A 114,420-nucleotide genomic window follows, 5' to 3' on the forward strand; every position below is an offset into this window, starting at 1 on the left:
GTTGGTTTTGCCTGGGTTACTATGGGGGGTGTTGGGGTGGGAGGGGTAGGGGTTGCCGGGGCTATTGGGGCTGTGCTAGGAGGTGGGGGGGTTGGTTTTGCAGGGAGCGCGTTTACAAGGGGTTCTGGCGCACTGTAGCGCATCTTAAAAAACACCCCCACATACACCCCTAAAGCCAGCAATACCCACAAGCACGCCAAGCCATAGAGTTTTAACACTTTCATGCCCATTAAAACTCCTATCTTTTTTCAAAATCAATTCTAGGATCGACAAGACTATAAGTCAGATCGCTGATCAAATTCACCACCAAACCCAATAGGGTAAAAATATACAAAGAGGCAAAAACCACCGGGTAATCCCGATTGACAATGCTATCAAAACCTAACAAACCTAGCCCATCTAAACTAAAGATGATCTCAATGAGCAAACTCCCGCTAAAAAACACGCCTAAAAACGCGCTAGGAAATCCTGCAATCACCAAGAGCATCGCGTTTCTAAAAACATGCCCATAGAAAATACGCCCCTCAGAACACCCCTTAGCGCGCGCGCACAAGATGTAGAGCTTGCCCATCTCATCTAAAAAGGAGTTTTTCACCAAGAGCGTTAAGGTAGCAAACCCCCCAATGCTCATGCACAGCACGGGCAAAAAGATATGCCACAAATAATCTTTAATTTTGCCAAAAACGCTTAAAGTGGCAAAATCCTCGCCCACCAAACCCTTTAAGGGGAAGATTTGCCAATAAGTCCCCGAGGCAAAGAGCACGATGAGAATGATGGCAAATAAAAAGGAAGGAATCGCGTTAGCCACGATCACAGCCACACTGCTAGCGACATCAAAGCTAGAATTATTGTGGCGGGCTTTGTAAATGCCTAGGGGGATGGAGATGAGATAGATGAGCAGAGTGCTAAAAAAGCCCAGCGAAATAGAAACCGGGAGCTTTTCTTTGATGAGATCGATCACACTAATTTGGCGGTAAAAACTCTGCCCAAAGTCAAAAACAAGGTATCTTTTGAGCATGTCTACATAACGCTCTAAAAGGGGTTTATCAAAACCATACAGTTTAGTGAGTTGCGCATAAAGCGCGCTATCCATGCCCTGCCCCCCCTTATAACGACTCTCATTTAGCTGTCTTTCTTTGAGCGAAGCGGTGTTAGTTTCTTGATTATTCACTCCGCTAAGTTTAGCCATCATCTGCTCCACAGGTCCCCCCGGAGCGCTTTGGATGATGAAAAAATTGATCGTGATGATGCCTAGCAAGGTGGGGATGATGAGCCAAAGGCGTTTGAGAATGTAGCGCGCCATTTAGTGCTCCTTTTGCAGAGTTTTATCCCACCATAGCGTGGGCGAGAAACCATAGGGGGGCGAAATTTTGGGCATGCCAATTTTATCCCAAAAGGCGATGCGAAAACTCGAGCCATAAAATTGGGGCACGACATAAAAGCCCCACAAAAGCACGCGATCGAGCGCGCGCACGAAGGCGATCTGGGTTTCTCGATTGTGTGCGCTAATTACCCCATTGATGAGCTGGTCGATCACGGGGTTAGAAATCCCAGAATAATTGCGACTCCCTGCTTGCTTAGCGCTCGCGCTCCCCCAATAATAGCGTTGCTCATTACCCGGGAACAACGATTCTCCAATCACTCCTGAGATCATGTCGTAGTCAAATTTCTTAACCCGATTGGTGTATTGACTCAAATCCACCCTTTGAATCCGCATTTCAATCCCTAAGACTTTGAGATTGCGCGCGTAAGCTAGCGCGAGTCGTTCAAAGCCCGGGCTATTGAGTAAGAGAGTGAAAGTGAAGGGTTGTTTGGTTTTAGCGTTGATGAGGCGGTTGTTAGACACCACATAGCCCGCCTCTTTTAAGAGTTTTTGGGCGTATTTGAGATTTTCACGCAAGTTTTCTCCTACCTTGCGCGCGCCATTGGTGCGGGGCACAATATAGGGGCTAGTGAAAATTCTAGGGTTATAGGCTTCTAGTTGTTTTTTATAGCGATTCAAAATTTGGAGTTCTTGCCCTTGGGGCAAGCCACTAGAGGCAAAGATAGAATTACTAAAATAACTAGGTGAGCGGGTGTATTGGGAGAAAAAGAGATTGCGATTCGCCCATTCAAAATCAAAGGCGTAGAAGAGTGCCTCACGCACGCGCAAGTCTTTAAAAAGGGGTCTGCGGGTGTTGATGAAAAAGCCCTGTAGCCCCGCGGGCAGTTCGTGTTTCAAGCGCACCTTGTGAATCTTACCTTGCTCAATGCCCTTACCCACATACCCACGCGCCCACACTTTGGCTGTGCTCTCATAACGCCAATCATAAGCCCCGCTTAAAAACGCCTGCAAGGCTACCGAGTCGTCCTTGTAGTATTCATAGACTAGGCGATCAAAATTGTATTGCCCCTTGATGGCGGGCAAATCACGCGCCCAGTAGTTTTTATTGCGCACATAGGTGATGCGCTTGCCCACATCAAAGGATTCAACCATGTAAGGACCGCTAGAAACCGGGACAAGTAGGGGGTTTTTCTCAAAACCATGTTTTTCAAAGAAATGCTTGGGGATCACCTGTAATTGCCCCAAGATGAGGGGTAATTCGGTGTTAGTGGTGTTCTTGAAGGTGAATTTGACATGCTGTTTGTCTAAAACAATGACATCTTTGACATCTTCATAATACTGCTTGAACACCGGGCTACCCTTTTGTGTGATGGTCTCAAAGCTGTATTTGACATCTTGCGCGCTAATGGGCACCCCATCGCTAAATTTAGCCCGTTCATCAATACCAAAGATCACATAGCTATGATCGGGGGCGACTTCAATGTCATTGGCGATCAAGGCGTATTCTGCGAAGGGTTCGTCTAAACTTTGGGTAAGCAAGGTGTCATAGACTAATTCTAACCCGCTAGCTTTAGTGCCCTTGAGCAAAAAGGGGTTGAGGCTATCAAAAGTGCCAATGGCATGGCTTTTGAGCACCCCCCCCTTAGGGGCATTGGGGTTAGCGTAATCAAAATGGGTAAAGTGCTGGGCGTATTTAGCCTTTTGCCCTAAGGAAATGTAGGGCGCGCCCCACAGGGGCAAGCAAGCTAGTAAACTTCCTAGAATCTGGCGCGTTTTCATAGTAAACCCATGAGAGTTTTGGCGTGTTGGTAGGTCTGCGTGGCGATGGGTTGCACGGCTTGCAAGCCCTCTTGCAAAACCCTTAACACATAGCCTTGATCACCCTGCAGGCGCGTGTAAGTCTCTCTAATGGGGTTAAAAGTTTCTACCACCACCTCAATCAATGCCTTTTTAAAATCCCCATAGCCTCTCCCTTCAAACTGGGTCTCTACTTGCGCGCTTTCTTGCTGGCTTAGTAGCGCGTAGATATTGAGTAGATTGTAGATACCGGGGCGTTCTGGATCAAAGCGCAGAGTGCCTATCGAATCTGTGGTCGCCTTTTTGATCTTTTTAGCGATCAGATCGGGGGGGTCTAAGAGAAAAAGCGCGTGCAAAGCCCCGGGGTGGGATTTGCTCATCTTAACTAGCGGATCGTCCAAGCCCATCACGCGCGCGCCCGTGTCCCCAATCAAAGGTTTGGGCACTTTAAAGCATTCTCCAAAATCGCGGTTGAATTTTATAGCTATATCTCTTGTGAGTTCTAAATGTTGCTTTTGATCCGCGCCCACAGGGACACAATCGCTCTGGTAGAGTAAAATATCTGCTGCCATGAGCACCGGATAAGTGAAAAGCCCGGCTAGGGGGGCTTTCTCTTTAGCGCTCTTGTCCTTAAACTGAGTCATGCGCGCCAAATCCCCCATAGACACGCCGCAATTAAGTAGCCAACACAACGCCCCATGCTCGTTGACCTGACTTTGCACAAAGAGTTTAGATCGCTTGGGGTCGATCCCGCATGCTAGCAAGAGTGTTGCCATTTGCAAACTTTGCTCTTGTAAGACTTTAGGGTCTTGGGGGGTGGTGATGGCATGGGCGTTCACCACACAAAAGATACTCTCATAGACATCTTGGCGTGCTACCCATTGCCTGATCGCCCCTAAATAATTCCCCAAATGCATCCCCCCTGTGGGCTGAATCCCCGAAAACACGCGCTCTCTCATCTCTCTCCTTTTTGCAAACTTCCTACCAAAAACACCACCTCATAACTCAAAGATTCATAGGGGATTTCAAAGCGCAGAGCCTTAGCCCGCTTAAAATCCAGCCCTCCGCCCAGTAAGCCCGTGTATTTGAGCTGGGCTAAAAAGGGCGCGCGGGCATCAAAACTCTGCTGGAAGCGCTCCACCCATAAACGAGTCTTAAAATCCGCAAAACGCGCTTTTAAGATGCTTAAGACTTCTTGGCATCCTCTTAGGGGTGAGCGTGTGCCTAAAAAGGCATGCACTTCTTGCAAACTCCCACTTGTGTGGATAGCTAAGGCGATATGCGCACAATGGCGCGCTAACTTGGCACAGAGCGCGTCTAAATCCTGTGCCCACTGCAAAGCAGAGGCGCTAATGAGCAGAGTGCATGGCAATATGTCCCAATCTTCAAAGTTTTGGCAAATCAAGCGCACGCGATCCACTCCCAAACACGCCCGCGGGTGTTCTTGCAACATCTCTAAGGCGCGATCCACCCCGACAAACTCGTTGGCACAGATGTTAAAAAAGGGCAGGGCACTAAGAACACTTCCCTGCCCGCAACCCAAATCTAGCACACGCGCGTAGTGTTGGGACGCGCACTCTTGTAAGAGACGCGCAGCGATGCGTTGTTGCGCTTGCGCGTGGCGCGCATAACTCTTAGCCATTTTGCCAAAGGAATAGCGTTTCATCTTTTCTTGCACAGACGCATTTTAGTAAAAATTTGCTAAGATCGGGGTTTATGTTGATGGAGAGTGTATGAGTAGCGTGTTGTTGGTGTTACAGATTATCCTAGCTGTGGTGATTGTGATCGTGGTGCTATTACAAAAGAGTTCGAGCATCGGGCTAGGGGCTTATAGTGGGAGTAACGAGTCGCTTTTTGGGGCTAAGGGACCTGCTAGCTTTTTAGCCAAACTCACGATGGTTTTGGGTTTTTTGTTTTTGAGCAATACGATTGCGCTAGGTTATCTTTACAATAAAGAATACAATATCAGCGTGTTAGACAGCGCGCCTAAAAACTCTCTAGTGCCCCTAGTGCCTCCTAGCGCGCCCAGCACGCCCAGCACGCCTGCTAACCCTCTAAGCACCCCTCCGGCTAACCCTTTGGGTAACCCCTTACTCAAAAATGCCCCCACGCAAAATCCCCTCATCCCTAAAACCAACTCCTAAGGACATCCATGTTAGATGGCATTTACAAACACACTAGCGAGCAAATGCACAAGAGTTTGCAAGCGCTCTTAAAAGACTTCACCACTCTGCGTAGCGGCAAGGTTTCTATCAACTTGGTAGAAAATGTGCGCGTGGATTATTATGGCACACCCACTCCGCTTAACCAAGTGGGCTCTGTGATTGCTAGCGATGCGAGCACTTTGAGTATCACCCCTTGGGAAAAGAACCTTTTAAAGGACATTGAACGAGCGTTGCAAGAAGCTAATTTAGGCGTGAATCCCAATAATGACGGGGAGAGCGTGAAACTCTTCTTCCCCCCCATGACCTCAGAGCAACGCAAAGAGATCGCTAAGGACGCAAAGGGCATGGGTGAAAAGGCAAAGGTAGCCGTGCGCAATATCCGCCAGGATGCCAATAACCAGATCAAAAAGCTAGAAAAAGACAAGGAGATCAGCGAAGATCAGAGCAAAAAAGCCCTCGCTGAGGTGCAAAAGATCACCGATGGCGCGATTAAGAAAATTGAGGACGCGCTCAAAGCCAAAGAAGAGGAGATCTTAAAACTCTAATGGATATTTTGCGTATCTACCAAGATTGTGGCGCGCTTTTGGAGGGGCATTTTCTGCTCAGTAGTGGGAATCACTCTAATTTCTACCTGCAATCGGCTAAAGTCTTAGAACACCCCAAACTAGCCCAGCAACTCGCCCAAGCCCTAGCCCAAGAGATCGCGTGCGCAGGGATTAAGCTAGATTGTATATGCTCCCCTGCTCTTGGGGGGATTTTAGCCGGCTATGAATTAGCGCGCGCCCTAGAGGTGCGCTTTATCTTCAGCGAACGCGTGGGGGGGGTGATGACTCTGAGGCGGGGCTTTAGTGTGAGTGCGCAAGAAAAAGTGCTCATCTGTGAAGACATCATTACTACGGGGGGTTCAGCCCTAGAGGCGGCTAATTGTGTGCAGGCGTTGGGCGGGAAAGTGGTTGCCTTTGCTAGCTTGGCTAATCGGGGCTTTTGTGCGCGCACCAACGCTCCCGCCCCCACCAACACAGGGCATGCATGCAAATTACCCCCAAGCGCGCCTTTCTTTTCTTTGGCGGATTTCAATTTTGCGATGTATGATCCTGCGCATTGCCCTCTATGTGCTACCAGCGCACCGGTCAAGCCGGGCAGCCGCGGGAATGAAAAATAACGCTTTAGAAACTCTTGCTTGCTTGCACGCGTTAGCACGCTTAAAAGCCTTGTTGGTGGATATTTTCATGCTTTATACCCCCCTGCTCTATTTTAGCACTTATGTCCTTTTGGGTTCGGCGCAGAGCTTTAGAACCCATCAGGGGGTGATTTTTGCCTGCGTAGGGGTTTATGGGTTTTTAAATGCGCTTTTTGTGGCTTTGAGCGGACAAACTCCGGGCTGGCGTTATGTGGGTCTAAAACTTGTGGATTCTAAAAGTGGGGGTAAAGTGGGCTTTTGGCGTGCATGGGGGCGTTTTGGGCTGTGGTTAGTGGTAACTAGCACACTAGTGGGGCTTTTCACCCCCTTTTTCACACGCCATAAACGCTTGTTACACGATATGCTTTGTAAGACAACTTTAACACGGGTTTAAGGTTGTGCGACTAGGGTTACATAAAAAAGCATGCTCTTGAGATGTTCTATGTTCAAGAGGGCTTTTTTATAGGTGTAGTGGTTTTCCACGCTGGCGATCGTGCCCACAAAAATGCCCGCGCTGAAAATCCCATCTAGCCCGCTAGTTAACACCACATCTCCGGGTTTGACGGGGGCGTAGGCGGGTAAGAAATTGACATAGGTTTTAAAGTTTTGGTTAGTAACAAAGCCATAGTAAATCTTCTCCCCACTCTTAACCATCACGCTGTAACTCGCGCGCGCATCCCCGTGTAAAAGCCCGATAAAACGCCCCTCTTTTTGCACCACAATCCCAATCACACGCTCAAAGGCAACCATGCCTAAAATCTTATCTTGGGGGTAGGGGGTTTTGACATCTAAGAGCAATTCATAAGGGTTATTGAGTTTAGCAAAACCATAAACACGCGTGAGTGTGTAGGTGGGGGGAGTGTAGAGGGTAGGGGATATGGGTTGGGGCGCGCAGGTGGGGGGGGTATAAGTGGCAAAGGAGGCGGTGGCATCAGGGGTTTGGAGGGGGGTGGGTAAGGTAGCTTGCAGACTGGCTAGATCGTGCACCTCTAGGGCTAAAGATTGGTTGCGCGCGTTTAAATCGGCATAGGAAAACTGCAGGCGTTTGTAAGCTTCTAATTGCGCTTGGTAGCGCGCGATGGTGTTGGCTTGATCAAAATGGCGTTGGTAGGCAGAAACTAAGCTGTCTTTGAAGTTTAAAAAACCAATCCTCACCTTGTCGCTAACAAAGCTACGCGACCCCCTAATGTCCAAGACCCACAGCACACACACAATGGCTACGATGATTAGCACCGTGCGTTTGCTAATCATAGGACTCTTACAAATCCCCTAGACTACTTAGCAAATCCAAATCTTCAATGGCGCGACTCGTGCCCCGCGCCACGGCTAAAAGAGGCTCTTCGCCCACAAAGACGGGCAACTTGACAATATTGCTTAGATATTTGTCCAAGCCACGAATGAGCGCGCCCCCACCAGTGAGCACCACGCCATTTTCTACAATGTCCCCGGCTAAATCGGGTTTGACTTCTTCTAAAACCGCCTTGAGCGCATTGCTGATTTCGCGAATCTGCTCCTTGATTGCCTCGCGCACATCCTCGCTACTTAGGGTAATGGTGTTTAAAATCCCGCTCACCTGATCGCGCCCGCTCACCTCCATTGTCAAGGGGGGGTTGAGCTCGATTGCCGATCCGATAGCGATTTTAATCTCTTCGCCCGTGCGCTCCCCAATTTGCAGGTTATAGGTCTTGCGCACATAATCCACAATGCTCGCATCTAGTTTATTGCCCGCCACTCTAATACTCTTACTCACCACCAGCCCGCCTAGACTAATGACCCCAATTTCTGTCGTGCCCCCCCCAATATCTACAATCAAGCTCCCTTGAGGATCTTTTACTGGCAAGCCCGCCCCAATGGCAGCAGCCATAGGCTCTTCGATCAAAAAGACTTCACGCGCCCCAGCGCTCATCGCGCTTTCTTTAACCGCTTTGCGCTCCACACTGGTTAAGCCATAGGGCACACACACCATGATGCGCGGACGAATCAAGGCTTTGCGTTGGTGGGCTTTTTCAATGAAGTAGCGAATCATCTTTTCGGTGATGTCAAAATCAGCGATCACCCCATCTTTCATCGGGCGAATCGCCTGCACTCCAGCGGGAGTTTTACCAATCATCTCCTTAGCTTCGCTCCCCACAGCCAGCACCTCCTCCATGCGATCGTATTTGTTGAGTTTAACCGCCACAATGGAGGGCTCGTTGATGATGATTCCCTGCCCTTTGACAGAGACCACGGTATTAGCTGTCCCCAAGTCGATGGCAACATCATGGGAGAAAACACCAATTAGTTTATCTAGTATCATAGACTTCTTTCTGTTAAGATGGCATGGGTAAGGGTTTGTTTTTCTTGATATACAAGGGTTTTTCTTGTTGCAAAACACACTCTTTGGTGATGATGACTTGGTAGTCCTTCAAACCGGGCAAATCAAACATTACATCCATACTGAAGCTTTCAATAATGGATCGCAAGCCTCGCGCGCCCACCTTGCGCTTGATAGCTAGATTGGCGATCTCTTCAATGGCACTGGGTTCAAAGATCAATTCCACGCCGTCCATTTTAAACAGCTGTTGATATTGTTTGATAAGGGCGTTCTTAGGCTTGAGCAAAATATCCACCATCGCCTCTTTAGAGATGGGCTTGAGGGTGGAGATGACGGGCAAACGCCCGATGAGCTCAGGGATCAGCCCATAACTAATAAGGTCCTCAGGTCCCACTAAATGCAAAATATCCTCTAACTGCTCCTTGGTCTTTTTCTCATTACCAAAGCCTAGCACATTGCTATGGATACGCCGTTTGATGATGTCAATAATCCCATCAAACGCCCCGCCACAAATGAAAAGAATATTGGTGGTGTCAATCTGCACAAAGTTTTCATTGGGGTGTTTGCGCCCACCCTTAGGGCTGACATTGACCACACTCCCCTCAATGATTTTTAATAGAGCTTGTTGCACGCCCTCCCCGGATACATCGCGGGTAATGGAGCGGTTTTCTGAGAGGCGCGCGATTTTATCGATCTCATCAATGAAAACAATCCCGCGTTGGGCGCGTTCTACATCTCCATCGCTAGCCTGCAATAAGCGCGTTAGGATATTCTCCACATCTTCGCCCACATAGCCCGCTTCTGTGAGGCTAGTCGCATCGCTAATGGCAATGGGGATATTCAAAAAGCGCGCTAAAGTCTGTGCCATCAAAGTTTTTCCACTCCCAGTAGGTCCCACTAGCAAGATATTAGATTTAGAAATCTCCACATCTTCTAAAGAGTCCTCTTGGGTGAAGTGCACATCCTTACTGTGCTGTTTTTGTCTTTGTTTTTCTTGGTGGTTTAAGCGCTTGTAGTGGTTATAAACAGCCACGCTGAAAACCTTTTTAGCCTCTTCTTGCCCCACCACATAGTTATCTAGGTATTCTTTCAGCACGCTAGGGGAGGGCACAAGGGTCGCGCCCACGCTCTTAGTGGCTTTAGGCAACATGTTTTCAATGAGTTCTAGGCGGTTGTTATCCAAAGTGCTGGGGTGCAAATCTGTGTGGAGTTCCTTGTAAAGATATTCAATACAATATTCACACACATGGGTGTCTTTTCCGGATTTTTTAGAAGAAAACACCAAGCGGCGTTGGTAACCTAAAGTGCTCTCTGGTTTGTTACAAAAACTACAATAACGGGTATTCATGTGTTCTCCTGAGTCAAATGTGCGGCTTTAAAGGCGACCCCGCGCTCACTCTCTAAGATGAAACCGCAGATCTCTTGGGCGTGGGGGTTGTCTGGGTATTTAGCTAAGAGCTTGGTCGCGTTCTCGCGTATGGAAGTGTCTTCACAGGCAAAGAGCTTTTTATAAAGGGCACTAATGAAGTCAATCTCATGGCTTTGCAAAAGTTTGCGCATACGATGGCGGTTGATCCCCTTGATAAAGGCACGATTGCCCTCCACAATGCAATAAGGGGGGACATCTTTACCCAGCGCGCTAGCCCCAGCCACCATGCATCCCTTGGCGATACGCACGAATTGGTGGATGGCTGTAACCCCCCCGATATTGACATGATCGCCAATTTCAATATGTCCGGCTAAAGTAACCCCATTGGCTAAGATACAATAACTCCCAATCTGGCAATCATGGGCGACATGCACATAGGCCATCAAGAGATTGTCATTACCTATACGCGTGATCCCCCCTCCGCCCTGCGTGCCCGGGTTAATCATGCAATATTCGCGAATGAGATTGCGCTCCCCGATGAGAAGTTGGGTTTGTTCGCCATGGTATTTCAAGTCTTGGGGGATCGTGCCTAGAGTGGCGTAGGGAAAAACAACAGTGTGCTTTTTGATAGTAGTGCGCCCTAACACGGTAACATTATTGTAAAGCTCCACCCCCTCTTCTAAGGTTACATCAGGTCCAATGACACAAAAATGCCCGATATGCGCGCCCGGGGCGATGCAAGCCTTGGGGTCAACAATGGCCGTGGAGGCGATCATGCTAATTCTCCTGCACCCCTCTTGCCATTGTCTTTATCCACAATCATGGCTTTGAGTTCAGCCTCTGCCACGATCTTGTCATCCACCTTAGCCACCCCTCCCACCTGCCAAATCATGCCCTTGTGCCTAAGCACCTCCAAATAGTAATGGAGTTGATCCCCGGGGATCACCGGGTTGCGGAATTTCACGCGATCGATTGTCATGAAATAGACAAGCTTGGTGCGCGCCACCTCAGGGTCTACCCCAAATAAACTCACAAAGGCTAAAAGCCCGCCTGCTTGCGCCATGCCTTCTACAATCAGCACCCCCGGATAAATGGGCTTACTGGGGAAATGCCCCGTAAACACTTCTTCATTATAGGTGATGTTCTTATAGGCGTGCACCTGTTTGTAAGTTTGCAAGCCCACCACACGATCCACCAGCAAGAAGGGGTAGCGATGGGGGAGAATCTGGGCAATGGCATGGATATCCATATCTAACACACAATCTTGCATCTTCTAAGGCCTTTGCGTGAAATTCGATGAATTTTTGACTTTGCCATGCGCAAGCTTAAAACTCCATTAGTGGCGCATTTTATGGTATTTGAACTCCACGCGCCCCAAGCCTAAAATGTGCCCCCGGATGGCATCGTGCAAATCGTTGATGAAAAAGGGGGGAGTCAAATTTACATGCGCAATATCTAGCGCGTAAACTTGGATTAAATAGTGGTGATCCCCATTGGGAGGCATAGGACCAATATAGACGCTATTGGCTAAATTGGAGGCGCGTTTTTCTTCTGGGCTTAAAGTAGAACGCCAGTAGCCTTCTGTGAGGGAATTAACTCCTTGAACGATATGTTTGTCTTCTAATGAGGCGTTTTGGGCTAATTTTGTGCCTGCAATATTGCCTACCACCCAGTGGATAAAGGGTTTGCCCATCACCACGCTCGCATCGTAATCCACGATCTCTAGGGCGTAACTCTTGGCTCCGGGCACACCCTCCCAAGAAATCTCAGGGGAGTGTTTAGGCAGACCGTGATCTAAAAAACTCTCAGGGGCGTTGCCACCAAATTTGGGGTCTAAAAAACCTTGTGGGTCTGTGTGGATAGATACTTTAAAAACCTGCATGCGTTCTCCTTTGTGGTGCATAGATTGAGAATAAAGCAAGGAGTTTGCTACTCCCAGCAGAGTAAAAGCTAGAATGAGTGCTTTGCGCAAACTAGACCAACCGCTCTTTGAGCACGCGTGCCACTTCAAAGCCCGCGTTCAACCCGACTCCAATGCTAGCCCCAGATTTATAGACAATGTCGCCCACCACATACAAGTTAGTGATATTGCTTTCATGTTCGGGACTCACAAGGGGCAAATTGTTCTCACTCAAGGCTACTTTACACTTTTTCAAAAACTCCAAAGGGGTAGACCCCCCAATGGCAAATAAAACTCGATCGTAAAATCCATGCGTGCCGTCTTTAAAATTCACCTGCACCTGCCCTTGCGATTCGGCTAGGCTTTCAATATCCACCCCTAATTTGTGTTGCAAATTCTTATTAAAAGCCTCTTCTAGGTTTTTGAGATTGTCTTCATTGACACGGCTGAAGGTAGTCTGGCGGTAGTTTAAGGTGGTGTTATTGCTATTGGCTAGCGCGATGGCGTATTCCACCGCCGAATTGCCCCCTCCTACCACCAACACCTCCTCTTTTTCCTTGCAATCATTGATGGTGTAGACCACTTGGCGCATCACCTCTATGGGGATCGGGTAAGAAGGGCGGTTGGGTTGCCCCATTTTGCCAATGGCGATCACCACGCTCCTAGCCTTAAACACTTGGTTAGACCCGCTCACCACCTCAAATAAGTCTTCTTTTTTTACTACGCTCTCAATCCCCGTATTATAGGCGACATCAATATGGTGTTCGTCTAAAGCCTTCTGCAAGACTTCTAGCGCGCCCTCTTTATCTGTATCGCTAAAGGGAATATGCCCCTTAATATCCACGACCTGCTTGCGGTAATCCTTGTCCACGCGCTTATTGGCTTTATAATACTTGCGGATCATCCCACAGCTTTGCGCCTCTTTTTCACACAATAAAACTTTGGGGATTCCATTGAGCTTACACTCCACTGCCGTGGCGATCCCACTAGGTCCTGCCCCCACTACCACTACATCGTAAATCTCACCCATGCTATCCTTTCTTCTTGAGTTCCTCTTGTTTGGCGGTGTGTAGATCGCTAGGGCTATCATATAGCAAGACCTCTAACATTTTCTTTTCATCGCTGAACTGTTTGCCTCTCAAGCCCCATAAAAAGATGAGTAGTCCCACCAAGCCCAAGATCAACGAAACAAAGAGCATGAGAAACAGAGTGTTGGTATGCATTAGCCAGCCATAAATTCTAAAGTGCTTTGCCTGAGGGTTTCCATCAAAGTCTGAACATCCTCAGGGGTGAGCGCGCCCTCTTGCTTTTTAATCAATAACGAAGCGTAGTCGCGCTTGCCTCCACCTTTATTTTCATAACCCAAGGTTTCTAGCTGGCTTTTCAAACGCGCGAGCAAAGCCAACATATCCTGATTCCCCAGCGATTTGAGCGATAGTTCTAGGGCATGTTTTTGTGGGTTAGGGCACACAAAGAGCGCGACCAAGTTCTTTTGTTGTTTTTTATGTGTGTCTATGAGGGAGAAAAACTCTTTGAGATTCTCTTTTTGGGCGTGCAATAGGGCAAGTTGTTGATCACACACCGGATACCATTGCACCAAGTGCGCGCAATCCTGCTTGGGGCGTTGAGCCTTGGTAGCCTTTTGGTAGGTTTTTAATTGGTGGCGCGCCTCTTTAAGCGCGGCGCGTTCTTGGGCGATGAAGTGGTAGTAGGCTTTCCCACACACCGCCTCAATGCGCCTAACCCCTGCGCTCACACTCGAGCTTTTAGTGATAGCGAACCCTCCAATGTGCGCGCTATCGCTTACATGCACCCCCCCGCACGCCTCTAGGCTGTCTGCGATCTTCACCACGCGCACCTCTTGCAAATACTTGTCTTCAAACAACATCACAGCCCCCCTTTCTTTAGCCTGATCGGCTTGCAGGTGGTCGATGTGCGTGCTAGTTCCCATGCTAATTTGGGCGTTCACAAAGGCTTCAACCGCTTCTATCTCTAAGTCGCTCAAGGGGCGATAAAAGCTAAAATCAAAGCGCAAGCGCTGTGCCTCTATATGGCTTCCCTTTTGTTGAATCTGGGCACTTTTGTGTTCGGCGCGTGCAGCTTGACCCAACACCTCTCTTAGAGCTAAATGCAAAAGATGAGTCGCGCTGTGGTGCTTAGCGATCTCGGCGCGCTCGCTCACCTTAGCGATCACGCACCCACCCACATGCACAGGCGCGATCAATTCCACTAAACTGAGGTTGATCGCGCCCACCTTTTGGGTGTCTAGCACATGGGCTAGAGGATGGTGGCTAGGATCTAAGAGCACGCCCTTATCCCCAATGGGTCCCCCACCTTGGGGGTAAAAAGGAGTTTTATCCAAGACCACATACGCCCTCCCGCTTTGCACGCTTGGCACAGAAGTTAACACGCCCTGGGTATTAGGCGCAAACAACGCGCGGATCGTGGCTTGCAAACTTTCATGCTGGTAACCCTCAAAGACATTGGGGGCTAGCGCGCTTAGATCAAGAGTTTTTAGATCGTCTTTGCTCCCGCTTTGTTTGAATTGGGAGCGTTGTCTTTGCTCTTGCATGCACGCCTCATAGCCAGCCAAATCCACTTCTATATCTTTATCGCGCAACATGTCCATGGTTAAATCCAAGGGAAAGCCATAGGTGTCATAGAGTTTAAAAGCCACCGCCCCGCTGAAAATCTCATTGCTCTGCGCTAACGCGCTCTCAAAAAGATGCATGCCCTTTTCTAGAGTGCTCAAGAACAATTCTTCTTCAGCCATGCATTCAGCTTGCAAGCTCTCTTGTTGTTCTTGCAAAATGGGATAATCGCGCATGGACGCACACACGCCCCCTAGAATTTTATAGAAAAAAGGTTCATCAAGTGTGCGCCCCTTAGCATGTTCGAGCAAGTAACCATGCCTTAGCGCGCGCCGTAGAATGCGCCTGAGCACATAGCCCCTACCGGTATTGTCAAAATACACCCCCATAGCCAGTAAAAACGCCACGCTCCTAGCGTGATCGGCAAGCACCCTAAAAGATTCTTTATGCGCGCTGTAGGGTAAACCAAAAACCTCTTCAATACATGCCATCAAAGGCTTAAATAAAGAAGAATCAAAATTGTTCTGCACCCCCTCTAATAAGGCTTGCACCCTCTCTAAACCCATGCCCGTGTCAATACAAGGCTGACTCAAGGGGGTTAATACCCCCTCTTTGGAGCGGTTGTATTGCATGAAAACCAAATTCCAAATCTCCAAAAAGCGATCTCCATCGCCCCCAAAATAATCCTCTTTAGAGTGGAACGCCTGCGCGCCCTGATCGATGTAAATCTCACTGCAATACCCGCAAGGTCCCGTGTCTGCCATTTGCCAAAAGTTGTCCTTATCGCCCATGGTCTTGATATGACTAGGGTGGACAAATTTTTGCCACAATTTGTAGGCTTCGTGATCTTTTTCGTGCACGCTAATGTAAATGTCCTGCTCTTTAAAACCCAAAGTGCCCCGCACAAAAGCGTAAGCGTAAGCGATCGCCTCTTCTTTAAAGTAGTCAAAGAAAGAGAAATTCCCTAACATCTCAAATAGGGTATGGTGGCGGTTGGTATAACCCACATTTTCTAAGTCGTTGTGCTTCCCTCCCGCACGCATGCACAGCTGGGCACTCGTGGCACGCGGAGCAAAGGGCGCAACCTTGCCTAGAAAAATATCCTTGAATTGCACCATGCCCGCATTGGTGAAGAGCAGGCTAGAATCCTCAGGCACCAAGCTAGAGCTAGGCACACGCACATGCTTTAAATCTTCAAAATGCTGTAAAAAAGCACTCTTAATATCCATAGGTTCTCCACGACAATATGGGCGCATTATAGCATATTGCTTTGGGGTTGTGGTTAGGTGTTGGTTGTTTTTTTTCAACTAAACTAAAAAGTGGCTTAAGGTTAGGTTTAAGCCAGAATCAATCAAAGGAGATTGTGTGGATCTGTTAATCCAAAACATCAAACAAGACGATCTAGGAAGTTTTCAAGAGCTCGCGGCTCGTTTGGGGGTTTCTTTGGAGGTGTTGCCCGCACACACCCCTCATGATCACGATCATGTAGAAGTGTTGGACGCACACGCCCCCGATCATTTAGAGATTTTTGCCAACACGCCCGCCGATGGGGATTGTGCCAGCTTAGAAAATGCGGGAGAAGAACCCGGTAGTTATAGGCGTTCCTCGCGCGTGTGCAATTCCTATTACAACCCTCTTAACACCCACCAAAGGGATCATAGGGCGCACGATGAATGCGAGCGCGAACGCACACACCGCTACAAAAAGGACCACTCTAACCCCTCAGAGCCATTTTTCTAGGAGGCGCATGGCTTCTAAGTGCTTCTCCTCATCGCCCTCATAGACTTGGTAGTGCTTGATCGCCTCAGTGTAGAGGGCTTGGGCTTTGGGGGTGTCTTGGGGCACGCCCAAGCCCTCTTCATAGGCTTTTCCTAAGGCGTAAAACTCGTAGCCAAAGTCCGTTTCTTCTAGGGCGATGCGTTTGAAATACCCAAAGGCGTTCAAATAGGCGTTCACTTGGTGGGGCGCGCCCAAGGGGGCACTTTGGTTGTAGCGGTTAAAAAGGGCGAGCAGAGCGTCATCGCTCAAATTAGTGGCTAATCTAGTTGGCATGCATGTCCTTTAATATGAGATCTTTTTGGCTTTCTTGGGGGCGCGTTTTTTGAAATACAGGCGTAGCGTTGCACCCATCATCGCCGCCTTGCTTTCTTGGAGTTTAGTTTTGTATTCTAGGGCTTTTTGGGTGTCTTGGGGCATACCCCATGCGCCCGTTTCGTAAGCATAGATGAGCTTGTTAAGCGCGTTGATGTAGATCCACTGGGTGATGGGGCTATGTTGCACGATCCCCTCATAACAATCCAAAGCCTTGCGCTCGTCTTGGCACACCCCCTCCCCCCTCTCATACATTTGGGCTAGGCGGTAAAACGCTTTCCCTTGGGCGCAATGCCCTAAGAGGATTTGCTTGTAAAATTTGAACGCTTTGAAGTAGCCCTGCAATTTATGGGGAGCGAGTTGATCGCAAGAAGTGGCGTTGTAGCGGTTGAACATGTCCAATAGGGCATCATCGCTTAGACTGTGGTGGTTGGCGCGCGTCCTATTGCTATGCTGTGTTGCCATGTGCGTCCTTTGAGGGTATTCTAGCACGCCTAGACTTAATGCTTGGCGCGCAATTCGTAGAGTTTTTTGCGCTCCGCAGAACTAGCGATGTTTAAGAGTTTGCGGTATTTGGTGATGGTGCGCCGTACCATTTTAAGGTGAAACTCAGCCTCTACAAGCTCTAAAATCTTGAGATCACTCAAGGGTTTTAAGGGATCTTCATGCGCGATGCGATCCAAGATAAAATCCTTGATGGAGGCGTTGGAAATATCCCCTTCCAGCGCGGTGGTGAAAAAACTCTTGATGGGGAAAATCCCGCGCGCGCACTCCAAGTATTTATTAGAGATCGCCCTAGAAATGGTGCTAGGCGCATAGCCAAATTCATTGGCAATATCCACCAAGCGCATGGGTTTGATCTGCTTGCCTTTGAAAAAATCGTATTGGTATTCAACCAACATCAAGCCGATCTTTAAAATTGTTTGCTGGCGCATTTGTAACGCGTCCACTAAATCGCGCGCTTCTTTGAGTTTTTCCTTTAAATAGTCATTGGCTTGTTTGATTTTAGGCTCTTCGACCACCACTTGGGGGTAATAGCTGTCATTGAGCTGGACGCTAATCTCCCCCCCCTGTTCCAAGATCAAAAGATCAGGGATCACCACGGGCGAAGGATCATGAAAATCTAGGGCGGGAGGGTTTTTAAAGGAAGTGATGATTTTCATCGCCTGTTTGTAAGAGGCTAGATGGCTAAAATCCTTGTGCGCGGACAAATTAGCTAAAATCTGCACGCATAGACCATAGGTAGAGTCGTCTAATTGGTTATGCTGGGCTAGTTGGAAGAAAAAACTCTCTTGGAGATCGCGCGCGCCCACACCCGGGGGGTCTAGGTAAGCAAAGCGTTGGCGCACCTTTTCATAATCTTGGGCATGCACGCCTAGTTTTAAAGCTAATGACTCTACATCGCCTTCAAAATACCCCTCATGGTTGAGATTTTCTATGATGTCTTGAGCGATTTGTAAAGAAGTCTGGGTGGGAAAAAGGGGGGGCAAGAGTTGTTGGTGGAGGGTTTCATACAAAGTTGCTTCGCGCACACTCAGGCTTTCGATCTTGTCAGTCATGGTGTTTTTAAGAGCGGGAGCGTTGGGGCGTTGGGCTTTGTGGAATTGGCAGGTGCTAAAATCCGCGCTCAAGCCACTTTGCACGCGCATGCAAGGGTTGTCCTTGGCATAAGCCTGCAACACTTCCTCCATTTCAAGGGGTCCACTTTGTAAAATAGGCAACCAACTTTTCAAAGTCGCCGATAGCCTATTTTTAGGCGCGAGTTTGGGACGCAAGAGTGCCATCATGCCTTAAAATGCTCGCCTAAATAGTGTTTTCTAACCAACTCGTTCTCATAAATCTGATCGCTACTCCCACTGGCAAGCAAAGTCCCGCTCTTAATCACATACGCCCGATGGCACACGCTCAAGGTTTCGCGCACATTGTGATCGGTGATAAGCACCCCAATATTCATTTCTACCAAGCGTTCGATGATCTTTTGGATGTCTAGCACCGCAATGGGGTCTACCCCTGCAAAAGGCTCATCTAGCAAAATGAACTTAGGTCTTTTGATCAACGCCCTAGCGATCTCCACACGCCGCCTCTCTCCCCCGCTCAAGGACACCCCCTTGCGCGCCTGAATCGCTTGGATATTAAAAGCCTCTAACATTTCTTCAATGCGTTGCATGGCTTCTTTAGAATTGCTAAAAGTGGTTTGGGCGGCTAACATCAAATTATCCAGCACACTTAAATCCTTGAAAATGCTCGATTCTTGAGGCAAATACCCAATGCCTAAATTGGATCGCTTGTGCAGAGGATAATTGGAGAGATCGATGTCATTGAGCGACACACTCCCCCCACTGGGTTGCAATAGCCCACAGATCATATAAAAAGTTGTGGTTTTACCCGCCCCATTGGGTCCTAACAAGCCCACCACCTGCCCGCTTTGCACTTCTAGGGAAACATCATGCACAATCATGGTCTTTTTGATCTGCTTGCTCAAATGGGTCGCGCTGAGTCTATCCATCGCTGAGCCTATAGATGCGTTTTTGATCGCAGGTTTGCAAACTTAGCACCCACACGCGAAAGCCCAAGCGCACTAACATGCTTTTAAGCGCGCTAGAACCCCACTCTATAAAATGCACGCCCTGGGATTCCAAGTGTTCTAACACGCCCATTTCTAGGAGCTGCTGGGTTTCTTTGAGGTAAAAATCATAATGGTAAATACAAAAGCCCTCAGCCGGGTAAGCGTGCATTAAGCTGAAAGTGGGCGAGGTGGCTTGTAGGGCGTGGTGGGCTTGGCAAAAGTGCTGCACTAAAGTGGTTTTACCGCTACCCAAAGCACCCTGCAGGAGAATGATCGCGTGTTTACGCCCCTTGATCGCGTGTTTTAAAAGCGCTACCACAGCCCCTAAACCTTGCAAATCCGCTTGCATAGACTTCATTTCTCTACCTTGAAACTTTCAATCCCCAAATGCTCTTGCACCATGTCCACCATGTTTTGCTCCTCTTTGGTGAGGGGAGTGCTAGGAGGGGGAGAGGGGTTTTTGATCGCTTGGATTTGCACCCCTACCCCATAGACTTCTTCAACAGCTTTTTTAATGATCTCATAATGTGTTTTGAGCACTTCTTTAGCGCTAGGTGGTGCATCTGATTGCCACTGCAAAATCTGATCGCAGAAGGCATGAAAGCGCACATGCGCTTCAAACAGCGCGCCTAAATCTTGCTGGTGCGCGTAGAGTTTGGCGATAACTTGGGAGAATAGGTCTTTGGGAAGGGGCTGTGGGTTAGACTGGGGGGCTGGAGGGCTTTTAGGGGCTAAGTTTTGGGAGGGTTGGGCTTGGGGGGGGTTATAGACAGCTTGCATCTTGAGCGCGCTCAAAGCCAGCACAAAATCCCCATCTGCACCCGTGTGCAAAAGACTCTTGGCTTGGGCTAAAATACCCATCCAAGCATCCAGCACATTGAGAGGAAAGCTCTCCTCTAATAGCGCGTCTTTAAGAAAGATCGCCATCTCTTCTAAAACCATTTGGGGATCGTAACTACCTAAAGTTTGCAAGAGAGAGCGCACGCGCGCCGGGTTGTCTGCAAGGGCTTGGAAAAAATCGTCTAGCACCTTGCTATCCACCATGCCCAACATTTGCGCGGTGGCTTCTAAGCTCAGAGTGCCACCACAATAACTTATAGCCTGCTCTGTGAGAGTCAAGGTGTCGCGCAAACTCCCCTGCGCGCTTCTAGCCAACATTTCCAAAACCCCTTCTTGGTAACCCACCCCCTCAGCTTGCAAGACTTTTTGCAAATGCGCCACAATGGCTTTAGGGGAGATCTTTTTAAAGCGGAAATGCTGGGTGCGACTCAAAATAGTGGCTGGCAGTTTGAGCGCGTCCGTGGTGGCTAAGATGAATTTGACATGCGCGGGGGGTTCTTCTAAGGTCTTTAAAAGCGCATTAAAGGCTTCTTTAGTGAGCATATGGGCTTCATCAATGATAAAGATTTTAAAAGCTCCCATGCTGGGTTTATATTTAGTTTGCTCAATGAGTTCGCGCACATCTTCAATGCGCCGGTTAGACGCGCCGTCCATCTCAATAATGTCCATGTGTTTGTTGTGCAACGCGTCTACACAATTAGGGCACACATCACAGGGGGTGCTAGTGGGGGCTTTTTCGCACTGCAGGGCGCGGGCAAAAATGCGCGCGCTAGAGGTCTTGCCCGAACCCCTAAGCCCGCTAAACAAATAGGCATGCGCTAAACGACCTTGCTCTAAAGCTAGGCTTAGGGTTTTAGACACACTTTCTTGCCCCACCAAATCCTTAAAGTGTTTGGGGCGGTATTTGAGAGCCAAGACCACGGACTTTCCTTTGTGCATTTGGGGTATTATAACCTAATTGTGCTGGCTGTAAGTCTAGCTATGCTAAGATTGTCTATCACACTTGTTAGGAGTTTTTATGTTTGTTATAAAGCGTGTGTTCGTGGTGCTGTGCGTGGGCGCGGGGCTTGTTAGTGCTGTTATGGGGGCTAGTTTACCCCCCATTAAGGGCAAGGCTCTAGCCCTCTCTAGCCACCCCCTAGCCGACAAGATCGCCCAACGCGTTTTAGATGAGGGCGGGAACGCCATCGATGCAGCCGTAGCGATGGGCTATGCCTTGGCTGTGGTGCACCCGGCTGCGGGCAATTTAGGCGGGGGGGGCTTTGCGGTGATCCACTTGGCTAATGGGGAAAATATTACTCTAGATTTCAGAGAAAAAGCCCCCTTGAAAGCCACACGCAACATGTATTTGGATAAGGAGGGGAAGGTGATCCCCAAACTTAGCACAGATGGCTATTTGGCTGCTGGGGTGCCCGGCACTGTAGCCGGGTTTGATGCGATGTTGAAAAAATACGGCACGCGTAAACTAGCAACCTTGATTCAACCCGCTATTGATCTCGCCCAAAAGGGTTTTAGATTAACACCCAGACAGGGAGAAACCATGTTAGATGCCAAACCCCGTTTTGCCAAATACGCCAGTAGCCGTAAATACTTCTTAAAAAAGGGTATGGTGGCTTATAGCGCGGGGGATCTCTTCGTGCAAAAGGATTTAGCTAAAACTTTAACCTTGATTAAAAACGCCGGGGCGAAAGCCTTTTACAGGGGCGCGATCGCGGATTTGATTGTAGAGGACATGCGCAAGAACGGGGGGATCATCTCTAAGCAAGACTTAGCCCAATACAAGGTGGTGTGGCGTAAACCTATTGAGGGGAGTTATCGGGGTTATAAAATCATCTCCATGGCACCCCCTAGCTCAGGCGGAACGCATATCATTGAGATTTTAAACACGATGGAGAACGCTGACATCGGTGCGCTAGGTTTTGGCTCTAGCCAAACTATCCACATCATGGCAGAAGCGATGCGCCAAGCCTACGCCGATCGCTCGGTGTTTATGGGGGATCCGGATTTTATTGATGTCCCTACAGACAAACTCACCAACAAGAGTTATGCCAAAAAAATCTATGAAAACATTTTGCCTAATAAAGCCACGGATAGCGCAAAAGTGCGCCCGGGGTTAGGGCAAATCCATGAGGGTAAGAACACCACGCATTACTCTGTAGCAGACAAATGGGGGAATGCGGTGAGTATCACCTACACCGTGAATGATTACTATGGCAGTGCAGCCGCTATCAATGGGGCAGGCTTTTTGCTCAATAACGAAATGGACGACTTTTCTATCAAACCCGGTGTGCCTAATCTCTATGGTTTGATTGGAGGCGATGCTAACGCGATTGAGCCGGGCAAACGCCCCCTTAGCTCCATGTCGCCCACTATTGTGCTCAAACACAATAAGGTCTTTATGGTCGTGGGCAGTCCCGGTGGTGCGCGTATCATCACCACGGTATTGCAAGTGATTAGCAATGTGATCGATCATGGCATGAATATTTCTGAAGCGGTGAGCGCGCCACGATTTCACATGCAATGGTTGCCTGATGAAATCCGCATTGAGAAATTTGGCATGCCTAAAGATGTGCAGGAGAACTTGGAGAAAATGGGCTATAAAATTGTAGTTAAGCCCCCTATGGGCGATGTGAACGCCATTGTGGTCGATGCCAAAGCCCATGTCATGTATGGGGCACAAGACCCGCGCAAAGAGTTTTAATGGCACACCAACTAGAAATTGTCGGCACAGATTGCGCCCAGATGGGGATTGTGCGTAACAATACGCAAGAGTGGATGTTTTTCCAAAGTTACCCCTTTATCCAGAGCGAGCTATTGGCGCATGTGGGCGCGTGCGTGCACCCTAACCCTAAACGCGCGCTCATCACTGGAGGGTTTGACACCCAAATCGCCTTTGAGTTGCTAAAGTATGAGGGTTTGCATGTGGATTTTGTGCAAGAAGATCACGCCATGCTAGAGAATTTGCACGCCTTTTTGCCCCAATTTGCAGAAACCAAAGCCCATGCGCGCTTTAAACTCTATGACAAAATCCTCGATCTAGACCTACAACCCTATGATATTCTCATCTCACTTAGCACCCCCAATGCCCACCAAGTGGACGGCTTGCAACGCATGCTAAACCCCAAAGGCTTGATGTTGCTCAGTGTTCCTAACCCCTTGCTAGAACAAGAAGCCTTTAAGGGCACGCTCACAAGCTTACAGGGTTGTGCGCAAATCCTCATGCCCTTTAACACCCCCTATGCTCCCACCCCCCAAGTTTATCTCTTTGCCTCCAAGCACTACCACCCCCTTGCTGACATGCTCTTGCAAAAGATCGACATGCTCGATGGGTTGCGTTATTACAACGCGGAAATCCACCACGCCGCCTTTGCCCAGCCCCAGTGGCTTAAGGGCGCGTGCGCGCGTCTGCTTAAAAATTGAGCTTAAAACACGCCTTTGTGCTCACGGGGGGGATTGGCACGGGCAAGAGCACTGTGGCTAGTCTTTTGAACCTACATGGTTATAGTGTGCTAGATGCCGATAAAATCGCCCATGAACTCTTTGAACAATACAATGCGGAAATTGCCCAACTCTTCCCTGAGGTGGCGATTAACCACACTATCACGCGCCAAGCCCTAGCCCCGCTCATTTTTAGCGACAAGGTCGCACGCGCCAAGCTAGAGGCATTGCTCCACCCCAAAGTGCGCGCTAAAATGCTCGAGCAAGCCCAACAACTAGAAACCCACCACCAGCCCTATTTTTTAGACATCCCTCTATTTTTTGAAATTGAGGGGATTAAAACTTATGGGATTGCTCGAGTGGTCTTGGTGTATGCGCCCAGAGAGTTGCAGATCACACGCCTGCAAGCGCGCGATCACTTAAGCCTAGAGCACATAGAACAACGCCTTGATGCCCAAATGGATATAGAAATTAAAAAATCTCTAAGCCTCTTTGTGCTGGACAATTCTAAAGATTTAAAACATTTACAAGCAGAGGTAGAGAGATTGCTCATCCAAATCAAGGGGGGTTAATACATATATTCAGTGGGTCCCATGTCTAGCGATTTAGGGTCTACCCCGCCACGAATATCAGAGCACCCGTCCTTTTCATCGGGCATGTGATTGTAGATTTTATCAGGAAAGTTGACACTCTCATGGCAGAGTTTTTCATAATAATCTGCCTTTTTCTCATCTGCAGGCACGCCCAAACCCTGATCATACATGCGCGCCATATCCGCATACCCACCCCCATACCCACCCCTCCCAATCTTTTCATATAGCTTAAGGGCTTTGTGATAATCTTGCTCAACTCCTAGCCCATTTTCATAGAGATATGCCAAGCCATTGTATCCGCAAAATTTGCCTTTTTTGATGGCTTTTTGGAAAGCCAAAAGGGCTTTTTTGTCGTCTTCTTTTTTATTCTCATCGGGGAACACAAGATTCCAAGCGTTATCACAACTTGGATCATAAAACCGAGCATCCCGATTCCGCGCACTCAGGCAAGATAGCCCCACCACAAGCCACACCCATAACACATTTTTCAGACTAAACAAATCTAGCATTAACGACTCTTCTAGGACTAGCACATTCTTTTAAACCCCCACCTAATAAAAGCATCGCCAATGGGTTAATCTTGCTTGCGAAAAATGAATTTGTCGATCTTAAAGAAGATAATCGCCCCAATAGTCTGTCCTAAAAAGAGATTGATCCAAAGGGGCGTGCCCAGCCACTCAAAAAAGTGCATGAAGGGCAACATCACCACGGCAGAGAGCATCCAGCGCAACCAATAGATCAAAAAGAGTTTGCTCTTATACTCTTTAGGAAACCTCAGCTTCTTTAAAAACTCCATTCACACTCCTGCATTTGGTAAGATAGAGTGCGCCCCATACCCGCAACCATCCAAAAAACAATCGTAGGCGTAAAAACCCCAAAAACGGATATGGCTATAAAATGGGAGGGGACAAAGCCAGCGCGGACGACTGCCCCCACCCCCAAAACCCCTCTTGAAAAGACACGCCTACGCATGGCTATTTATGGAGACCTTTTTGCCACAGCTCCTCAATGCGCTTGCCATAGTGGGCATCGGCTTTTTTGAAATGTTCTAACTGGCGTTTGATGATCTCTTCGGGCACGCCCTGCATGGCATCGGCGATGTTTTGGCAGGTGCGCTCTTGTTCGTCTTTGGGCATCAATCTAAAGAGATCGCCTGCTTGGGTGTAATAATCCGTGTCGTAATCGCGGAAGTTGTAGGCATAAGCAGCCATTTCATCCTCAAGCTTAGCAAGCTCAAGTTTGGGCTCGCGTGCATGGGGGGCTTCTTTGTAGCCCGGCAGTGAGCTAGGGTTGTAGTTGGGCTGTGCGCCATAATGTCCGCTTGTCATGAAACCATCGCGCGAAGTAGTGGCAAAGGGGCAACGGGGGGCATTCACGGGCAACTGGGAGTGGTTGATGCCTAGGCGGTAGCGGTGGGTGTCCCCATAAGCAAAGAGTCGCCCCTGTAGCATGCGATCTGGGCTATAACCCACACCGGGCACGACATGGGCAGGATTAAAGGCAGATTGCTCCACTTCGGCAAAGTAGTTTTCAGGGTTTTTGTTCAGCTCCAAAATGCCCACTTCAATCAGGGGGTAATCTTTATGACTCCACACTTTGGTTACATCAAAGGGGTGGAATTTGTAGTCTTTGGCATCGCTCTCTGGCATCACCTGCACGCAAAAACGCCATTTAGGATAATCTTTTTTCTCAATGGCTTCAAAGAGATCGCGCTGGTGGGAGTCCATGTCGTGCATACGGATCTTTGCCGCCTCTTCGCTTGTCAAATTTTTAATCCCCTGCAAGGTCTTGAAGTGGAATTTCACCCAAAAGCGTTCATTCTTTTCATTGATGAGGCTAAAAGTGTGGCTACCATAGCCGTTCATATGGCGGTAACTCTTAGGGATGCCCCGATCGCTCATTAAGATCGTAACTTGGTGCAAGCTCTCGGGCACTAGACTCCAAAAATCCCACACCATAGTCGCATCTTTTAAATTGGTTTTGGGGTGGCGTTTTTGGGTGTGGATGAAGTCGGGGAATTTGAGCGGATCGCGGATGAAAAACACAGGGGTGTTGTTGCCCACAATGTCCCAGTTGCCCTCTTCTGTGTAGAGTTTGAGCGCAAAACCTCTAGGGTCGCGCTCGGCATCGGCTGAACCCTTTTCGCCCGCCACAGTGGAAAAGCGCAAAAAGCACGGGGTTTCTTTACCCACCTCGCTAAAAAGTTTGGCTTTGCTGTATTTGGTGATTTCGGTGTTGGTGATGCTCAAGGTCCCATAAGCCCCACTACCCTTAGCATGCACCACGCGCTCGGGGATGCGCTCGCGATCAAAATGGGCAAGCTTTTCTAAAAACCATGTGTTTTGTAAGAGGACAGGTCCCCTAGGTCCGGCAGTGGCGACATCTTGATTATGCCCAATGGGCGCGCCCACAGCATTGGTCAGAGTAACATCTTTGTTGTGGTGATTCATAAAAACCTTTCTGCAGTTATTCTAGTTTCCTAGTAAGGAAACACGCCCGTATTCTAACATAAAATAACCGCTTCAATCCACAACATAGCCAAATTTTGAGAAATTCCGCGCTCTTGCGAGCACACCCTAAAAATCAATAGGTTAGAGTAATTTCAATCGTTGTTGTTCTAACAAATAAGTGCGCGTGCAATCGCACGCTATTTTCTCATCATGGGTAGCTAGAATAAGCGCGCCTTGTTGGGTGCGGATATAGGCATGCATGGTCTGCATGACAGCTAGGGCAGTGGCGCGATCTAGATTGCCCGTTGGCTCGTCTGCAAAAATAATTTTGGGGCGTTTAGTGAGAATGCGCGCAATGGAGAGTCGTTGTTGCTGTCCCCCGCTAAGTTCCCCCACACTGGAGTTAAGCAAGTGGGCGATTCCTAGCGTGTCTAATAAGTCTTGGGAAATGGGTTGTTGGCTTAAAATAGAAGCCACTTGTAGGTTTTCCAGCGCGTTAAAACCCTTGAAGAGATAATGGGCTTGGAAGATGATTCCAATGTCATAACGGCGGATATGCAAGAGAGTTTTCATGGGCAGGCTATAGATGTCTTCGTATTCTAGCAAACGCACCACCCCCTCTAAAGGCTTTAGCATGGTGGAGAGGTGGTTGAGTAAACTAGATTTGCCACTCCCACTCACCCCCAAGAGCGCGATGGATTGTCCAGCGCGCACGCTCAAGTGCAAGTCTCTATAAAGCCAGTTTTCAAAGCGGTGTGCGATACGGGTGGCTTCTAGCATTTACAGTCCTATGTTTTGATCGCCTAACAGGGTGGGGGTTAAGATATAAGAGGGGGATAAATTCGTGCTGTGGACAATGCTCTTGGCAAAGCGGCGCGCGTAGTATTTCAATAGCATGCGTTGCAAAAAAGGTTCAATGCTAGGCACAAACCACGCGTTATTGCTCAAAATCACAAAGATGTCTGGGCTATGCGGGTAAGCCAGCGCGCTAGTGCCCTCATAGCACACTAGGGGGCGGAATTTAAACCCCTTAATATCAAAATCTCTAAAAGCAACCCCACTGCCCAAACTAAAGAATGCCTCTCCAAAAAAGAGTTTTTCTAGGTAGTCAGCTAACAATTTAGGCAAGGGCATGGTTTCTCCAAAGGGGGCTAAGATCACTTTGTGGGCGTATTGGTAGGTCTTGTTAGCAAATACATAGGTGGAATTGTAAAGCATGCGTTTTTCTTGGTAGAGCGCGCCGGTGATGATGGTGATACGCGCGCTTAAATCCAGTAAGGTAGAGAGAAACGCGCTGGTATTGAGCACGAAAGGGAAGGCGGTTTCAGGCAAGATCACCACTTGTTTGTGCTGGGCGATCGCTTGGTGGATGATCTGCAAATTGTGCGCGACAATTTCTTGAAGGTGATCGCGTTGCCATTTGAGGTCTTGGGCGGTGTGGGTGGTGGCGACTTTGAGGTGAGCAAAAGAGGGGTTTGATCTAGAGGCGTGCCAATCAATGGCTGACACAAAGAGCGCACAGGCTAATAGCTTCGCATAGAAGTGCGCGGAAGTCCTGAGAAATAAAAAGCGTTGGCTTTGGGGTTTGAGCAAGGCAATAGCGCTAAGCACGCATAAAAAACTCAGTTTGTCCACCTTGAACACCGAATAAGCAAAAAAGGCATCGGGCACAAACCAATCAAAGCCAAAGGGGTGGATATAGCTAGCCAGCCATAATGCCAGCACTCGATAAAGAGGTGAGCCTAACCAGCAGAGCAGATAAAACACCCCCCCATAGCACAGAGCGACTAGGATCACCATAAGCGGGATCAAAAAAGCGTAGTCGCTGTATCTAAAACTCAACGCGCACCAATAAAACAAGCCCAAACCCACCAGAAAGCCAAAGTTAAAGGACTTGGATTTTTCTACGCTAAGGCATGCCCACATGCCCAAGGGGGCTAGAACACTCTCTAGGATCACTAGCGCTAAGGGGTGCTTGGGTAACATAGCACCCACATACAAGGGTGCTAGAAAAAGCAAGGCTTGCCCCCAATGCGCGCGCAATACAAGCCGACCCCAATCTTTCATCCCTAGCGATGGCAACCATGTTCCTTGCGTGTGTCAAATATCCATAATTTTAAGCTTACAGAGTTTATAATTCTAGGATAGATTGTCTTAAATTCACTTGGAAATGTGCGTTAATGGGTTATATTGATCTGATCTTGGTAGCTGTTATCATTGTCATAGGAATCCGTGGCTTTTACAACGGGTTGGTTGACGAGGTAGCGGGGATTCTTGGGATCGTGTGTGGGGTGTATATGGGTTCTAGGTTTGCCTCTCTCGTGGGCGCGTGGTTTTCTGCGCATGTCCATGATTTCCACAGCCCCTCTATGGCAAGTTTAATCGGTTTTACCCTGGTGCTAGCAGGGGTGTGGATTTTCTTCTTGATCATGGGGGTGGTGGTGAGTAAGGCGGTGAGTTTTAGCAATTTGGGCGCGATCGACAAAATTTTGGGCTTTGTTTTTGCGTGCGCTAAGATGTATCTTGTCTTTGCCTTTTTGCTCTATGGGGCTTCGCGCTTTGGGTTCATGAAAGCGATGGATACTTACATGCGTGCCAATAGCCAGTTTTACCCCACCATGCAAGAAGTAGCCGCCTATGTGATGCAACGCCCAGAAATCCAAGAATTGGGCAGGGTGATTCAAAACAAAGCCCAAGAAATCCAAACTGACCACCCCCAAAACACCCCATAAGAGTTCCCAATGTTTGACAACCCTTATATCCGACAACGCCTAAGCAAAGCCCAGCAGTTGCGCGCCCACCATTGTAACCCCTATGACAACAGTGTTAAACGATCCCTAAGCAACGCGCAGTTTTTACAGACCTTTAGCGCGCTAGAAGTAGGACAAAAAGACATGGCTAACACACACGCGCTAGTGGGGCGCGTAAAGTTTATGCGTTTGATGGGGAAGGCGTGTTTTATTAAAATTGAGGATCAAAGCGCGTTGCTACAGGTGTATCTTTCACAAAACGATCTAGGTCAAGAAGCCTTTGATCTCTTTAAAAAGTGCGTGGAAGTGGGGGATATTCTCAATATCATTGGCTATCCCTTTGTTACCAAAACCAAAGAGCTCAGTCTACACGCCACCTCTTATAAAATATTGACTAAGGCAGTTGTGCCTTTGCCTGAGAAGTTTCATGGCTTGAGCGACATTGAATTGCGTTACCGCCAGCGCTATGTAGACTTGATCGCCAATCCGGAGGTAAGGGAGGTGTTTAGACAACGCAGCGCTATTGTTGCGTGTGTGCGCGCGTTTTTTGAAAAAAAGGGCTTTTTAGAGGTAGAAACCCCCATGATGCACCCCATTGCCGGGGGAGCCAATGCGCGCCCTTTTATCACCTACCACAATGCTTTAGAAGTAGAGCGCTATTTGCGCATTGCTCCAGAATTGTATTTAAAACGCTTGGTAGTGGGGGGGTTTGAGGCGGTGTTTGAAATTAACCGCAATTTTAGAAATGAGGGCATGGATCACTCCCATAACCCTGAATTTACCATGCTGGAGTTTTATTGGGCGTATAAGACCTATGAGGACTTGATCGCCCTGACAAAAGAACTCTTTGGCGTGTTGCTAGAGCATTTGGGCTTGCCCACAAAACTCCCCTATGGAGATGTAGAAATTGACTTTGGGGCGTTTTCTTGTATGCCTTTCAAACAGGCTTTAGTGGAGATCGGGGGGCTTACCCACGCCTTGCTAGAGGACACTGGGGCGTTAAGCGCGTTATTGCAAGCAAATGGCGTGGATGTGAATGGCGCGTTGGGGGGCGCGCATTTGCTTACAGAGGCGTTTGACACCTTTGTAGAACCCAAGCTCATCAACCCGACTTTTATCACACATTACCCCATTGAAATTAGCCCCCTAGCACGGCGCAACGACATTGACCCTAGCATCGCCGATCGCTTTGAGCTCTTCATCGCGGGCAAGGAGATCGCCAATGGTTTTAGTGAGCTCAACGACCCTCTAGATCAGCACCAACGCTTTGAAGAGCAGGTTAAAGCCAAAGAGAGCGGGGATGAAGAGGCGCAGTTTATGGATAGCGATTATGTGTGGGCATTAGGGCATGGCATGCCCCCCACAGCTGGGGAGGGGATTGGCATCGATCGCTTGGTGATGTTGCTCACCAATTCTAAAAGCATTAAAGATGTGATCTTTTTCCCAGCTATGAAACCTTTAAAATCCAACCAAAGCGAGTGATATGGACTCCCATTTACAAACAAACGATCCGCAAATTTTTGATCTCATCTTTCAAGAGTGGCGACGCCAAAGCGAACATTTGGAGATGATTGCCAGCGAGAATTACACCTTTGAGAGTGTGATGGAGGCGATGGGAAGTGTGCTCACCAATAAATACGCAGAGGGGTATCCCTTTAAGCGTTACTATGGGGGCTGTGATGTGGTGGATAAAATTGAGGAGCTAGCCATAGGGCGGGCTAAAAAACTCTTTAATTGCGCGTTTGCCAATGTGCAACCCCATGCAGGTAGCCAAGCCAATATGGTAGTCTACCACGCCCTATTAAAACCCCATGACAGAATTTTGGGTATGGAACTTAGCAGTGGGGGGCATTTAACCCATGCCTCACCTGTGAGTTGGACGGGCAAGCATTTTCAAGGCTTTTTCTATGGAGTCAATGAAGAGGGTTGGATTGATTACGATGAGGTGTTAAAGATCGCCAAAGTCGTGCGTCCTAAACTCATCGTGTGCGGGTATTCAGCCTACCCTAGGGAGATCGATTTCAAGCGTTTTAGAGAGATCGCTAACGAGGTAGACGCGCTTTTGATGGGTGATATAGCCCACATCGCTGGGTTGGTCGTGGCTGGTGAGCACCCCCACCCCTTCCCCCACTGCCATGTGGTCAGTAGCACCACGCACAAGACTCTTAGAGGTCCTAGGGGGGGGTTGATTTTAAGTGATGATCCAGAAATTGCTGGCAAAATCGATCGCGCGCTTTTTCCGGGTTTGCAGGGTGGACCTTTGGTGCATGTGATCGCGGCTAAAGCCGTAGGGTTTTTAGAAAATCTCAAACCAGAGTGGAAAACTTACGCGATCCAAGTCAAACGCAATTTACAAACCCTTGCCCAAGCTTTACTAGGGCATGGGTTTGAGTTGGTGAGTGGGGGGAGTGATAACCACTTGCTCGTGATGCGCTTGCATGGGTATAGTGGTAAAGACGCGCAAATCGCCCTAGATAACGCGGGGATCACCACCAACAAAAACAGCGTGCCCGGGGATACACGAAGCCCGATGTTTACTAGCGGGTTAAGACTGGGTTCAGCCGCGCTCACCAGCAGGGGCATGGGAGAGCAAGATTTTGTCTTCATCGCACACAAGATCGCCCAAGTGCTAGAGAATATCCAAGATAGCGCGCAACACGCCCGCATTAAAGAGGAAATCATCGCGTTTTCCAAGCGCTATAAAAGCTATGAAAGTCCAATTTTCTAAGGGAGTCGCATGGTAGAAATGGATTTGCAACTCATCAAGTTACAAACAAGCCACTACTTCGTGCAACAGCCCGGTTTGGGGCAACGCGTAACTTATTTGGGGCGTTGTTTTTACGACAAGTTTGCTAAGGTAGAAGCTAGTTTGACTTCTGTGCTGATCCAAAAGCATTGGCGCAAGGAAACCACCATCGCGCATAATTTGATCCTGCCTAATAACAAGGTAGAAAATATCGTCTTTGACTACAATGGGCGCACCCCTGATCGCTTTTACCACAAGGCGCAACTCTTATTGCGCGAAGAGGGTTATATCAACTTTACTGCCTACGAGAGCAAAACCCCCGGGCATTTGCATTTGTATGTGCACAAGGGACACACGGAGCTAAGTGAGGGCTATAGGCTAGCCAAGACTTTGTCCATGAAACTAGCCCAAAACCTGCCCAATGAATGGCGCACCTTTCCTAATAGCGATCTTCCCTTGCTTTTCAATATTTTGATCTTGCCCTATGAAGTCTTTGCCAAAGAGAGGGGTTCAAGTTGGGCAAGGCATATGTGATGGACTTTAAAACTTCAAAAGGACAATCTCATGGATAATTCAGAACTCAATAAGGATCTCAACAAACAACTCAATGAGGCGCTAGACGAGCACGAAGTGAAGAGCTCCAAACTCAAGAAGACTTTACTCATTTTAGCAGTGGGTCTTATTATCTTGGGGGTGGTGCTAGTAGTGTTTTACAAGAGCACGCGCGAGCCGGCTAAAAGTGCTGGGAGTCATGAAGAGCATTTGTCAAAGGTGGGCAATCTCCATGACAATAACTTTGATCAAAAGGGCTTTGAAAACTTGACTTTAGAACCCGCCACCCCAAAAAAGAGGAGGACAAGTTCGATCAAATTGTCAAGGATATCCAAGCCAAGCAAGTGCAAAAAAGTGCCAGAACCTCCCATTGTGCTCCCCACCAGCCCCCTAGATAAAAACTCCCCCCCCACCTCCTCCTTTAAAAATAGAACCCCAACACCCCAAACCCCCGCTAGAACAGCCCAAAGAAGCCACCAAAGTCAAGCATGAAAAGCAAAAGCATGAGAGAGAAAAACATGGGCATGAAAAACCAAAGCATGAAAAACATGAAAAGTTAGCGCACAGGAATATAGAGAAAAAAAGCCCCCCCAAAGTGGTGGAGCACAAAAAGAGCGCTCCTAAGGTGGTAGAGCACAAGATAGAGTCTAAAAAGGTGGCAGAAAAACCTAAGGAAGCCCCTAAAGTCGCCAAGAGTGAGCTAAAAACTCCCCCCACCCCCCAACCAAGCCCCAGCCCCACACAACAGAAGAAATCCCCTTTGATCATGTCAAGGGAGAAAAACCAAACGCCCCCAAGGCGCAAGTGCAGGGCGTGCCTAAAGGATTTTACTTGCAGGTGGGCGTGTTTAGCAAAACACCAAATCCTAAGTTTATGGAAGCCTTCATGAAATACCCCCACCAGATACAAAGCGTCAATGGGCAAAAACGCTACTTAATTGGACCCTATAACACAAGAGAACAAGCTGATGCCAAATTGGAAGAAGTGAGCCATAATGTCGCCAAGCCCGTGCATGTAGAGATCAAATAGCCGTCTAGATTTGCTATAATGGGGCTTTTTATTTTCAAGGAGCACACATGAAGATCGAAATTTGCACCCAGAACGCCCCTAAGGCGATTGGTCCCTACTCCCAAGCGGTTGTAAGCCACAACTTAGTCTTTATCTCCGGGCAATTAGGTATCGATCCTAAAAGTGGGGAGTTTACAGGGGGGATCAAAGAGCAGACTAAGCAGGCGATGGAGAACATGCGCGCCATTCTTAAAGAAGCCGGCTTAGATTTTAGCGCGGTGGTCAAAACCACGATTTTGCTCAAAAACCTAGAGGATTTTGCGCTAGTGAATGAAATTTATGGGGGCTATTTTAAAGAGCCCTACCCAGCGCGTGCCACTTTCCAAGTGGCTAAACTCCCCAAAGATGGCTTAGTGGAAATAGAAGCCATCGCCCAAAAATAGGGAGAGAGCATGCAAAAAGATGTCGTGGTGGTGGGTGGTGGCATTGTAGGTTTGAGCTGTGCTTACGCCCTGCATCACGCCGGGCGTGAAGTTACTCTCATCGAACAGACAGATGGGAGTGATGGGACCTCCTTTGGCAATGCGGGTCTGCTCTCTGCTTTTAAAAAAGCCCCTCTGTCTAACCCGGGCGTGGTGTGCGACACACTCAAGCTTATGCTCAAAGGACAAGCCCCTTTGAATATCCACTGGGGACTCAATCCCCAACTCTACAAATGGCTATGGAAATTTGTCAGGAGTGCCAACGCAAAATCTCTCAAGCGCACTTTAGCTCTGTTTGAACGCTATGGCACAATGAGTTTGGAAATCTACCATGAAATGTTAGACAAGGGCATGGACTTTTGGTTTAAGCAAGATGGGTTGTTGATGATCTACACGCTCAAAGAGAACTTCGAGAAAAAGATCAAAGCCTGCGCGCATTACGATCCTAACACCTATGAAATCTTTGATCCTAGAGCTACGCTAGACTACATGCCCATAGCGCGCGAAGAAAACATCTGTGGGAGTGTGTTATTAAAAGAAAACGCCCATGTGGACGCTAGGGAAGTGATGGAGAGTTTACAGGGGTATTTACAAAATGCCGGGGTGGAGTTTTATTACAACGAAGAAGTGCTAGACTTTGAGTTTAACACCCAAAAGATCAGCGCGATCACCACTAACCACAGGAAGTTTAGTGCCGACACGATTATTTTAGCCACTGGGGCTAGCCCTTATTTGCTCAAAAAAACCCATAATGATTTTTTGATGATGGGAGCTAAAGGTTATAGTCTGACTTTTGAAATGCCCGAAGAGCTCAAACCTAAAACTTCCTCTCTGTTTGCCGACATTTTTTTAGCCATGACCCCGCGCCGCCACAGCGTGCGCATCACTTCCAAACTTGAGCTCAATACGAACGATCCCGGAGTTGTGCGCGCCCAAATTGACAATATTAAGAAAAATTTCACCACCTTTACGCGCCCTTTTGAGATGCAAAATGTCCAAGAATGGAGCGGGTTTAGACCTCTTACTCCCAATGACATCCCCTATTTGGGTTATGATGCGCACTATAGCAACTTGATTCACGCCACGGGCTTAGGCTGGCTGGGGATGACCTTTGCTCCAGCGGTGGGCAAGATCATCGCGGAATTGATCGCTTGTGGTTGCAATGAAAAGAGCGCGGATATTATGCTCTTTTCAGCCTTTTTTAGAGAATGAATACCCTCAATTCCATTTTAGAAATTATCAGAGAGTGGGTGTGGGGCTTACCCTTATTAGTCTTGTTGGTGGGCACGGGGCTGTTTTACACCCTTTTGCTCAAGGGGATTCAATTTAGCAAGGCTTTCCATGCCTTCAAAGTGCTTTGCACGCGCGACAAACACTCCCATGGCGACATTTCACAATTCTCCTCTTTGATGCTCTCCATTGGGGCGACCGTGGGGATTGGGAGCATTATTGGGGTGTCTGTGGCGATCGTGATGGGAGGGGCGGGGAGTATTTTTTGGATGTGGGTTACGGGCATTGTGGGGATGGCGACCAAATACGCTGAGGGGGTGCTCTCGCTCAAATACCGCGAAGTGGGCAAATTTGGTTACAAGGGCGGTCCGATGTATTACATCAAAAACGGACTACACATGCCCAAGCTCGCCTTTGTCTTTGCCCTATTCACCTTGATCGCCTCCTTTGGCATTGGGAGCATGACTCAGGCAAACGCTGTTTCTTCTATTCTATTACACCACGCCTCTATGCCCACTTGGCTCTCAGGCGTGCTTATCACCTTTATTACGGGTCTAATCTTAATGGGAGGGATCAAATCTATCAGCAAGTTTAGCGATTATTTCGCGCCTTTCATGGTGCTCTTGTATGTGCTCACCACTTGCTATATCGTGCTCACCCACCCTAGCGCGGCTTTAGACGCTTTGCAACTCATCCTCGCCCAAGCCTTCCACCCCCAACCACTCTTAGGGGGCGTGGCTGGAGGGGTGAGTTTATTGAGCATTATCCAAATCGGGGTTTCTAAAGGACTTTTCTCTAATGAGGCGGGTATGGGGAGTGCGGCTATTGTGGCAGCTGCCTCTAAGAGCGCGCACCCGGTCAAACAAGCCTTAATCACCATGTTACAACCCTTGATCATCACCATGGTCGTTTGCACTTCCACCGCGCTATTGGTGCTCATGACCCCAGTTTATCACCAACTCCATGACGCGAATTTACTTACCTATGAGAGTGTGCGTTATTTTTACCCTGATGGGGGCTGGATTGTCTTTGCCTCTATTATTTTCTTTGCCTACTCTACCATTGTGGGCTGGGCTTATTATGGAGAACGCAGTGTGGAATTCACCTTTGGGGCTAATTACATCATCGCTTACCGCCTGCTTTATTTGGTAGGCATTTTTGTGGGCGCGCTCACCAAGTTAGAATTTGTGTGGAATTTTTCTGACATCGCCAACGCGCTGATGGCGATCCCCAATCTCATCGCTTTGCTCTTACTCCATAAAGTCGTGTTGGCTGAAACCAAGTCTTACTTTAGCGCGTTGCAACAGGGTGTCTATGCAACCCACACGCGCTAGCTATGTGGAGATTGACACCCACGCTCTAGCGCATAATTTCCAAGTCATGCGCGCATTGTTAGGGAATGAGATAACTATTATGGCGGTGGTGAAAGCGAACGCCTATGGGGTGGGGGTGTTGGAAGCTAGTCATATTTTCTTAGAGCAGGGGGCGGGGTATTTGGGGGTGGCTACCTACGATGAAGCCCTAGAATTGCGCGCGCGCTTTGAAAAAGCGCCTATTTTAATTCTAGGTTTCACCCCCAGCCATATGGCACAAGGACTCATCCAAGCTAATATCACCCAAACCCTCTTTTGTGAAAAGCAGGCACGCTATTTCTCTGAGGTCGCATGCCAATTAGGGCGCAAATTCAAGGTGCATATCAAAGTGGATACGGGCATGAGTCGCTTGGGCTTTTTCCCCACTCAGCAAAGCGCGCTTGTAATCGCCAAGATCGCCCAGCTTAAAGGGTTAGAACTAGAGGGCATTTTCACCCACCACAGCAATGCGGACGCGCTCTATAAAACTTACGCCCATGAGCAAGCCACGCGCTTTGTAGAATTTATAGATCAACTCAAAGGCATGGGATTAGAATTTAAATACCAGCACATGGCTAATAGCGCGTGCGCACTGAGCATGCCCAGCTATGGCATGAATTTAGCCCGCGTGGGCTTGGCTCTCTATGGTTTGCACCCCTCCATATACACCCAAGATGCCCTAGAGAAAAAGGGATTTTCTCTGCGCCATGTCCTCACCCTCAAAGCCCAGATTGTGAGCTTGAAAGACATTCCAGCGGGCAGACTGGTGGGCTATGGAGAGGATTACTATTGCATGAAAAATACCCGCGTAGGGGTTTTACCCTTAGGCTATGGGGATGGTTTTTCTAAAATTTTGGGCAACAAGGCTTGGGGGCTCTTGCATGGGCAAAAAGTGCCCATCATCGGGGGGGTGTGCATGGATCAATGCTTTATCAATGTGGGCGATATAAAAGCCCAAGAGGGCGATGAGGTGATTCTCTTGGGCGAGCCTGCAAGTGGGGCAATGGGAGCAGGAGACATCGCTAAAATCTTAGGCATTATCAATTATGAAGCTATTACCATGCTCACTAAACGCCTCCCGCGCGTGTATTTAGCTTGAAAGCAATAAAAATCATGTGCGCTAACCCCTTGCATGCCATCACCACGAGTATGCTATTTTTGCTTCTCTCTGCTATCAATGGTCTTGCCATTGTGCAATCACCCAAAGTCAAACTCATGTTTGGGGATATTCTCACGCCTCTTTGGATTTGGTATTATGGGCATGTAGCTAGTCTAATCTTAGGGAGTTGGCCTAAAAAACCCCTTGCAATAGGGGTGGCTTGGGCTCTTGTGATCCTCTCCTTGTTTCTCTTTAGAGTTTACGGCTATACGCATATCTATGACTTCAAGGTCTATTTACCGCCCCTAGTGATCACGACACTATGGGCATGTTTTTGTGTGAGATGGACGCATTTGATGTTGGGAATCTTTCTAGTGTTATATGTGATCTTTGTGCTCTACATTGACCCTAACAATATCCGCAATCCCCAAATCATAGTGGTGTTTTTCTATCTATGCCTATGGTATGGCTTTTGGTTTTGGGCTCTGCGCTATTTGCCTCTAGCTCTCGTACTGGTTTTTGCCTCATTGGGGCTTGTTTTCTTGGCATCATCTTTAGCTATGTAAGATGGAGTTACTAATGTCTCTTTCACCCAGTCAAGAATAAGGTTAGGCACGCCAAGTCCAACTTCTTAGAAGTTTACGCACACCCATCACTCTTTAAACAGGACATGCTAATGAGAGCTCTTAAGCGCACACCAAACACGGCGTTCTTTGCCCTTGCAGATGTCAATATTCAAACCCATCGCCTCAAGCTCTTTGGAGCTGTGTTTCTTTTTAGCCTTAGCTAGATAGCCACGCACCTGCTCGCGCATGTGGGAGAATTCTCTCCAACTCATCTTTTTTAAATTTGTTTGTGCGCTCTGAGCAAAAGCCTTTTTAAACTCTTTTTTGTGCTCCTCATCAAGTGCTCTCAAGCGTTTCACCACTTCCATGCGGTAGTTAAGAGCCTGACTAGCTGGCAGAGTGCCCGCGATTTTAAGCAACTCCTCATCGCTCAACTTAGCAAAATCCTGTCCCCAAGCCAGCCCCACAGCCAAGAAAGCTAATATTAAAGTGCGTTTATGCATGCCCATCCTCTCAAATGTATTACCCTGAGTATTGTAACATGGATTGCTGATGTTTTCTGAGCAGTGAGCCCGTTTGTGATATAATAGTGTCTTATTCTATTTGGGAGAATTGCCATGCAACAAGTCTTAGAAAAGTTAGAACAAGAGATCAAAACCACTAAGCGCGCATGCCGTTTGGCTAAAAGTGTGCTAGAGGAGGGCTTAGACATTCAAGCCGAAGTTACAGAGTTGCACGCCAAATTTAGCGCGTTGTTAGAAGCGATCGCTCATTTTAGCCAAGCCCTAGATGAGCATTACGCTAGCTTAGAGGACGACTCCACCCTAGAGCAAGCTCTCATCCAACTCAAACGCATTAGAGCTAAATTAAGCACCCCTTTAGCCAGCCTAGAGCAAGCCAGCAGTGCAAAAGAGGCGTTAGACTCTCTAGCCCCCTTAGAGCAAAATATCTTAGATATAGAGGGCGTGCTAGCCGCTCTTAAAGATCACCCCGCCTTAAATACCCCCACTAGCCCCAAAGCCCCACCAAAAATGGCTAAAAAATACCACCCCCAAAGCAAGGAGGAGCTTAAAAAATTAGTCGCCGATGAGAGCGTGCATTTGGGCGAGATTGACATTAGCCAAATCACGGATTTGAGTTTTGTGTTTTCTAATTTCTCTGGGGGGTATGCCCCAGCCTTCACCCGTAAAAACTTTGAAGGGCTGGAAAATTGGGACACTTCGCATGTAAGCAATATGCGGGGCATGTTCTATAACGCCATACACTTTAACCACAAGATTTCTCAGTGGGATGTGTCTAAGGTAAAAGACATGAGCCACATGTTTCAGCGTTGTGAGAACTTTAATAAATCATTGGATGATTGGGATGTTTCTAGCGTGGAGAACATGGAGGAGATGTTTCACGGGTGCGAATCTTTTAACCAACCTTTTCAAAATTGGGATGTTTCTAGGGTAAGAAGCATGAAACGCATGTTTTTAGATTGCTATAAATTTAATCAGCCCTTAAATGACTGGAAGATTTCTAATGTAAAGAATATGGATGAGATGTTTAAGGGTTGCGCAAATTTTGACCAGTATTTAACAACTTGGAATTTTTTTATTCTTAATGTTGAAACTTACGAGAATATGTTTGAGGATTGCGAACGCCTTAATGGTCATGACCCATTGACTTTTCACGAGCGTAAATAACCCAGACCCCCAAGGGACTTAAGGGGGCTCGCGCCTTGTTAGGGCTACACTTAAAACTAGACTAGGGGATCATAGGGCTTATTAAGGCTAAGACTTAAGGCTAACCCTACGCCCCAGCCCCAACTTTTGCTATAATCCCCCCCATGCAAAACTTTAAGAAAATTTTACTCATTGGTTCGGGTCCTATTGTCATTGGGCAGGCGTGCGAGTTTGACTACTCCTCTAGCATTGCCCTTAAAACGCTTAAAAGCTTGGGCTATGAGGTGGTGTTGTTAAACTCTAATCCTATCACCATCAACACCGATAAAGCCCTAGCCTATAAAACCTACATTGAGCCCATCAACACGGCAAATGTGCTTAAAATTGTCCAGCAAGAGGGCATAGAGGCGATTTTACCCACCATGGGTGGGCAAACAGCGTTAAACATCATGGTGGAGTTGCACCAGCAGGGGCATTTTGAGGGCGCGCTTAAGAATGTCAAACTCTTAGGGGCTAAGATTGAGAGCATTTTAAAGGCAGAGGATCGGCGGGCGTTTAAAGAGTGCATGCAAGGCATTGGGCTAGATTTACCCAAAGGGGGGTATGCCTATAGCGAGGAGGAGGCTTTAGCGGTCGTTAAAGAGGTGGGCTTTCCTTGTATTATCCGCTCAAGTTTTACGCTAGGGGGGGAGGGGAGCAGTGTTGCTTTTAACATTGAGGAGTTTAGAGACTTAGCCAAATTTGCCCTAGAAGCCTCGCCCATTAGCGAAATTTTGATTGAAGAGAGTTTATTAGGCTGTAAAGAGTTTGAAATGGAGGTGGTGCGCGATTGTAAGGATAATTGCGTGATCGTGTGCTGTATTGAAAATGTCGATCCGATGGGCATCCACACGGGCGATAGCATCACCATAGCCCCCGCCCTGACTTTGACCGATAAAGAATACCAACGCATGCGCGATGCTAGCTTTGCGGTGTTGCGTGCGGTGGGGGTGGATACAGGGGGGGCAAATGTGCAATTTGCCATTAAAGATAGGCGTTTATTAGTCATTGAAATGAACCCACGCGTTAGCCGTAGCTCCGCGCTAGCCAGCAAGGCGACTCTCTTTCCCATCGCCAAAGTCGCCACACTTTTAGCTCTAGGACACACTTTAGAAGAGATTCAAAATGACATCACCCAAAGCACCACTTGCTTTGAACCCACGCTAGATTATATCATCACTAAGATTCCGCATTTTGACTTTGAAAAATTCCCCCAAGTGGATACCACTTTGGGCACTTCTATGAAGAGCATTGGGGAGGTGATGGGCATTGGGGGGAGCTTTAAAGAAAGTTTGATGAAAGCCCTAGAGAGTGATTACCTCTTAAAGAATCTGCGCGCCTTTTTAGAAGATTCTTTAGATTTGGAGTTTTTGAAAAAAGAATTGCGCCGTCCTAACCCCAAACGCTTACTTTATGCCATGCACGCTTTTAGCGATGGCTTAAGTGTGGATGAGGTGCATGCTCTTTGCTACATTGACCCCTACTTTTTAAATGAGATCAAAGAAATCGTGCAAGCCTTGCTAGAGTTAAAAGAGGCTGACAAACAAGCCCTATTAAGCGACAAACAAGCCCTATTTAGGCTTAAGAGCATGGGTTTAAGCGACGCGTTGATTGCTAGTTTCTTAGGTATCGCTGAGTTAGAGGTGCACCAAGCTAGGGAGGCACTGGACTTGCACCCCAAAATGTACCAAGTGGATTTGAGCGCGAACGAGTTTAAAAGCCCCACGCCTTATTTATACAGCACCTACGCCCCCTTTTTTCCCGCCCACAACAACCCGCCCAAATCCACCCGCTCTAAGGTCATCCTCATCGGCTCGAGTGCCAATAAAATCGGGGTGGGGATGGAGTTTGACTATGCTTTGACACATGCCAGCCTTGCGCTTAAAAAAATGGGACTAAGCCCTATCATCATCAATAATAACCCAGAGACCATTAGCACCGATCATGACACCAGCGACACGCTTTATTTTGAGCCTATCACCCTAGAGCATGTTTTAGAGATTGTAGCACGCGAGAGAGATCATTTATTAGGCGTGGTGGTGGGTTTTGGGGGGCAAACCCCGCTTAAAATTGCCAAAGACTTAGAAGCCTTAAATATCCCCTTGTTAGGCACCGCCTTTAAAAACATTGAGATCGCCGAAGAGCGCGATTTATGCCATAAGCTACTAGATAGCTTGAATATCGCCTACCCCAAGGGGCTGTGCGCCAACTCTAAAGCACAAGCCCTAGAGTATTTAGAAAGGCTAGATTTGCCCTTGATCTTGCGCCCTAGTTTTGTGCTAGGGGGGGCAAAATGCGCATTTTACGCAGCAAAGAGGAGTGTTTAGAGTACATAGAAAACTACAGCTTTGAGACTAGCCTGCTCATGGATGCCTTTTTAGAGGACGCGCTAGAGCTAGATGTGGATGCCATTTGCGATCAAAAAAGCGTGTTTGTGTGTAGCGTGCTAGAGCACATCGAACCGGCCGGTATTCACTCCGGGGATAGCACTTGTTTTATCCCCCCTGCTTTAAGCTCTGAACTCTTAGATGAGGTCTATAGCCAAACAAAGAAAATCGCTTTAGGTTTGCAAATCTTAGGGCTAGTCAATATCCAATTTGCCTATAAAAATAACCAACTCTTTGTGCTAGAAATCAACCCCCGCTGCTCGCGCACCGTGCCCTTTGTCTCTAAAGCTTTGGGGCTAGACCTTGCGGCAATGGCTATAAGCGTGATGGTGGGACAACGCCTAGAGGACTTTAAGGGGCTAGAAAATAAAGGCGGGGGGTTGTTCTTAGCCAAGCCCTTAAATTATGTTTTTGTCAAAGAAAGCGTATTCCCCTTTAATAAACTCTATGGGGCGGATTTGGTGCTAGGACCTGAGATGAAAAGCACGGGCGAGGTGGCGGGGGTGGGGCACACTTTAGCCGAAGCCTTTTACAAATCCCAGCTGGCTTGTAATAACCCCATTAAGCTCTCCGGGAATCTCTTTGTGTCCTTGAAAGATAGCGACAAACAAAGGGCGATGCCTTTAATGCGCGCTTTTGCTAGCCTTGGCTTTAAGCTCTATGCGACCACGGGCACCCATAAGGCGTTATTAGCTGAGGGGCTAGAGAGCGTGCAGGTGCTTAAAATCTCTGAGGGGCGACCTAATATTTCAGATTTCATGCTCAACCAGCAAATAGACATGGCGATCAACACCAGCGATCGGGTGAGCGAAGATTCTAAAATCATCCGCATGCAGGTGCTCAAAAACAAAATCTCTTACTTCACCACGCTTAAAGCCGTAGAAAAGGTGCTTTTAAGCCTGTTAGAATACTCCAAATTCAAGCACAACCCCCCGGTGAGTTTGCAGGAGTTACAACAATGACTTACATCTGGCATGATAGGAGTAAAGATTAGGCATTTTTGCTATACTGCACCCTTTTAAGGGGTATGCATGCAAACTTATGGCTTAGATTATTGGGGCAAAGAGGATTTTCTCATTGAGGGGGGTTTGGTTAAAATCAATGCCGGGTGCAAGCCTAGCTTATTAGACATCGTGCTAGACATGCGCGAGCAAGGTTTTAAAGGACCTTTGCTTTTGCGCCTCCCTCATTTAATTGGCAAACAGGTTGAAAAGCTTTTTAACATGTTTTCACAGGCGATTAAGCAGTATAACTACAGCGGGGCTTTTAAGGCAGTCTTTCCCCTCAAGGTCAATCACATGCCCCATTTTGTGTTGCCTTTAGTGGAGATTTCTAAGCAATTTAAGGGGTGTTATGGCTTAGAGGCAGGGAGCAAGGCAGAGCTCATTTTAGCGATGAGTTATATTCAAGAGGGCGCGCCTATTACAGTCAATGGCTTTAAAGATAAAGAAATGATTGAGCTAGGTTTTATCGCTGCGAGCATGGGCGCTGACATCACTTTGACCATTGAGGGGCTCAATGAGCTTAAGACTATTTTAGAGGTGGCGCGCGCGCGCGGGATTAGCAGTAGCAAACTCTGCCCTAAAATTGGCATTCGGGTGCGCTTGCACAGCTCAGGGGTGGGGATGTGGGCTAAGAGCACAGGCATTCATGCCAAATTTGGACTAGCTAGCACCGAGCTATTAGAAGCGATGCGCCTTTTAGAAGATCACGCCCTCACCGCACAGCTACGCATGATTCACTTTCATATTGGTAGCCAAATTAGTGACATCACCCCTCTTAAAAAAGCCCTTAAAGAAGCGGGCAATATTTATGCCGAATTGCGCAAAATGGGAGCGTTTAATTTAGATAGCGTGAATATTGGGGGCGGGTTAGCTATTGAATACGCCCAGCACAAACACCAATGCGAGCGCAATTACACCTTAGAGGAATTTGCCGGGGATGTGGTGTTTTTACTTAAAGAGATTGTCAAACACAAACAAGAGTTAGAACCTAATATCTTTATTGAATCGGGGCGTTTTATTAGTGCCACGCATGCCGTGCTGGTCGCCCCCGTGCTTGAACTCTTCTCTCAAGACTATGATGAGAGTATTTTACACCTCAAAGAGCACAACCCCCCCCTAGTGGCGGAGATGGAGGACCTCTACCACAATATCAATGCTAAAAACGCCATTGAATACCTGCATGACAGCCTAGAGCATATGGAATCGCTTTTTACCCTCTTTGATTTGGGTTATATTGATCTGCAAGATCGCAGTAATGCGGAGGTGCTAGGGCATCTCATTATCAAAAAAGCCATTGGGTTTTTAAGCCATAAAGATCACAATGACATCATTAAAATCCAAGAGCAGGTGCAAGAACGCTATTTGCTTAATTGCTCCTTTTTTCAGAGTTTGCCCGATTATTGGGGTTTGAAACAGAGTTTTCCTGTGATGCCTCTGCACAAACTAGAGAGCGCGCCTACTAGAAGTGCGAGTTTGTGGGATATTACATGTGATAGCGATGGGGAGATTAGCTTTAATAAAAATAAGCCCCTCTTTTTGCACGATGTGAATGTGCGCGAGGAGGAGTATTTTCTAGGCTTTTTTCTAGTAGGGGCATATCAAGAGGTGCTAGGCATGCGCCATAATCTCTTCACCCACCCTACTGAGTGTTGCGTGTATATCCATGATGCAGATAGTCAAGAACCCTACCATATTGAAAATATCATGGAAGCCCAAACTATCTTAGATGCGCTAGAGGATTTGGATTACGACACTAAAGAAATTGAGCGACTTTTAAAGCAAAAGATCGAAGAGAGCGATTTATTAGACTTAGAGGACAAACAAGAGGTGCTAGGACGACTCTATGTGATGCTGAGTGAAAATGGGTATTTGCGCACTTTGGCTCTGCAGGATTAAAATTTTCTAAAACTATTCCCCACCACCAATAAAGAACTTAAGCTCATGCTTAAAGCGGCTAGGGGGGGATTTACCAATCCACACAGCGCACAAGGGATGAGCAAAGCGTTATAAAGCGCGCTGATGAGCAAATTTTGGCGCACGCGTCTATGGGCTTGTTTGGCGATTTTAAAGGTGTTAAGCACGCTTGCAAAAGAGGTGTTTAACAAAATCACATCGCTATGCAAGAGACTTAAGTTGTGCCCTTCATACATGCACAAAGACACCTGACTTTGAGCCAGAGCGGGCGCATCATTCATCCCATCGCCCACCATCGCCACGATTTCCCCGCGTGCTAACGCGCTTTGGATATGTTCTAGCTTTTGCTCAGGGCTTAGGGGGGCGTGGCAGGGGATATTAAGTTCTTTGGCGATATGGTGCGCCTGCACGCTGGCATCTCCGCTTAAAATTTCTAACTCTAGCCCCATGTTTTGCAAGGCGCGCACACTCTGCAAGCTGTCGGGTTTGAGCGGGGCGTGCAGGCTAAAGAGGGCTTTAAGCTCCCCATCTACGCTATAGGCAAAGTGGCTTTCTTGAGTTTGCTGTGCAATCTCTATCCCTTGTGCGCGCAAGTAATCCACACTCCCCCCTAATAAGACATGCCCATCAATCACCCCCCTTAAGCCCCCCACTTCTTGACTCAAAGACTCTAGGGGTGTGCTAGCTTGGGGCTCTAAGTGTTGCTCCATCCATGCACGCACTCCCTTAGAGATGGGATGGGGGTTATTTAAAAGCAAGCTCAAAAGCCAATGGGGGTTGTAATCTGCATAAACTTTACAATCTTGCACTTGGAGCGCGGGCGTGGTGAGTGTGCCGGTTTTATCTAAAAACACACGCGTAACTTTGGCTAAAGTTTCTAAGCTTGCGGCTTGTTTGCATAAAATCCCCTGCTTGAAAGCGCGATTAGTTGCCAACACTAAAGCGATCGGGGTGGCTAGGGCAAAGGCGCAGGGGCAGGCGATGATGAGCACACTCACGCTAACCACTAGCGCGCGCTCCCACACCCCGCCTAAAAAACCCCAACCTAGCAAGCTAGCTAGAGTGATGAGGAGCACGATCTTTGTGAAACGCTGGGCTAGCTTATCTGCATGCAGTTGAATTTGGGGCTTTTGGGTGAAACTCTTTTGGATGAGGCACACCATTTGGCTTAAAAAAGATTGTTTAAAGGGGGTATGCACGCGGTAGATAAAACGCGCTCCCACATTGCTATAGCCTGAGAGAATGGGATCATTGGCGTGCAGACTCAAAGGGGCGATTTCTCCATTGACAATTTGGCTATTCACTTGCGCGTGTGCGCTCAGTAACACCCCATCTAATGCCACGCTCTCCCCACTGAGCACCTCGATGCGATCGCCTATTTGAACCTGCTCAGGAGACACCACACAGCGTTCTATCTCCCCCCCCTCCCCTTCGCGCAAGAGCATGACTTGCAGATTCAAACTATCCTGCAAACCATCTAGCATAGCATTAGCCCTATGTTTTGCCTTGAGCTCTAAGAATTTAGAAATAAAAACCAGCGTGATAATCATGCTCACCGATTCAAAATAGGGGTCTTGGGCGTGAAAGGTAGCGTAGATGGAATAAATATAGGTCGTGAGCGCGCCCAAACTCACACTTAAATCCATGCCAAAAAAGCCATTTTTCAGCCCATAAAACGCCCCTTTTAAAAACCCTGCGCCCGTGATAAAGAGGGTCAAACTGCTCAACACCCACGAGGCGATATTGAGTTTAAAACCCATACTTGTATCCATCCCAGAGAAATAGCCCGCGTAGTTAGCAATGGCAATCCACATCACATTCATGGTAGAGAAAATGCCCACCACTAAAGCCACATAGTGGCGGTAATATTGTTTTTTTGCGTCTCTTTCATGCACTTTGGGATCAAAGATACGCGCATGGTAGCCAATCGCCTCAATGGTGTGCAGCACTTTTGAGAGGAGGATGAGCTGGGGGTCAAAGCGGATATACGCCCTATGCGTGGTGTAATTGACCTGCACGCTCTCTATCCCCTCTTGTTTTAAGAGCACATGTTCAATGAGCCAAATACATGCCGCACAATGGATATTTTCTAAAATTAAAGCCACCTCTAACAACCCCCCCTCTAAGGGCGTGCTGAAAGCCTGCAAGAATTGGGGGGTGTCATAATGGGTGTAAATGTCTTGGGGAGTTTGCACAGGCTGGAGAGTTTTATCTCCTAGTTTGTCATAAAAATTCTCTAGCTCCAAGGAATGCAGTAAAAAATACACGCTCTCACAGCCCGCACAGCAAAAATACAAAGTTTGCTCAGGGGTTGACACCTCTTTAAGGGCGCGAGGGGGGTAGGGTAATTGGCAATGCGCGCAGGGGATTTTATCCAATTTGCGCCTTAATGCTGTAAGTTTGGGCACAGGCGTAAATGCTAGCCACCTCAGAGGTTACATCGCGCTGATCTTTGGAGTTGTGGGTGATTAAGGGAGCTTGGATTTCTAACAAACTTTTAGAACTCTTACGCGCACAGCAGAGCACTAAGCTAGCTTTTTTATGCGCAAAAGGATGCACAAAGCGCAGACTCACAGGGTTGAGTTTGGCATTTTGCAGGGCAAAAAGTAGGGCATCGCTCAAGCTGGCATGGTAGCAGAGAATAAAGTAGCCTTGAGGTTTTAAAAGGCTATAGACTTTAGCGCACAGCTCATCTAAGGGCAAAAAGCTTTGGTTAGTGGCGCGCGCAATCTGGGGGTTAGGACTTTGGGGGCTGTTGTGGGGGTAATAGGGCGGATTGGAGAGAATGCAATCGTAAGTATCAAGACTGGCTTGTAAAAAGTTAGCACAAATCACGCGTGCATGGGGGGCGTGTGCGCTGTTTTTCTGAGCACAAAAAGCCAAATTGGGGTCAATTTCTAGCAAGTCTAGGGGATTGTTCCATTCTCTAGCGCACAATAATCCCACTACCCCACAGCCCGCGCCCACATCTAAGAGTTTGGCGTGTTTTTTGATAAAGGGGCGGGCAAAATGGGCTAAAAAGAGACTATCGCTATTGTAGGCATACCCTTTTAAGGGTTGGTAGAGCCGCAAGAGTGCCATGTGAGCAGGTCGTGGTCTAAGATTTGGGCATGCAAGGGGGTGAAGTGGGCTTGTGCGTGGTGGGGGATGGGCTGGTGGGGTTCTAGGGAGGTGTTGGTATGAGTTAAGAGCATATCAATATGATCTTGCAAGCTCTCTAGCAAATGCCAACCTCCCTCAATGATATTAAAGCCTTTTAACAGGGGTAAATCCTGCACGCGGGTGTGTAGTTGCACTGCGCGCCCACCCACGCCAAAGAGGGGTAGAGTGCGATCTATAATAGGATTTCTGCTCAAAATCGCCACATCACAAAGGCGGTCTTGATAAAGGGGATTAGCAAAGCGGTGATCAAGCAAGGGGCGATCGGTGCGCGCGCTCTGCCCGGAGATGATGAGAGTATTGGCCACCCCGCGCTGGTTATGGCTGAAAGCTAAACTCTTTGCCCCCGAAATCTTGCCCTGATAATTGCCATCTAATCTCGTGGCGATCTTAAACAGATTAAACACCCCCTTACTAGATAGGCATTTAAAGGGGGTGAGCAAATCATAGCAGGCGGGTAAGTCTAGCACCACAACCTCAATCCCGGCTTCTTGTAAGCGTTTTAGTCCGCCCATTGCTTTGGGGTTTTGTTCGCGCGCGCCCACGATAACGCGCTTAGGCTTGATTGTGCTCAACAGAGCCGCGCAGGGGGGGGTTTTGCCAAAGTGGTTGCAGGGCTCTAGGGTAACTAAAAGGGTGCACTCTTTAAAGAGATCGCTATGGTGTTGGGCTAGAAAGTCGTAATTGGCTTGCTTGTCTAAGGGGTCAATGTCCTTAGGAGCGGGGGTAGGGCTAAGCGCGTTAAACGCCTCTGCTAGGGCGCGCACTTCGGCATGGGGGGTGTGCGCTTTGGCGTGGGCTTGCAGGCTTAAAAGCTGATAGTTTTGATCTAACACCATGCACGCGACACTAGGATTGGGCAAAGCTAAAGTTTGCACCTCCCAAGCCTTTTTTACGCAAGCGTGCATTAAAAGAGAAAACAAGACTTGCCTTTAGTGGAAAAAGGGCAGAGCTAAAAAGCTCTTGATCACGACCGCGTTAATAATATCCACAAAAAACGCCCCCACTAGGGGCACGACTAGAAAGGCGACATGACTATGCCCATAGTGGGTGGTGATAGTTTGCATGTTCACCATCGCGGTGGGGGTTGCGCCCAAACCAAAGCCACAATGCCCCGCGCTCAAAACCGCCGCATCGTAATTTTTGCCACAGACTCTAAAGGTTACAAAAATACTATAGAGAATCATCACCACCACCTGCACGCTCAAAATAATCATAATGGGTAAAGCTAAATGCGCGAGTTTGAGCAAATCGATACTCATCAAAGCATAAGCCAAAAAGAGATTCAAGCTCACATTCCCAATCACACTCACTTCGCGATCAAAAACCTTATGAATTTTAGAATAAGAGAGCAGATTGCGCAACACCACCCCCACAAACAAGCACCATACAAAGGTGGGCAAGGTTACCCCGCCCACCTTGACATGCGCCATTTTAGAGATCAGAGTGCCCACTAATAACGCGATGCTTACTAGGGCTAAACTCTCTATGAAACTGCTCGCGGTGATCAAGCGTTCTTTTTTGGGAGTTTCAAAGACACTGGGGGGCTCTTGCTCCATGCGCTCCCTATCTTGCTGGCTGGGTTCTAGCCTGTATTTTTTAATCAAATAACGCGCCACAGGTCCCCCAATGAGCCCCCCGCTCACTAATCCAAAGGTCGCGCAAGTGATAGAAACCTCTAGGCTTTCAGCAAAATTGTGGGGGGCTTTGACAAAGACATCAGACCACGCCGCGCTGGTGCCATGCCCGCCAATGAGCGAGATCGAGCCCCCCAAGAGTCCCATCAAAGGATTAGCTCCAATGAGGCTAGCAATCCCCACCCCCACAGCATTTTGCACCACCACAAACACCCCCACGACCGCGACAAAAATGCCTAGCATTTTGCCCCCCTTTTTCAAAGAGGCAAAATCCGCGCTTAGACCAATGGTGATAAAAAAAAGTCAACATAAGCGGGGTTTTTAAAGAAGAGTCCAACACCAATTTAAAATCGTAAAATTTATGCGCGATCAAGACAGCTAAAGCCACCAACACTCCCCCCACCACCGGCTCAGGGATGTCGTAATCGCGCAGGAATTTGATCTTAGAGATGATCCAACGCCCCAATAATAACACCCCCACCATGCACACCAAAGTCCCATAGACATCTAAAGAGATTGTGTTCACCGCTTACCTCCATTTAATTAAAGCGTAAAATATTTATCCTATAATAGCACATCTAGATCGTGTTATCCAAAAGGGAAGAAATGTTCAGTGTCTTGCAGATTGGGGCTGGGGGAGTTGGTAGCGTGGTTGCCCACAAGCTGTGTCAAAATCGCCAAATTTTTAATAAAGTGGTGTTGGCTAGCCGCACCCTTGCTAAATGCCAACAGATCGCTGGGGATGTCAAGGCGAGGGGTTTGGGCGAGGTGGTGTGCGAACAGGTGGATGCGGACAGCGTGCAGGAGGTGGTCGCCCTCATTGAAAAACACCAGCCTAAGGTGGTGATCAATGTCGCTCTACCCTACCAAGATTTAGCCATCATGCAAGCTTGCTTACAAACCAAGACCAACTATCTAGACACCGCTAATTACGAACACCCCAATGTGGCGGGTTTTGAATACAAGGAACAGTGGGCGTTTGACAAGGCTTTTAAAGAAGCCCAGATTTTTGGTTTGCTGGGGAGTGGTTTTGATCCCGGGGTTACCAATGTCTTTTGTGCCTACGCCCAAAAGCATTATTTTGATGAGATTTACAACATTGATATTTTGGATTGCAACGCAGGTAACCACCCATACCCTTTTGCGACCAATTTTAATCCAGAGATCAATTTAAGAGAGGTGAGTGCTCCGGGGCGTTACTATGAAAATGGGGCTTGGGTGGAAACTAAACCCCTAGAGATCAAGCAAACTTGGGCGTATCCGGGGATTGGCGAGCGCGACTCGTATCTGCTCTACCATGAGGAGTTGGAGTCCTTAGTCAAACACATTAAGGGCTTGAAGCGGATTCGTTTCTTCATGACTTTCTCAGAGAATTATTTGAATCATATGCGCTGTTTGGCTAATGTGGGTATGCTCAATATTGAGCCCGTGGAAGTGCCTACTACGCAAGGGGGGGGCGCGCAGGTTGTGCCCATTCAGGTGCTAAAACAACTCTTGCCCGATCCAGCCAACCTTGCGGGCAAGACTACGGGTAAAACCAATATCGGGTGCTATATCCATGGGAGCAAGAACAAGCAAGAAAAAAAGCTCTATATTTACAATGTCTGCGATCACCAAAAATGCTATGAGGAAGTGGGTTCGCAAGCTGTTAGCTACACCACGGGCGTGCCCGCTGTAGTGGGGGCGATGATGATTTGTAAGGGCATTTGGGGGGGAGAAAACTCTAAGGGCGTGTTCAATTTAGAGCAACTCGATCCCGATCCCTTTTTGGAGGAACTCACCAAGCAGGGCTTGGGTTATGAGATGATTGAACGCTAGGATTTTGGGGACTCTGGAGGCTTGGGGACCAAGCGCACTTTAATCAGAGGTGGTTGTTTTGGTGTATTTGGGGAGATTTTGGCATGGGTGCTTTGTGCGCCCATGGGGTTATTGGTCAGCCATTATGGCTTTGAGCATCGGCTCTGCTTATTATTTTGGTTTGCTAGGCACTTATTGGGCACTGACCGGGGAGTTTACCCGTTGGGGCGGGCATCTCTTGGGTGCTCTAGGTGTCAACACCCACACACTGGGCTATTTCCACATCATCGGTTTACATGGCACACCCCTAGATCGCATCGATGGGATGATGTTGCTTGGTATGTTTGCCGGGGTGTTTTGTGCGAGTGCTTGGGCGGGGAGTCTTCGATTTGTGTGGTTTGCTAGCTACCAACAGGCTTTAAGGGCATTTGTAGGCGGGGTGCTAGCTGGCTTTGGGGCTAGGCTTGGCATGGGTTGCAATTTGGCGAGTTTTTTAACCGGAATCCCCCAATTTAGCCTGCATGCGTGGTTTTTCACTGTGGCTACCCTATTGGGGGTTTATGGGGGGGTGAAGGTGTGCGCGCATGCCTGCGATCTTGGCACTCAGGGGTATAGCGTGCCTTTGGGGAGGGGATTGGGGGTCGTGATCTTTATCTTCGTGTTAGCATGGATAGCGTATGGCGCACTTTTTTCTAACGCCAAATTAGCCTGTGCGCTAGGCTTTGGTTTGGGTTTTGGCTTTATCGTAGCTAGGGCGCAAATTTGTTTCACCAACGCCTTTAGAGATCTGTTTCTTTGGGGTAAAAGTGGGATGGTCTGCGCGCTGGTGGTGGGCATGATGGTCTCTAGCATAGGGGTTTTTAGTTACATCAATTTGGGCGTGCCCCCTAAAATTATGTGGGCTTCTCCGGGGATTTTTCTAGGGGGCTTGCTCTTTGGTTTAGGGATTGTGCTTGCTGGGGGGTGTGAATGCGGTTGGATGTATAAGGCGATGCAAGGGCAGGCGCATTTTATTGTGGTGGGAGTGGGCAATATTGTAGGGGCAAGCTTGGTGGCTTTGAGCTGGGATCACTACGCCTCTTGGATCACAAACTACCCCAAGATCAATCTATTGCGTGTTTTTGGCAAGCTAGAGGGATTAGCTTTGCACTTTGGGTTGCTCTTGCTCTTATTATTGGGGGTGCTAGGCATTGCTTATGCCAAAACCCGCTCTAAGCCGTTGTAAATTTTGTGTTAGTATGCGCTCTTGGGAGCGATCGCGTGAATGTCAAATTGGGTTTATTTTACATGGCTTTGAGCGCGCTGAATTTGGGGATCATGAGCGCCTTGATCAAGGTGATGAGTGGCTATTACTCGCCCTTAGAGAATGTGTTCTATCGTTCCACCTTTATGCTTGTCTTTTTACTCTTGTTTTACTACTTCAAACCTTTTAGCTTCAAGGCGCATAAAAGGGGGGGAGGGTGGTTATTGCTAGGACGCATGATGATTGGGGCAGTGGGTATGGTCTTGTTTTGTTACAATATCAGCACCATGCCACTAGGCACAGCCACCGCCTTTAACCAAAGCGCGCCCCTTTATGCTATCATCATCGCCGCCTTTATTTTCAAAGAGCCTGTGGGCTTGCGCTTATTCTTGGCTGGCTTTTTGGGTTTATTGGGGGTGATCTGTATTGCCAACCCTAACACCAGCGGGCTAACACAAGCGCAGGTGCTATGCGGTGTGCTCAATGGTTTATTAGTCGCCATCGCCTACACAAGTTTATACCGCCTGAAAGAATATTACGATGGGGCTTTTGTGGTTTTTATCTTCAGTGTGTGCATGAGTGCTTTGGGGTTTTTGGGCTTTTTAATCCACCTACCCCCCCTATCTTCTGGCTACCACCCTATGCGCTTTGAGGGGGCTTGGTGGCACTGGGATGTATGGGTGCTAGCTGGGATTGGGCTTTCTGGGGCTTGTGGACAATATTTTTTGACTAAGGCTTATATGAACGCCCCAGCGGGCTTGATTTCCCCTATGAATTACACCCGCTTGGTTTGGAGCGTGATCTTTGGGATCATGTTGGGGGATCACTGGCTAGGAGCACTAGAGGGAGTAGGCATGGGCTTGATCGCGCTCTCAGGGATTCTTACCACCCCCCCTAAAGCCAGAAGTTAACCCTTATTTTCTAATGTGCGCATACAAGTCAGACATCGCATCGATGCGATAGCAAATTGGATAAGGGCATAAGTTTTAGCTTTATTGTAATGCGTGATGAGCACTGGTGTGCCCGCAAAGATCATGGAGTTTTGCCATAGACTAGAGGGGTAATCTTGCTGTGTGGCGTAATAGGCTAGCTTGGTGGACACGGCGCGCACAGAGGTATTAGCCACAATCACACCCCTAAGCACCATGCTAGGGTAATGGGGAATATCCATACCCATATAAATGCGTTGCAAGGCTTGGGGGTCGTGCTGTGTGGCGTCTTCTTGATAGCCCGGGGTGAAAAAGCTATATTGCATCCAAAAGACTTCTTTGTGATTGCGTAATGCCTTCATTGTTTCCCAAGGGACATACCATCGTTTTAAATAGGTGCTTTTGAGTTTACTAGGGGAGGGAATGGGCATAAAATTAGCTAAAACAAATACAGTTCTTAAAAATCGTCTTGTATTTGCGCTTGCACAAAATCCAAAATCTCAAAACTCAAGCGGAACTTGTCCGTGCGCGCGCTGCGGCGACATGCTTGTATGCCCAAAAAATACATCTGATTTTCTAGCGATCCAAAGGGGTTTTGCTCTAAGGTATTCAAACACACGACAGCACACCCCTTCCCTCCCTTTTGAACACTCTCTAAGAGTTTTTGGGCGTTGTACAAGCCTTGCTCTAGATTTTCTTCCGCCTTGAAAGCGATTTTATAAAACCCCTGTAGGGCGCGCAATATATCCACATTTTGCACACATTCCAAATTCCAACGCGCGCCTAAATCCTGTTTTTTGAGTTTGCCCGCATGGGTTTGAGCGGGTTTGTAATCGCTAATGGCAGCGAGCATAAATAAAAGTGGGGGGTTTTTAAGGTCTTGTCTAGCTTGCAATGCCTCTAAATAGTCTTGCGCGCTTTTAACGGCGATGCATTCTATACTAGCGGGCAAGGCTAGGGGAAAAATGCTAGAAACCAAGCGCACCCGCGCGCCTTTGAAATAGAGAGCTAGGGCTAGCGCACTAGCTTGCAAACCGCTAGAATGATTAGAAATACAGCGCACCGCATCAATGTTCTCCACACTCCCTCCCCCTGTAACCACCACCTCTTTGTCCTGCCAAAAGGATGTGTGTTCTAGCGCACGCACCCCCGCACACACGATCTCTAACACTTGCGCCATCGCGCCCTTGCCTGTGGTGTTGCACGCGAGCAAATCCACTCTAGGCTCTATAATCTCACAGCCCAAAGCCTTTAAACGCGCTAAATTTTCTTGAGTGGGGCGCGCTAGCAACATCTGGGTATTCATGCTAGGGGCTAGAATCTTGGGCGCGTGGCTGGCTAAAAACGCGCTACACAGCACATTATCTGCTAAACCATGAGCGAGTTTGGCTACAGTGTTGGCACTAGCCGGGGCGACCACCACTAAATGCGCCCATGTAGCATAGCTAATGTGGTTGGTACATAGCCCCTCTTGTAAATTCCAGCGTTCTGTGCTGGGGGTGAGCACGCTAGCATGGCTTAAAGCTTCAAAACTCAGAGGCTGGACAAATTGGCATGCGCTTGCGCTCATCACCACGCGCACCTGCGCGCCCATTTTCATAAACACGCGCACCAATTCTAAGGACTTATAAACCGCAATAGACCCACTCACCAATAATAAAATCCGCTTGCCCTTGAGGGGTGTAGTAGCATAAAGCCAATCTAAGGTGTCAAGCATGGTGATCTAGGCTTGCGATCATGTTTAAGAGGGTGGGCGCGTCTAGCTTATCCGGGTTATCTAAACTATTGTAGCTAAAACCCTCAGCCACCTCCACCCCGCACTCCCCCAGTAGGGTTTTGCGGTAATCTATGGGGGTTTGGAAGGAAATCGCCGGTTCTAAGATGTAGAAGTGTGCAAATTCTAGGGCTTTGTCATCTGAGCTAATCATCACTTCGTGCAATTTCTCCCCGGGACGCACGCCTATAATCTCTAGGGGCAGATGGGGGGCAAGGGCTTTAGCCAGTTGCACGATCTGCATGCTGGGGATTTTAGGCACAAAGATTTCTCCTCCATGCATGCGCTCTAAACTTTTGAGCACGAAATCCACCCCCTTTTCTAGTGTGATCCAAAAGCGCGTCATGCGCGTGTCAGTGATAGGAATACTTGGCGCGCCTTGCGCCACAAGCGATTTGAAAAAGGGCACCACGCTCCCCCTACTCCCCACCACATTCCCATAGCGCACCACGCTAAATTTTGTGCGCGCCTTGCCTTTCATGTTATTGGCACTGGTAAAAAGTTTGTCGCTACAAAGCTTAGTCGCGCCATAGAGATTAATGGGGTTGCTCGCCTTATCAGTGCTCAAAGCGATCACATGACCTACTTGGGCTTGCAAACACGCTTCAATGACACAACTCCCCCCCAAGATATTAGTTTTGATACACTCTAGAGGGTTGTATTCGGCAATGGGGACATGTTTGAGTGCTGCGGCATGGATACAGACATCCACCCCCTGCATCGCTGCACAGAGTCGATCTTTATCGCGCACATCGCCCAGAAAGAAACGCATTCTAGGATCGCTATAACGGCGCGCCATCTCGTATTGCTTGAGTTCATCACGGCTATAAATGATGACTTTTTTAGGATTATGTTTTTGCAACAGCGCGCGCGTGCATGCCTTGCCAAAACTCCCCGTGCCCCCTGTAATGAGCACGCTTTTGTGTTCTAAAAAGTCCATAAGAACCCCCTTTAAGGATTGAGGCGAATCCCCACCCCAAAGCGGTTAGAAAAGACATCGTATTCATAAAGCCCATCGCCATAGCCATTAAAATACTGCATGTAAAAGCCCACAAAGGGGTTAATCCTAAAAGTGTAACCAATGCGGATTGCGCCATGCCAGCGTTTATAACGCCAATACTGCGTGAAGAGATCGTAAATACGCATTTCAAAATGATGCCGACCCCGCCTATAGTCGATCAAGGCATTCCCATAACCCATGTAGGCGATCAAATTGGGATTAGATTGGTTATAGGGGATGTAGGGCCAGTAACCAACTCTAATTTTGAGCCCCCCCTTTTGCCATGTGAGTTTGAATACCGGGCGTTGCCCCGCACTCACTGAGCGGCAACCCCCATCAAGCCCCCCCTGCTGGACGATGATTTGCTTATTCTCTTCTGTAATGTGAACGGGTGTTCCCGGAAAGGCATCAGTGGGATTCCCATTTTTAAAAGGTTGGTAGCACTGCCTACCCCCAATACCATTGGAAATATGTTGCCAACCAATCCAAAACTCACTCAGATACCCCATCTTTTTAGTAAAAAAGGGGATATTGAGAGGGTAGACATAAATGAGCTCGGGCATGTAATTGACCATGCGCATGGGCGCGCTTTGGGGGTTGTTGTAAATTTGAAACCAGTTGGTTTGGGTGTAGGCTAAATAGAGTGTGCCGGTGGTGAAGAGAAAATTCTTAAAGGCGGGCACTCTAAAGCTCACTTGGAATTTAAATTCTGTGCTTTGGTAACGGTTGATGTCGGGGTGATACCACTGGTAAATGGGAGTAAAACTGTGGTAAAAAGGCATAAAGTAAGTCCCACGGTGTTCCATAATATCCAAGTATTTTTTGGCAAAATCAAGCAAGGGATGAGATTTTTTGGGTTTTCTAGGGGCAACTTCCCAGCTGTTTTTGAGTCGGTAAAAATCCGGCTTGTAAAAGTCATCAAAGGGCGCGCTGGTGTAACCCGTGTTTTTGAGTTGGGATTTACTCAAGCGCCCTTCAAATCCTTCGCCCTTTAGATAAAAAAGACAACAGCCCAGGGCTAAAACAAGATTACGCACTTTTGAAAAATGGCAAACAGGGGATCAGCACCACCACCACAGGGGCGATAAAGCGCACACTAAAAAACCACACCAAAAAGGCAGGACGGCTTAAAAAACGCGCGCTAGCTTTATACAGGCGTTTTTTATGCATAAACCACCCTAGAAAGATCAAAGAAAACAACCCCCCCAAGGGCATCAACACCGAAGAAGTGATGAAATCCGTCCAATCAAAAACGCTCTTATGAAAAAAAGTTAGAGTCTTGGCATAATCCTTGTGGATGGAGAAAATCACCAACAAGCCCAAAAGAAAAATCCCTAGTCCCACCAAATAAGACGCTTTGAAACGACTCCACTTCAAGCGGTGCATCAAATAGAGGATCGCAGGCTCGATCAAGGACACCGTAGAAGTGATCCCCGCAAAAATCAAGGCTAAAAAGAATAAAAAGGCAATCAGGGAGCCTACAGCACCCATGCTATGGAAAATTAAGGGCAGGGAAATAAAGACTAACCCCACTCCTTGAGAGGGCTCGCCATTGAAGTTAAAAATAAAGGTGAAGATCATAAGCCCTGCCACAAGAGAAATGCCAATGCCGGGCAAAACCACCCATAGCGAACTGCCTAAGAGATTCTCATTAGAACGCGTGAAAGCCGCGTAGGTGGTGATGGTCCCCACCCCCAAACTTAAAGAAAAGAACATCTGCCCTAGGGCTTCTAATAACACCTTGGGAGTGATCTTGCTAGCATCAAAGCTAAACATATAGACAAGTGCCTTAGAAAAGCTGGGCAAGGTCATGGCATAAAAAAGCAAACCGATGAAGATGAGGAACAAAAGAGGCATAAGCCACAGACTTAAACGCTCGATCCCCTCTTTGATCCCCTTAGAGACAATCCACACGGTGAGCCACAACCAAAGGCTAAAGCCCGCAATTTGCCATGCCAGATCGCTAGAGCTCAACACACTAAAGGTTTGTTTGGCTGCTTGCAAAGAAGCGGGCAGATTGAAACTCACCTTGAGCAAATAATAGAGAATCCAGCCCAACACCACCGCATAAAAGGACATGATAATAGGTCCGCCCAAGAGCAAAACTGCGCTCCAAGCCCACACTTTTTTATGCTTGGTATTGAGGTGTTCATAACAAGAGACCACATCCTTACGCCCCAAGTTGCCAATCACCATATCCACCAAGAGCATAGCCACGCCTAAGGTGAGGGTGAGCCCCAAATAGAGCAAGACAAACGCCCCCCCCCCATTGCTCCCAGCCATGTAAGGGAAACGCCAAATGTGTCCTAGCCCAATAGAGCTCCCCAGAGTGGCTAAGATGAAACCTAATTTAGAAAAGCCCATACTAGCCCTGTAAAATCTTCACCCAAATCACCAAAATCACAACCGGCGCGATGAATTTGAGCAAAAACACCCACACGGAAAACATCCAGCGGCTTAAAAAGTGCAAGCTCACCGCGTAGAGTTTTGTCCTGCTCACCACCCAGCCCACAAAGAGCACAGACACCAACCCCCAAAAGGGCATTAAAATGGATGTGGAAAAAAAGTCGGTTAGATCAAAGAGGCTTTTGCCAAAAAATTTCAGATGTGCCCCATATTTGGCATTCAAAGAGAAGATCAACACCACACCCACCACAAAAACCGCCCCTGTGAGTGCCCATGTCGCCTTAAAACGCGAATAATTCTTATCCACCAAATACTGCACGGGGGGTTCTAAAAGCGCGATGGTAGAGGTGATCCCTGCAAAGGCTAGAGCGCATAAAAACAAGATAGACACCACACTCCCCATCACCCCCATTTTGGAGAACACCACAGGCAGGGAGACAAAGATGAGTCCTGCCCCCTGTGAGGGGTTAGCCCCGTATTCAAACACGAAAGTAAAAATCATCAAGCCAGCCATCAAAGAGATCGCAATGCCGGGCAAGACAATCCAAATCGCGCTTTTGAGTAGATCTTGTTTGTAATGCGTGGAAGAAGCATAAGCGATATTAATTCCTATGCCCAAACTCAGCGCAAAAAACACCTGCCCTAGCGCGCTCACAAAGACTTTTTGGTTAAACTCGGCGATGCGAATCCCAAACATGAAATCTAGAGCTTTATGGAAAGAGCTTTGGGTTGAGGCATAAATGAGCAAGCCTATAAAGATGATGAATAACAAAGGCATTAAAACAAAATTGAGCTTTTCAATGCCATCTTTAACCCCCCTAGAGACCACCCAAGCACTGAGCAAGAGGGTGATAGCCAGCCCGATAACCTGCGTGCCAATGGAGTTGCCCAAGAGATTGGTTAAGATTTGCTCTGAGGCTTTGACATCTGTGGGCAAGTTAAAACTCACCACCCCCAAATAGTAAAACACCCAGCCTAGCACGATTCCATAAAAAGTTAAGATGATGGGTCCAGTAAAGAGCATTAGCCCGGCATAACGCCAAGTTTTGCGCTCAGGGTGGGGGTCTAGCTCAGCAAAGGCAGCCGCGACATCCTTTTGGGTGCTCTGCCCTATCACCATTTCTGCAATCAACATCGTGAGCCCTATGGTGAGAGAGAGGATCAAGAACAAAATCACAAAGCCACCCCCACCGCTTGTACCGGCCATGTAAGGAAAACGCCAGATGTGTCCTAATCCTATGGAACTCCCTAAAGCGGCTAAGATAAAGCCTAACTTGGAGAAGTTATTCACTTAAGGCTCCTTTCTGTTGGAATAAAAAAAGCCACATTCTAGCACAGCAAGGTTTAATGTTTACTTTATTTAGATAGAATTAAAACTTTTAAGTCATTTTTGGGGTGGCATGCGTTTTAGGGTTTATTACGAAGATACGGATTGTGGCAGGATCATCTACCACGCTAATTATTTAAAATACTGCGAGCGGGCTAGAAGCGAGATATTTTTTGCCAATGAGCTTAGCCCCTACGATCAACAAGGCTTTTTTGTGGTGCAATCCCTGCAGGCGCAATTTTTTGCCCCGGGCAAATTGGGCGACACTCTAGAGGTGCTTACAAGATTAAAAGAGCTCAAAAGAGTGAGCGTGATCTTAGAACAAGAGGTGCTAAGAGTTGCCCCTCAGAGCGCGCGCCTTTTTTGTATGCAAGTTAAGCTAGGTTTTATTTCTCAAGCCACCCACACCCCCACACCCATCAGCGCGCCCTTTATAACTTTGCTCAAAAGTTTGATCTAGCACCCTTGAGAGTGCAATTCTGGGGCTTTATGGCTTTGATCCACAATGGGGGTTAGATTGGGAGAAAAACCAACAAGATCCAAAGTGTAAAAGACATTTTGCCCCTTTTCATAGCCCACCACCACAAGTGCATCATCCACTAAGGCGAGTGCGCTAGGGTTGCTAATCTGGCTAGGCAAGCCATAGGCATCTAACACCTGCGCGCTAGCTGGATCGATCACCAATAAAGTATTGAACGCTTTGCTCAAGGCTAATAACTTGCCTTGATAGAGGGCTAGCCCGGTGATGTAAAATTCGCCTAAATGGCGTTGGGGTTTTAGGGGGGTGTTGGTGGTGGCTTGCACGATGCGCTCAGAATTCAAGCCCAAATCTTGATCCAACATGCTAATTAAGATCAAATTTTTATAGCGCGCATTAGGCACACTCAACATATAAGTGTAAGTGCCATCGCTACGCGCGCTCAATACATAGGAGGTGGAAGCTCGACTTGTGCGCAAACGGCTACGCCCTAATTCTTCAAATTGGTGCGCCCCTTGCAAGAATTGTGCGAAATTATTCCCCGTTTTGGGGTTGTAGCGCACATCTGCACTGCTCTTATTTTGTCCCATCACTCTAATGATATTGCCCACCATATTCACGCCTACAAAATTCTCTATGGTGGCAGAATAGTATTTATCCAACACAAAATGCGCCAAAATGCTCTTTAGGTCTTTATCCACCACATAAAAGCCTTCTTTTTGCGTGCCGATCAAAAAGGTATTTTTTAATAGCGCATTATCCCCAGCGAAAGTGTCCGGGGAGAAATAGGGGGCGTTGTTTTGTTGGAGGGGAGCGCAACCCTGACTTTTGGTGAGCACAGCTAAAGGATTAAGGGGGGCTTTAATGGGGGTGATGGGCGCGCTTAAGAATAAAAGATCGCTAATGGGGGCATTTAGGGCTAGAGAAAGTGTTTTTTGGGATTTTAAGGGGAGCTCTTTGTGGATTTGCAGGGGGGCGTGGTGGTAGTCGCGATCCCATGCATGTTTGTCATCAGCCAAAATAGGGGTCTCTACTATTCTTTTACCCCAAGCTCTAGGAAAGCCCATGTGCTTCCAATTTTGCGCGCTCCACACATTTTCTTTGAAATTCCAAGAAAAGCGGATGGGATCGCCCTGCCCTAGATAGGGGAAGGGTCCAGTGGAGATAAAAGCCTGCACCATGTTTGTGATGGCAATCACACCCACGATGAGAAATGCCCAAGAGTTCGCCTTGCTCAAGTCGCGATAAGAACGCCTGCTCCCCCCCTCTTGAGCTAAGGTTTGAAAACTGGGCGCAAAGAGCAATAACCCCCCTAAGATCAGCACCACAAACCAAAAGACCACATGCGCCCAAAATTGCGTGTGTAGTCCTAAAACAGAGAGGGCAAAACCCTGCCCCACATCTTCTAGCGCGTGGTTGCCATAATGGTAAAAGCTTTGATACAAACCCCCCGCCACCACTAAGAGCAAGATCGCTAGGTATTTGGGCTTTAAGCCATAGCGCAAGATAAACAGCCCTGCCAAGCCCACATACACCATGCTTTGGCGCTCCGCCCAACACTGGATACAGGGCGAATCCCCATAAATAAAGCCCAGCACAAGATTACCAATCCCTACTGGCAAAGAAACAATCCCAATAATGGCTAAAGAAAAGAGGAAGTAAAAAGTTCGAGTTTGTTGCATAAGACCCCTATAAATTCACATTGGGGAAGAAGTTAGAAGTGTGCGCGACAAACATTACTAACTCCACCAACCACGCCACTACAAAAATTCCAAAGGCTAATTTTTCACAAGCGGGCTTGAAAAAGAGCAGACACACCACCACAAACACCGCCATAAAGCCTAAAAATTCCATCACACCCCTTTTTCTCAACATCCCCCAAAAGCGCAGAGTATAGCACAAACGCGCCTTACATACCAGCAATACGATGCAACACATCTACAAGAGAAAGCAAAGGCTTAGAAGGAGGTCTAATAAGCAAAGCCATTTGGGAGCTTAATGTGCCATTGAAGTGTCAAAGAGGGCAGAAGAGAGTGTTGGCACGGCATGACAAAGATTTTGAAACACGCTATGTTTATCACCAGCGCACAGCATAACCCCATGGCTAGATCTTGAAGGCGTTGTATCCCTCTTTGGGATAAAAAAGTGGTGCTGTGGTGTTATTCAAGTGTGCAGACAAGGATTTTTGCCCAATTTGGCTTTATCCTTAGCCATGAACATGTGTTCTTTGGCATTGTTGGTGTTATTAAGGCATCGTGGATTATGGAGTATTTTTATTCAAGAGCAAATCTATGGGACTGGATTGTAGGGCGTTGCCTGTTTGTTTTATTGGGGTGTGGGTTTTTAGTGGTGGGGGAGTCGTTGTTTTGCAGGAAATAGGCTAAAATCTTTAGTAGTGGTTTTACCCACCCCCAAAACCCCTTGACTCTCTTTCTATGGCTCTGTATAATAGGTGTCTAAATTTAGAAAAGAGAGTAACAAATGGGCAAAAGGACTTTCACTGCCATTACGCATATCACGAATACGACCAACCACAGACCCAAAGTTGAGCGTTCATGGATTGAGTTTTGGAAAAAAGAAACCGGCAAATCTAGCCCAAAATGCTGTATTTATGGCTGTTCTAATAGTGCCGATCGGGGCGCGCATGTGTATTTGGATGATGAGCGCAGTTGGTGGGTTGTGCCGGTTTGTTCGAGCTGCAATCCAGCAGATAATAGCTCTTGGGATGTCAAGGCAGACACAATCGCCGTAGAGCTTAAAGGCTCTGGCAAATGGGCTTAAAACTTTAAACCCACAAGAAACAAACATGTTTATCCAAGATTTGAGTGTTGAACAACAACAAGTGTTTTTGTATTTGGCTAGAAAAGTCATTGAAGCCGATGGCGTGTTGCACGAATTGCAACTAGGCGCGCTAGATGTGATCAAAAAGCAATGCGAGTATGGCATTAGTGAAAAAGAAGTGCCTTTAAGCGAGCTGGGTAAACTCTTTAACACCAACCACGCCAAACATGCCGTATTACTAGAGTTAACCTCTGTAGCACTCGCGGATAGCCGTTGGCATGACAATGAGAGGGACACCATCTACTCTTATGCCAAAGAAATGGGCGTATCCACGCATAAGGTGGATCAACTCAAAGACTGGGTGGTGAAAAATTTTATGCTTTACCAAGAGGCGGCTAAGATGTTGGATTAGGAAGACAACATGGACGACAGATTGCAAAAATTAGAAGACATCAAGGCGAGGGCTGAAGCGAATAAAAAGAAATACGAAGGCTCAACAGGGCTTGTTGGGTAGCTTTGCAGAACTGTATCTGCGGTTACCGCGGGTATGGCTGAACAGACAATGAAAAAGTTAAAATAACCTTGTAAGATGCAAAATAACCCAACAAACTCCAAACCCCCCAAGGTCCCCAAGCCCTTAGCTGGTTTTGCCATTGGGGGCTTTTTGGGTTCTATGATCCCTCTAGTGGGCACTTTGGTGGGGGCAGGTGTGGGGACTGTGGTGGGGGGGGTGATGAGTCTTAAGGACAATGAAGAATAGTATTTCTTCCAAACTTCTTTTAGGGTCATTCCCCTTACTTTCCATAATGATCGTTTAAACTGGCTTTGTGCTTATTCTCTGCTAACATCACCACCAGCATTAAAACAATAGCGCACACGCCCCCGCCCACCATCACATAAAAACCCCCATCCCAACCAAAGCGATCGGCTACAAAGCCTATCAAGGCTGAAGCAGACACAGTGCCCCCCAAATACCCAAATAAGCCGGTAAAGCCGGCCGCTGTGCCGGCTGCTTTTTTGGGAGCTAGCTCTAGGGCATGCAAACCAATGAGCATCACAGGACCATAGATGAGAAAACCAATGGTGGTCATCAAAATAAAATCTAAGAGTTGGTGGGGGTTGTTATACCAATGGGGATAATGGGCAAGTTGGTCTTTGGGCGTAGCCGGGTTGAGCCAGAGAGCTAGCACGGCTAGAGTGGTTAAGATCATAAAGATCAAGCCGGTTAGCCCCCTTTTGCCCTTAAAAATCTTGTCAGACACAAAGCCACAAAGCAGAGTGCCCGGAATGGCGGCTAATTCATAGAGAGTATAAGCCCACGCCGTGCCCTTGATATTAAAATACTTGACTTCACCCAGATACACCGGCGACCACTTCAACACCCCATAGCGGATTAAATACACAAAGACATTTGCCAGTGCGATCGCCCATAAGAGTTTGTTTTTGAGCACATAGGTGATAAAAATCTCTTTGGTGCTTAAATTGTGCTCGTAAGTTTTTTCATTGTAGTTGGGGGGGTAGTCGTTGCGCCATTTTTCTATGGGAGGTAGCCCGCAAGATTGGGGCGTGTCTTTCATCACCAAAAACACCGGCACAGCCATGAGCATGGCTAAAATACCCGGGTAATACAACGCTTGATGCCAGATGTCCTTAGCGCTTGCTTGTACCCCATGTTGGCTAAAGTAAAGCGCACCAGCTAAGAGGACCATCATACCCGGCACCATCCCGCCCACATTGTGCGCACAATTCCACACAGACACCACAGACCCGCGCTCAAGGCTAGAGAACCAATGTACCATCGTGCGCCCGCAGGCAGGCCAACCCATACCCTGAAACCAGCTATTTAGAAAGATAAGAACAAACATGATCGCCACACTAGAAGTCGCCCAAGGGGCTAACCCCATAAGTGTCATGCACAAGCCCGATAACAATAACCCAGTGGGTAAAAAGACCTTAGGGTTGGAGCGATCCGAAATGCCAGCCATGAAAAACTTGGAGAGCCCGTAAGCTAGACCCATGCCCGTGCCAATGATGCCCAGCTGGGTTTTGGTGTATAAGCCTGCTTCAATGAGCCCCTTTTGAGCCAAATCAAAATTAGAGCGCGTGAAGTAATAGGCGGCATAGCCAAAGAAAATCCCTAAAAACACCTGATAGCGCAAACGGCGGTAAGTGGGATCGATCTTATCTGCCTGCAAGGGGGGTTTGTGGGGGGCGTTTTTGAAGGGACCAAACATGCAAGCTCCTTTGTGTTAGCCTACCAAATAAAAGCTATTTGAAGGGTTAGGCAGAGAGGAAAATAGGACTTGTAGTCTGATAAATGCGTTAAACTTGCTATAATTCTACAAACCAAACAAAGGATGTGCATGTGGCGTGAGATGCGTTTTGGAATTTTTGTGGGGGTGTTCGTGGTGGGGGGGCTTTGGGCGGCTAGCCACCACAAGCAAGGAGATGAGCAGGCGCAAACAAAGCAACCTCTCATAAGCGATACACAGATTGGGCTACGCAACACCCCTCTAGAAGACGAAAAGGATTTGAAGTTGCGCTCCTATGATTTCCACAAAAAACCCCCGGGGGAGAGCCAACGCTTTGAGCGTGCCTATGAGAACGCCCCACCCATGATCCCCCATGACACTACGGGGCTTTTGCCCATCACTAAGGAGAATAACCAATGCTTGGGTTGCCACATGCCAGATGTGGCTAGTAGCGTGGGCGCAACTCCTGTGCCCCCTTCTCACCTCTTTGACTTCCGCAACAACCGCCCCACTAAAAACAAGAGTGTGAGCGATGCGCGTTTTAATTGCACCCAATGCCACGCTCCCCAAGCTAACGCCCAGCCCTTGGTCAAGAATAATTTCAAGCCTGTTTTTACCAATAAAGCCCTAGAGTTTCGCTCTGATTTTATGGATGTCGTGGATGTGGGGGTAAAAGGGGCTAATCCTAAGGGTAAATCTAAACCATGACGCGCACGCATAAGTCATTACTGCCCTTTGGGGTGATCGCGCTGTTGGGGGGGTGCTGGGTGGGCGATCCTAGCGATGTCAACCCCAATCTCCCCGATGTGGACACCCTCAATGAGTGCGGGGAGATCAAAAATGAATGTGTCGGCAATAAGGACGGGGATATCCCTGATGAGAGCAAACCCAAACGCTACGGGGCTTTCCACACCATCTCCCTAGCCGGGGTAAAAATGGCGCATGGGGGTAAGTTTGCTATCTCGGCTCTACCTCCCTCTGGAGGGGGGTATATGCCCTACTACCCTATGAATCCGATGATGTATCCCATGATGTCCCCCTATGGCATGTACCCCATGGGTATGGGTCCTATGGGGATGGGGATGTATCCCTATGGCATGTATCCCATGGCGATGGGCATGCCCATGATGTATGGACCTTGGTGGTAGTTAGTAAAGCGTGATGTGCTCGGGTTTGCAAAAGAGCACTAACTCTTTGTCATTGTCTAAGTGGTAGAGTTCAATAGAGCCTTGATCGAGCACAAAATCCACACTACAATCATTCAGGGACACTTCGATGCGTTGCATGTTGGGTTCTTTGCGATCGGCTTTCATGCTTATGATCACCCCATTAAAAGCCATCGGATCCAATTTCAGGCGTTGGCTGAAGTTGGGGATCAACACCTCTATCACTTTGAGGATAATCGTAACATCATCGTCCACATTGCAATTTTCCACTTCGCTCTCAGAACACTTAGCTTGCACCACCACTTGGTGCGCTTCAAAATGCACTCTATACTTCCCCTGCCCTCTTTCGTGCAAAGAAATCTTGCCCCTAATGCGGTTTTTGACATAGATACTCATAACTCTCCTTGTGTGCGCTAAAAATCTAAAGGGGTATTCTAGCACAGAAAACCCCCGCTACAACCCCTTTAAATCCCCCCAGTTAGGCGCGATAGCCGTGTGGCACTCTAGGGGCACTTTAAGAGGGTAAATGTTTTCCATGAGTGCCTTGATCTCTAGGGCGAGATCGCCTGCTTGATCGCAGGGGGCTTCTAAGATGATTTCATCATGCACCTGCACTAGCATTTTTACTCTAGGGTATGGAGCGATGTGGGCGTGGATTTTGAGCATGGCTAATTTCACCAGATCGCTAGCACTCCCTTGAAAGAGGGTATTCACGCCTTCGCGCAGGTATTCGGCTTGGAGCTTGGGGGTGGCTTGCGCAAAGTCAAAATAGCGTTTATGCCCTAATAGCGTGGTGATCTCTCCGGTTTGCAAAAGGCGTGCTTTGAGATGTTGTAAAAAATCTTTGATTGTGGGGAAGGCGTTGAAGTAGCGATCGATGTAATCTCTGGCTTCTTGTTGGCTGATCTTAAGGGTTTCGCCCAAGCGTCTAGCCCCCATGCCATAGATCAAAGCAAAGTTGATGCTCTTAGCCGCGGCGCGTTTATCCGGATCATTAAATAGAGCCAAAGCGGTGTTAAGGTGGATGTCTTGTCCTTGCAAAAAGGCTTGGATTAATTGGGTATCCCCGCTAAAATGGGCTAAGAGTCTAAGCTCAATTTGGGAATAATCAACCCCTAGTAACACTAAATCGCGCGCGCTGGGGATAAAACCGTGGGCGATTTTCTTACCTAAGGGGGTGCGTATGGGGATATTTTGCAAATTAGGATGCGCGGAGCTCAAACGGGAGCTAGCGGTGGTGTTTTGGTAAAAGATAGTGTGAATCTTGCTTTGGGTGTTGCAAGAGAGCAGGGGTTGTATGTAGGTGGATTGGAGCTTGAAAATCTCGCGGTATTGCAAGAGCGCCTCTAAGAGCGCGTTAATATTGACATTGTGGATTGTCATGCCCGCATACGCGTCTTGCAGGGCTTTTAAACTGGCTTCATCGGTGGAAAACCCGGTTTTGATCTTCTTTACACCCTTGGCTTGTAGCCCCAAGTCTTGGTAGAGAAAATGCGCCCATTGTTTGGTGGAATTGACATTGAGAGGGGTGCGGGCTAGAGCGTGGATTTGATCTTGCAACGCCTTTAGAGTGTCTTGAAACTCTATGTGTAGACTCCCAAAATAATCCAAATCCACGCAAACCCCATGTGTCTGCATGTCTAGCAAGATTTCTAGCAGAGGGTATTCTAGAGTGTGAGCCAGTTGCCAAAGGGCTGGGCTCAAAACGCGTTGGTAATGCCTATAAGCGGTGGCGATTAGGCGCGTGTTGCGTTCTAACATCAAGGCATCTAAAGGGGCGTTAGGCTTGCTCTCAAAAGCCTCTAGCCCCAATAATTTGCCCAGCGCGCTAATTTGGGGTTTGATCTCAGAATCACACAGCCACGCCAATAGCGCGACATCTTCAAAGCGGGGCAAACAAGGGGGGGCTAAAAAGGCTAAAACTTCTTTAATTTGGTACCCGATGAGTTGGCATCGCCATAAAGCCTGTTTATCTATTTGGGGATTGTAGCAATCTAAAAGCCCAAACGCCCCACTCTCTATGTCTAGGATACCCAAAGTGGCGTTTTGGGGTTCTAAATAGATCGCGTACACGCTAGAGGTTTCTAGGTGTAAATCTTGGGATTTGGGGGGGCTTTTGGGGATGGGGGTAGGGGTGATCTGTTTGAGTAGCCCAAACATTTCGTAGTGCTGCAAGGCATCTGCAATACGCAATAAGGGGTTTTCTTGGGGGAAGGGTTGCAAGGTGGGAGGGTGGCTAAACAGCGTGGTGTTCAGGGTAGCAAGCTGGCGGCTTAAAAAGGCTTGTGGCTTGTCTTTGAGAAGCGCGCGTTGCAATTTGGAGGGGAGTTTAAGCTGTGTGATCCCATGGGTTTCTAGGGTGTCATAGAGATTTTCTAAAGTGCCAAAGGCTTGGATGAGTTTAGCTCCCCACACCGCCCCCACACCCTCCACACCCTTATACCCATCGCTACTATCCCCCACCAAAGCTTGGTATTCTACGAATTGGTGGGGGTAAATGCCGTATTTCTCCAAGCATTCTTCTATGCCCCTTAGAGTGTTGCTTCCTGGATCGCATAGCAAAATGCGCGGGCTGACTAATTGGTAAAAATCCTTATCCGCGCTCAAAATACGCACCTGCGCTTCTTCAAACACAGCGCACAAACTTGCGATCACATCATCGCTCTCATACCCGGGCACGCTAAAGACATCTAAGCCCATGCGCTCCATCCACTCCAAGATAATGGGCAATTGATCTTCTAGTCCGGGGGGAGCGACTCGATTGGCTTTGTAAGTGGGGCTCAATGTCTTGCGCTTATTTTCTTTACCCTCTAAGGCAAAGACCAAGTGATCCCCTTTGAGCTTATAAACCTGTTGGACCACGCGCACAAAAGCACTCAGCCATGCGGTATTTGTGCCCGTGGAGGTGCGCAAATCCTGTAAGTGGTAGTAGAATTTAAACAATAGGCTAAAGGTGTCTACAAGTTGGAGTTTCAGCGCGCTTCCTTTAAACACGCGCTAAAGAGGTATTGGTGATCTTGGGGTAACGCCTCATAGATCGCAAAGGCGAGTTGGCGAATCTCCCAAAGGGCTTTGCTGTCCGTGCGCAAAGAGAGAAAATTTTGCAAGCTACGCGCGTTCAAACTGAAAGCCAAGCTGGTCTTATAACTCTCAGGCATGGCAAATTTGGCGTAGTCGTTTTTGACATGGTTGCTAATGAGTAGGCGCAAATTTTCTAAAGCTTGCACACTGGCGTGATCCACCGCCTCTATTCCCGTAAACACCAAAAACTTTTGGGCGCGCTCAAGGTTTTGCGCGCTCAAGGGTAAGAAACTCTCTTGGGTTTTGAGTTCGCTCAAAGTGTAACGGCTAGATTTGACTGAAAAGCTCGCCATTCTGTGGCGCGCAAGTTCTTGCAAACACGCCCGGCTGATTCCAAGTATTTCAAAATTATAGAACAAATGCTCTAAGGTGGAGTTATGGCGGTATTTATTTGCCACGCGATCGATGAGTTCTAGATCCTTACGCCCGCCCCCATCGCTGTAAGCAAAACTCTGGTAACAGGTGCGAATCGCTTCGTAGCAACAACTCAATGGGGTGGCGTGTTTTAAATGCACTTGCACTAGTGTCCTTTATTCATCGCTTGATTCTTCAAGCAAGAGGGGGGAGCTTGGCGCGCGCGTAGGCAATAAGAGAGGCACAAAGCCTAAGCCTTTGGGGGTGTAAATGGTGTTGGTGTAGACGATCTGCTTGTTTTGCAGGGGTTCGCTAAAGTAGCGTTGGGCAATGTGGTAGGTGTCAGCTAGCATGTGCTCTAGGGCGTTGACACTGGTGTAACCCACCCAGTCGTAAGCCAAGTTCACACCCAAAATGGAGGCATATTGTTCTAAATAGGGGTTGATCTTGCCAATCGCGCTGGTGAGGTAGAAATGTTGGCGATCGCGTTCTTGGGTTAGCATGAATAAGGCTAAATTGAAATTGATTTGCGAAGAGAGGAGCATTTTAGGGCGTTTGGCTTTGGAGAGCAGCCCTATTTGGGAGAGCAACAACCCGGTTTTGACAATGGGGGTGTTGAGCACCACAACACCCTCTTTAAAATAGGGAATCTGCGTTCTGAGTTCATGCGAAAAGGTGCTAGCTTTTTTAAAAGTAATGGTGTCTTGGTAGAGAATGGGCGCGCCCAAGTCTTGGATACTCTTGCCCAGCATCGCGCCCCTAAAGCTATCATCATTGTAAAGCACTAGGGGTCTATGCTGGCTTAAATCCACAAGCATGCTTACCTGTTGGCTAAAATCAATCCCCCCAAAGATCAAAGCGGAGGGCAAATCTGCGCGCTTTTCTAGTTGATCTTTGTGCGCGCTGGGCACGATGGTGGGCAGACTTAAGGGGGTTTGGCTAATCAAGTTCAACACCCCATTTTGGGTGAGTAAGGCGATCACAAAGGGGAAATGCTCCTGGACAATCTCCTCATAAGCCTGCTTTAAACTCTGCGGGTCTTCTTTCTTGCTATCAAAGACTTTAAAGATGAAATTTTGTTCTTGGAGCGCGAGATAGGCTAAAATGGCGTTAATAGCGGTGTTGCTATACTTCCCCACCACATCTTTAGGCACTAGGAGCGCGACTTTTTGCACAGCCCCCTGTGTGGGTTGTGCCTTGTCTGGCTTAGTGGCTACAGCTAGGGTGGGGTTGAGCAGATCGTTAATAATGACATAGTCATCTTTTAATTGCGCGTCCTGACTAGAGACATAGCGCGCCATAAACGAAAAGATCTGCCCTCTCGCATAGAGTTTTCTCAAACAATCATCATTGCAGGGCTCTAAGGGCATGACAATCTGTGGGGCTGGGGGGATGGGGGAGAGTAAGCGCGGGCGTGCGGGCGTGTGCGCGCCCAAAATGCTACTTAGCAAAAACAGAAGGAACGCCCACCTCAAAGCTAGTCTTTGTGCTTTTTGAAAACATGGGGGCTCACCATGTTTTCAGGCTGGAAGATCTCAGCTAGTTGTTCTTTGGTGAGAAGTTGGCGCTCTAGCACAATCTGCTGGACGGACTTGCCCGTGTCTAGTGCCTCTTTAGCGATGGAGGCAGATTTTTCATACCCAATATGCGGGTTGAGTGCGGTTACAATGCCAATACTATTGAAGACATAGTCATGGCAAATCTTTTCATTGGCAGTGATTCCATTGATACATTTTTCTACCAAAGTGCGCATAGCGCGGTTGAGCATTAAGAAAGAGTGGAAGAGCTTGTAGGCGATCACAGGCTCAAAGACATTGAGTTGCAACTGCCCTCCTTCAGCAGCCATTGCCACGGCTAAGTCATTCCCAATTACAGAAAAGCACACTTGATTCACCACTTCGGGGATCACGGGGTTGACCTTGCCGGGCATAATAGAGCTCCCCGGTTGCATTTTAGGTAAATTGATCTCATTGAGCCCCGCGCGCGGTCCTGAACTCAATAGGCGCAAGTCGTTGCAGATTTTAGAGAGCTTGATCGCCACGCGCTTGAGTGCCCCACTCACTTGCACATAAGAACCTGTGCTTTGGCTAGCTTCAATGAGATCATGGGCGATGGTGAAAGGTCTACCGGTAACTTCTTGGATTTTCTTTTCTACAATGCGTTTGTAATCGGGGTGAGAATTAATGCCCGTGCCAATAGCCGTGCCCCCTAAGTTAATCACACGCGTCCAGCTACGCGCGTCTAAAATGTGTTGGATATCCTTTTCCACCATGGACACAAAGGTTTCAAACTCCTGCCCTAAAGTCATGGGCACAGCGTCTTGGAGCTGGGTGCGCCCCATTTTGAGCACATGGGAAAACTCTTTAGCTTTTCTAGCAAACGCGTCTTTTAGCACTTTCAGCACTTGGGTCATGTGATCCAGGCGTTCGTAAATGGCAATTTTAAGCGCGCTGGGATAAGCGTCATTGGTGGATTGGGAGCGATTCACATGGTCATTGGGGTGGCAATATTGGTATTCGCCCTTTTTGTGCCCCAGATATTCTAAAGCCACATTGGCGATCACCTCGTTCATATTCATATTCGTGCTGGTGCCCGCCCCGCCTTGAATCATATCCACCACAAATTGATCTTGGTATTCCCCATCAATGATTTTATCGCAGGCATGGCAGATCGCATCGCTGATCTTGATGTCAATGAGCCCTAGCTCGGCATTGGCTAGAGCAGCAGCCTTTTTCACCTGTGCAAAAGAGCGGATAAAAATGGGGTAATTGAACAGGCGATCATGGGTGATATTGAAATTTTCCACCGCACGCATGGTTTGAATCCCATAGTAGAGACTATCATCAATCTCCATTTCGCCAATAAAATCATGTTCTTTTCTGGTTGCCATCGCTTGTCCTTAGAGTAAAATTGAAACGCACTATTGTAGCCACTTAAAATTAATAACACTAGAATTTGGGCATCACAAGTTGGCGTTTCCAGCTAGCCGCTACAATGAGAAGCAAAGTGCCCGCCACAAAGAAGTAGAGAAAACTAGGGATGGGCACAGGATCGCCTGCGGCATAGCTGTGCATGCCTGAGAGGTAGTAGTTGACTCCAAAATAGGTCATCAAAATGGAGTAAAAGCCCACCACACTCGCGCTAGCAAAGACAAAGGGCATGAACTCAAAACGCAAAAAGCGCAGGTGCAAGATCACAGCGTAAACCGCAATGGAGATCAATGCCCAAGTTTCTTTAGCGTCCCAGCCCCAATAACGCCCCCAAGATTCATTAGCCCACACGCCCCCTAAGAAATTCCCCACACTCAACAATAAAAGCCCTAAGATCATGCCCATTTCGTTGATCGCGCTCAAGGAGCAGATCGTGGTGTCAATATTGGGGCGTTTGGGGCTTCTTAACACAAAGAGCAGGAGGGTTAAGATTCCCAAAATAAAGCACAAGCCCAAAAAGCCATAACTGGCTGTGATGATGGACACATGGATATTGAGCCAATAGGATTTGAGCACGGGCACAAGATTGCCAATTTGGGGGTCCATAAAGCCCAAGTGCGCCACAAAGAGGGCGATTCCCCCCAAAAAGCTAGAAGCGCAAAGGGCTAAGTTAGAGCGCAAGATGAGTCCGGCGACAATAGCCGCCCATGCGATGTAGAGCATGGATTCATAGGCGTTGCTCCAAGGGGAGTGCTCGCTCACATACCAGCGCAATAAGAGCCCAGCCGTGTGCGCTAGGGCTAGTAACAAGAGCGCGCCATAAAACCCCCAATGCACCCACGCCTTAGGGGGTTTGTTTTTGAAGGTGGCTACCAACACCACCCCTAATAAGAGCAAACCTAGCAAAATATAGGGCAGAGTGAGCATGTTAAAGAAATTGCTATGGTTTAAAAAGATCTCCGCGTTGATCTTGGCTGGGCTTAAGACTAGAGAGCTATGGGCACGCTGGTAGGCACCCAACGCGTCCAAGGTTTGATTCACCTTGTCCCATTGATTAGAGTCCACTCCCGCATCAAAGCCCACAAAGAGAGCGCGTAAAAATTCCCTAGCTTCTTTAGCCAAAGGCGCATCGCTACTCTTGATCGCATCAGCTGGGGAGAGCCAAGAGTTAGAGTTTTTCTCTGGGAAAATTTTCAAAATCGCCCCACTAAAAATGGTGTAAACCCAGTTGACTCGTTCATCCACGCGCAAGATGTCCTTGTCAAATTCATCGCGATCCTTGGGGGCTTTTTGGTTGATCTCCTCTACATAGTTTTGGAGTTTGTAACCATGCGGACCAAAAATGTCTACAAAAGCCACGCGCGCTTGGTTAGGGGGCACGCCTAAGATGCGGCGCAATTTGTGCGTGGAGGTGTAGATCATCTTGATACTCTTGTAGTCATCTGGGTAGAGCATCATGCCTAACATCACTTGGATATTGTCCATGCCCTTGAAGCCATCGTGGTGGGTGATCTTGTGGATTAAATCCATGCTCAAGGTGTCCAAAGGCTTAATGCGTCCATCAAAACCCTGCACTTGCAGGCGTTGGAATTTGCCTAACTTGCCCTTAGAGTGCGCTTTGAGATTTTTCATGCGCTGGATGATGCCCGCATGTAAGGTGGCGATCTTTTCTTTTTCTAGGGCAGCCTTGCCCATGTCATTTAAAGGGGTGGCTTCAGGCTTGCCCCCATGCATGTCAATTTTGCCTGCTTCGGCGCGCAAATGTGTCCCCCCCAAAGCCAGCATGCCCAACAAGAATAACCCGGCAATGTTTTGGGATTTTAAAAAGAGAGATAGCCTCTGGAAACGCCCGCTACGCCCAAAGAGCAAAGCGATCGCCCCTAAGATCAAGCCCGCATAGCCTAGGTAAGTGATGGGTTTGCCCGGATCTTTGTTGACAGAGAGGATCGTGCCTTTTTCATCGCGATCGTAAGAACTTTGGAAAAAGCGATACCCTCCATAATCTAAGACATGGTTCATAAAGATGCGATAAGGCTTGATGAGCCTGCCTTGATTATCTAAAATCTCCACCTCGGAGGCGTAAGAAGAGGGGCTCATAGACCCCGGGTAGCGTTCCAATTCAAAGCGTTTGAGTTTGAGGGCAAAGGGGAGTTTCTTTGTGGTAACCCCCCAATTGATCGCGATACGCACCCCTTGAAAATCCGCGCTCACATCTTGGCTTTCAATCCCGGGTCCGCCTACAATAGCGTAGATATGGCTTTGCCCCTGATAACTAACCTTGAGTTGCAAAAGAGCGTGGTTGTCCTTTTTATCTGGGCTTTGCTTGCGCACACTCAAGGGCTCTAAGAGGAGAGGTTGGTCAAAGACACTGAGTCTTTGTTTGGGCAAGTGTCTAGAAAAGGGTGAAAGCGCGCTTTTGAGCGCAAAATGCAGGGGAGGGGTATCTGGCTTACTAGCTTGGATATTCAAATAGGTGTCGCTAGTGGTGATCGCGTTGCTGGTAGCGTCCTCTCTAATATGCATGGTGGCTTCAAAGCCAAAAAAGCGCGTGATCCCCGCTCCCACGATGATCACCACCAAAGAGAGATGAAAAAAGATGCTTATCCAACGCTTGCGCTGGAACGCCCTAGAGCTAATGAGCGATCCGATGATGAGAATCAACAAATACGCGTGCAGAGCGTTAAACCACCAAGTGTGGTAAACCACCGCTTGGGCAGCAGGTGTGCCATAATCATTTTCCACAAAGGTCGCTAGCGCGCAAGCGGTGGCATAGGTGATCATCACCGGGATTGCCACCCAAAACGAACCCAAGAAAAAGTAAAGGAGTGTTTTAAGCCGCATTGAGCTCCCTAGTGCGCTTCAAGATATAGGCGCGCAACTTGCTGATAAACTCTTTATTGTCCTTAATCCCCTTGTGCAAGCCCTTGCCTACAAACTCTAGGACGGCTAGGAATTGTTTATAGGGCATGTAACCGGGGAGCTCGTAAATGGTTTTGCCATCTGGGTTGGCAAAGACAATCGTGGGTGTGGAATTGACATCGTAAATAGAAGCCAATTCGGCGGTGGGGAGCTTAAACTCTCTGTTTTTGTGCGGACCACCCACTTGGAAATTGTGCATTTTGGAGTAGCTGATATTGATGTAGTAGGCGCTGTAATGGGCTTTGATGAAATTTTTGAGCGCGTCATGTTGCTTGATGTCCTGCTTGAGCAATTCGCAATAAGAACAGCCATTTTTGCCAAAGACAAGCAACATGTACTTGCCATGCGGGGCGATGGTGTTGGTGTCTAAAAAGACATCTTCTAGTCCGGCATAACTTAGCTTGTCTAGGTTATTGGCTTCCTCTAGGGCTTGTTTGGGGCTAGTGCTCCCTGAGCTAATCATCTCTTCGTTGATGGCATCATCATTGGCATGGGCTAGGGCTAGCAAAGTGAGTAAGCACAAAAAGAACCTATGCATATCAATCCTTTCAAATGAGATAGGGCTCTCATTGTAGTCTTATAGAGTAAATCTAGCTTGGCTTGGCGCGTTGATTATCTAAAACTTCTAAAATGGCTTTGGCAAAATCGAGGTGATCGTTCAAACAAGGGCAGACTAAATATTCTAAAACCCCCAAACGCTTGGCATCCAAGCGGTATTGGATTTGCAATTCATATAGGGTTTCAGAATTATCAATGCTAAAAGAGAGGGGGTAAATCACCAATTTGCTCTTACGGTGGTGTTCTATCATCGCCTCTGTGCTGGGTTCTAGCCATTTCATAGGACCTACTTTGGATTGGTAAGCCAGCTCTACATGCTTAAAAAAAACACACGCGCGCGTTAGGGCTTGCTTGAGTAAACTCACATGGTGGATACACTCAGCTTGGTAGGGATCGCCCTGTAGGATCACGCGCTCAGGTAGACCATGCACGCTAAAGATCAACACAAACTCTTGGGGATCGCGCCCCTTTAAAGTCGCTATAATGCTTTGCACAATGGCTTGGTTGTAAAGCGCGTTGGTGTAAAAGCGATCGATGATGTTTAAAAGCGGGGTGTAATTGAGACTCTTAAGGGCGTTGTGCGCGTCTGTGAGCGAGGAGAGAGTGGTGGTTGTGGAGTATTGGGCATACATGGAAAAGAGGGTAATATGCTTGATCGCGCGTTGTTGGAGTTGTTCGAGCACCCCTAGGGCGTAGGGGGGGGTGTAGCGCATCGCGTAGGTGTAATAGCGGCTAGGATCGAGGGCGCATAACTTTTGGGCAAGTTGCGCGCTCAAAGAGGCGATGGGGGATTTACCCCCAATGCGCGCGTAGATGGCGCGCGATTTAGAAGCACGGCTTTTGACAATGCATTTAGCCACCAATTGGCGCAAACGGGCGTTTTTAATAGAGAGGATACAGGGGTCATTGAACATGTTATGCAAGAAAACTTCCACTTCTTGTAAGTGGTTGGGTCCGCCCATATTCAATAAGACCACCGCTTCTTGAGAAGGTGTAGGGTTCAAAAATCATCCATTGTTTTATCCATAATGTTATCATAAAACCTGCCAAAAAAGTGTTAAAGTAGAGGCATGCAATTTAGTTATCACCCTAGTGCCGGCCAAGTAGAGCTTGTTATAGAAGGCGCGCTTCATAGGCATTTGTATGCCAGTAGGCGCACGCAGGCTCAAGAAGTCTTGGCTTTTAGAAACCTTGTTGATGACATGCTCTATCTCTATGCCCAGGTGAGCGTGCACAAAAAACACGCGTGTTTGCGCCTGCTAGAGAGTCGTTTTTCTCCCAAACGCCCCGCACAACAAACCCATTTGATTTGGGCTTTGATCGCGCATAGGGAGATCGAAAGAGTCCTGCCCTATTTGAATCAAATGGGGGTGGGTAAGATTAGCTTTTTTTACGCGCAATACAGCCAAAGAGAAGTCTTTGGGGCGCGCCAAATGCAACGCTTACAAAAGATTTTGATCACCTCTAACCAACAGAGTGGGCGTGGCGACTTGATGATCTTAGAACATTTTGCCAACACCCAAGCGGTATTACAAGCCTATCCACGCGCCAAAGTGCTAGATTTTCATGGGAGCGATGGATTAGCCAGTCTAGAGGGAGGCATACTCATCGGACCTGAGGGCGGGTTTTCCAGCCAAGAACAACAGCTATTTAAGGACAGAGAGATTTACAGCGCGCCTAATTGCTTTATTCTAACAAGTGAGGGGGCGGCTTTGTGGCTTGGCGCGCTGGGAAGTTGCAAAGCCTAGTATTTAAACACGGCTGTAATTTCTTTAAAGAGCGCGTTTTGGGTATCAAAGAGGGTATCAAAGAGGGTATCTAGATCATGGCTGATGTGGAGTAGGCGTCCGGCTTGTTGGGGTTTGAAATAATGGGGCTTGTTGTGCAGATAGTTGAGTATTTGGGTGTAGCGGCTAAGAATCAAGCGGGTGTTGTTGTGCACCAAGACTTGGACTTCTTGACAAAGGGGGGTGTTGTGGCAATACTCATAGAGGCGGTAACTCAAGGTGTCTAACACATCTAAACATTTGAGCGCGCGGAAGAGAGATTGGATACTCTTGGTGTCAGAAGTCTCGCTACGGGCATGTTTCAAACAGAGCTTAAACTCGTTGTATTGGTTTAAAAAATGGCTTTGGATGTCTAGGGCGCGGGGGTTATGGGGCTTAAGAGTGAGACTGAGTAGGTTTTTTAAGGTGTTGAGTGCACCTTGCATGTGCTGGATAAACGCGTCCTTATCGTATTTGGGCCACAGGAATAAAAACACGCTATAGACAATGGCGATTCCTAGCGCGATGTCTGTTACTCTTGAGACCACAATATCCATAAAATTGTGCGTAAAGAGTGAAAAACATAGCAAAAAGGCGAACATCAAGGCACTCGCCCAAGTGGTGTAGGAATACACCTTGAGATAAATAAACAAGAACACCCCCAACCCCAAACAAACATAAAACACCCAAGTGTCTGCAAAAAGCCACACCACCAACAAACCGGGCAATAACCCGACAGCCGATCCCTTGACAAATTCTAATTGGGTTTCCTTAGTGCTCCCTAGAGACGAGCGCGAAACAAGCAGGGTCGCCATCGCAATCCACATGCCATGGTTAAAGCCAAAATAACGCGCAATAAAGACGGAAATCCCCATGGCGGTCGCGTATTTAAAGGCGTATTGGAAGATGGGGTGTTTGAAGTGCAAGGCTTCTAAGACACTCTTAAAGGAGGGGGGTGTGCTGGTGGGGGGTCTTAAGGGCATTTCTCCCCCGATTAAAAACACCTCCATTTTGTTGTAAATGATCTCAATGGAGTGGCGCACGAGTTTATCCACATGGGGGTTAAGATGTTGCAAAGCGTCCATGTGTAAGGGGATATTCTTTTGGCTAAATACCCCTGCTAAAATTTGGAAATTCAATAAGAGCTCTTGGCGCACTAACTCTAGAGTTTGGGTGTTGAAATAGCCATAGATAGAGTGGATGGAGTGGTAGATTTCCTCTAAGGCGTGGAGCTGAAAGAGACTCCGTTGGAGATTTTGGATGGTATGGGGGTCTTTGATCTTACTGGATTTGGAGTTTAAAATCCTCTTGGTGTTTTGGATTTGCTGGAGCACTTGGGTCTTAATCATGGCGTAGTCGTGCGGGTGGTTGGCGTATTGCAACATCAATTCCATATTAGAGAGCAGAATACTAAAACGCTTTTTGGTGAAAGCACTGTATTTGGAGACAAAGACAAAATACTGCAGGAGGATACTGAGTATAGCCAATAAACTCACCATGCCTAAACTCTGGGTTAGATTAATAGGCGCGTGCGCGTCTAGGTATAAGCAAGTGATGAGTCCATTGGAAAGAGCGGTATTGCACACCTTGTGTAAGTCCATGCTATAAGCCATAGAGAGCCCCACAAAAAAAGTGATGCAATATAGGGGCACGCACAGCCACACCCCAAAATGCGCCACCGGATACACCAGCATGATGATCGCACAACTTATTGCCACAAAGCTCAATAGATAGTGGATCTCATGATCCTTGTCGCTGATGAGCACACTTAAAAAGTAAATGAAAATCGCCTGAAACCCTGCCCAAATGGTGATAAAGGGACTAAAGAAAAACGCCCCTAAGACGGCGCATAAAAAAGTGGTAAAGGTCGCCTTGAGCGCGTAGATCAGGCTAAAGTAACCCGGATCATAGAGGTGAACAGCGCGTTTGAAAGCGTTAAGCACTAGCGGATCGTAGGTTGAATTTCTTTGTTGGTTGCCAACTCTTCGCGCGCCACTTTGGCTAAAAATTCTAGGAGTTTTTCGCTAGCTTGTTGGTAGGCAAGACTGACCGGGGATTTAGGATTAAGCACACTAATGGGCGTGCCCTTATCCCCTCCCTCTCTAACCTGCATTTCTAAGGGGATGCGCGCGAGTGCTTGGGTTTGGTATTGCTCTAGGAGCGCACTTAGATTATCCTTGCCAAAAATATCGCTGGTGTGCGCACAATGCGGGCAGACAAACCCGCTCATGTTCTCAATCACGCCCGCAATGGGAACATGTAATTTGGCAAACATGTCTAAAGAGCGCGCAGCATCATCTAGGCTTATCAGTTGAGGGGTAGTTACACTAACGCCCGCGCTAATGGGCACGGCTTGGGCTAGAGTGAGCTGGGCATCGCCCGTGCCCGGGGGCATATCCACAATGAGAATATCTAGCTGTCCCCATAAAATATCGGTGAGCATTTGCTCAATGGCGCGCATAAGCATGGGTCCGCGCCAAATTAAACTCTGCCCTTCTTCATAGAGTAGCCCCATACTCATGGTTTTGACATTGTAGGCTTCTAGCGGGATAAGTTTTTTGCCACTAGGATCGCTCATGGGGTCCACGCCCACCAAGCCTAACATTCTAGGAATATTAGGACCATAGACATCCGCATCCAGCAAGCCGACTTTTTGCCCAGCTTGGGCTAGGCTAATGGCTAAATTAACACTGGTGGTGCTCTTGCCCACCCCGCCCTTACCCGAGCTAACCATCACCACATGCTTAATATTGGGGGCTAGGTTTTTGTTGCTGGTGGCTTGTTGGGGTTCTTTTTTAGGGGGAGTTTTGATGTCTAGTTGTAGCGCGCTGATGCCAATCTCTTGCATTTTGGCGCGCACTTCCCTTTCTAAAGTGGCTTTGACCTCTGGGGAGCTAGAGGGGATTTCTAAGAGTAGCCCTAAACGACTCTCATGCAAGGTGATATTTTTGACAAAGCCAAAGCTGACAATATCGCGCTCAAAATTGGGGTAAATAACGCTTTTGAGCGCGTTTAAGACCTGATCTTGTGTAATCATTTTTATCCTTTTGGGTGTATTCTTAGTCTAACATGGCTTATTCGCATTTTTCTTAATGTCTGTGCGCGGGGGTTTTGGGGGGAGATATGAGGGTGGGCGTGAGATACTGGTTTTTAATGAGCAATTGCACAATCTGCTTAAAAATGGGCGCGGCTGTTTGGCTGCCATAATACTCTTCACTCCCCAAAGAGCCAAAAACCACGACACCAATCCCATAAGTGTTTTGCTTGTCCCTAGCAAAGCCAAAAAATGAGCTATTATAAACATCAGTGTATTTGCCCTTGTTGGCAATGCGTGCTGTGCCTGTCTTGCCCCCGATGATAAGCCCACCCACCTGCGCGCTCTTGCCCGTGCCATGGGTTACGACTTTAATCAAGAGTTCTTGCATTTTGCGCGCGCTCTCCTTGCTGATGACTTGTTTTTTAGGGGGGAAATTGGGGATATAAACATCGCCATTGGAGGCACTAAAGCGTTGCACCAAGTGGGGAGTTACTAAAAATCCCCCATTAGCAAACACCCCGTAAGCGCGCAAGAGTTGCATAAAGGTGGTGCGCAAGCCATAGCCATAAGAAACACTGCCCTTATACACTTCACCACTGAGCAGGCGCACACTGGGGAGTAGCCCCGTTTTTTCATAGGGCAAGTCAATCCCAGTAGGCTCACTCACCCCAAAACTTTTCAAACCCTGATACATTTCTGGTCCACTCAGCCGTTTAGAGAGTTTGATCATGCCCACATTGCTGGAGCGCACTAAAACATCTTCGATTGTGGGGTTTTTGGGGGGGATGAGATCGTCTCTAATGGTGTATTTGCCCAGCTTGTAAACACCATGGCTTAAATCAATGGGCTTAGTGGTGTCAATGCGTTTTTTATCTACCAGCAGGCTATAAACAATGGGCTTAATGGTGCTCCCGGGCTCAAAGGAGAGTTCGATCGCATCTACATTCAATGCTGAGTAATCGCTCTTTTGGATATTATTGGGGTTAAATCTATTAGTGGTCGCTAGGGCAAGGATTTCGCCATTATTTGGAGAAAACACGCCTGCAATGATCTGCTGGGATTTATAATGAGTCTTTGCCCTGTCTAAGAGGTGCTCTAGATCGCGTTGAATCTTTAAGGGGATACTCAAAGTGAGATCAAAGCCATCCACGCGCGCGATACTCTCAAAACTCTTATCCTCAATGAGATTAAAGCCGATGTCGCGCTTGCCCGTGTCCTGCCCGTCATGTTTGGCAACAAGCATTTTATTGTCAAACTTTTCTAAGCCCTTGACCCCCTGCACCATTGTGATCTTAGAGGTGTCGATCTTTTTGACATAGCCCACTAAGGGCTCAAAATTATCTTTATAAGGGTAGTTTCTAGCAATCCCGCTCACTTCAATATTCAGCCCGATCTTGGGCACGATTTTTTTACTATTGTCCTCATACTCCACAAAGACATTATAGGCTAATAGCTTGGCGTTGAGCTGGCGTAAGCTTGCTGCCGTGTTGGCGTTGATATTATAAGAGAGGGTAACATAGCTATTTTGGGTGCATTTTTCAGCGATGAGGGAGCGGGGGATATTGGTGTAAATGGAGAGCAAGTCAATAAAAAAGTCGCGCTTGTCTGGATCAATGGAGAGGGGGTTAAAACTCACCTTAAAGAGTTTTTGGCTACTAGCTAGGCTAAAACCATCTTGGCTATAAATGCTACCCCGCGTGGCGATATTAGTTTTTGTTACCACGAAAGCGGGCATTTTTCTAGGTAAGATCGCCTTAAAAAACATCACCACCACAAAGAGGAGCAAACAGCCCCCCACGACTAAGAAGATGAGTAAAAGCCTCTCAGTGCGTCTAGGGTCTAATTCAGGGTTAGGGAGGGGGGGGGTAGCAGGGCTTGGCTCAGTGCTCATAAAAGCTTCCTAGCACAAGCAAGAGGTTAAATCTGTGTCCTTAGCAACTCTTTGTAGGCACTAATCGCCTTGTTGCGCACCTCTAGCATAAGCTTCATGCTAGTTTCGGCTTTGCCAATAGCAATCGCGGCTTGGTGCAGGTCTTTAACTTGCCCGGTTGCCATGTCTGCGAGTGCCTTATCGGACTCCTTTTGGGTGTTGTTGAGTTCATCAATAGAGTGCTTGAGCATCGCAGAGAACTCCCCCTTCTCCATTAGATTCTCATGCGCCTTTGAATCTAAAGGAGTGCTAGCTTTATTCAACCCTATATCAGTGTATAAAGTTTTCATGTTGACTCCTTGCATCTTGTCCACCTATATCGTCTCTTCTAGCGAATCTTTAAGCGCGAAAGAGAATCTCCTTTCTTTAAATTAAGCTTGTAGCATGCCAATGGCGTTGGTCGCCATATTTTTAGTGCTTTGAAACGCCGCGACATTGGCTTGATAAGCGCGCGTAGCCTCGATCAAATCTGCCATCTCCACCACTGGATTGACATTAGGGTAGGACACATAGCCGTTAGCGTCCGCGTCCGGGTGGGTGGGATCGTATTTTAAAAGAGGTGCTTTGTCATCGCGCACGATCTTTTCAATATACACCCCCATGATGGGTGGGTTGGGCTTTTCAATGTCATCGCTCTCATCTAAGGGGTCTTCATACTCCATCAAATTGTTATTTTCTGCGAGTTTTTCGTTCAATACCTTGTTGAAGTCAAAGGCTCTAAAGATCGCTTCTTGACGGCGGTAAGGTCCGCCCTCATCGGTGCGGGTGGTGTTTGCGTTAGCAATATTAGAAGAAATGAGATTAGCGCGCACTCTCTGGGCGGATAATCCATAACCGCTGATGTCAAAGCTAGATAAAAACATGGTTGTCCTTCCTTCTAAATATTCTTGGCTGCGTCAATAGCGTAATTGACGATGCTTCTGTGTTTCTTAAGCGCGGTAGTCAGAGCCAAATACATGGTAGAATTTTTCCCCATCTCTGAGGTCTCAATGTCAATATCCACGCTGTTACCATCATTCTTAGCCAAGTGCCCATCCCTAAAAAAGATGGTCGCCCTGTTGTCCTCATAGTCCTTAGGCTCTAAATGCCGTGGATTGGTCTCTGCAAGCTTTAAATGCTCGTCTTTTTGGTGATCAAACACCTGTGCCTTCTTATGGGCTAGCATGGTTTCAAAATCCAAATCCTTAGGGCGGTAAAAAGGCGTGTCCACATTGGCGATATTGCTTGCGATCAAATCCTGCCGCAAGGCGCGATAATCCATCGCCTTATACACTAAAGGATAGGCTTTAGACAAATCCATAAAAACCCTTTCTTAGAGACTTAAAAGCAAGGAGTATTCCACAACCCCAAAAGCCAAGCCTGCAAAATTTTGTATAATTATAGCATAGTTTCCAAACATATTTTCCAAAGGTCTTTGATGGCTTACCGGCGTTTATTTCTCTATGCGAGCCTACTGATGGGCTTAAGCGTAGTGATGAGCTACTCTCTTTCCACCTACACCACCCTTTTATACCGCTACCAAGAATTCCACTTTTTTATCCGCCAAGCGGTGGCTGTGGGAGTGGGGATAGTGCTGATGTGGGGGATTTCTTGGCTCAATCCAGATAAATGGTTTGTCAAGCTGGGTTTTGTGCTCTTTTTTGGTTCGTTTTTACTCATCGTGTTGATGAATTTCTTGCCTGAGAGCATGTCCTCTAGTGCGGGAGGGGCAAAACGCTGGATTCGCCTCCCCTTTTTCTCACTCGCCCCTACGGAGTTTTTTAAAGTGGGTTTTGTGTTCTTCCTCTCTTGGAGTTTGTCGCGCACCTTTTTTAACCAAGAAAAAGCCAGTGTCAAAGACGAGTTGATGATCCTCATCCCTTATTTCGTCTTATTCTTGCTGGCTGCCTTTTTTATTGGGGTGTTGCAAAACGATTTAGGGCAGGTGATCTTACTAGCCATTGTCTTGGGCTTTTTGCTCATTTTCTCTGGGGGGAGCTTTAAACTCTTTAAAATCTTTTTCACTCTTGCGCTGTGTATTGGACTGGTAGCTATTTTCACCAGCGCGCACCGCATTTTGCGCATGAAACTCTGGTGGTCTAATTTGCAAAGCTCGATCCTCTCTCTCTTACCCTCTAAACTCGCCAATAGCCTACGCATTGACAATCTACCCGAACCTTATCAAATCTACCACGCTACCAACGCCATCAAGCACGGGGGGATATTCGGGCAGGGTTTGGGTGAGGGAGTGGTGAAACTGGGCTTTTTAAGCGAAGTGCATACAGACATGATCTTAGCCGGGTTAGCTGAAGAGCTGGGGTTTGTGGCGATCTTTGTGTGTGTGGGGCTGATGTTAGCCCTCTTGCATGGGATGTTTAAGATCACCAACCGCCTTGATAACCCCAAACACATGCTCTTTTGTTTGGGCGTGGCGTTGCTGATGGGCTTTTCTTTCATCATTAACGCCTTTGGGGTGAGTGGGATCATCCCCATTAAGGGGATTGCCGTGCCCTTTTTGAGCTATGGGGGCAGCTCCATTATCGCTAATTCTTTAGCATTAGGGCTGGTGCTCTGTCTCTCCAAACAGGCTAGAAGTTAGGATTGGAGTAATTGCATAAACTCCGCACGCGTGCGCGCATCGCTTTTAAAAAGCCCTTTAAGCGCGCTGGTTTTCACCACAGCTTCTTGTTTTTGCACCCCGCGCATCGCCATGCATAAATGTTTAGCCACACAAAACACCCCCACGCCCTTAGGCTGTAAAATCCGCTCAAAGGTGCTGGCAATCTCCTCGCTCAAGCGTTCTTGAATTTGCAAACGCCTTGAGTAAGCCTCTACCAACTTAGCGATCGCATCCAACCCTACAACCTTATCTTTAGGGATATACCCCACACTCACATGCCCAAAAAAGGGCAGTAAATGGTGCTCACACATGCTATAAAACTCAATATCTTTGAGCACAATGATCCCATCGCAACGCTCAATGCTAAAGGCACTTTGTAAAATTTGCTCAGGATCACAGCTATAGCCCTGCATCAAGTGATCCCAAAGGACTTTAACACGCTCAGGGGTGTTTTTAAGCCCCTCTCTATGCGGGTCTTCGCCTATGCGCGCGCACAGTTTAAGCCATAAATCTTGCATGAATCTCTTTGCTTGGTGTAAATAAAATCCGCCCAGCGATCTCCTCTAAAAAGATCGTAGCATACGCCCCTTTAGGCAGAAAAAACTCTAACTTTCCCTGTGCCTCTTGGGGCAGATAGCTAAAACGCACCTCAGCAGGAAACACCAGAGCATAACGGCGATCTCCTTTGGCTTTAAGAGGGTGGGCATAAGGGCACTCTAAAGACCAAGCTGTATTTTGCGCATGCATGATCTTTTGCCCGGTGAGCAAACCGGTAGGGGCGATTTCTTGAGTGATTAGGCGTGTGGCATTGAGGGGATCGTCATGACAGAAGTATTTGCCAAAGGGATAGTGGCACAGAATATCCCCCTCTAGAAGTTTAAAATAGTGTTCTTGAGCTTGCAGAGCTTTGAGGGTGTCTAATTTTAAGTGCGCAAACTCCGCGCGCAATTCTTGGGGGCTAAAGTTAGCTAACAAAGTATTCAAACGCATGCGCGCGCTGAGCCAATGGTTGAAAAGATGGCTTTGATAACTGGAGAGAAAAAAGGCATTCAGTTTTTTAGAGCGCGGGGCAGATTGTTTGAAATTATCCCCCCCCTTGCCAAAGCGTTGCGCTCCAAAGTAGTTAGGAAAGCCATAGGTTTGTAAAAAACCTAGCACTTGCTCAATTTTGCGCGCGTCCAAGGGTTTGAGCTTTTTAAGGCGCATGCTAAAGTGGTTGCCCTTGAGATGCCCTAGGCGGATTTTATGGCTATGGGCGTTGATCTCTAAAATCTTAATGCCATGTTCTAGCAGAATGGAGGTGTGTTTCTCTAAGATGGTAGCGCGGGTTTTGGGCATGGAAATATATTGCGTGCTTATAGCTTGCTTGTCTTTGAGCCCAGCATAGCCAAAGTCTGGTATTTTGCACCCGCTTATCTGTGAAAATAAGCTTAACATCTCCCAAGTGCTCTGATCTTTCTTGCGCACCTTAAGCACAGCGTGATCCCCGCACCCGCTAAAGGGATAGAGGGGCTCTTCGAGCACGCTAAAATCCCGACTGCATTTTTTAAAGTAAAACTCTATGGGCGCATGGCTGGAGGCAAAAAAGCGCGTGGGCGCATCAAGAGGGAAAAAGGGCGGTTGTTTATCCATGCCCTAATTATAATCATTGCGAGGACTTTAATCAAGTTGGACTAATTTTTGCTTCAGGGTGTGTATCTTTGATTTAGGATGGATTTCATGGAAGTTAAAGATATACGCAACCAACCTAATCTTTATGCCTTGCTAAATGCCTCCCACTTGGAACGCGGGGAAGCTCCCATGCCTGCAAAGGGAGAGAAACAGCCCGAAGTGGTCGCTGAAGTCTCTAAAGTGGAACGCGAGCCCAATGGCTTGAAGCGCGAGACCTATGGCTTTTTGGTTTTGGAATTGATGAGCGACAACGAATACAGCGCGTTTTTGCGCGCCACAGCGGGAATGAATGAGAATGAAAAACGCCTAGCCGCCCAGTCGCTCTACAGCTTGACAAGTTTTTACGGGGGGCAGATTCAACAAGACGCTAAGGAGATCGAGCGTAAATTTGATGGCTTGCAAGCCATTCAAGAGAGTCAGTTTAAAAAAGCCCTAGGTTTGGATCAAAACTTCGTAGATCGCTATAAAAACGCCTACGATCAGGCTTACCAAGCTCTTGATGTAACGCTTTAATCAAGTATTTTTAAGCAAAATGCCTTTATAATAGGCGTTTTTGTCAAGGTAGCTCAGCTGGTCTAGAGCGCTGGTCTCATAAGCCGGAGGTCGGGGTTCAAGTCCCCCCTTTGACACCATCCCCCTTTTTGATATTCACAGTTAGCGTTTAAAGATTGCCATGCATGCCCTAAGTCTAACGCGCCCGCGTGGTGGATTTGCACACTCCTTGAAAATTTTAACAAGTGTAGCGCGCAAAAAAAAGCAAAAATGCGTTTTAGCGGACGCTAGAAAAATGCGCGCCTTAAGTTTAAAGCGGACGCTAGCGCGTGCTGTTTCCACTCCCTTTCTCCCCCCCGCCTTCAAATCCAGGGTGCTAATTCAAATCTTACGCGCTACTACCGGTTAGGTGGACGCTACGCGTCCAGTGCACAGAATGCGCTTAAAACGCACCCTAAAAGTCCACGCCTCTTACCGCTTTAGCATGGGTGCGCGGGGCTTCAAATCCACGACGATAATACAAAGTTAGGATCGTTCAAGCTAGGCTTTTTTAAAACCTCTATATTGGCAAGCTCGCGCGCCTTTAAAGAATAGATGCCCGGGATGTTGGTTCTTAAAGCTAGCGCGTCTTCTTCTATATCGTTTAAGGGGTTTTCAAACTCACAAAAAACAAATACCCCGGCAAAAACGCGCCCATCCACTAGGGTAACTTCAATGTATTTGCCTTGGTGTTCTACCCAGTCCTTAAGTTCGATCATCTTATTCCTTGTGAGCGCATGGCACCATGTGGAAGCCATTCTTGTTAAAGTGGATTTTAGCGCGTTGGGTCTTAATGGGACTTAAATTGTGTTGGTCAAGCGTGTTCCACTTAAGACTATTTGGACGCTACGCGTCCAGCGCACTAATCGGACTTAAACGCGTGTTTTAGATCCACGCTTTTCACTCTTTTAACATGGGGCGCGCGGGGTGCGCGCCTATAATTTCTTTAATTTCACTAGCGCGTAGAGTGTAAGCCACTCCTTTGTAGGTTACCATAAGCTCATCTTCTTCATCCTGTTCGTCCTCTAGTAAATCAGGCGGGGCGTAACAAATGTAATCTGTTTTAACCCCCTCCCACACATCGCCGTTTACAAAGATGATCTTCAGGGGGTCTTGATATTGATCCATATTAGGCAAGTGTTCCATTACTACCCCTTAATTTGGACTGGGACTATATGAATCTCCCCTTTATCATTCCAGTGTAGCTTACTTTTAAACACCTTAATAGGGGCTTTGCCATGTTGGCTAACAAAACCTTCAAAATTAGGGCGCGCGCCCACTGCTTAAAACATTTCAAGCGTGGACTTAAACCACCCGCACTTTTAGTGCAATTGGCGCGCCTAAAGTTAACCCAATGCGCAAACTCTCTTTAATTTCGCACTTTAAAGTGCGTTTAAGGGGGGTTTTAGATAGTATGAAAACCCTACTTGATGAGGATAGACATATGTGCCTTAGGGGTCGGCAATGCGCATTTGCTACTAGGTCAGGCGCGCCTAGCTACCTCCTTGCGGGTAGGGTAAGCCGAATTTAGATCTGTGTAGAGAATGTGCTTGTTGCCTAAATTGCGCTCGAGTTTTTCTCTTGTGCTTGTCCACATAAGCGAACTAACCCAGTTCTCCCCCTCTAAAACTTTGATGACGATCTTGTACCAGCACATGGCTTATACGCGTGAGAAAGTGGGTTATATTAACCTCGTTGTAGAGCATCGCGGTGTTGATGGAGTGGCGCAAGATTACGGGCTTTATAAAATTTTTAAACAGATTGATCAGGGCGCGGGAGTAAAACCTTTTAGTCTTTTGGCTCTAAAAAAGCCCGGGCATGCTCTCCACAGCAGAAGAAAACAAACAACCATCGCTCATGAAAACATTGCCAGCTACCCTGAAATCGTGAATAGGGCAGACTGGATAAAAGTCGAGGACACGCCTAAAGGGTAAATATCTTGTCATGGGTAAGCAAGTTGACGGATATATGATCGTTAAAAGTAATAGGCAAAAATATAATCTGTTGTCCTTGAAGACAATTTACAAAGAACGGGGGAAACTAGAAAGCGGGCTAGATTTAGAGACGGTGACAGTAGACGATTATCTAAAAGATAGCGCTGCACGAGTGCTACTTGGACATAACTGCACCACTAGCAATGCTGAGCGGGCTAAACTTAACGACTGCCTTAAATCAATAGAAGCCAAAATCGTTTTAAAAGGATGTTATCCCCTCTAGTTTTAACTCTTGTTTACGATTCGCAAACACTCTATAAAGCAAAAATTGGAGAGTAGATGTTACAATCCCATCTTAACCGCGCTTTTCATACCGATGCTGGAGTTTATGGCTAAAACACCCCCACAAACCGCTCTGCTGTTAGAATAGGTAGCCATCTCCAGAGGATTACAACGCGAGCGACCTCAATATTATCACGATTCCCTATCCCCACCAATAGACCAGTTAGCCCTTGCGTTTTTCTACAATCTCCTTGGCGATGTTAGCGGGCACTTCGCCATAGTGATCGAACTCCATAGAATAAGTCCCACGCCCCTGTGTCGCTGAACGCAAATCGGTAGAGTAGCCAAACATCTCCACCAAAGGCACAAAGGCGTTCACGATCTTAAGCCCTAATCTGTCATCCATCGCGTTGATCTGCCCCCTACGGCGGTTCAAATCCCCGATCACATCTCCCATATACTCTTCGGGCACTTCCACTTCCACTTTCATCATAGGCTCTAAGAGCACAGGGTTTGCTGCACGGCTAGCTTCTTTAAAAGCCATCGATCCAGCGATTTTAAACGCCATTTCAGAGGAGTCCACCTCGTGATAACTCCCATCATAGAGCGTTACCTTAAAATCCACCACCGGGTAGCCTGCCAAGACCCCACTTTGCATCGCCTCTTGGATGCCCTTGTCCACTGCCGGGATATACTCTTTAGGGATCACTCCCCCACTAATTTCATTGACAAATTCATACCCGCTACCCGGGTCTTTGGGCTCAAGCTTGATGAAGACATGCCCATATTGCCCGCGCCCACCAGATTGTTTGGCGTATTTATGCTCTTTTTGCACCGCGCTTCTAATGGTCTCCCTAAACGCCACTTGGGGTTGCCCCACCTCTGCTTCTACCTTGAATTCGCGTTTCAAGCGATCCACGATGATCTCTAGGTGCAACTCACCCATGCCCCCAATCAAAGTTTGCCCCGTTTCTTCTTGGGTCATCACCCTAAAACTAGGGTCTTCTTCAGCCAACTTGCCTAAAGCCACGCCCATTTTTTCTTGATCCGCCTTAGTCTTGGGCTCTACAGCGATATGAATCACCGGCTCAGGAAACTCCATGCGCTCCAACACCACCGGACTTTTCTCATTACAAAGAGTGTCCCCCGTCAAGGTGTCTTTGAGTCCTACAAAGGCGCAAATCTCACCAGCGTAGACCTCTTTAATGTCCTCGCGCTTGTTAGAATGCATTTTCAAAAGCCGTCCCACGCGCTCTTTTTTATCCTTAGTGGAGTTGTAAATATAGCTCCCCGATTCTAATTTACCCCGATAAGCGCGCACAAAAGTGAGTTGCCCCACAAAGGGATCGGTCATGATTTTAAAAGCCAACCCGGCAAAATCCCCCTCATCGCTAGATTGCACCTTAATCTCTTCTTCGTTTCTAGGGTCTATGCCCTTGATGTCGGCTACCTCTGTAGGGGCAGGCAGGTAGTCAATCACCGCATCTAGCAAAGTTTGCACACCCTTATTTTTAAAAGAAGATCCACAGAGCATGGGAATGAGTGCCATATTCAAACATCCGATTTTAATGGCGCGCTTGATCTCCTCCACACCCAAATCCTCACCTGCTAGATACTTTTCCATCAAGGCTTCATCGTGCTCAGCCACCGCTTCTAAGAGTTTGTCGCGATATTCTTGAGCTTTTGCCTGCAGATCGCTAGGGATGTCTTGCACCTCGTATTTAGCCCCCATCGCCTCGTTATTCCATACAATCGCTTTCATGGCGACTAGATCGATCACGCCAACAAAAGTGTCTTCTGCGCCAATAGGGATATTGATGGGCACGGGGTTAGCTTTTAAGCGTTCCTTAATTTGATTCTCCACGCTGTAGAAATTTGCCCCGATGCGATCCATTTTATTGACAAAGACGATGCGGGGCACGCCGTATTTATTGGCTTGCCGCCACACGGTTTCGCTTTGGGGTTGCACCCCACCCACTGAGCAAAATACCGCTACAGCCCCATCCAGCACGCGCATGGATCGCTCCACTTCAATGGTGAAATCCACATGCCCGGGGGTGTCTATCAAATTAATTTGGTGATCTTGCCAAAAGCAGGTGGTAGCCGCTGAAGTGATGGTGATCCCACGCTCTTTTTCTTGTTCCATCCAGTCCATAGTCGCCGCGCCGTCATGCACTTCGCCAATCTTGTGGCTGACACCGGTGTAAAACAAGATTCTCTCTGAAGTGGTGGTTTTGCCCGCATCGATATGGGCAGCGATCCCAATATTTCTAATTCTCTCTAGGGGTGTTTTGCGTGCCATAAGCCTCCCTTACCAGCGGTAATGCGCGAAGGCTTTATTCGCCTCTGCCATTTTGTGGATTTCTTCTTTCTTTCTAAACGCCGCGCCCTTATCACTAGCCGCGTCCAATAACTCATTAGCCAACTTATCCACCATCACGCGCTCGTTGCGCTTGCGCGTGGCTTCTAAAATCCAGCGGATGGAGAGAGATTGCTGGCGCGCTGGGCGCACCTCCACGGGCACTTGGTAAGTTGCCCCACCCACACGCCTAGATCGCACCTCTAATAGGGGCTTGACATTTTCTAAGGCTTTTTCAAAAACCTCAATGCCTTTTTCCCCACTTTTCTCCTCAATCTTTTGCAAGGCAGCATAAATGATCTTCTCTGCTACACTTCTCTTGCCATCATACATCATTTTGTTGATGAATTTAGTGATCACCTTGCTATTGTAAACCGGATCCCCCAACACTTCCCTCACCGGTGCTCTCTTTCTTCGCATGTCCTACCTTTATTTTTTCTTTTCTGTGCCGGCTTTGGCTTTTTTAGCCCCGTATTTGCTACGAGAAACCGATCGTTTATTCACCCCGGCTGTGTCTAACGCCCCACGCACAATGTGGTATTTTACCCCGGGCAAGTCTTTTACCCTGCCCCCTCTAACTAGGACAATGGAGTGTTCTTGCAAATTATGCCCTTCCCCAGGAATATAACTGATGACTTCAAACTTGCTAGTGAGGCGCACTTTGGCGACTTTTCTTAAGGCTGAATTAGGTTTTTTGGGTGTGGTGGTATAAACCCGTGTGCAAACCCCCCTTCTTTGAGGGCATTCCACCAAAGCGGGCGATTTGGTCTTTTTGAGGATTTTCTTCCTTTCTTTGCGGATCAACTGGTTGATAGTAGGCACTGCTTCCCTTTTTAAATAAGTTCAAAAACGCCCATTATACACTAAAAAATCTTGATTTTAACTTCACCCACAAGAGAAGCGCAAGAGCAGAGAGATTTCTGCGGATCTTATAGCGATCTCCGCACCTTTATGCGAATCAGCACAAAAATCTAAACATCTGAAAATACTATTCTTCATTGTCCTTGAGACTTAATAACCCCCCCACCACAGTCCCCACACCTGCCCCCACCAAAGTGCCCACTAGAGGGATCATAGAACCTAAAAAGCCCCCAATGGCAAAACCGGCTAAGGGCTTGGGGACTTTGGGGGGTTTGGGATTATCCATATCACTAGCCCAACTTGGTGTAAAAATCACTTTTTAGGGTGTCTTACGGCTAGAGTGTTTGCTTTGACATTAAAGGGCTCGTTTGTGGGTGGGTTGTGGCTAGGGCATACGGACAATCCACCATTTCTCCCCATACCCCTCAATTTTAACATGCGCCCCTCTATCCGCATCGCTCGAACATCCATATTGGCAACAGGGCAAGGTGATTGTTGCGCGTTCCTCTTTAGATTTCTTGGGGTAGCGTTTTTCTTTGTAGTAGGCAAGCCAAGAGGAATAGCCAAAATCGCTCGCCTTAGAATCCCCACTGCCCCTAACATGTTTAGCAATCTCCTCATCGATTGTAATGGTTTCAGGGGTTGTAGGGCTTGGTGCTTTAGTGCCCCCCACCAATCCCGACACAAAGTCAAAAATGCCCATGTTGGTCTCCTTTATAAAATTTGCCATCATAACCGTGTATTAGGCTTATCTTTCCCAACGCCGCCAGCAGTCCATGCCGGTATGTTCTGCTGTTTCTTTGGCAGGCTTGCGTGCACGCACTTCGCTTTGCTTAACTCCTGTTAGGCATTCCACCACAAAGCCATGGCAATTGTGGGTAGCTAGGTTATACTGCCTCTTTTGACCTTCACATTTTTTTGCATGTTCTGCTGCTCTTTTAGAGCCTACTGGATTTTTGCCTTTGCAAGAGACATAAATTTCCCAGCCATCACTAAAACTATCTAGGTTGTGTGTCCCATCTATTTCGCAAGGTTTATCGTTGGTTTTACCCGTCAAATGTATGATTTTTCCTCCCCCCACATAAATACCCGTATGCGATAAATTATAAATATGGCACCAAAGAACACTGCCTTCCTTAGGCTCTCCAACAGGTGGATCGTCATATGTTGGGAATTCATCTATAAAAGATTCATAAAGAGCTTGAACAGCTGCTGACCCCACGAATAACCCAGCTATACCGGCTAAAGGTGCAAGAATAGGTAACATTTATTCCCCTCCTAACTTCATTTTTTATCATCTCCAGACTTATTGACAACCTCTTTAACTGCCTGCGAAGCTAATGTCCCCACTAAGGCTCCGATTACAAATGGTAACATCCTCTCCCCCTAATCCAACAACTTCACGGCTTCTTGGTAAAGCATAAAATTTTTCACCACCCAGTCTTTGAATTGATCCACTTTCTGGGTAGATACGCCCATTTCTTTGGCATAAGAGTAAATGGTGTCTCTCTCATTGTCATGCCAACGGCTATCGGCTAGTGCCACAGAGGTTAACTCTAGTAATACGGCGTGTTTGGCGTGGTTGGTGGTGAAAAGCTTGCCCAGCTCGCTTAAAGGCACTTCTTTTTCGCTAATGCCATACTCACATTGCTTTTTGATCACATCTAGCGCGCTTAGTTGCAATTCATGCAACACGCCATCGGCTTCAATGACTTTTCTAGCCAAATACAAAAACACTTGTTGTTGTTCAACACTCAAATCTTGGATAAACATGTTTGCTCCTCGCATTTTAAAATAGAGTGCCATTTTAGCGAGAGAGAGAGAGTCAAGGGGTCTTGGGGGTGGGGGAGTAAAAGCCCCCTTAAAGAGGGCAAAAAAGCAGGGATTAGTCTTGTTCTTCGAGTTTGAGGCAGACTCTCTTGTCCTTATAAAGCCCAGTGCCCACAGGAATCATGCGCCCCAAGACCACATTTTCTTTTAAGTCCTCTAAGAAGTCCTTTTTCATAGCAATACTTGCCTCTGTGAGCACCTTCGTGGTTTCTTGGAAAGAAGCCGCCGAGATAATGCTATCGCTCCCAATAGCCGCACGCGTGATTCCCAGTAAAACGGGTTCGGCGATGGCCGGCTCTCCTTTAAGGGCTAAAATGCGTTGGTTTTCCTCTTTGAAGTGTTTCTTGCTCACCAAATCCCCCTCGATGAACTTGGTGTCCCCGCTGTCCAAAATGCGCACTTGGCGCAACATTTGCGAAACAATGATTTCAATGTGCTTATCAGCGATACTCACCCCCTGACGGCGGTAAACCTGTTGCACTTCGCTCACAATGTATTTGTGCAACTCCTTTTCTCCGCTAATACGCAAGATGTCATGGCTGCTCACAACGCCCTCTGTAATAGCCTCTCCTGCATGCACAAATTCATTAGGGTGCACCAAAATCTGTTTGCCCTTGTCAACAAAATACTCCACATTGCGCCCATCTGAGCCAACAATAGTAACTCTCTCTTTATTGCGCACCGCCTTGCCAAAACTCACCACCCCATCGATCTCTGAGAGAATCGCGGTGTCCTTAGGTTTAGATTTGCGCGCCTCAAAGATGTCGGACACCCGGGGTAGACCGCCCGTAATGTCTTTAGATTTGGCGGTGGCTTTGGGGATTTTAGCCAAGACATCGGCGATTTCCACTTGTGCCCCTTCTGTAACCACGATGGAAGTTTTGGGCTCTAGAGAGTAGAACACGCCCTCTTGCCCCTGGGTTTCTATGAATAGGCGGGGTTTTAGATCGCTGGGGACATGTTCGTTAATAGTTGTCGAGATCGCCCCAGTGGTTTCATCTTCCTTAGTGGTGATACTCACCCCCACGATCAAATCCACAAAGCGCACAATCCCTTTGACATCGGCGATCACAGGAGTGCTATAGGGATCCCAAGAGGCGATGAGATTCTTCGCCTCTTGGTTGGCTTCCACCAATAGACTCTCTTTTTCCACCGCGCTATTATCCTCCACCCTCACAAGAGAACCGCGCGCGATGTAATGGCGAATCGCCTCTTGATCGTTCTCATCAGCCACCACCGCGAATAACCCCTTTTCTTCTACGATCATGCCCGCCTTGATGTCTAAAGCGCGCTCCAAATGATCGCCCACTAAGTTGTAGTAGCGCACCACACCCTTTTCTTTGGCATAAATATCTTGGGTGATAGGATCGTTGTCATGAATGGCGATCTCGCTGGCATAGGGAATGCGGTTAGGCACATTCCAACCATCTTTGATAATATCAGCGATACTCCCCCCCTGGTGTACGGCATGCCCGCTTTCATAGGGCAAGTAAATTTTCCCCTCAATCTTGCCACTCACCCCAGCCAATTCATTAGCCTTAGCCACATCACTTTTGCGCAAGACAAAACGCGCCTCTTGATCCCCACTCACCACGCTTATAATCACTTCTTCATGGCTGTGATCGATCTTTAACACCCCATCAAAGGGGGCTTTGATCTTGGGCTCTACCACAAAAATAGCCGCATTGCGGCGGTTGGCGATGATGTCCTTGCCCTCTTTATTGCGGTAGGTTTTGATGTTAAAGAAACGCACAAAGCCTTCCTTATTGGCTACAATCTCGCGTTCTTCTTGGCTGCGCGATGCAGTCCCACCCACATGGAAGGTGCGCAAAGTAAGTTGTGTTCCGGGCTCCCCGATGGATTGGGCTGCAACAACCCCCACAGCCTCACCCGGTTTAACCATCTTGCCCTCACCTAAATTCAAACCATAACACTTAGCACACACCCCCTTATGCGCCTTGCAGGTTACAGGTGTGCGAATCGTGACCGATTTGATCCCCGCTTCAATGATCTTTCTGGCTTTTTCTTCATCGATGAGAGTGTCGGTGTTGAGTAGGATTTCATTGGTGAGTGGATCGATGATATCCTCTACCAAAATGCGCCCAAAAATGCGCTCTTCTAGGGGTTCAATGAGTTCACTCCCCACAGTAATGTCTGTGATCTCAATGCCCTCATGCGTGCCACAATCCTCTTGCACCACCTTGACATTTTGGGCGACATCGATGAGTTTGCGCGTCAAATACCCGGCGGTGGCGGTTTTGAGCGCGGTATCGGCTAGCCCCTTGCGCGCCCCATGTGTGGAGTTAAAATACTCCAACACATTGAGCCCCTCTTTGAAGTTAGAAATAATGGGGGTTTCAATGATCGTGCCATCTGGCTTAGTCATCAACCCGCGCATGCTACCTAGTTGCCTAATTTGGGTGGAAGAACCGCGCGCGCCGCTATCTGCCATCATGTAAATAGAGTTGAAACCCTGTTTGTCTGCAGCGATGGTGTCCATCATCTCTTTGCCCGTCAACTCATTGACTTCCCCCCAAATGTCAATGATCTTGTTGGTTCTCTCTTGGCTACTCAAACTACCCGCTTCAAATTGGGCTTGGATAGATTTGACCTTTTCTTTAGCCTCTTCTACTAGGCGGTGCTTGTGCGCGGGCGTGATAATGTCGTCCATAGAAATAGAAATGCCCGCCTTAGTGGCATATCTAAAGCCTAGCATCTTCAAGTTGTCCAAAAAGCGTGCGGTTTGTCCGATTCCGCTCTCTTTATGCACGAAATCCACTAGTGCCCCGATGTCCTTCTTTTTCATCACCTTGTTCCACAAATGGGGGGGCACAAAGTCGGGCAAAATGGATTTGAGCACTAAACGCCCTGCTGTCGTCTTTAAGATGTGCTGACCTTGCAAGACGCGCACCTCAGCATGGATGTCTAATTCCTTAGCGTCGATGGCAGTGAGCACTTCATGCACGCTAGCAAAGGGCTTATGCTCGCCCAACACCCCGCTTTTTTCCAAAGAGAGATAATAAAGCCCTAGCACCATGTCTTGGCTAGGCACGGCTACGGCTTTCCCGCTTGCAGGCAAGAGAATATTCATGGAACTGAGCATTAAAACCTTGCACTCAGTGATAGCCTCTTGGCTTAAGGGAACATGCACTGCCATTTGATCCCCATCAAAATCCGCGTTAAAGGCAGAGCACACCAGTGGGTGCAACTGGATCGCTTTGCCATCAATGAGCTTGGGGTGGAAAGCTTGGATGGATTGTTTGTGCAAGGTGGGGGCGCGGTTGAGCAAGACCGGATAATTATGCACAATCTCCTCTAAACATTCCCACACTTCATTAGTTTTTTGCTCAATCATGCGCTTGGCTTGTTTGAGGGTGGTCGCAAAGCCCTTTTCTTCTAATTTAGAGAGCAGATGCGGCTTGAAGAGTTCTAGTGCCATCGTTTTTGGCAAGCCACATTGATCCATCTGCAAATTGGGTCCTACCACGATCACACTGCGCCCTGAGAAATCCACGCGCTTACCTAGCAAGTTTTGTCTAAAGCGTCCCTGTTTACCCTTGATGATCTCAGAAAGAGATTTTAGGGGGCGTTTGTTCGCGCCCTTCACGGCATTGGCGTTGCGCCCGTTGTCAAACAACGCATCCACGCTTTCTTGTAGCATGCGTTTTTCATTGCGCACGATGATTTCTGGCGCGCCTAGTTCCATGAGTCTTTTCAAGCGTTGGTTGCGGTTAATCACCCGGCGGTAGAGTTCATTGACATCGCTCACGGCAAACTTGCCCCCATCTAAAGCCACAAGGGGGCGCAAATCCGGGGGTAGGACGGGCAAGGCGGTAAGCACCATCCACTCAGGGCGGTTACCTGAATTTAAAAAGCTTTCTACGACTTTAAGCCGTTTGATGAGTTTCTTTTTCTTGGCATCAGAGTTAGTTGCCTTGATCTCATCTTTGAGACTTTTGAGCAAAGTGGTTAAATCCAGCTCCTCTAAGAGTTGTTTGATCACCTCTCCGCCCATGTGCGCCACAAAGCCCCTATTTTCGTAGTGGCGTGCGATGTTTTGGAATTGCTCCTCGTTTAAAATGTCGTATTTGCACACCGGTTTGGTGTTCTCTAAATCGTAAAAGGCTTCCCCGGGCTCTTGCACCACATAGGCTTCGTAATAAAGCACCCTCTCTAAGTCTTTCATCTTAATGCCCAAAAGCGTGCCAATACGACTAGGCAAAGAATTAACATACCAAATATGCGCCACAGGGGTGGCTAGCTCAATATGCCCCATGCGAAAAGATCGCACCTTAGAGCTGGTGATGGCTACACCGCATTTCTCACAGCTCCCAATAGTCTTATAACGAGGTTTTTTATACTTCCCACACAGACATTCATAATCCTTAGTAGGACCAAAGATCTTCATGCAAAAGAGTCCATCGCGCTCAGGTTTGAGGGTGCGATAATTGATTGTTTCTGGCTTTTTAACCTCCCCATAGCTCCACTCACGAATTTTATCCGGGCTAGCCAAGGTGAGTTGGAAAGAGCTAAAATCTTTGGGGCGTTCGTCCTCTTTGATCGCAATGGGCTTGGGCGCGCCAAACTCATCCACATCATCCCCAAAGATATTTACATCCAGTCCCAAAGATTGCAATTCCTTAGTGAGGACATAAAAAGTCTCCGGGATTTCAGATTCGCCCACATGTTCGCCTCTTGCTACCGCTTTATAGGCGTTCTCGCGCCCCTTAATGTCATCGGATTTCACCGTGAGCATTTCTTTGAGCGTGTGGGCTGCCCCATAAGATTCCAACGCCCACACCTCCATTTCCCCAAAGCGTTGCCCCCCAAAGAGGGCTTTCCCCCCTACGGGTTGTTGGGTTACCAAAGAATAAGGTCCCGTGCTTCTAGCATGCACTTTTTCATCTACAAGGTGGTGGAGTTTGAGCATGTACATATAGCCCACATTTACCCGCTCTTTCATCTTCTCACCCGTGCGCCCATCGAAAAGTTCAACCTTGCCATCTGGGTCGATTTGGGCTAACTCAAAGAGGCGTTTGAATTGCTCCTCACTAATGCCCTCAAAGACGGGGATAGCAAACTTCACCCCCGCACTCCAATCGCGCGCGTAAGCCAGCAAGGTTTCATCTGGGCAATTTTCTAACATTTTAGCTAGGCTATCGTTATAGACATTGACCACATGGGCGATCTCTAGCATTTTGGCGCGCAATTTGGCAAGCATGTCTTGGGTGTGTTCTTTTAAAAGCGCATCAATTTGTGCGCCTAGTTGCTTGCCCACAAGCCCCAAATGCACCTCTAGAATCTGTCCAATGTTCATGCGGCTTGGCACGCCTAGAGGGTTGAGCACAATGTCCACCGGTTCACCATCAGCCGTATAGGGCATGTCGGCTATGGGCACGATATTAGAAACAATGCCCTTATTGCCATGCCGTCCTGCCATTTTGTCGCCCACTTTGAGTTTGCGCTTGGTGGCGATGTAAACTTTTACTTGCTTGATCACGCCATTGGGCAAAATATCGTCTTTTTCTAAGATAGAGAGTTTCTCCTCATGCTCTTCGCCTAGGATTTTCTTTTGTTCCAAAAAATTGACTTTAATGTGCTCGAATTGATCTTGGACGCTTTTTTGGTATTTCTTGGCTAAGGAAGCCAGCCCAAAGCGATTGATCTCCATCACCACTTCTTTAGGGATTTTACCCCCTTTGGGATAGGTGGTGTCATTGAGGGTTGCGCTCTCCTCTAGGGGCTCTTTGGAAAAAAGGGTGCTGATTTGCAAGAGTTCTTCGCGGTTTAACATTGTCAGGCGATCAAAATGCTCAATATCCAACCCCGCCTTTTCCTCTTCATAGGCGCTAATGGCGCGCGCGTCCTTTTCATAGCCCTTTTTAGTCAGAATATGCACCCCAATGACAATCCCCTCTAAAGAGGGGGGGCAATAGAGCGATTTATTGACCACATGCCCAGCCTTGTCTCCAAAAATAGCGCGCAATAAACGCTCTTCTGGGGTGCTTTTCATCTCACCCTTGGGCGAAACCTTGCCCACTAAGATCATCCCAGCGCTGACATAAGTCCCGATCTTGACAATCCCCCCGCTATCCAAATGGGCGATCTCCTCTTCTTTAACATCAGGGATATCCGGGGTAAATTCCTCAATCCCATGTTTGAGTTCCCTAGCTTCGATCTCCTTTTCATAGACATGCACAGAAGTAAAAATATCCTCCTTAGTGATCTTCTCGCTCACCACGATCGCATCTTCAAAGTTATACCCATTCCAAGGCATGAACGCCACACGGATATTTTTCCCCAAAGCCAATTCTCCCCTGTCCATGCTAGGACCATCGGCGATAATCTGCCCGGCTTGCACACGATCCCCCACTTTGACAATAGGGTTTTGGTTAAAGCAGGTGTTTTGGTTGGTGCGCAAATTCTTTTGCAGTAAGTAGGCATCGATGTAGGTTTGTTCTCCCTCGCCCAAAATATAGATATTCTTAGAATCCACCTTTTCTACGATCCCGCTGCGTGTTGCTTTAATGCTCCCCCATGAATCGCGCGCCACAATGCTCTCAATACCCGTCCCCACAATGGGAGCTTCAGATTTGAGCAAGGGGACGGCTTGGCGTTGCATGTTAGTCCCCATCAAGGCGCGGTTGGCATCGTCATGTTCTAAAAAGGGGATCAAAGAGGCTGCCACCCCCACGAGCATGCGCGAGCTCAAATCCATCAGCGTTACTTTGTGTTTTTCGCGCATGACAATTTCTCCGCCTACGCGTGTTTCTAGAAAGTCATCTACAATATAGCCTTGCGAATCCAGACGCGTGCTTGCTGGGGCGATCACCTGCCCCTCTTCTTGGATCGCCGTCAGGTAGATCACCTCTTGACTCACCTTGCCATCCACCACCTTTTTATAGGGGGCTTCGATAAAACCAAGTTCGTTCACCCGTGTAAAGGTGGATAAAGTGTTAATGAGCCCGATGTTTTGCCCCTCAGGGGTTTCAATAGGACAGATACGCCCATAGTGGGTGGGGTGGACATCGCGCGCTTCAAAACCCACGCGATCCTTAACTAACCCGCCCTCCCCTAAAGCTGACAAACGGCGTTTGTGGGTTACTTCTGAGAGGGGGTTGGTTTGATCCATAAACTGGGAGAGTTGCCCGCTCATGAAAAACTCTAAAATCGTGCTGGTGATCATTTTAGAGTTGACAAGATCGTGGGGCATAAGAGAATCTAGCGCGCTATTCATGGTGGTGAGTTTGTCCTTGATGGTCTTTTGCATTTTCATCAAGCCCTCATGCAATTCGTTAGCCAAAAGCTCGCCCACCGCCCTAATGCGCCGATTGCCTAAGTGATCGCGATCGTCAATCTGCCCCTCTGCATTTTTGATTTTAATCAAGTATTTCATGGTGGCGATGATGTCCTCATGGGTGAGCACGGTTACATAGTCGGGCACTTTGACATGCAATTTGTGATTCATCTTCATGCGCCCCACCATAGTGAGATCGTAGCGCTCAGGATCAAAGAAGAGTTGTTGCACATAAGCCTTAGCCACATCGGGGGTTACAGGATCGCCCGGGCGCATGACTTTGTAAATACGCACTGCAGCCAACGCGCTCTCATCCTCAATTTTTTCGCTTTGTTTGAGCAGGCGCAACGCGTCCGCATCGCCTAAAAAAGAGTGAATCAACGCCGCGTCATGCCCGCTGGCTAGATCATTGGCGATCACAAACTCGCTCACGCCAGCTTCTTGGATTTTTTCTAATTTGGGGGCTTCTAGCAAGCTGAGACTATCTAGCAACACCTCCCCTTGGGCATCTAAAATGGGTTCAGCCAAATAGCGGTTGCGTAAAATATCGCTGGGGTATTCCACCCATTCGATGCCACTCTCTTTAAGGTCTTTGATTTTTTTGCTCCCCATTTTTTTATTGGCTGACACCAATAAATTTCCCTGCGCGTCTTTGATGTCAAATTCGATTCGCTCATTGAGATTGATGCTTTCTAAAGGGATGAGATACTTGCCCTCATGACAACGCACCTTTAATAGGGGATAGAAAATACGGATAATGTCCTGTTTGCTATAACCCAGAGCGCGGAAGAGAATAGTAGCAGAAACCTTACGGCGTTTGTTGATGCGCACATGCAAGATGTCCTTAGCATCGTATTCAAAATAAAGCCATGAGCCCCGATCGGGGATGATTTGCCCGGTGTAGATGAGTTTGTTCGCGCTGGTGGTGGATTTCTCCTCTTTAAAGATCACCCCGGGACTTCTGTGGAGTTGATTCACCACCACGCGTTCTACCCCATTGATGATAAAAGAAGTGCGATCCGTCATCAAGGGGATTTCACGGATAAAAATACTCTGCTCTTTGATGTCCTTAGTTCCTAGTTTCTCTCCGCTTTTGGGGTCTTTCTCCCATAGAATTAAACGGATTTTAATCTTCAAGGGCACAGAATAGGTGATGCCCCGCTCCATCGCCTCGCGCACCGTGTATTTACTCTTGCCATATTCGCAATCCACATATTCTAAACTAATGCGGTTTTGGGTATCATGGATGGGAAAAACAGATTTAAACACCCGCTCGATCCCGCTTTCTTTGCCTTCTTTGGGGTAGAGAAACGCCTCGTAGCTGTCTTTTTGCAAAAGCAATAAATTGGGAACTTCCAAATCCTGAGTCATTTTGGTGAAATCCGCACGCAAGCGGTGATTCAAGCTTGAATGTTGCATGTTAAACCTTTGTGGGATGTGTAAAGTTGGCATTGTAGATAAATAGCCACGCGCATTTACCTAAAATGCCTGCTTTAGCAAATACGCATGGAAATCCCCTTAAAATAGCTTTCCCCCTCCAAAGACGGTTTACTTAATTTCAGCCTTCGCCCCGACTTCTTCAAGTTTCTTTTTGAGGGTTTCGGCTTCCTCTTTATTCACGCCCTCTTTGAGCACATGGGGAGTTTTCTCAGTGGCTTCTTTAGCCTCTTTAAGCCCTAAGCCGGTGATCTCACGCACCACTTTAATGACTTTAATTTTTTCAGCCCCAGTTTCAGCCAGCACCACGCTAAACTCGGTTTTCTCTTCTACCACTTCAGCCACAGCCCCGCCCCCAGCTCCAGCCACCACAGTAGGAGCTGCACTCACGCCAAATTTTTCCTCAAAGGCTTTCACCAACTCAGAGAGCTCTAAAACACTCAAGCCCCCGATATACTCTAACAGCTCCTCTTTGTTAATTGCCATGTTGATCCTTTATGCTTCTTCTTTTGATTTTCTCAGGTTGTCTAAGCCGGTAACAAAATACCTTGCTGGCGCGCTCCAAACAGAGAGCAACATCCCAATGAGCTCTTGTTTGCTAGGCAATTTGGAGATCGCCTCAATGTGCGCGCCATCTACAGCCTGCTTTTCATACAGTCCAAGCTTCACACTAAAGTGCTCCTTGTGCTCCTTAGCAAAGCCCATCACTACTTTTGAAAGCGCGATTTGATCGCCACCCCAAACGAATAAATTCGTTTCTTTGAGCTCTAGGGCGGGTAGTTGCGCCTCTTTGAGTGCGAGGCTGGCTAGGGTGTTTTTAATCACCTGCACTTTAATACCCTGCGCGCGCGCGCTGTTGCGCAATTTTTCTAGATTTTTCACGCTCAAGCCCTTATAGTCGCACACCGCTAAGGCTTCCATATCGCTAAAGGCATTTTTCAGCGTAGCGACTAACTCTTGTTTTTGTTCTCTATGCATGTTTCCTCCTTTCCGACTTCAACTTCCACAAGGACACTCTAAGAGTGATTTAAGCGACCGCCCTTGTTTCTTCAGTCTAAGATCAACTATTTGACATCCATCAATTCTTGGGCATTCAAGCGCACACCCGGGGACATGCTCAAAGACACCACGCTATTACGGATATACTTCCCCTTAGAGGTGCTAGGTTTGAGCTTATTGATCGCGCGTACCAACTCTAACATGTTCTCCTTGATTTGTGCCGCCTCAAAACTCACCTTACCCACAGGGGCATGTAAATTGCCCTTTTTATCCACGCGAAAATTCACCTGCCCGCTTTTGGCATTGCTCACAGCCTTTTTAATGTCCATCGTAACGGTGCCCGTTTTAGGATTAGGCATCAAGCCCTTAGGTCCTAAAATGCGCCCCACCTTCCCCACAACAGCCATCATATCCGGAGTGGCAATCACCATGTCAAAATTGGTATTCCCATTTTTGATTTCCTCGGCTAAATCCTCACCCCCGACTACATCAGCCCCTGCTTCTCTAGCTTCATCTAGTTTAATGTCTTTGGCAAAAACCGCCACGCGCACTTTTTTGCCCGTGCCATGGGGCAAGACCACCGCTCCGCGCACCATTTGATCGGCATGCCTTGGATCCACGCCCAAGCGCAAAGCCACCTCTACAGTTTCATCAAATTTAGCTGAGGCTAGGGATTTGAGCACCCCCACACCCTCTTCAAGGCTATAGACCTTGTCTTTGTCAAACTTGTTTGCTAATTTTTCTAAACGCTTTGCTAGCTTTGCCATGTCTATCCTTCTATCTCAATGCCCATGCTCTTAGCACTGCCCATCACAATTTTTTTTGCCGCTTCTAAATCCGTGGTGTTGAGATCTTCTAGCTTGTTTTTAGCGATCTCCTCCACTTGGGACAAAGTGAGCTTACCCACTTTATTTTTCAAAGGGTTATCTGCCCCCTTAGCCACCCCGCTGGCTTTTTTGATGAGATCGGTCATGGGGGGTTTTTTGGTGATAAAAGTAAAACTCTTGTCTTGATAAACCGTGATGATCACAGGGATATTAAAACTCCCCATGTCTTTAGTTTTCTCATTAAACGCCTTGCAAAATTCCATGATATTCACCCCCCTTTGCCCCAAAGCCGGTCCTACGGGCGGGGAGGGGTTGGCTTTTCCTGCTGGGATTTGCAATTTAATCTCACCGACAACTTTTTTTGCCATGCATGCTCCTTAGATGATTTTTTCCACTTGAGAGTAGAGAATCTCAATGAGGGTATTGCGCCCAAAGATCGAGACATTGAGTTTTAATTTGCGGTGTTGCACATCGTATTCTTCCACTGTCGCGGTAAAATTGGCAAAAGGTCCCTCAATGATGCGCACCACCTCGCCCCTCTCATAATAAATTTTGGGCTTGGGCGCGGCGCGGTGAGTCATTTTCTCTAAAATATTGCCAATGTCTGCATCGCTTAGAGGCGTGGGCTTTTTGCTCTCCCCAATGAAACGGCTCACACGGGGGAGGGACTGGATTTTATGCCATAACACCGTGTCCAAATCCACCTTGATAAACACATACCCGGGGTAAAGGGAGCGTTCTGTAACTTTATTTTTACTCTTTTTAGAGAGCTCGATCACATCCTCTGTGGGCACAATCACTTCTTGCACCCGATCCCCAATATTGTTCTCGCGCACCATGTTTTCAATGGCTTTCTTAACTGCCTGCTCACTGCCTGAATAGGTTTGAATCGCATACCATTCCATCAAAACCCCCTATAGAATGCTAGCGACAAAGGACGACAAAACAAAATCTATCAAAGCCAAAAATAAGGTGATGATGCTCACCACAACCACCACAGACACAAGGGCATTGCGAATCTGCTCCTTGAGTGGGAAGATCACCTTTGATAGCTCCTCTTTTGTCAATCTATACTGGGATAACCACTTTTTCATTCCACCAACTTTCTCTTGCCACCATGGCAGGTCAGGAGGGACTCGAACCCCCAACAATCGGTTTTGGAGACCGGCGCTCTACCATTGGAGCTACTGACCTCTATCCCCCCCAAACGCCCCTAACTTTTGAGTTTGACCTCTTTATGTGTGGTGCGTTTATTTTCCCTAGGGCAAAACTTTTTGAGCTCCAGTTTCTCCGTATTTGTCTTGGCATTCTTGGTTGTGCTGTAATTGATTTCCGCACAATCTGCGCATTTCAAACCAACCTTGACTTTCATGCCCATCCCTACTCAAGGATTTTAGTAACCACACCCGCGCCCACGGTTTTACCCCCCTCACGGATGGCAAATTTTGTGCCCACTTCTAGCGCGATCGAGCTGATGAGCTCCACCACGATCTTAGTGTTATCCCCGGGCATGATCATCTCAGTGCCTTCAGGCAAGCTAATAGACCCCGTTACATCGGTAGTGCGCACATAGAATTGGGGGCGATAACCATTAAAGAAAGGCGTGTGTCGCCCACCTTCCTCTTTGGAGAGGACATACACTTCGCCCTCAAATTTCTTATGGGGAGTGATGGATCCGGGTTTGCAAAGCACCATGCCCCTAAAGACTTCCTCTTTTTTAGTGCCTCTTAAAAGCACGCCCACATTATCCCCCGCTTCGCCTTTATCCAGCTCTTTTCTAAACATTTCCACGCCGGTAACCGTGGTTTTTTGGGTGTCTTTAATCCCCACAATTTCTACTTCATCCCCAATTTTGACTACACCGCGCTCAATCCTGCCGGTTACTACAGTGCCCCGACCCGCAATGGAGAAGACATCCTCTACGGGCATCAAAAAGGCTTTTTCCGTGTCGCGCTCAGGGGTGGGCACATGGTTGTCTACATGGTTCATTAAATCCAAGACTTTTTGACCCCATTCGCCGATATTGCCAGATTTGGCTTCTTCTAAGGCTTTGAGCGCGGAGCCGGCAATAATGGGGGTGTCATCCCCGGGGAAGTCATAAGCACTCAAGAGTTCGCGCACTTCCATTTCTACGAGGTCTAAGAGTTCTTGATCGTCTACCATGTCTTGTTTGTTTAAGAACACCACAATATGGGGCACGCCCACTTGGCGTGCGAGTAGAATGTGTTCGCGGGTTTGGGGCATAGGACCATCAGCTGCTGAGACAACCAAAATCGCGCCATCCATTTGTGCCGCACCGGTGATCATGTTTTTGACATAGTCGGCGTGTCCGGGGCAATCAACATGGGCATAGTGGCGGTTTTCTGTGGAGTATTCAATGTGAGAGGTGGCAATGGTGATGCCTCTTTCTTTTTCTTCGGGGGCGTTGTCAATATTGTCGTAGTCTTTGAGTTCGGCTAAACCTTTTAGGGATAGCACGGCAGAAATCGCTGCGCTCAAAGTAGTTTTACCATGGTCAACATGCCCGATGGTGCCCACATTGACATGGGGTTTGTTTCTTTCAAACTTTGCTTTTGCCATTTGCGCTCCTGTATATAAATTTTAAAGCCTATAGGGATAGCTACTGGAGCCCATAAGCGGAATTGAACCGCCGACCTCTTCCTTACCAAGGAAGTGCTCTGACCCCTGAGCTATATGGGCAACTGGAGCGGGAAACGGGACTCGAACCCGCGACCCTCAGCTTGGAAGGCTGATGCTCTAGCCAACTGAGCTATTCCCGCGCTGGTGGTGAGACGTGGATTCGAACCACGGAAGGCGAAAGCCAGCAGATTTACAGTCTGCCCTCGTTGGCCACTTGAGTATCTCACCGGAGCTGGCTAAGGGACTTGAACCCCCAACCTGCTGCTTACAAGGCAGCTGCTCTACCAATTGAGCTAAGCCAGCACTAACACAAATTCTAATTATAATACTTTTTTTACCTATTTGTCAAGTAGCCATCTTTTCTAGCATGTTGAAGACAAAGCGCGCGCTAGTCTTTGCGCTTTGTTCTAAAAAGCGATCAAAATCCTGCGGGGCTTCCCCATTAGCGTTATCGCTCACACTGCGCAACACACAAAAGGGCACACCAAAATTAGCGCACACAAAGCCCACGCTTGCTCCCTCCATCTCCACCACATCCGCCCCAAAATCGCGCACTAATTCTAGCTTACGCTCTTTGGAGCTGACAAATTGATCGCAGGTAGCAACCACCCCACTTTTGAGTTCTATACCTAAATCTTGGGCTACGCTTTGGGCTAAGGCGTTTAATTGGGGATCACTTTGCACAAATACCGCGCTTTCAGGAATAAAGCCCAAAGGATGCCCAAAGGCGCATAAATTCACATCGGCTTGGCAGAGCTTGGTGGCTAACAAAAGGTCGTTAATTTGTAGGTGTGGTGCAAGCCCGCCAGCTACCCCACTAAAGATCAAAGCCTGCACCCCATAGCGCAATAACATCGTGCTAGCGGTGGTGGCGGCATGCACCTTGCCAATCTTGCTATAGGCTAACACGATACGCATATCCTTAAAGGGGATCAAATAAAACACATTACCCCCTATATTTTCCTGCGTATGCGCGCCAAAGAGGGCTAAAAAGGGGGCGATCTCCTCAGCCATCGCGCCCATCACACCGATGATTTTTTCCATGCTAATCCTTTGCCAAGCGCGTATTCTAACATGGTTTTTTTAAACTCTGAGTGTTGTTTTCATTTTGTGCTACAATGGCGCGATCAATGCAAAGGGGATAGGATGCAAGGCGTGTTAACAAGAGTGCAAGAGGCGATTGATGCCATCAAACAGGGGCATTTGATTATTCTAATGGACGATGAGGATCGCGAAAATGAGGGGGATTTGGTGATGGCAGGCATTTTTAGCACACCTGATAAGATCAATTTCATGGCTAAACATGCACGCGGGCTCATCTGTGTTTCGCTCACTAAGGAGCTTGCCCATCGCTTTGATTTGCAACCTATGGTGTCTCACAATGACTCTAAACATGAAACAGCCTTCACGGTCTCCATAGACGCGCGCCAAGCTAAAACCGGCATTTCTGCCTATGAGCGTTCTTTGACGATTGAACTGTTATGTCGTGAGAATACCAGCGCGCAAGACTTCGTGCGCCCGGGGCATATTTTCCCTTTAGTGGCTAAAGATGAAGGGGTGTTGGTGCGCACAGGGCATACGGAGGCGAGCGTGGATTTATGTAAATTAGCCGGATTAAAACCAGTGAGCGTAATTTGTGAGATCATGAAAGAAGATGGGTCTATGGCGCAACGCGGGGATAAGTTTTTGCTAGATTTTGCCCAAGAGCATCAACTTAAAATTTTGTATGTGTCCGATTTGGTCAGCTATCGCCTCCAAACTGAAAATCTCGTGCACCTTGTCTACAAAGCACCGGCGTGCTTTATGGATTATCACTGCACTTACATTAAGCTTGTGGATCATCTCCAGCGCGAACACCATGTCTATCAATTTGGTAGCCCGGTTGTGCCTCTAGTGCGCTTCCATGTGGTGCAAAATGACTACGCCCTTTTGAGTCAGCCTGAGCAATATAACTTCTTTTTAAAAGCCCTGAAAACGCTACACACCCAAGGGGGTTACCTCGTCTTCATTGATCCACAAGCCAAGACGGACACGATGAAAAGCTTTGGCGTGGGGGCGTTGATTTTAAAGAGTTTGGGTATTAGAGATTTTAAGCTCATCACCACGCAGGATAATCCCGAATATACGGCTTTGAGGGGCTTTGGTTTGAATCTGCTAGAGACTTTGCAACCTTAACATTTGCAAGCCTTTAGTTCTTGTGCTTTAGCTCCTTTAGGGCTTGACAAGAACTACTTACGCCCATATCACAAGCCTTTTTGTAATATTGGCGTGCTTTTTCTTTGTCGGGCTTGACACCTTTGCCATGTGCATATGTAATCGCCAAATTATAGTAACCCAAAGAATTTCCCATGTCTGCTGCCTTTTGGAAGTATTCTTTGGCTTTGGCATCATCTTTGGAGATGCCTTCATATAAAACAGAACCATAGCTATACATCACTCCCGCATTGACATAGCCTGCTGCATACCCCATATCTCCTGCCTTTTTGTAATATTGCAGGGCTTTTTTATTATCGGGTTTCACATTGCATCCAAATCTATCGCAATCACCGCCCACCTCATACAGATAGCCTAGGCGATAATAAGCCTCTGCATCCCCCAAATCCCTCGCCTTTTTATAATAGAACAACGCCTGCGCATAATCACTAAAACCACTATCATAGTTGCTATATAGATCCCCCAAACCAATATAACCCTTAACGCTCCCTAAATCCGCTACTTTTTGGAAGTATTTTAAAGCCTTGTCATAATTTTTGCGATCGTAAGCCTTATGAGCCACAGAGAGGTATTGTTGAATTTGTTGGGCTTTGGTTTGGGCAAAGACACTTGTCAAACAACACAGACTAATGCAGGCTACCTTGAATAGGTGTTTAACATTTTTCATAAAAACCTCACAATTTTAGGGCTTTCTAGCCAAGAGCAAGCCAAAATTTACCCATTTAAACAACACTTCTACATGAGTAAAACCGGCTTGTTCCAAAAGAGCGGTGTTTTCTTGCAAGCTGTAGGGCACTAACACATTTTCTAAGGCTTCGCGTTTGAAGCTGATCTCATTGAGGGTATAGCCCTGTTGTTGTTTGTAAAAATAATACAATTCGATCATCTGCTTGTCTAAAATGCGATCTAAGCTCATCATTTTTTCTGCCACCACCACAACCCCCCCGGGCTTTAGGGCATCAAAAATACGCTGTATCAAGGCTTGGCGTTGCAAGGGTCTGATGAATTGCAAGGTGTAAAGCAAGACCACCGCCCCCGCATTGTCTAAAGAAGTGTTTAAGATGTCTTCACAACGCCAAGTTACATTAGAGGTTTGTAGTTTTTCTTGGGCTTTGGCGAGCATACTAGGGGAGTTATCCACCCCCACTAAAGGCACACTATTAGGGAGCAAGGGGGCAAGGGTGGCTAAAAAATTTCCCGTAGAACAACCCAAATCATAAACCACGCCCTCCAAATCTTGGGCGACAAAATGGCTGGCTAGCTTTAGGGTTTCGTGGTAGTGGGGGATGCTTCTTGTGAGCATGTCATCAAACATGCCCGCCACTTGGCTATCAAACTCAAAGCGTTTAGGTAGGGGGGTGTTAAAGAGGGTGTCCTTCACAACTGCGCTAGCCCAAAGACAGGTGAGCTAGGGCTTGCGTAAGCTTTTTTAGGGATGCGCCCGGCTAAATAACTTTTGCGCCCGGCTAATACGGCAAATTTCATGCTCTCTGCCATCATCACCGGGTCTTGGGCGAGCGCGATAGCCGAATTAGTCAAAACCCCATCTGCCCCTAGCTCCATCGCAATGCTCGCATCCGAGGCACAACCCACGCCCGCATCCACAATTACGGGCACTTTTACAGCTTCTTTAATAAAGCCAATGTTATAGCGGTTTTGAATCCCTAACCCGCTACCAATAGGGGAGGCTAGGGGCATGACCGCACTTGCCCCCGCCTCTTCAAGCTTTTTAGCCATAATCGGGTCGTCGTTGGTATAAGCCAACACACAAAAGCCCTCTTTAGCGAGGATTTGACACGCTTCTAGGGTTTCTAGGGTGTCGGGATAAAGTGTGCGTTGATCACCAATGATCTCTAGCTTGATAAAATCAATCCCCGTGGCTTCTTTAACGAGCCTAAAAAGCGCGATGGCTTCTTTAGCGCTAGTGCAACCCGCGGAGTTGGGCAAAAAGCTAATGTCTGTGTCCTTAAAAGTGTCTAGTAGATTTTCGCTATTAGAATCGGTGATATTCACCCGGCGCACTGCCACGGTGATCATCTCTGCCCCGCTAGCAAGGGTGGCTTGCTTGGTGGTGGCAAAGTCTTTATACTTGCCACTGCCCACAATCAAGCGGGAGACAAAACTCTTAGAGCCAATGATGAGGGGGTCGTGCATTAGGCTTTCTTATGCACGATTTGGTTGATGTAGTAATCTACAGAGCCCAAGCCCTCTTTTTTCGCCCACTCATAGCATTGGGAGACAAACGCCCAGTTGATATGGGGGTAGAATTTCTCCAAATACACGGGGCGGGCGTTTTTGTGATCGATGTAGTAGGCGTGCTCCCACACATCCACGGTCAAAATGGGGATTTTGTGGTCGGTTACCGGGGTTTGGGCGTTGCTGGTTTGCACGATCTCAATTTTTTGGGTTTTGGGATCATAGACTGCCCAATTCCAGCCAGAACCAAATAGGGTGGTCGCGCTTTTGAGAAAAGCCTCTTTGAAGGCATCCAAAGAGCCATAGTCGTGCTCCAACGCGCTTTTAAGCTCATCGCTCATCTCTGTGGCTTTAGGGCTCAAGCAATCCCAATAAAAGTCGTGGTTGTAGATCTGTGCAGCGTTGTTAAACACCCCTCCGCTGGATTTGGTCAAAATGCCAAACAGACAGCTACTTTCAAACTCTGTGCCTTTGATGAGGTTGTTGAGGTTATTGACATAGGCTTGGTGGTGTTTGCCATGGTGGAAGTCAAAGGCAGTAGGGCTTAAAAAATCCCCCATGCTATCTTTGCTATAGGGCAACTGGCGTAAAGTGAACATCACATCTCCTTGAAATTAGATTGAGCGCGCATTATAACACTAGATTCTCAACAAGGGACTAATATCGCGTCTAAAAGACGCGCGCTTTGCTCGGGAAACTCTAAGATCGGGGTTTTTAGGGTGGCGTTAAGGTGATCGATGTAGGGTTTGCAAATTTGGGAGTAGGTGCGTTTGTCGCGCACATTCACCAAGAAGTGGTGGGGGAT

Annotated in this window: 112 protein-coding genes, 6 tRNA genes and 3 pseudogenes (1 of these 121 only partly in view); 37 read left to right on the top strand and 84 right to left on the bottom strand. The window is 47.7% G+C overall.

The annotated features are described in order from the left end of the window. The 5 genes from EAO37_RS02225 to EAO37_RS02245 all read right to left on the bottom strand — a co-directional run. The coding region (locus tag EAO37_RS02225; RefSeq protein ID WP_205589731.1) for a hypothetical protein at positions 1–230 on the bottom strand (230 nt) is incomplete at its 3' end. Positions 231–238: 8 nt separating this feature from the next. Continuing rightward, positions 239–1,303, bottom strand: a complete 1,065-nt coding sequence (gene yejB, locus EAO37_RS02230; protein ID WP_120951300.1) for a microcin C ABC transporter permease YejB — start codon at positions 1,301–1,303, stop codon at positions 239–241. Then, a complete protein-coding gene (locus tag EAO37_RS02235; protein ID WP_205589732.1) occupies positions 1,304–3,103 on the bottom strand; it encodes an extracellular solute-binding protein in 1,800 nt (599 codons plus the stop codon). Then, on the bottom strand, positions 3,100–4,080 hold the full coding sequence (gene trpS / locus EAO37_RS02240; RefSeq protein WP_120951302.1) for a tryptophan--tRNA ligase: 981 nt from the start codon (positions 4,078–4,080) through the stop codon (positions 3,100–3,102). Before trpS ends, EAO37_RS02235 begins: the two co-directional genes overlap by 4 nt. After that, positions 4,077–4,799: a methyltransferase domain-containing protein gene (locus EAO37_RS02245; RefSeq protein ID WP_240451698.1), complete on the bottom strand. Its 723-nt coding sequence runs from the start codon at positions 4,797–4,799 to the stop codon at positions 4,077–4,079. Before EAO37_RS02245 ends, trpS begins: the two co-directional genes overlap by 4 nt. 55 nt (positions 4,800–4,854) lie before the next feature. Here EAO37_RS02245 and secG point away from each other — a divergent pair, with 55 nt between their 5' ends. Genes secG through EAO37_RS02265 form a run of 4 tightly spaced genes read left to right on the top strand, consistent with a single transcriptional unit; the run spans position 4,855 to position 6,860 of the window. Then, positions 4,855–5,265, top strand: a complete 411-nt coding sequence (gene secG / locus EAO37_RS02250; RefSeq protein ID WP_120951304.1) for a preprotein translocase subunit SecG — start codon at positions 4,855–4,857, stop codon at positions 5,263–5,265. Between the two features lie 8 nt (positions 5,266–5,273). Then, complete coding sequence (frr, locus tag EAO37_RS02255; RefSeq protein WP_120951306.1) at positions 5,274–5,831, top strand: ribosome recycling factor; 558 nt, start codon at positions 5,274–5,276, stop codon at positions 5,829–5,831. Next, complete coding sequence (pyrE, locus tag EAO37_RS02260) at positions 5,831–6,448, top strand: orotate phosphoribosyltransferase (protein ID WP_120951308.1); 618 nt, start codon at positions 5,831–5,833, stop codon at positions 6,446–6,448. The genes frr and pyrE overlap by 1 nt, the downstream gene beginning before the upstream one ends. After that, the gene (locus EAO37_RS02265) at positions 6,438–6,860 is read left to right on the top strand and encodes an RDD family protein (RefSeq protein ID WP_120951310.1); all 423 of its coding nucleotides are present in this window, start codon (positions 6,438–6,440) and stop codon (positions 6,858–6,860) included. Before pyrE ends, EAO37_RS02265 begins: the two co-directional genes overlap by 11 nt. Here EAO37_RS02265 and EAO37_RS02270 read toward each other — a convergent pair. The 9 genes from EAO37_RS02270 to alaS form a co-directional block, all read right to left on the bottom strand. Continuing rightward, the gene (locus EAO37_RS02270; protein ID WP_120951312.1) at positions 6,857–7,717 is read right to left on the bottom strand and encodes a rod shape-determining protein MreC; all 861 of its coding nucleotides are present in this window, start codon (positions 7,715–7,717) and stop codon (positions 6,857–6,859) included. The two genes, EAO37_RS02265 and EAO37_RS02270, sit on opposite strands and share 4 nt — an antisense overlap. A gap of 7 nt (positions 7,718–7,724) precedes the next feature. Next, the gene (locus tag EAO37_RS02275; RefSeq protein WP_120945904.1) at positions 7,725–8,762 is read right to left on the bottom strand and encodes a rod shape-determining protein; all 1,038 of its coding nucleotides are present in this window, start codon (positions 8,760–8,762) and stop codon (positions 7,725–7,727) included. Positions 8,763–8,775: 13 nt separating this feature from the next. Then, positions 8,776–10,128 (bottom strand): ATP-dependent protease ATP-binding subunit ClpX, encoded by a 1,353-nt coding sequence (gene clpX, locus EAO37_RS02280; RefSeq protein ID WP_120951314.1) that lies wholly within the window; start codon positions 10,126–10,128, stop codon positions 8,776–8,778. After that, on the bottom strand, positions 10,125–10,931 hold the full coding sequence (gene lpxA / locus EAO37_RS02285) for an acyl-ACP--UDP-N-acetylglucosamine O-acyltransferase (RefSeq protein WP_162982224.1): 807 nt from the start codon (positions 10,929–10,931) through the stop codon (positions 10,125–10,127). Before lpxA ends, clpX begins: the two co-directional genes overlap by 4 nt. Continuing rightward, positions 10,922–11,419 carry a 3-hydroxyacyl-ACP dehydratase FabZ gene (fabZ, locus tag EAO37_RS02290; protein ID WP_120945907.1) on the bottom strand — a complete coding sequence of 166 codons (498 nt, stop codon included), beginning with the start codon at positions 11,417–11,419 and terminating at the stop codon, positions 10,922–10,924. The genes lpxA and fabZ overlap by 10 nt, the downstream gene beginning before the upstream one ends. Positions 11,420–11,485: 66 nt before the next feature. Next, positions 11,486–12,052: a YbhB/YbcL family Raf kinase inhibitor-like protein gene (locus EAO37_RS02295; RefSeq protein WP_235853103.1), complete on the bottom strand. Its 567-nt coding sequence runs from the start codon at positions 12,050–12,052 to the stop codon at positions 11,486–11,488. A gap of 70 nt (positions 12,053–12,122) precedes the next feature. Further along, complete coding sequence (locus EAO37_RS02300) at positions 12,123–13,079, bottom strand: NAD(P)-binding domain-containing protein (RefSeq protein WP_120945909.1); 957 nt, start codon at positions 13,077–13,079, stop codon at positions 12,123–12,125. 1 nt (position 13,080) lies between these two features. Then, on the bottom strand, positions 13,081–13,272 hold the full coding sequence (gene ccoS / locus EAO37_RS02305; RefSeq protein ID WP_120945910.1) for a cbb3-type cytochrome oxidase assembly protein CcoS: 192 nt from the start codon (positions 13,270–13,272) through the stop codon (positions 13,081–13,083). Beyond that, on the bottom strand, positions 13,272–15,869 hold the full coding sequence (alaS, locus tag EAO37_RS02310; RefSeq protein ID WP_120951316.1) for an alanine--tRNA ligase: 2,598 nt from the start codon (positions 15,867–15,869) through the stop codon (positions 13,272–13,274). Before alaS ends, ccoS begins: the two co-directional genes overlap by 1 nt. 136 nt (positions 15,870–16,005) lie before the next feature. Here alaS and EAO37_RS02315 point away from each other — a divergent pair, with 136 nt between their 5' ends. Continuing rightward, positions 16,006–16,380, top strand: coding sequence for a hypothetical protein (locus EAO37_RS02315; RefSeq protein ID WP_120945912.1), 375 nt, complete (start codon positions 16,006–16,008; stop codon positions 16,378–16,380). Here EAO37_RS02315 and EAO37_RS02320 read toward each other — a convergent pair. Genes EAO37_RS02320 through EAO37_RS02345 form a run of 6 tightly spaced genes read right to left on the bottom strand, consistent with a single transcriptional unit; the run spans position 16,363 to position 21,058 of the window. Beyond that, a complete protein-coding gene (locus EAO37_RS02320) occupies positions 16,363–16,692 on the bottom strand; it encodes an SEL1-like repeat protein (RefSeq protein WP_120945913.1) in 330 nt (109 codons plus the stop codon). The genes EAO37_RS02315 and EAO37_RS02320 overlap by 18 nt on opposite strands. A 9-nt stretch (positions 16,693–16,701) precedes the next feature. After that, positions 16,702–17,196, bottom strand: coding sequence for a sel1 repeat family protein (locus EAO37_RS02325; RefSeq protein ID WP_120945914.1), 495 nt, complete (start codon positions 17,194–17,196; stop codon positions 16,702–16,704). A gap of 35 nt (positions 17,197–17,231) precedes the next feature. After that, positions 17,232–18,515, bottom strand: coding sequence for an RNA polymerase factor sigma-54 (locus tag EAO37_RS02330; protein ID WP_120951318.1), 1,284 nt, complete (start codon positions 18,513–18,515; stop codon positions 17,232–17,234). After that, positions 18,515–19,237, bottom strand: coding sequence for an LPS export ABC transporter ATP-binding protein (gene lptB, locus EAO37_RS02335; protein WP_120951320.1), 723 nt, complete (start codon positions 19,235–19,237; stop codon positions 18,515–18,517). The genes EAO37_RS02330 and lptB overlap by 1 nt, the downstream gene beginning before the upstream one ends. Further along, entirely contained in the window at positions 19,230–19,655 is a 426-nt protein-coding gene (tsaE, locus tag EAO37_RS02340; RefSeq protein ID WP_240451699.1) for a tRNA (adenosine(37)-N6)-threonylcarbamoyltransferase complex ATPase subunit type 1 TsaE, read from the bottom strand. Before tsaE ends, lptB begins: the two co-directional genes overlap by 8 nt. After that, positions 19,652–21,058 (bottom strand): DNA polymerase III subunit gamma/tau, encoded by a 1,407-nt coding sequence (locus EAO37_RS02345; RefSeq protein ID WP_240451700.1) that lies wholly within the window; start codon positions 21,056–21,058, stop codon positions 19,652–19,654. Before EAO37_RS02345 ends, tsaE begins: the two co-directional genes overlap by 4 nt. 97 nt (positions 21,059–21,155) lie before the next feature. On the opposite strand from EAO37_RS02345, the gene ggt reads away from it, so the two are divergent. From ggt to coaE, 3 genes are read left to right on the top strand one after another with little or no spacing between them, the layout of a single operon-like run. After that, entirely contained in the window at positions 21,156–22,838 is a 1,683-nt protein-coding gene (gene ggt / locus EAO37_RS02350) for a gamma-glutamyltransferase (protein ID WP_120951324.1), read from the top strand. After that, entirely contained in the window at positions 22,838–23,557 is a 720-nt protein-coding gene (locus tag EAO37_RS02355) for a spermidine synthase (protein WP_120951326.1), read from the top strand. The genes ggt and EAO37_RS02355 overlap by 1 nt, the downstream gene beginning before the upstream one ends. Further along, positions 23,554–24,147, top strand: coding sequence for a dephospho-CoA kinase (gene coaE, locus EAO37_RS02360; RefSeq protein WP_120951328.1), 594 nt, complete (start codon positions 23,554–23,556; stop codon positions 24,145–24,147). The genes EAO37_RS02355 and coaE overlap by 4 nt, the downstream gene beginning before the upstream one ends. On the opposite strand, the gene EAO37_RS02365 is transcribed toward coaE, so the two are convergent. From EAO37_RS02365 to EAO37_RS02385, 5 genes are all read right to left on the bottom strand, one after another. After that, entirely contained in the window at positions 24,144–24,677 is a 534-nt protein-coding gene (locus EAO37_RS02365; RefSeq protein WP_120951330.1) for an SEL1-like repeat protein, read from the bottom strand. The two genes, coaE and EAO37_RS02365, sit on opposite strands and share 4 nt — an antisense overlap. 65 nt (positions 24,678–24,742) lie before the next feature. Next, a complete protein-coding gene (locus EAO37_RS02370; RefSeq protein WP_120945921.1) occupies positions 24,743–24,964 on the bottom strand; it encodes a hypothetical protein in 222 nt (73 codons plus the stop codon). Between the two features lie 178 nt (positions 24,965–25,142). Beyond that, positions 25,143–26,618, bottom strand: coding sequence for a catalase (locus tag EAO37_RS02375; protein WP_120951332.1), 1,476 nt, complete (start codon positions 26,616–26,618; stop codon positions 25,143–25,145). Positions 26,619–26,759: 141 nt separating this feature from the next. After that, on the bottom strand, positions 26,760–27,398 hold the full coding sequence (locus tag EAO37_RS02380; protein ID WP_120951334.1) for an ATP-binding cassette domain-containing protein: 639 nt from the start codon (positions 27,396–27,398) through the stop codon (positions 26,760–26,762). Then, on the bottom strand, positions 27,399–28,685 hold the full coding sequence (locus EAO37_RS02385; RefSeq protein ID WP_120945924.1) for an apolipoprotein N-acyltransferase: 1,287 nt from the start codon (positions 28,683–28,685) through the stop codon (positions 27,399–27,401). A gap of 113 nt (positions 28,686–28,798) precedes the next feature. Between EAO37_RS02385 and EAO37_RS02390 the strand changes: the two genes are divergently transcribed. The 11 genes from EAO37_RS02390 (at position 28,799) to EAO37_RS02435 (ending at position 38,403) form a co-directional block, all read left to right on the top strand. Then, complete coding sequence (locus tag EAO37_RS02390) at positions 28,799–29,350, top strand: CvpA family protein (protein WP_120945925.1); 552 nt, start codon at positions 28,799–28,801, stop codon at positions 29,348–29,350. 9 nt (positions 29,351–29,359) lie between these two features. Beyond that, positions 29,360–30,850, top strand: coding sequence for a lysine--tRNA ligase (gene lysS, locus EAO37_RS02395; protein ID WP_120951336.1), 1,491 nt, complete (start codon positions 29,360–29,362; stop codon positions 30,848–30,850). 1 nt (position 30,851) lies between these two features. Continuing rightward, positions 30,852–32,096 (top strand): serine hydroxymethyltransferase, encoded by a 1,245-nt coding sequence (locus EAO37_RS02400; RefSeq protein ID WP_120951338.1) that lies wholly within the window; start codon positions 30,852–30,854, stop codon positions 32,094–32,096. A 9-nt stretch (positions 32,097–32,105) separates the two neighbouring features. Beyond that, positions 32,106–32,648 (top strand): DUF1882 domain-containing protein, encoded by a 543-nt coding sequence (locus EAO37_RS02405; RefSeq protein WP_120951340.1) that lies wholly within the window; start codon positions 32,106–32,108, stop codon positions 32,646–32,648. A gap of 30 nt (positions 32,649–32,678) precedes the next feature. Then, the gene (locus tag EAO37_RS09525) at positions 32,679–33,158 is read left to right on the top strand and encodes a hypothetical protein (RefSeq protein ID WP_240451701.1); all 480 of its coding nucleotides are present in this window, start codon (positions 32,679–32,681) and stop codon (positions 33,156–33,158) included. Positions 33,159–33,479: 321 nt separating this feature from the next. Beyond that, entirely contained in the window at positions 33,480–33,695 is a 216-nt protein-coding gene (locus EAO37_RS09530; protein ID WP_235853087.1) for an SPOR domain-containing protein, read from the top strand. Positions 33,696–33,742: 47 nt separating this feature from the next. Further along, a complete protein-coding gene (locus EAO37_RS02415) occupies positions 33,743–34,117 on the top strand; it encodes a RidA family protein (RefSeq protein WP_120945818.1) in 375 nt (124 codons plus the stop codon). A gap of 9 nt (positions 34,118–34,126) precedes the next feature. Beyond that, a complete protein-coding gene (locus EAO37_RS02420; RefSeq protein WP_120945816.1) occupies positions 34,127–35,368 on the top strand; it encodes an FAD-dependent oxidoreductase in 1,242 nt (413 codons plus the stop codon). Continuing rightward, positions 35,365–36,720, top strand: a complete 1,356-nt coding sequence (locus EAO37_RS02425; protein WP_120951342.1) for a sodium:alanine symporter family protein — start codon at positions 35,365–35,367, stop codon at positions 36,718–36,720. Before EAO37_RS02420 ends, EAO37_RS02425 begins: the two co-directional genes overlap by 4 nt. Further along, complete coding sequence (gene alr / locus EAO37_RS02430) at positions 36,701–37,837, top strand: alanine racemase (RefSeq protein WP_120951344.1); 1,137 nt, start codon at positions 36,701–36,703, stop codon at positions 37,835–37,837. The genes EAO37_RS02425 and alr overlap by 20 nt, the downstream gene beginning before the upstream one ends. A 14-nt stretch (positions 37,838–37,851) precedes the next feature. After that, a complete protein-coding gene (locus tag EAO37_RS02435) occupies positions 37,852–38,403 on the top strand; it encodes a hypothetical protein (RefSeq protein ID WP_120945810.1) in 552 nt (183 codons plus the stop codon). A gap of 107 nt (positions 38,404–38,510) precedes the next feature. Here EAO37_RS02435 and EAO37_RS02440 read toward each other — a convergent pair whose 3' ends face one another. Further along, positions 38,511–38,906 carry a DUF1104 domain-containing protein gene (locus EAO37_RS02440; protein ID WP_120945808.1) on the bottom strand — a complete coding sequence of 132 codons (396 nt, stop codon included), beginning with the start codon at positions 38,904–38,906 and terminating at the stop codon, positions 38,511–38,513. A gap of 114 nt (positions 38,907–39,020) precedes the next feature. Between EAO37_RS02440 and EAO37_RS02445 the strand changes: the two genes are divergently transcribed. The 3 genes and pseudogenes from EAO37_RS02445 (at position 39,021) to speA (ending at position 45,396) form a co-directional block, all read left to right on the top strand. Beyond that, the gene (locus EAO37_RS02445; RefSeq protein ID WP_120951346.1) at positions 39,021–40,091 is read left to right on the top strand and encodes a BspA family leucine-rich repeat surface protein; all 1,071 of its coding nucleotides are present in this window, start codon (positions 39,021–39,023) and stop codon (positions 40,089–40,091) included. Positions 40,092–40,234: 143 nt separating this feature from the next. Beyond that, a pseudogene (carB, locus tag EAO37_RS02450) lies at positions 40,235–43,458 on the top strand (carbamoyl-phosphate synthase large subunit). A 69-nt stretch (positions 43,459–43,527) separates the two neighbouring features. Then, positions 43,528–45,396, top strand: a complete 1,869-nt coding sequence (gene speA, locus EAO37_RS02455; RefSeq protein WP_120951348.1) for an arginine decarboxylase — start codon at positions 43,528–43,530, stop codon at positions 45,394–45,396. On the opposite strand, the gene EAO37_RS02460 is transcribed toward speA, so the two are convergent. From EAO37_RS02460 to gltS, 4 genes and pseudogenes are all read right to left on the bottom strand, one after another. Further along, on the bottom strand, positions 45,393–47,792 hold the full coding sequence (locus EAO37_RS02460) for a heavy metal translocating P-type ATPase (protein ID WP_120951350.1): 2,400 nt from the start codon (positions 47,790–47,792) through the stop codon (positions 45,393–45,395). The genes speA and EAO37_RS02460 overlap by 4 nt on opposite strands. Then, the gene (locus EAO37_RS02465; RefSeq protein WP_205589733.1) at positions 47,785–48,495 is read right to left on the bottom strand and encodes a methyltransferase; all 711 of its coding nucleotides are present in this window, start codon (positions 48,493–48,495) and stop codon (positions 47,785–47,787) included. Before EAO37_RS02465 ends, EAO37_RS02460 begins: the two co-directional genes overlap by 8 nt. Then, positions 48,465–49,481, bottom strand: coding sequence for a bifunctional diaminohydroxyphosphoribosylaminopyrimidine deaminase/5-amino-6-(5-phosphoribosylamino)uracil reductase (locus tag EAO37_RS02470; RefSeq protein WP_120951496.1), 1,017 nt, complete (start codon positions 49,479–49,481; stop codon positions 48,465–48,467). Before EAO37_RS02470 ends, EAO37_RS02465 begins: the two co-directional genes overlap by 31 nt. A 24-nt stretch (positions 49,482–49,505) precedes the next feature. Further along, positions 49,506–50,736 (bottom strand): annotated as a pseudogene (gltS, locus tag EAO37_RS02475) (sodium/glutamate symporter). 80 nt (positions 50,737–50,816) lie between these two features. Here gltS and EAO37_RS02480 point away from each other — a divergent pair. The 3 genes from EAO37_RS02480 to EAO37_RS02490 all read left to right on the top strand — a co-directional run bounded on the left by EAO37_RS02480 (position 50,817) and on the right by EAO37_RS02490 (position 54,161). Further along, complete coding sequence (locus EAO37_RS02480; protein WP_120951353.1) at positions 50,817–52,028, top strand: saccharopine dehydrogenase family protein; 1,212 nt, start codon at positions 50,817–50,819, stop codon at positions 52,026–52,028. Positions 52,029–52,089: 61 nt separating this feature from the next. Next, positions 52,090–53,232: a selenium metabolism membrane protein YedE/FdhT gene (yedE, locus tag EAO37_RS02485; RefSeq protein ID WP_120945820.1), complete on the top strand. Its 1,143-nt coding sequence runs from the start codon at positions 52,090–52,092 to the stop codon at positions 53,230–53,232. Between the two features lie 5 nt (positions 53,233–53,237). Beyond that, positions 53,238–54,161 (top strand): DMT family transporter, encoded by a 924-nt coding sequence (locus EAO37_RS02490; protein WP_346427013.1) that lies wholly within the window; start codon positions 53,238–53,240, stop codon positions 54,159–54,161. Here EAO37_RS02490 and EAO37_RS02495 read toward each other — a convergent pair. The 6 genes from EAO37_RS02495 to EAO37_RS02520 all read right to left on the bottom strand — a co-directional run bounded on the left by EAO37_RS02495 (position 54,158) and on the right by EAO37_RS02520 (position 60,650). Next, complete coding sequence (locus EAO37_RS02495) at positions 54,158–54,541, bottom strand: SH3 domain-containing protein (RefSeq protein ID WP_240451702.1); 384 nt, start codon at positions 54,539–54,541, stop codon at positions 54,158–54,160. The two genes, EAO37_RS02490 and EAO37_RS02495, sit on opposite strands and share 4 nt — an antisense overlap. A 95-nt stretch (positions 54,542–54,636) precedes the next feature. After that, positions 54,637–55,896: a bifunctional phosphopantothenoylcysteine decarboxylase/phosphopantothenate--cysteine ligase CoaBC gene (gene coaBC, locus EAO37_RS02500; RefSeq protein WP_120951358.1), complete on the bottom strand. Its 1,260-nt coding sequence runs from the start codon at positions 55,894–55,896 to the stop codon at positions 54,637–54,639. Then, a complete protein-coding gene (gene pseB / locus EAO37_RS02505) occupies positions 55,889–56,893 on the bottom strand; it encodes a UDP-N-acetylglucosamine 4,6-dehydratase (inverting) (RefSeq protein WP_120951360.1) in 1,005 nt (334 codons plus the stop codon). Before pseB ends, coaBC begins: the two co-directional genes overlap by 8 nt. 11 nt (positions 56,894–56,904) lie before the next feature. Beyond that, positions 56,905–57,969, bottom strand: a complete 1,065-nt coding sequence (locus EAO37_RS02510) for a phospholipase A (protein WP_162982217.1) — start codon at positions 57,967–57,969, stop codon at positions 56,905–56,907. 13 nt (positions 57,970–57,982) lie between these two features. After that, complete coding sequence (locus EAO37_RS02515; RefSeq protein WP_120951362.1) at positions 57,983–59,317, bottom strand: sodium-dependent transporter; 1,335 nt, start codon at positions 59,315–59,317, stop codon at positions 57,983–57,985. A 1-nt stretch (position 59,318) separates the two neighbouring features. Further along, positions 59,319–60,650, bottom strand: coding sequence for a sodium-dependent transporter (locus tag EAO37_RS02520; RefSeq protein WP_120951364.1), 1,332 nt, complete (start codon positions 60,648–60,650; stop codon positions 59,319–59,321). Between the two features lie 109 nt (positions 60,651–60,759). Here EAO37_RS02520 and EAO37_RS02525 point away from each other — a divergent pair, with 109 nt between their 5' ends. Continuing rightward, positions 60,760–61,146, top strand: coding sequence for a YbgC/FadM family acyl-CoA thioesterase (locus tag EAO37_RS02525; RefSeq protein ID WP_120945785.1), 387 nt, complete (start codon positions 60,760–60,762; stop codon positions 61,144–61,146). Here the strand turns inward: EAO37_RS02525 and EAO37_RS02530 are convergent. Both EAO37_RS02530 and EAO37_RS09200 read right to left on the bottom strand, forming a co-directional pair. After that, positions 61,143–62,846, bottom strand: a complete 1,704-nt coding sequence (locus tag EAO37_RS02530; RefSeq protein ID WP_120951366.1) for a disulfide bond formation protein B — start codon at positions 62,844–62,846, stop codon at positions 61,143–61,145. The two genes, EAO37_RS02525 and EAO37_RS02530, sit on opposite strands and share 4 nt — an antisense overlap. A gap of 7 nt (positions 62,847–62,853) precedes the next feature. Then, positions 62,854–63,018, bottom strand: coding sequence for a hypothetical protein (locus EAO37_RS09200; RefSeq protein WP_162982216.1), 165 nt, complete (start codon positions 63,016–63,018; stop codon positions 62,854–62,856). Between the two features lie 627 nt (positions 63,019–63,645). Between EAO37_RS09200 and EAO37_RS02535 the strand changes: the two genes are divergently transcribed. From EAO37_RS02535 to EAO37_RS09205, 3 genes are all read left to right on the top strand, one after another. Continuing rightward, positions 63,646–63,945, top strand: coding sequence for a hypothetical protein (locus tag EAO37_RS02535; RefSeq protein WP_120945779.1), 300 nt, complete (start codon positions 63,646–63,648; stop codon positions 63,943–63,945). A gap of 25 nt (positions 63,946–63,970) precedes the next feature. Continuing rightward, entirely contained in the window at positions 63,971–64,357 is a 387-nt protein-coding gene (locus EAO37_RS02540) for a molecular chaperone DnaJ (RefSeq protein WP_120951368.1), read from the top strand. Positions 64,358–64,534: 177 nt separating this feature from the next. After that, positions 64,535–64,705, top strand: a complete 171-nt coding sequence (locus EAO37_RS09205; RefSeq protein WP_162982937.1) for a glycine zipper domain-containing protein — start codon at positions 64,535–64,537, stop codon at positions 64,703–64,705. 34 nt (positions 64,706–64,739) lie between these two features. Here EAO37_RS09205 and glpT read toward each other — a convergent pair whose 3' ends face one another. After that, positions 64,740–66,179, bottom strand: coding sequence for a glycerol-3-phosphate transporter (gene glpT, locus EAO37_RS02545; RefSeq protein ID WP_120951370.1), 1,440 nt, complete (start codon positions 66,177–66,179; stop codon positions 64,740–64,742). Positions 66,180–66,308: 129 nt separating this feature from the next. Between glpT and EAO37_RS02550 the strand changes: the two genes are divergently transcribed. Together EAO37_RS02550 and EAO37_RS02555 are read left to right on the top strand one after the other, a co-directional pair. Further along, positions 66,309–66,905, top strand: coding sequence for a nitrate reductase cytochrome c-type subunit (locus tag EAO37_RS02550; protein WP_120944452.1), 597 nt, complete (start codon positions 66,309–66,311; stop codon positions 66,903–66,905). Then, entirely contained in the window at positions 66,902–67,345 is a 444-nt protein-coding gene (locus EAO37_RS02555; protein ID WP_120944450.1) for a U1 small nuclear ribonucleoprotein, read from the top strand. Before EAO37_RS02550 ends, EAO37_RS02555 begins: the two co-directional genes overlap by 4 nt. Here the strand turns inward: EAO37_RS02555 and EAO37_RS02560 are convergent, their stop codons facing one another. From EAO37_RS02560 to hemH, 8 genes are read right to left on the bottom strand one after another with little or no spacing between them, the layout of a single operon-like run. Continuing rightward, positions 67,346–67,759 carry a hypothetical protein gene (locus tag EAO37_RS02560; RefSeq protein WP_120944448.1) on the bottom strand — a complete coding sequence of 138 codons (414 nt, stop codon included), beginning with the start codon at positions 67,757–67,759 and terminating at the stop codon, positions 67,346–67,348. 57 nt (positions 67,760–67,816) lie between these two features. Next, a complete protein-coding gene (locus EAO37_RS02565) occupies positions 67,817–70,357 on the bottom strand; it encodes a DNA polymerase (RefSeq protein WP_120951372.1) in 2,541 nt (846 codons plus the stop codon). Further along, on the bottom strand, positions 70,336–70,965 hold the full coding sequence (gene thyX / locus EAO37_RS02570) for an FAD-dependent thymidylate synthase (protein WP_120944444.1): 630 nt from the start codon (positions 70,963–70,965) through the stop codon (positions 70,336–70,338). Before thyX ends, EAO37_RS02565 begins: the two co-directional genes overlap by 22 nt. Positions 70,966–70,974: 9 nt before the next feature. Continuing rightward, positions 70,975–72,273 carry a transposase gene (locus tag EAO37_RS02575; RefSeq protein WP_205589734.1) on the bottom strand — a complete coding sequence of 433 codons (1,299 nt, stop codon included), beginning with the start codon at positions 72,271–72,273 and terminating at the stop codon, positions 70,975–70,977. 2 nt (positions 72,274–72,275) lie between these two features. Further along, a complete protein-coding gene (aspA, locus tag EAO37_RS02580) occupies positions 72,276–73,688 on the bottom strand; it encodes an aspartate ammonia-lyase (protein ID WP_120944442.1) in 1,413 nt (470 codons plus the stop codon). A gap of 58 nt (positions 73,689–73,746) precedes the next feature. Beyond that, positions 73,747–76,569 carry a cytochrome c biogenesis protein CcsA gene (ccsA, locus tag EAO37_RS02585; protein WP_120951374.1) on the bottom strand — a complete coding sequence of 941 codons (2,823 nt, stop codon included), beginning with the start codon at positions 76,567–76,569 and terminating at the stop codon, positions 73,747–73,749. Then, complete coding sequence (locus tag EAO37_RS02590) at positions 76,559–77,185, bottom strand: thioredoxin fold domain-containing protein (RefSeq protein ID WP_120944438.1); 627 nt, start codon at positions 77,183–77,185, stop codon at positions 76,559–76,561. The genes ccsA and EAO37_RS02590 overlap by 11 nt, the downstream gene beginning before the upstream one ends. A gap of 52 nt (positions 77,186–77,237) precedes the next feature. Continuing rightward, positions 77,238–78,167 (bottom strand): ferrochelatase, encoded by a 930-nt coding sequence (gene hemH, locus EAO37_RS02595; RefSeq protein WP_240451710.1) that lies wholly within the window; start codon positions 78,165–78,167, stop codon positions 77,238–77,240. 108 nt (positions 78,168–78,275) lie between these two features. On the opposite strand from hemH, the gene EAO37_RS02600 reads away from it, so the two are divergent. Beyond that, positions 78,276–78,953: an RsmE family RNA methyltransferase gene (locus tag EAO37_RS02600; RefSeq protein ID WP_120951378.1), complete on the top strand. Its 678-nt coding sequence runs from the start codon at positions 78,276–78,278 to the stop codon at positions 78,951–78,953. Here the strand turns inward: EAO37_RS02600 and EAO37_RS02605 are convergent. The 6 genes and pseudogenes from EAO37_RS02605 to flgB form a co-directional block, all read right to left on the bottom strand. Continuing rightward, complete coding sequence (locus EAO37_RS02605; protein ID WP_120951380.1) at positions 78,950–80,914, bottom strand: FUSC family protein; 1,965 nt, start codon at positions 80,912–80,914, stop codon at positions 78,950–78,952. The two genes, EAO37_RS02600 and EAO37_RS02605, sit on opposite strands and share 4 nt — an antisense overlap. Continuing rightward, positions 80,914–82,017, bottom strand: a pseudogene (locus EAO37_RS02610) (Mrp/NBP35 family ATP-binding protein); the annotation flags it as partial. The pseudogene EAO37_RS02610 and the gene EAO37_RS02605, both read right to left, overlap by 1 nt. Positions 82,018–82,060: 43 nt before the next feature. After that, positions 82,061–83,899 carry a penicillin-binding protein 2 gene (locus EAO37_RS02615; protein ID WP_120944429.1) on the bottom strand — a complete coding sequence of 613 codons (1,839 nt, stop codon included), beginning with the start codon at positions 83,897–83,899 and terminating at the stop codon, positions 82,061–82,063. A gap of 26 nt (positions 83,900–83,925) precedes the next feature. After that, complete coding sequence (gene fliE / locus EAO37_RS02620) at positions 83,926–84,243, bottom strand: flagellar hook-basal body complex protein FliE (protein WP_041302713.1); 318 nt, start codon at positions 84,241–84,243, stop codon at positions 83,926–83,928. 66 nt (positions 84,244–84,309) lie between these two features. Next, complete coding sequence (gene flgC, locus EAO37_RS02625) at positions 84,310–84,801, bottom strand: flagellar basal body rod protein FlgC (protein WP_120951384.1); 492 nt, start codon at positions 84,799–84,801, stop codon at positions 84,310–84,312. A gap of 14 nt (positions 84,802–84,815) precedes the next feature. Next, positions 84,816–85,238, bottom strand: coding sequence for a flagellar basal body rod protein FlgB (gene flgB, locus EAO37_RS02630; protein WP_120951386.1), 423 nt, complete (start codon positions 85,236–85,238; stop codon positions 84,816–84,818). 117 nt (positions 85,239–85,355) lie between these two features. Between flgB and EAO37_RS02635 the strand changes: the two genes are divergently transcribed. Continuing rightward, the gene (locus EAO37_RS02635) at positions 85,356–86,516 is read left to right on the top strand and encodes an FtsW/RodA/SpoVE family cell cycle protein (RefSeq protein WP_120951388.1); all 1,161 of its coding nucleotides are present in this window, start codon (positions 85,356–85,358) and stop codon (positions 86,514–86,516) included. Here EAO37_RS02635 and folE read toward each other — a convergent pair. Both folE and truD read right to left on the bottom strand, forming a co-directional pair. After that, the gene (gene folE, locus EAO37_RS02640) at positions 86,513–87,055 is read right to left on the bottom strand and encodes a GTP cyclohydrolase I FolE (RefSeq protein ID WP_120951390.1); all 543 of its coding nucleotides are present in this window, start codon (positions 87,053–87,055) and stop codon (positions 86,513–86,515) included. The genes EAO37_RS02635 and folE overlap by 4 nt on opposite strands. Further along, positions 87,036–88,169 carry a tRNA pseudouridine(13) synthase TruD gene (gene truD, locus EAO37_RS02645; RefSeq protein ID WP_120951392.1) on the bottom strand — a complete coding sequence of 378 codons (1,134 nt, stop codon included), beginning with the start codon at positions 88,167–88,169 and terminating at the stop codon, positions 87,036–87,038. The genes folE and truD overlap by 20 nt, the downstream gene beginning before the upstream one ends. A gap of 87 nt (positions 88,170–88,256) precedes the next feature. Between truD and EAO37_RS02650 the strand changes: the two genes are divergently transcribed. Both EAO37_RS02650 and EAO37_RS02655 read left to right on the top strand, forming a co-directional pair. Beyond that, positions 88,257–88,721, top strand: coding sequence for a hypothetical protein (locus EAO37_RS02650; RefSeq protein ID WP_120944420.1), 465 nt, complete (start codon positions 88,257–88,259; stop codon positions 88,719–88,721). Between the two features lie 42 nt (positions 88,722–88,763). After that, positions 88,764–88,840 (top strand) — tRNA-Met (locus EAO37_RS02655). 360 nt (positions 88,841–89,200) lie between these two features. Here EAO37_RS02655 and EAO37_RS02665 read toward each other — a convergent pair. Then, complete coding sequence (locus tag EAO37_RS02665) at positions 89,201–89,458, bottom strand: hypothetical protein (protein ID WP_120944416.1); 258 nt, start codon at positions 89,456–89,458, stop codon at positions 89,201–89,203. 181 nt (positions 89,459–89,639) lie between these two features. Beyond that, the gene (locus EAO37_RS02675; protein WP_120951396.1) at positions 89,640–89,885 is read right to left on the bottom strand and encodes a hypothetical protein; all 246 of its coding nucleotides are present in this window, start codon (positions 89,883–89,885) and stop codon (positions 89,640–89,642) included. Positions 89,886–90,292: 407 nt separating this feature from the next. Between EAO37_RS02675 and EAO37_RS02680 the strand changes: the two genes are divergently transcribed. Beyond that, complete coding sequence (locus EAO37_RS02680) at positions 90,293–90,673, top strand: hypothetical protein (RefSeq protein ID WP_162982938.1); 381 nt, start codon at positions 90,293–90,295, stop codon at positions 90,671–90,673. A gap of 505 nt (positions 90,674–91,178) precedes the next feature. Here the strand turns inward: EAO37_RS02680 and fusA are convergent. The 22 genes from fusA to EAO37_RS02790 form a co-directional block, all read right to left on the bottom strand. Next, positions 91,179–93,257 (bottom strand): elongation factor G, encoded by a 2,079-nt coding sequence (gene fusA / locus EAO37_RS02690; protein ID WP_120951402.1) that lies wholly within the window; start codon positions 93,255–93,257, stop codon positions 91,179–91,181. Positions 93,258–93,266: 9 nt separating this feature from the next. Further along, a complete protein-coding gene (rpsG, locus tag EAO37_RS02695) occupies positions 93,267–93,734 on the bottom strand; it encodes a 30S ribosomal protein S7 (protein WP_120951404.1) in 468 nt (155 codons plus the stop codon). 9 nt (positions 93,735–93,743) lie between these two features. After that, entirely contained in the window at positions 93,744–94,136 is a 393-nt protein-coding gene (gene rpsL, locus EAO37_RS02700) for a 30S ribosomal protein S12 (RefSeq protein ID WP_120951406.1), read from the bottom strand. Positions 94,137–94,302: 166 nt separating this feature from the next. Further along, complete coding sequence (locus tag EAO37_RS09210) at positions 94,303–94,461, bottom strand: glycine zipper domain-containing protein (protein ID WP_162982167.1); 159 nt, start codon at positions 94,459–94,461, stop codon at positions 94,303–94,305. Positions 94,462–94,560: 99 nt separating this feature from the next. Next, the gene (locus EAO37_RS02705; RefSeq protein ID WP_120951408.1) at positions 94,561–94,878 is read right to left on the bottom strand and encodes a hypothetical protein; all 318 of its coding nucleotides are present in this window, start codon (positions 94,876–94,878) and stop codon (positions 94,561–94,563) included. 45 nt (positions 94,879–94,923) lie between these two features. Then, positions 94,924–95,442, bottom strand: a complete 519-nt coding sequence (locus tag EAO37_RS02710) for a lecithin retinol acyltransferase family protein (RefSeq protein WP_120951410.1) — start codon at positions 95,440–95,442, stop codon at positions 94,924–94,926. Positions 95,443–95,561: 119 nt separating this feature from the next. Beyond that, positions 95,562–95,948 carry a molecular chaperone DnaJ gene (locus EAO37_RS02715; protein WP_120951411.1) on the bottom strand — a complete coding sequence of 129 codons (387 nt, stop codon included), beginning with the start codon at positions 95,946–95,948 and terminating at the stop codon, positions 95,562–95,564. 112 nt (positions 95,949–96,060) lie between these two features. Beyond that, positions 96,061–104,721, bottom strand: a complete 8,661-nt coding sequence (locus tag EAO37_RS02720) for a DNA-directed RNA polymerase subunit beta/beta' (protein WP_120951413.1) — start codon at positions 104,719–104,721, stop codon at positions 96,061–96,063. Between the two features lie 129 nt (positions 104,722–104,850). Continuing rightward, the gene (rplL, locus tag EAO37_RS02725) at positions 104,851–105,225 is read right to left on the bottom strand and encodes a 50S ribosomal protein L7/L12 (protein WP_120951415.1); all 375 of its coding nucleotides are present in this window, start codon (positions 105,223–105,225) and stop codon (positions 104,851–104,853) included. Between the two features lie 9 nt (positions 105,226–105,234). After that, positions 105,235–105,717, bottom strand: a complete 483-nt coding sequence (gene rplJ / locus EAO37_RS02730) for a 50S ribosomal protein L10 (RefSeq protein ID WP_120951417.1) — start codon at positions 105,715–105,717, stop codon at positions 105,235–105,237. Positions 105,718–105,803: 86 nt separating this feature from the next. After that, a complete protein-coding gene (gene rplA / locus EAO37_RS02735) occupies positions 105,804–106,505 on the bottom strand; it encodes a 50S ribosomal protein L1 (protein WP_120951419.1) in 702 nt (233 codons plus the stop codon). A 2-nt stretch (positions 106,506–106,507) separates the two neighbouring features. Continuing rightward, entirely contained in the window at positions 106,508–106,933 is a 426-nt protein-coding gene (gene rplK / locus EAO37_RS02740) for a 50S ribosomal protein L11 (protein ID WP_120951421.1), read from the bottom strand. Between the two features lie 9 nt (positions 106,934–106,942). Continuing rightward, positions 106,943–107,470, bottom strand: a complete 528-nt coding sequence (nusG, locus tag EAO37_RS02745) for a transcription termination/antitermination protein NusG (RefSeq protein WP_120944473.1) — start codon at positions 107,468–107,470, stop codon at positions 106,943–106,945. Between the two features lie 9 nt (positions 107,471–107,479). After that, entirely contained in the window at positions 107,480–107,659 is a 180-nt protein-coding gene (secE, locus tag EAO37_RS02750; protein ID WP_120944475.1) for a preprotein translocase subunit SecE, read from the bottom strand. A 24-nt stretch (positions 107,660–107,683) separates the two neighbouring features. Next, positions 107,684–107,759: transfer RNA gene (locus EAO37_RS02755), tRNA-Trp, on the bottom strand. A gap of 19 nt (positions 107,760–107,778) precedes the next feature. Next, positions 107,779–107,937 (bottom strand): 50S ribosomal protein L33, encoded by a 159-nt coding sequence (gene rpmG, locus EAO37_RS02760; RefSeq protein WP_120944477.1) that lies wholly within the window; start codon positions 107,935–107,937, stop codon positions 107,779–107,781. A gap of 8 nt (positions 107,938–107,945) precedes the next feature. Next, a complete protein-coding gene (gene tuf, locus EAO37_RS02765) occupies positions 107,946–109,145 on the bottom strand; it encodes an elongation factor Tu (protein ID WP_120951423.1) in 1,200 nt (399 codons plus the stop codon). Between the two features lie 44 nt (positions 109,146–109,189). Then, a tRNA-Thr gene (locus EAO37_RS02770) sits at positions 109,190–109,265 on the bottom strand. A 3-nt stretch (positions 109,266–109,268) separates the two neighbouring features. Next, positions 109,269–109,345 (bottom strand) — tRNA-Gly (locus EAO37_RS02775). A gap of 2 nt (positions 109,346–109,347) precedes the next feature. Then, positions 109,348–109,433 (bottom strand) — tRNA-Tyr (locus EAO37_RS02780). Between the two features lie 2 nt (positions 109,434–109,435). Beyond that, positions 109,436–109,508: transfer RNA gene (locus tag EAO37_RS02785), tRNA-Thr, on the bottom strand. A gap of 42 nt (positions 109,509–109,550) precedes the next feature. Then, positions 109,551–110,249 carry a 5'-methylthioadenosine/adenosylhomocysteine nucleosidase gene (locus EAO37_RS02790; RefSeq protein ID WP_120951425.1) on the bottom strand — a complete coding sequence of 233 codons (699 nt, stop codon included), beginning with the start codon at positions 110,247–110,249 and terminating at the stop codon, positions 109,551–109,553. A 102-nt stretch (positions 110,250–110,351) separates the two neighbouring features. Between EAO37_RS02790 and EAO37_RS02795 the strand changes: the two genes are divergently transcribed. Beyond that, entirely contained in the window at positions 110,352–111,380 is a 1,029-nt protein-coding gene (locus EAO37_RS02795; RefSeq protein WP_120951427.1) for a bifunctional 3,4-dihydroxy-2-butanone 4-phosphate synthase/GTP cyclohydrolase II, read from the top strand. A 13-nt stretch (positions 111,381–111,393) separates the two neighbouring features. Here EAO37_RS02795 and EAO37_RS02800 read toward each other — a convergent pair whose 3' ends face one another. The 5 genes in view from EAO37_RS02800 to bioD are tightly spaced (at most 47 nt apart) and all read right to left on the bottom strand, a layout consistent with a single transcriptional unit that may run on beyond the window. After that, positions 111,394–112,086, bottom strand: a complete 693-nt coding sequence (locus EAO37_RS02800) for a tetratricopeptide repeat protein (RefSeq protein ID WP_120951428.1) — start codon at positions 112,084–112,086, stop codon at positions 111,394–111,396. A gap of 15 nt (positions 112,087–112,101) precedes the next feature. Further along, positions 112,102–112,800, bottom strand: coding sequence for a carboxy-S-adenosyl-L-methionine synthase CmoA (gene cmoA / locus EAO37_RS02805; RefSeq protein WP_120951430.1), 699 nt, complete (start codon positions 112,798–112,800; stop codon positions 112,102–112,104). After that, entirely contained in the window at positions 112,797–113,573 is a 777-nt protein-coding gene (locus EAO37_RS02810; protein ID WP_120951432.1) for a thiazole synthase, read from the bottom strand. Before EAO37_RS02810 ends, cmoA begins: the two co-directional genes overlap by 4 nt. Further along, positions 113,573–114,214, bottom strand: coding sequence for a superoxide dismutase [Fe] (gene sodB, locus EAO37_RS02815; protein ID WP_120951434.1), 642 nt, complete (start codon positions 114,212–114,214; stop codon positions 113,573–113,575). The genes EAO37_RS02810 and sodB overlap by 1 nt, the downstream gene beginning before the upstream one ends. 47 nt (positions 114,215–114,261) lie before the next feature. Next, on the bottom strand, positions 114,262–114,420 hold the final stretch of the coding sequence (bioD, locus tag EAO37_RS02820) for a dethiobiotin synthase (RefSeq protein ID WP_120951436.1). Its footprint extends 501 nt past the window's final position; the window shows 159 of its 660 coding nt (coding positions 502–660); the start codon falls outside the window, past its right edge; its stop codon occupies positions 114,262–114,264.

The organism is Helicobacter sp. L8 (assembly GCF_003660355.1).
GTDB lineage: Bacteria > Campylobacterota > Campylobacteria > Campylobacterales > Helicobacteraceae > Helicobacter > Helicobacter labacensis.

Coding starts and splice junctions, on each gene's coding strand:
- rpsG (WP_120951404.1), bottom strand. CDS start 93,734: ATGCGAAGAAAGAGAGCACCGGTGAGGGAAGTGTTGGGGGATCCGGTT.
- EAO37_RS02470 (WP_120951496.1), bottom strand. CDS start 49,481: ATGCACGCTTGCGTAAAAAAGGCTTGGGAGGTGCAAACTTTAGCTTTG.
- EAO37_RS02445 (WP_120951346.1), top strand. CDS start 39,021: ATGCAACAAGTCTTAGAAAAGTTAGAACAAGAGATCAAAACCACTAAG.
- ccsA (WP_120951374.1), bottom strand. CDS start 76,569: ATGCGGCTTAAAACACTCCTTTACTTTTTCTTGGGTTCGTTTTGGGTG.
- fliE (WP_041302713.1), bottom strand. CDS start 84,243: ATGCAAGGAGTCAACATGAAAACTTTATACACTGATATAGGGTTGAAT.
- secE (WP_120944475.1), bottom strand. CDS start 107,659: ATGAAAAAGTGGTTATCCCAGTATAGATTGACAAAAGAGGAGCTATCA.
- glpT (WP_120951370.1), bottom strand. CDS start 66,179: ATGTTTGGTCCCTTCAAAAACGCCCCCCACAAACCCCCCTTGCAGGCA.
- EAO37_RS02480 (WP_120951353.1), top strand. CDS start 50,817: ATGTTCAGTGTCTTGCAGATTGGGGCTGGGGGAGTTGGTAGCGTGGTT.
- tsaE (WP_240451699.1), bottom strand. CDS start 19,655: ATGAAGTCTATGCAAGCGGATTTGCAAGGTTTAGGGGCTGTGGTAGCG.
- EAO37_RS02705 (WP_120951408.1), bottom strand. CDS start 94,878: ATGGGCATTTTTGACTTTGTGTCGGGATTGGTGGGGGGCACTAAAGCA.
- EAO37_RS02415 (WP_120945818.1), top strand. CDS start 33,743: ATGAAGATCGAAATTTGCACCCAGAACGCCCCTAAGGCGATTGGTCCC.
- EAO37_RS09525 (WP_240451701.1), top strand. CDS start 32,679: ATGGATAATTCAGAACTCAATAAGGATCTCAACAAACAACTCAATGAG.
- EAO37_RS09210 (WP_162982167.1), bottom strand. CDS start 94,461: ATGGATAATCCCAAACCCCCCAAAGTCCCCAAGCCCTTAGCCGGTTTT.
- EAO37_RS02515 (WP_120951362.1), bottom strand. CDS start 59,317: ATGGGCTTTTCTAAATTAGGTTTCATCTTAGCCACTCTGGGGAGCTCT.
- EAO37_RS02635 (WP_120951388.1), top strand. CDS start 85,356: ATGGCTTACCGGCGTTTATTTCTCTATGCGAGCCTACTGATGGGCTTA.
- EAO37_RS02465 (WP_205589733.1), bottom strand. CDS start 48,495: ATGGCACTCTTGCGGCTCTACCAACCCTTAAAAGGGTATGCCTACAAT.
- EAO37_RS02530 (WP_120951366.1), bottom strand. CDS start 62,846: ATGCAACAAACTCGAACTTTTTACTTCCTCTTTTCTTTAGCCATTATT.
- yejB (WP_120951300.1), bottom strand. CDS start 1,303: ATGGCGCGCTACATTCTCAAACGCCTTTGGCTCATCATCCCCACCTTG.
- rplJ (WP_120951417.1), bottom strand. CDS start 105,717: ATGCATAGAGAACAAAAACAAGAGTTAGTCGCTACGCTGAAAAATGCC.
- EAO37_RS02365 (WP_120951330.1), bottom strand. CDS start 24,677: ATGCTAGATTTGTTTAGTCTGAAAAATGTGTTATGGGTGTGGCTTGTG.
- EAO37_RS02710 (WP_120951410.1), bottom strand. CDS start 95,442: ATGTTACCTATTCTTGCACCTTTAGCCGGTATAGCTGGGTTATTCGTG.
- frr (WP_120951306.1), top strand. CDS start 5,274: ATGTTAGATGGCATTTACAAACACACTAGCGAGCAAATGCACAAGAGT.
- EAO37_RS02590 (WP_120944438.1), bottom strand. CDS start 77,185: ATGCATAGGTTCTTTTTGTGCTTACTCACTTTGCTAGCCCTAGCCCAT.
- aspA (WP_120944442.1), bottom strand. CDS start 73,688: ATGGCAACCAGAAAAGAACATGATTTTATTGGCGAAATGGAGATTGAT.
- rplL (WP_120951415.1), bottom strand. CDS start 105,225: ATGGCAATTAACAAAGAGGAGCTGTTAGAGTATATCGGGGGCTTGAGT.
- EAO37_RS02810 (WP_120951432.1), bottom strand. CDS start 113,573: ATGCACGACCCCCTCATCATTGGCTCTAAGAGTTTTGTCTCCCGCTTG.
- EAO37_RS02370 (WP_120945921.1), bottom strand. CDS start 24,964: ATGGAGTTTTTAAAGAAGCTGAGGTTTCCTAAAGAGTATAAGAGCAAA.
- EAO37_RS02715 (WP_120951411.1), bottom strand. CDS start 95,948: ATGTTTATCCAAGATTTGAGTGTTGAACAACAACAAGTGTTTTTGTAT.
- flgC (WP_120951384.1), bottom strand. CDS start 84,801: ATGTTTTTATCTAGCTTTGACATCAGCGGTTATGGATTATCCGCCCAG.
- EAO37_RS02560 (WP_120944448.1), bottom strand. CDS start 67,759: ATGAGTATCTATGTCAAAAACCGCATTAGGGGCAAGATTTCTTTGCAC.
- tuf (WP_120951423.1), bottom strand. CDS start 109,145: ATGGCAAAAGCAAAGTTTGAAAGAAACAAACCCCATGTCAATGTGGGC.
- ccoS (WP_120945910.1), bottom strand. CDS start 13,272: ATGCATACCAACACTCTGTTTCTCATGCTCTTTGTTTCGTTGATCTTG.
- EAO37_RS02325 (WP_120945914.1), bottom strand. CDS start 17,196: ATGGCAACACAGCATAGCAATAGGACGCGCGCCAACCACCACAGTCTA.
- EAO37_RS02435 (WP_120945810.1), top strand. CDS start 37,852: ATGTGCGCTAACCCCTTGCATGCCATCACCACGAGTATGCTATTTTTG.
- coaBC (WP_120951358.1), bottom strand. CDS start 55,896: ATGCTTGACACCTTAGATTGGCTTTATGCTACTACACCCCTCAAGGGC.
- pseB (WP_120951360.1), bottom strand. CDS start 56,893: ATGGACTTTTTAGAACACAAAAGCGTGCTCATTACAGGGGGCACGGGG.
- EAO37_RS02320 (WP_120945913.1), bottom strand. CDS start 16,692: ATGCCAACTAGATTAGCCACTAATTTGAGCGATGACGCTCTGCTCGCC.
- EAO37_RS02355 (WP_120951326.1), top strand. CDS start 22,838: ATGGCACACCAACTAGAAATTGTCGGCACAGATTGCGCCCAGATGGGG.
- EAO37_RS02795 (WP_120951427.1), top strand. CDS start 110,352: ATGCAAGGCGTGTTAACAAGAGTGCAAGAGGCGATTGATGCCATCAAA.
- ggt (WP_120951324.1), top strand. CDS start 21,156: ATGTTTGTTATAAAGCGTGTGTTCGTGGTGCTGTGCGTGGGCGCGGGG.
- lptB (WP_120951320.1), bottom strand. CDS start 19,237: ATGGATAGACTCAGCGCGACCCATTTGAGCAAGCAGATCAAAAAGACC.
- folE (WP_120951390.1), bottom strand. CDS start 87,055: ATGCAAGATTTATGGCTTAAACTGTGCGCGCGCATAGGCGAAGACCCG.
- EAO37_RS02665 (WP_120944416.1), bottom strand. CDS start 89,458: ATGATCGAACTTAAGGACTGGGTAGAACACCAAGGCAAATACATTGAA.
- flgB (WP_120951386.1), bottom strand. CDS start 85,238: ATGGATTTGTCTAAAGCCTATCCTTTAGTGTATAAGGCGATGGATTAT.
- EAO37_RS02800 (WP_120951428.1), bottom strand. CDS start 112,086: ATGAAAAATGTTAAACACCTATTCAAGGTAGCCTGCATTAGTCTGTGT.
- EAO37_RS02375 (WP_120951332.1), bottom strand. CDS start 26,618: ATGAATCACCACAACAAAGATGTTACTCTGACCAATGCTGTGGGCGCG.
- EAO37_RS09200 (WP_162982216.1), bottom strand. CDS start 63,018: ATGGAATTTTTAGGCTTTATGGCGGTGTTTGTGGTGGTGTGTCTGCTC.
- EAO37_RS02265 (WP_120951310.1), top strand. CDS start 6,438: ATGAAAAATAACGCTTTAGAAACTCTTGCTTGCTTGCACGCGTTAGCA.
- EAO37_RS02300 (WP_120945909.1), bottom strand. CDS start 13,079: ATGGGTGAGATTTACGATGTAGTGGTAGTGGGGGCAGGACCTAGTGGG.
- lysS (WP_120951336.1), top strand. CDS start 29,360: ATGTTTGACAACCCTTATATCCGACAACGCCTAAGCAAAGCCCAGCAG.
- EAO37_RS02615 (WP_120944429.1), bottom strand. CDS start 83,899: ATGAGCACTGAGCCAAGCCCTGCTACCCCCCCCCTCCCTAACCCTGAA.
- rplA (WP_120951419.1), bottom strand. CDS start 106,505: ATGGCAAAGCTAGCAAAGCGTTTAGAAAAATTAGCAAACAAGTTTGAC.
- EAO37_RS02555 (WP_120944450.1), top strand. CDS start 66,902: ATGACGCGCACGCATAAGTCATTACTGCCCTTTGGGGTGATCGCGCTG.
- EAO37_RS02535 (WP_120945779.1), top strand. CDS start 63,646: ATGGGCAAAAGGACTTTCACTGCCATTACGCATATCACGAATACGACC.
- EAO37_RS02295 (WP_235853103.1), bottom strand. CDS start 12,052: ATGCACCACAAAGGAGAACGCATGCAGGTTTTTAAAGTATCTATCCAC.
- nusG (WP_120944473.1), bottom strand. CDS start 107,470: ATGGAATGGTATGCGATTCAAACCTATTCAGGCAGTGAGCAGGCAGTT.
- rplK (WP_120951421.1), bottom strand. CDS start 106,933: ATGGCAAAAAAAGTTGTCGGTGAGATTAAATTGCAAATCCCAGCAGGA.
- EAO37_RS02420 (WP_120945816.1), top strand. CDS start 34,127: ATGCAAAAAGATGTCGTGGTGGTGGGTGGTGGCATTGTAGGTTTGAGC.
- clpX (WP_120951314.1), bottom strand. CDS start 10,128: ATGAATACCCGTTATTGTAGTTTTTGTAACAAACCAGAGAGCACTTTA.
- alaS (WP_120951316.1), bottom strand. CDS start 15,869: ATGGATATTAAGAGTGCTTTTTTACAGCATTTTGAAGATTTAAAGCAT.
- EAO37_RS02650 (WP_120944420.1), top strand. CDS start 88,257: ATGGAAGTTAAAGATATACGCAACCAACCTAATCTTTATGCCTTGCTA.
- EAO37_RS02385 (WP_120945924.1), bottom strand. CDS start 28,685: ATGAAAGATTGGGGTCGGCTTGTATTGCGCGCGCATTGGGGGCAAGCC.
- trpS (WP_120951302.1), bottom strand. CDS start 4,080: ATGAGAGAGCGCGTGTTTTCGGGGATTCAGCCCACAGGGGGGATGCAT.
- EAO37_RS02540 (WP_120951368.1), top strand. CDS start 63,971: ATGTTTATCCAAGATTTGAGTGTTGAACAACAACAAGTGTTTTTGTAT.
- EAO37_RS02600 (WP_120951378.1), top strand. CDS start 78,276: ATGCAATTTAGTTATCACCCTAGTGCCGGCCAAGTAGAGCTTGTTATA.
- EAO37_RS09205 (WP_162982937.1), top strand. CDS start 64,535: ATGCAAAATAACCCAACAAACTCCAAACCCCCCAAGGTCCCCAAGCCC.
- EAO37_RS02235 (WP_205589732.1), bottom strand. CDS start 3,103: ATGAAAACGCGCCAGATTCTAGGAAGTTTACTAGCTTGCTTGCCCCTG.
- EAO37_RS02440 (WP_120945808.1), bottom strand. CDS start 38,906: ATGCATAAACGCACTTTAATATTAGCTTTCTTGGCTGTGGGGCTGGCT.
- EAO37_RS02380 (WP_120951334.1), bottom strand. CDS start 27,398: ATGCTAGAAGCCACCCGTATCGCACACCGCTTTGAAAACTGGCTTTAT.
- EAO37_RS02275 (WP_120945904.1), bottom strand. CDS start 8,762: ATGATACTAGATAAACTAATTGGTGTTTTCTCCCATGATGTTGCCATC.
- secG (WP_120951304.1), top strand. CDS start 4,855: ATGAGTAGCGTGTTGTTGGTGTTACAGATTATCCTAGCTGTGGTGATT.
- truD (WP_120951392.1), bottom strand. CDS start 88,169: ATGGATAAACAACCGCCCTTTTTCCCTCTTGATGCGCCCACGCGCTTT.
- EAO37_RS02400 (WP_120951338.1), top strand. CDS start 30,852: ATGGACTCCCATTTACAAACAAACGATCCGCAAATTTTTGATCTCATC.
- alr (WP_120951344.1), top strand. CDS start 36,701: ATGCAACCCACACGCGCTAGCTATGTGGAGATTGACACCCACGCTCTA.
- EAO37_RS02270 (WP_120951312.1), bottom strand. CDS start 7,717: ATGATTAGCAAACGCACGGTGCTAATCATCGTAGCCATTGTGTGTGTG.
- EAO37_RS02390 (WP_120945925.1), top strand. CDS start 28,799: ATGGGTTATATTGATCTGATCTTGGTAGCTGTTATCATTGTCATAGGA.
- hemH (WP_240451710.1), bottom strand. CDS start 78,167: ATGGGCGGACCCAACCACTTACAAGAAGTGGAAGTTTTCTTGCATAAC.
- EAO37_RS02790 (WP_120951425.1), bottom strand. CDS start 110,249: ATGGAAAAAATCATCGGTGTGATGGGCGCGATGGCTGAGGAGATCGCC.
- EAO37_RS02525 (WP_120945785.1), top strand. CDS start 60,760: ATGCGTTTTAGGGTTTATTACGAAGATACGGATTGTGGCAGGATCATC.
- EAO37_RS02720 (WP_120951413.1), bottom strand. CDS start 104,721: ATGCAACATTCAAGCTTGAATCACCGCTTGCGTGCGGATTTCACCAAA.
- EAO37_RS02405 (WP_120951340.1), top strand. CDS start 32,106: ATGGTAGAAATGGATTTGCAACTCATCAAGTTACAAACAAGCCACTAC.
- fabZ (WP_120945907.1), bottom strand. CDS start 11,419: ATGCAAGATTGTGTGTTAGATATGGATATCCATGCCATTGCCCAGATT.
- EAO37_RS02495 (WP_240451702.1), bottom strand. CDS start 54,541: ATGAAGGCATTACGCAATCACAAAGAAGTCTTTTGGATGCAATATAGC.
- EAO37_RS02550 (WP_120944452.1), top strand. CDS start 66,309: ATGTGGCGTGAGATGCGTTTTGGAATTTTTGTGGGGGTGTTCGTGGTG.
- rpmG (WP_120944477.1), bottom strand. CDS start 107,937: ATGAAAGTCAAGGTTGGTTTGAAATGCGCAGATTGTGCGGAAATCAAT.
- sodB (WP_120951434.1), bottom strand. CDS start 114,214: ATGTTCACTTTACGCCAGTTGCCCTATAGCAAAGATAGCATGGGGGAT.
- EAO37_RS02330 (WP_120951318.1), bottom strand. CDS start 18,515: ATGGCACTCTTGCGTCCCAAACTCGCGCCTAAAAATAGGCTATCGGCG.
- EAO37_RS02425 (WP_120951342.1), top strand. CDS start 35,365: ATGAATACCCTCAATTCCATTTTAGAAATTATCAGAGAGTGGGTGTGG.
- fusA (WP_120951402.1), bottom strand. CDS start 93,257: ATGGCACGCAAAACACCCCTAGAGAGAATTAGAAATATTGGGATCGCT.
- EAO37_RS02675 (WP_120951396.1), bottom strand. CDS start 89,885: ATGGAACACTTGCCTAATATGGATCAATATCAAGACCCCCTGAAGATC.
- pyrE (WP_120951308.1), top strand. CDS start 5,831: ATGGATATTTTGCGTATCTACCAAGATTGTGGCGCGCTTTTGGAGGGG.
- speA (WP_120951348.1), top strand. CDS start 43,528: ATGCAAACTTATGGCTTAGATTATTGGGGCAAAGAGGATTTTCTCATT.